At 57.7% G+C, this 96771-nt stretch carries 72 protein-coding genes and 1 pseudogene (1 of these 73 only partly in view); 57 read left to right on the top strand and 16 right to left on the bottom strand.

Features of this window, described 5'->3' with window-relative positions:
• Positions 1–285 precede the first annotated feature (285 nt).
• The 3 genes from VIN30_RS04760 to pheT all read left to right on the top strand — a co-directional run bounded on the left by VIN30_RS04760 (position 286) and on the right by pheT (position 5618).
• Positions 286–1479 (top strand): coiled-coil domain-containing protein, encoded by a 1194-nt coding sequence (locus VIN30_RS04760; RefSeq protein WP_338209709.1) that lies wholly within the window; start codon positions 286–288, stop codon positions 1477–1479.
• A gap of 425 nt (positions 1480–1904) precedes the next feature.
• Entirely contained in the window at positions 1905–2966 is a 1062-nt protein-coding gene (gene pheS, locus VIN30_RS04755; protein WP_338209707.1) for a phenylalanine--tRNA ligase subunit alpha, read from the top strand.
• 201 nt (positions 2967–3167) lie between these two features.
• Positions 3168–5618 (top strand): phenylalanine--tRNA ligase subunit beta, encoded by a 2451-nt coding sequence (pheT, locus tag VIN30_RS04750; RefSeq protein WP_338209705.1) that lies wholly within the window; start codon positions 3168–3170, stop codon positions 5616–5618.
• 69 nt (positions 5619–5687) lie between these two features.
• Here the strand turns inward: pheT and acpS are convergent, their stop codons facing one another.
• Complete coding sequence (gene acpS / locus VIN30_RS04745) at positions 5688–6254, bottom strand: holo-ACP synthase (protein ID WP_338209703.1); 567 nt, start codon at positions 6252–6254, stop codon at positions 5688–5690.
• A gap of 197 nt (positions 6255–6451) precedes the next feature.
• Here acpS and glmS point away from each other — a divergent pair, with 197 nt between their 5' ends.
• Together glmS and VIN30_RS04735 are read left to right on the top strand one after the other, a co-directional pair.
• Entirely contained in the window at positions 6452–8299 is a 1848-nt protein-coding gene (gene glmS, locus VIN30_RS04740) for a glutamine--fructose-6-phosphate transaminase (isomerizing) (protein ID WP_326424276.1), read from the top strand.
• 18 nt (positions 8300–8317) lie between these two features.
• A complete protein-coding gene (locus tag VIN30_RS04735; protein ID WP_338209700.1) occupies positions 8318–10156 on the top strand; it encodes an ATP-binding protein in 1839 nt (612 codons plus the stop codon).
• Here the strand turns inward: VIN30_RS04735 and VIN30_RS04730 are convergent.
• Entirely contained in the window at positions 10153–11043 is an 891-nt protein-coding gene (locus VIN30_RS04730) for an NAD(P)H-hydrate dehydratase (protein ID WP_338209698.1), read from the bottom strand. The two genes, VIN30_RS04735 and VIN30_RS04730, sit on opposite strands and share 4 nt — an antisense overlap.
• A 196-nt stretch (positions 11044–11239) precedes the next feature.
• Here VIN30_RS04730 and VIN30_RS04725 point away from each other — a divergent pair, with 196 nt between their 5' ends.
• The 3 genes from VIN30_RS04725 (at position 11240) to VIN30_RS04715 (ending at position 14782) form a co-directional block, all read left to right on the top strand.
• Complete coding sequence (locus tag VIN30_RS04725; RefSeq protein ID WP_326424273.1) at positions 11240–11779, top strand: HdeD family acid-resistance protein; 540 nt, start codon at positions 11240–11242, stop codon at positions 11777–11779.
• A gap of 103 nt (positions 11780–11882) precedes the next feature.
• A complete protein-coding gene (gene ligA / locus VIN30_RS04720) occupies positions 11883–13997 on the top strand; it encodes an NAD-dependent DNA ligase LigA (protein WP_338209695.1) in 2115 nt (704 codons plus the stop codon).
• A gap of 152 nt (positions 13998–14149) precedes the next feature.
• On the top strand, positions 14150–14782 hold the full coding sequence (locus VIN30_RS04715; protein WP_338209693.1) for a C40 family peptidase: 633 nt from the start codon (positions 14150–14152) through the stop codon (positions 14780–14782).
• Positions 14783–14837: 55 nt separating this feature from the next.
• Here VIN30_RS04715 and VIN30_RS04710 read toward each other — a convergent pair whose 3' ends face one another.
• Positions 14838–14984: a hypothetical protein gene (locus tag VIN30_RS04710; RefSeq protein WP_338209690.1), complete on the bottom strand. Its 147-nt coding sequence runs from the start codon at positions 14982–14984 to the stop codon at positions 14838–14840.
• Positions 14985–15125: 141 nt separating this feature from the next.
• Between VIN30_RS04710 and VIN30_RS04705 the strand changes: the two genes are divergently transcribed.
• The 5 genes from VIN30_RS04705 (at position 15126) to VIN30_RS04685 (ending at position 22002) form a co-directional block, all read left to right on the top strand.
• Positions 15126–17564 (top strand): glucosaminidase domain-containing protein, encoded by a 2439-nt coding sequence (locus tag VIN30_RS04705; RefSeq protein ID WP_338209688.1) that lies wholly within the window; start codon positions 15126–15128, stop codon positions 17562–17564.
• 132 nt (positions 17565–17696) lie between these two features.
• A complete protein-coding gene (locus VIN30_RS04700) occupies positions 17697–18746 on the top strand; it encodes an MraY family glycosyltransferase (RefSeq protein ID WP_338209686.1) in 1050 nt (349 codons plus the stop codon).
• A 93-nt stretch (positions 18747–18839) separates the two neighbouring features.
• Positions 18840–19901: a glycosyltransferase family 2 protein gene (locus tag VIN30_RS04695; protein WP_326424267.1), complete on the top strand. Its 1062-nt coding sequence runs from the start codon at positions 18840–18842 to the stop codon at positions 19899–19901.
• 115 nt (positions 19902–20016) lie between these two features.
• Complete coding sequence (locus VIN30_RS04690; protein ID WP_338209684.1) at positions 20017–21330, top strand: AAA family ATPase; 1314 nt, start codon at positions 20017–20019, stop codon at positions 21328–21330.
• A 3-nt stretch (positions 21331–21333) separates the two neighbouring features.
• The gene (locus VIN30_RS04685) at positions 21334–22002 is read left to right on the top strand and encodes a hypothetical protein (protein ID WP_326424265.1); all 669 of its coding nucleotides are present in this window, start codon (positions 21334–21336) and stop codon (positions 22000–22002) included.
• A 181-nt stretch (positions 22003–22183) separates the two neighbouring features.
• Here VIN30_RS04685 and VIN30_RS04680 read toward each other — a convergent pair whose 3' ends face one another.
• Entirely contained in the window at positions 22184–23347 is a 1164-nt protein-coding gene (locus VIN30_RS04680; RefSeq protein ID WP_338209681.1) for a glycosyltransferase, read from the bottom strand.
• Between the two features lie 90 nt (positions 23348–23437).
• On the opposite strand from VIN30_RS04680, the gene VIN30_RS04675 reads away from it, so the two are divergent.
• A complete protein-coding gene (locus VIN30_RS04675; RefSeq protein ID WP_338209679.1) occupies positions 23438–24658 on the top strand; it encodes a nucleotide sugar dehydrogenase in 1221 nt (406 codons plus the stop codon).
• A gap of 2 nt (positions 24659–24660) precedes the next feature.
• Here VIN30_RS04675 and VIN30_RS04670 read toward each other — a convergent pair whose 3' ends face one another.
• Positions 24661–26484, bottom strand: coding sequence for an ABC transporter ATP-binding protein (locus VIN30_RS04670; protein WP_338209677.1), 1824 nt, complete (start codon positions 26482–26484; stop codon positions 24661–24663).
• Positions 26485–26495: 11 nt separating this feature from the next.
• On the bottom strand, positions 26496–27275 hold the full coding sequence (locus tag VIN30_RS04665) for an ABC transporter permease (protein ID WP_326424259.1): 780 nt from the start codon (positions 27273–27275) through the stop codon (positions 26496–26498).
• Positions 27276–27409: 134 nt separating this feature from the next.
• Here VIN30_RS04665 and VIN30_RS04660 point away from each other — a divergent pair, with 134 nt between their 5' ends.
• From VIN30_RS04660 to VIN30_RS04535, 26 genes and pseudogenes are all read left to right on the top strand, one after another.
• Positions 27410–29494, top strand: coding sequence for a glycosyltransferase (locus VIN30_RS04660; protein ID WP_326424258.1), 2085 nt, complete (start codon positions 27410–27412; stop codon positions 29492–29494).
• 5 nt (positions 29495–29499) lie between these two features.
• Complete coding sequence (locus tag VIN30_RS04655; protein ID WP_338209674.1) at positions 29500–30735, top strand: O-antigen ligase family protein; 1236 nt, start codon at positions 29500–29502, stop codon at positions 30733–30735.
• Between the two features lie 106 nt (positions 30736–30841).
• Positions 30842–31933, top strand: coding sequence for a YveK family protein (locus tag VIN30_RS04650; RefSeq protein WP_338209671.1), 1092 nt, complete (start codon positions 30842–30844; stop codon positions 31931–31933).
• A 48-nt stretch (positions 31934–31981) separates the two neighbouring features.
• On the top strand, positions 31982–33850 hold the full coding sequence (locus VIN30_RS04645; protein ID WP_326424255.1) for a polysaccharide biosynthesis protein: 1869 nt from the start codon (positions 31982–31984) through the stop codon (positions 33848–33850).
• A 15-nt stretch (positions 33851–33865) separates the two neighbouring features.
• The gene (locus VIN30_RS04640; protein ID WP_338209668.1) at positions 33866–35080 is read left to right on the top strand and encodes a DegT/DnrJ/EryC1/StrS family aminotransferase; all 1215 of its coding nucleotides are present in this window, start codon (positions 33866–33868) and stop codon (positions 35078–35080) included.
• A gap of 92 nt (positions 35081–35172) precedes the next feature.
• The gene (locus tag VIN30_RS04635; RefSeq protein WP_338209716.1) at positions 35173–35772 is read left to right on the top strand and encodes a sugar transferase; all 600 of its coding nucleotides are present in this window, start codon (positions 35173–35175) and stop codon (positions 35770–35772) included.
• A gap of 1 nt (position 35773) precedes the next feature.
• Positions 35774–37051 carry a glycosyltransferase family 4 protein gene (locus VIN30_RS04630; protein WP_338209666.1) on the top strand — a complete coding sequence of 426 codons (1278 nt, stop codon included), beginning with the start codon at positions 35774–35776 and terminating at the stop codon, positions 37049–37051.
• Positions 37048–38364, top strand: a complete 1317-nt coding sequence (locus VIN30_RS04625) for a nucleotide sugar dehydrogenase (RefSeq protein ID WP_338209664.1) — start codon at positions 37048–37050, stop codon at positions 38362–38364. Before VIN30_RS04630 ends, VIN30_RS04625 begins: the two co-directional genes overlap by 4 nt.
• A complete protein-coding gene (gene wecB / locus VIN30_RS04620; RefSeq protein WP_338209662.1) occupies positions 38365–39465 on the top strand; it encodes a non-hydrolyzing UDP-N-acetylglucosamine 2-epimerase in 1101 nt (366 codons plus the stop codon).
• A complete protein-coding gene (locus VIN30_RS04615) occupies positions 39462–40538 on the top strand; it encodes a Gfo/Idh/MocA family protein (RefSeq protein ID WP_338209660.1) in 1077 nt (358 codons plus the stop codon). The genes wecB and VIN30_RS04615 overlap by 4 nt, the downstream gene beginning before the upstream one ends.
• The gene (locus VIN30_RS04610; RefSeq protein WP_338209658.1) at positions 40538–41107 is read left to right on the top strand and encodes an acyltransferase; all 570 of its coding nucleotides are present in this window, start codon (positions 40538–40540) and stop codon (positions 41105–41107) included. Before VIN30_RS04615 ends, VIN30_RS04610 begins: the two co-directional genes overlap by 1 nt.
• Positions 41107–42237 (top strand): DegT/DnrJ/EryC1/StrS family aminotransferase, encoded by a 1131-nt coding sequence (locus tag VIN30_RS04605; RefSeq protein ID WP_338209656.1) that lies wholly within the window; start codon positions 41107–41109, stop codon positions 42235–42237. The genes VIN30_RS04610 and VIN30_RS04605 overlap by 1 nt, the downstream gene beginning before the upstream one ends.
• Positions 42238–42297: 60 nt before the next feature.
• Complete coding sequence (locus tag VIN30_RS04600; RefSeq protein ID WP_338209654.1) at positions 42298–43488, top strand: glycosyltransferase; 1191 nt, start codon at positions 42298–42300, stop codon at positions 43486–43488.
• Between the two features lie 56 nt (positions 43489–43544).
• A complete protein-coding gene (locus VIN30_RS04595; protein WP_338209652.1) occupies positions 43545–44681 on the top strand; it encodes a glycosyltransferase family protein in 1137 nt (378 codons plus the stop codon).
• A gap of 12 nt (positions 44682–44693) precedes the next feature.
• Positions 44694–46109 carry a hypothetical protein gene (locus tag VIN30_RS04590; RefSeq protein ID WP_338209650.1) on the top strand — a complete coding sequence of 472 codons (1416 nt, stop codon included), beginning with the start codon at positions 44694–44696 and terminating at the stop codon, positions 46107–46109.
• Positions 46106–47449, top strand: coding sequence for a lipopolysaccharide biosynthesis protein (locus VIN30_RS04585; RefSeq protein ID WP_338209649.1), 1344 nt, complete (start codon positions 46106–46108; stop codon positions 47447–47449). The genes VIN30_RS04590 and VIN30_RS04585 overlap by 4 nt, the downstream gene beginning before the upstream one ends.
• 174 nt (positions 47450–47623) lie before the next feature.
• A complete protein-coding gene (locus VIN30_RS04580; protein ID WP_338209647.1) occupies positions 47624–49375 on the top strand; it encodes an asparagine synthase-related protein in 1752 nt (583 codons plus the stop codon).
• Positions 49376–49415: 40 nt separating this feature from the next.
• Complete coding sequence (locus VIN30_RS04575) at positions 49416–50147, top strand: GNAT family N-acetyltransferase (RefSeq protein WP_338209645.1); 732 nt, start codon at positions 49416–49418, stop codon at positions 50145–50147.
• A 34-nt stretch (positions 50148–50181) separates the two neighbouring features.
• Positions 50182–51297 carry a glycosyltransferase family protein gene (locus VIN30_RS04570; protein WP_338209643.1) on the top strand — a complete coding sequence of 372 codons (1116 nt, stop codon included), beginning with the start codon at positions 50182–50184 and terminating at the stop codon, positions 51295–51297.
• Positions 51298–51752: 455 nt separating this feature from the next.
• Positions 51753–52043, top strand: a pseudogene (locus VIN30_RS11540) (transposase); the annotation flags it as partial.
• Between the two features lie 141 nt (positions 52044–52184).
• Complete coding sequence (locus VIN30_RS04560) at positions 52185–52934, top strand: SEL1-like repeat protein (protein ID WP_338209638.1); 750 nt, start codon at positions 52185–52187, stop codon at positions 52932–52934.
• Positions 52935–53135: 201 nt separating this feature from the next.
• The gene (gene dltA, locus VIN30_RS04555; protein ID WP_338209636.1) at positions 53136–54674 is read left to right on the top strand and encodes a D-alanine--poly(phosphoribitol) ligase subunit DltA; all 1539 of its coding nucleotides are present in this window, start codon (positions 53136–53138) and stop codon (positions 54672–54674) included.
• Between the two features lie 18 nt (positions 54675–54692).
• Positions 54693–55877 (top strand): D-alanyl-lipoteichoic acid biosynthesis protein DltB, encoded by a 1185-nt coding sequence (gene dltB, locus VIN30_RS04550; protein WP_338209634.1) that lies wholly within the window; start codon positions 54693–54695, stop codon positions 55875–55877.
• Positions 55870–56121, top strand: coding sequence for a D-alanine--poly(phosphoribitol) ligase subunit DltC (dltC, locus tag VIN30_RS04545; protein WP_028026464.1), 252 nt, complete (start codon positions 55870–55872; stop codon positions 56119–56121). The genes dltB and dltC overlap by 8 nt, the downstream gene beginning before the upstream one ends.
• A gap of 2 nt (positions 56122–56123) precedes the next feature.
• The gene (dltD, locus tag VIN30_RS04540; RefSeq protein ID WP_326426646.1) at positions 56124–57461 is read left to right on the top strand and encodes a D-alanyl-lipoteichoic acid biosynthesis protein DltD; all 1338 of its coding nucleotides are present in this window, start codon (positions 56124–56126) and stop codon (positions 57459–57461) included.
• A gap of 323 nt (positions 57462–57784) precedes the next feature.
• Positions 57785–59488, top strand: a complete 1704-nt coding sequence (locus VIN30_RS04535; protein ID WP_338209630.1) for a transglutaminase domain-containing protein — start codon at positions 57785–57787, stop codon at positions 59486–59488.
• A gap of 155 nt (positions 59489–59643) precedes the next feature.
• Here VIN30_RS04535 and VIN30_RS04530 read toward each other — a convergent pair whose 3' ends face one another.
• Positions 59644–61182 carry a CAP domain-containing protein gene (locus VIN30_RS04530; RefSeq protein ID WP_326426651.1) on the bottom strand — a complete coding sequence of 513 codons (1539 nt, stop codon included), beginning with the start codon at positions 61180–61182 and terminating at the stop codon, positions 59644–59646.
• 174 nt (positions 61183–61356) lie between these two features.
• Positions 61357–62409, bottom strand: a complete 1053-nt coding sequence (locus VIN30_RS04525; protein WP_326426653.1) for a glycosyltransferase family 2 protein — start codon at positions 62407–62409, stop codon at positions 61357–61359.
• A gap of 172 nt (positions 62410–62581) precedes the next feature.
• On the opposite strand from VIN30_RS04525, the gene glf reads away from it, so the two are divergent.
• Positions 62582–63709 (top strand): UDP-galactopyranose mutase, encoded by a 1128-nt coding sequence (glf, locus tag VIN30_RS04520; protein WP_338209627.1) that lies wholly within the window; start codon positions 62582–62584, stop codon positions 63707–63709.
• A 49-nt stretch (positions 63710–63758) separates the two neighbouring features.
• Here the strand turns inward: glf and VIN30_RS04515 are convergent, their stop codons facing one another.
• On the bottom strand, positions 63759–64892 hold the full coding sequence (locus tag VIN30_RS04515; protein WP_338209625.1) for a glycosyltransferase family 2 protein: 1134 nt from the start codon (positions 64890–64892) through the stop codon (positions 63759–63761).
• A gap of 22 nt (positions 64893–64914) precedes the next feature.
• On the bottom strand, positions 64915–66078 hold the full coding sequence (locus tag VIN30_RS04510; protein WP_338209623.1) for a glycosyltransferase: 1164 nt from the start codon (positions 66076–66078) through the stop codon (positions 64915–64917).
• A 152-nt stretch (positions 66079–66230) separates the two neighbouring features.
• On the opposite strand from VIN30_RS04510, the gene VIN30_RS04505 reads away from it, so the two are divergent.
• From VIN30_RS04505 to VIN30_RS04460, 10 genes are all read left to right on the top strand, one after another.
• Positions 66231–68273, top strand: a complete 2043-nt coding sequence (locus VIN30_RS04505) for a DUF6541 family protein (protein WP_338209714.1) — start codon at positions 66231–66233, stop codon at positions 68271–68273.
• Between the two features lie 133 nt (positions 68274–68406).
• Positions 68407–71154, top strand: a complete 2748-nt coding sequence (locus VIN30_RS04500; RefSeq protein WP_338209621.1) for a S8 family serine peptidase — start codon at positions 68407–68409, stop codon at positions 71152–71154.
• A gap of 228 nt (positions 71155–71382) precedes the next feature.
• The gene (locus VIN30_RS04495) at positions 71383–72783 is read left to right on the top strand and encodes a PspC-like choline-binding domain-containing protein (protein ID WP_326426667.1); all 1401 of its coding nucleotides are present in this window, start codon (positions 71383–71385) and stop codon (positions 72781–72783) included.
• 242 nt (positions 72784–73025) lie between these two features.
• Positions 73026–75302 carry an MBL fold metallo-hydrolase gene (locus VIN30_RS04490; RefSeq protein WP_338209711.1) on the top strand — a complete coding sequence of 759 codons (2277 nt, stop codon included), beginning with the start codon at positions 73026–73028 and terminating at the stop codon, positions 75300–75302.
• Positions 75303–75342: 40 nt separating this feature from the next.
• On the top strand, positions 75343–76185 hold the full coding sequence (locus tag VIN30_RS04485) for a LicD family protein (RefSeq protein ID WP_338209619.1): 843 nt from the start codon (positions 75343–75345) through the stop codon (positions 76183–76185).
• Positions 76182–76895, top strand: coding sequence for a glycosyltransferase family 2 protein (locus tag VIN30_RS04480; RefSeq protein ID WP_338209617.1), 714 nt, complete (start codon positions 76182–76184; stop codon positions 76893–76895). The genes VIN30_RS04485 and VIN30_RS04480 overlap by 4 nt, the downstream gene beginning before the upstream one ends.
• Positions 76895–77278, top strand: coding sequence for a DUF2304 domain-containing protein (locus VIN30_RS04475; protein WP_338209615.1), 384 nt, complete (start codon positions 76895–76897; stop codon positions 77276–77278). The genes VIN30_RS04480 and VIN30_RS04475 overlap by 1 nt, the downstream gene beginning before the upstream one ends.
• A gap of 9 nt (positions 77279–77287) precedes the next feature.
• On the top strand, positions 77288–78688 hold the full coding sequence (locus tag VIN30_RS04470) for a lipopolysaccharide biosynthesis protein (RefSeq protein ID WP_338209613.1): 1401 nt from the start codon (positions 77288–77290) through the stop codon (positions 78686–78688).
• A gap of 103 nt (positions 78689–78791) precedes the next feature.
• A complete protein-coding gene (gene tagD, locus VIN30_RS04465) occupies positions 78792–79217 on the top strand; it encodes a glycerol-3-phosphate cytidylyltransferase (protein WP_326426677.1) in 426 nt (141 codons plus the stop codon).
• A gap of 41 nt (positions 79218–79258) precedes the next feature.
• Entirely contained in the window at positions 79259–80035 is a 777-nt protein-coding gene (locus tag VIN30_RS04460; protein WP_338209610.1) for a LicD family protein, read from the top strand.
• Positions 80036–80089: 54 nt separating this feature from the next.
• Here the strand turns inward: VIN30_RS04460 and VIN30_RS04455 are convergent, their stop codons facing one another.
• Positions 80090–81796: a L,D-transpeptidase family protein gene (locus VIN30_RS04455; RefSeq protein WP_338209608.1), complete on the bottom strand. Its 1707-nt coding sequence runs from the start codon at positions 81794–81796 to the stop codon at positions 80090–80092.
• A gap of 199 nt (positions 81797–81995) precedes the next feature.
• Between VIN30_RS04455 and VIN30_RS04450 the strand changes: the two genes are divergently transcribed.
• The gene (locus tag VIN30_RS04450; protein WP_338209606.1) at positions 81996–83894 is read left to right on the top strand and encodes a GH25 family lysozyme; all 1899 of its coding nucleotides are present in this window, start codon (positions 81996–81998) and stop codon (positions 83892–83894) included.
• Positions 83895–84254: 360 nt separating this feature from the next.
• Entirely contained in the window at positions 84255–85082 is an 828-nt protein-coding gene (locus VIN30_RS04445; protein WP_338209604.1) for an N-acetylmuramoyl-L-alanine amidase family protein, read from the top strand.
• An 86-nt stretch (positions 85083–85168) separates the two neighbouring features.
• Here the strand turns inward: VIN30_RS04445 and VIN30_RS04440 are convergent, their stop codons facing one another.
• The 3 genes from VIN30_RS04440 to VIN30_RS04430 form a co-directional block, all read right to left on the bottom strand.
• Entirely contained in the window at positions 85169–86113 is a 945-nt protein-coding gene (locus tag VIN30_RS04440) for a DMT family transporter (RefSeq protein ID WP_338209602.1), read from the bottom strand.
• A 3-nt stretch (positions 86114–86116) separates the two neighbouring features.
• Positions 86117–87898, bottom strand: a complete 1782-nt coding sequence (locus tag VIN30_RS04435) for a phosphotransferase (protein WP_338209600.1) — start codon at positions 87896–87898, stop codon at positions 86117–86119.
• 135 nt (positions 87899–88033) lie between these two features.
• Positions 88034–89131 carry an acyltransferase family protein gene (locus tag VIN30_RS04430; RefSeq protein WP_338209598.1) on the bottom strand — a complete coding sequence of 366 codons (1098 nt, stop codon included), beginning with the start codon at positions 89129–89131 and terminating at the stop codon, positions 88034–88036.
• Between the two features lie 205 nt (positions 89132–89336).
• Here VIN30_RS04430 and VIN30_RS04425 point away from each other — a divergent pair, with 205 nt between their 5' ends.
• A complete protein-coding gene (locus VIN30_RS04425; RefSeq protein ID WP_338209596.1) occupies positions 89337–90029 on the top strand; it encodes a flavin reductase in 693 nt (230 codons plus the stop codon).
• Between the two features lie 171 nt (positions 90030–90200).
• Here the strand turns inward: VIN30_RS04425 and VIN30_RS04420 are convergent, their stop codons facing one another.
• Both VIN30_RS04420 and tgt read right to left on the bottom strand, forming a co-directional pair.
• Positions 90201–90569, bottom strand: coding sequence for an Hpt domain-containing protein (locus VIN30_RS04420; protein WP_338209594.1), 369 nt, complete (start codon positions 90567–90569; stop codon positions 90201–90203).
• A 254-nt stretch (positions 90570–90823) separates the two neighbouring features.
• Positions 90824–91969, bottom strand: coding sequence for a tRNA guanosine(34) transglycosylase Tgt (gene tgt / locus VIN30_RS04415; RefSeq protein WP_338209592.1), 1146 nt, complete (start codon positions 91967–91969; stop codon positions 90824–90826).
• 282 nt (positions 91970–92251) lie between these two features.
• On the opposite strand from tgt, the gene queA reads away from it, so the two are divergent.
• The 3 genes from queA to secD form a co-directional block, all read left to right on the top strand.
• Positions 92252–93349 carry a tRNA preQ1(34) S-adenosylmethionine ribosyltransferase-isomerase QueA gene (gene queA / locus VIN30_RS04410; RefSeq protein WP_338209590.1) on the top strand — a complete coding sequence of 366 codons (1098 nt, stop codon included), beginning with the start codon at positions 92252–92254 and terminating at the stop codon, positions 93347–93349.
• Positions 93350–93489: 140 nt separating this feature from the next.
• Positions 93490–94131: a hypothetical protein gene (locus VIN30_RS04405; RefSeq protein WP_338209588.1), complete on the top strand. Its 642-nt coding sequence runs from the start codon at positions 93490–93492 to the stop codon at positions 94129–94131.
• 309 nt (positions 94132–94440) lie between these two features.
• On the top strand, positions 94441–96771 hold the 5' portion of the coding sequence (gene secD, locus VIN30_RS04400) for a protein translocase subunit SecD (RefSeq protein WP_338209586.1). 357 nt of this gene lie beyond the right edge of the window; the window shows 2331 of its 2688 coding nt (coding positions 1–2331); the start codon lies at positions 94441–94443; its stop codon lies beyond the right edge, outside the window.

Here is a 96771-nt window from a genome sequence, read left to right as displayed (position 1 = left end):
CATCGCGTGCATGGGCCCTCCTTGTCTGACCGGGCGCGGGGCCCGGATCGGCTGTTTGCGCCAGTATAGGGGATTGGCGTGAGAAATACAACAATAACACGAACGAATATTTGTATTATTTTCCCTTTTCTGGTATGATCCTGCCATCATCGCTGGTGGGGGTCGTGTCTTTTTAGCCAAGGGGGTTGCCACTGCGCGGCGATTTCGGGATGATGAACCGATGCGCTTCCCGTCCGGCGCCATGCCGGGGGCGAGCGCCAATGACGGTGGAACGAAAGGGACACCTTGGAACAACTGCAACGACAGGCACGGCGACTGCTCGCGGCTTTTCTGGCCGTGCTCCTCGCCGGCTCGCTTGCGGGCGTGCTGCCCGCATCGGCGTGGGCCGAGCCTGCCGATGACGGGCAGGCGGCGGTGGATTCCGCCCAGCAGGCGTTGGATGCCGCCGAGGCCCGCATGGGCGAGATCAACGCCGAATACGATGCGCTTACGGCGCAGGTGGACGATCTGCAAACGCAGATCGACGAATCCACGGCCCTGGCCATGGAGGCCCAGCAGGCGATGCTGGAGGGCCGGGCGGCCCTAGGCGATGTGGCGGTGAGCGAGTACCGCGACGGCGCCTCGGCGAATTTGCTGATGCTGCTGATCGACTCGAAGAGCTTCGACGACTTGCTGCGCAATATGGAGTACGTCACCCAGATCATGGACTTTCAGGCCGAGGAGGTCGCGCGCCAGCGGGAGCGCAAGGAGGCCTTCGATGCGGCTTCCGAGCAGCTGAACACCCAGAAGAACGAGCAGGAGGCCGCCTTGGCCGCCCAGGAGCAGAAGCGCTCCGAGGCCCAGGCCGTGGTGGAGGAGGCCTCGGCGCATCTGGACGAGGCCAAGGCCGACCATGCCGAGCGCTTGGCCGAGCTGGCTGCCCAGGCCGAGGCGATGCGCCAGGCCGAACAGGCCGATGACGGCGGCGGCTCGAATGCCGAGGGGGCCAATACGGTCGATCGCCAAGAGGTGGTGGGCGACGACGCGCCGGTGAAGCCGAACCCGAAGCCTGTGGAGGACGATGACGACGAAGACGAGGACGACAATGCCGGCAACGTGAGCGACAAGCCGTCGAGCGACGCGGGGTCCGATTCGGGTTCCAGCTCGGCCAGCGGCTGGAAAACCGGCGTGGCCTCGGCTTACGGTGGCTCCACCGATCCTTACACCCCCAACCCCGGTACCACTGCCACGGGGGCTGTCTGCGACGACAACTCCATGGGCGTGGCGGTGCCCATGTCGCTGACGGGCTATCGCAAGCTGTTCGGCCGCACCGTGGAGATATCCTGGAACGGCAAGACCGTGTACGCCACCGTGAACGACTGCGGCGGCATGGGCGGCGGCAGCCGCGCGCTGGATTTGCAGCCGGGCGTGTGGAAGGCCTTCGGCTTCTCCAGCTGCCGGGCCTGGGGTCTGCGCACGGTGAACTACCGTTTCCTGTAGCGACGCGGGTGCTGGTCGCCGGTGCTTGCGGGGAATTTCACGGACGGATACCCTCAAAGTGCGCTATACTGCACTGTTACATGCGATGACGAAGATAAGGTTCGCAGACCGAGGTCTCCAGAGAAGGGCTTTGCCGCTGAGAGGGCCCGACTGCAGGCGCGAACCCGTTCCCTTCCGAGCAGCGTCCTTGAACCCGGTGGCTCTCGCCCCGGTGCGTAGGGGGCGACGGCTCGCCCCCGTGATCGGGCGTCAACGAGCGGGCGACGGCCCGCCGCGCCTCCCTTCCAGATGGTGCGGCCCGTTGCCAACCGAGGTGGTACCGCGAGAGCCCTCTCTCGTCCTTGGATTGCGAAGGCCCAGCCTTCGGCCAAGAACGAGAGAGGGCTTTTTTGTTGGACGAACGACGAGAAAGGCAGAAGCAGGTTATGGCAATTGCAGAGGAACTTGCCGCACTGCGCGAGCGCACCCTGGCCGACATCGCTGCGGCCACGGACCTGGAGGCCCTGGACGCCGTGCGCGTGGCGGTGTTGGGAAAGGCCGGCACCCTGACGGGCTATTTGCGCTCCATGGGCTCGGTGCCCGCCGAGGAGCGCGCCAGCGTGGGCAAGGCCGTGAACGCGGCTCGCGTTGAGGTGGAGGAGGCCCTGGCTGGAGCCCGAGCGGCCCTGGAGGCCGATGCTCTGGCGGCCGCCATCGACGCCGGCGCGGTGGATGTGACCCTTCCCGGCCGCGCCCAGCAGATGGGCACGCGCCACCTTATCAACGGCATTATCGACGAGGTGTCCGACATCTTCTTAGGCCTCGGCTACAAGGTGGTGGAAGGCACCGAGATCGAGACCGACTACTACAACTTCACGGCCCTGAACGCGCCGGCCGACCATCCGAGCCGTTCCATGCAGGACACCTTCTACGTGCGCGACCTGTCCGGCGACGCCTCGCGGGTGCGCGGCGAGTCCGACGTGCTTCTGCGCACCCAGACCTCCGGCGTGCAGGTGCACGTGATGGAGGACTGGGATTTGCCCATCTACATGATCGCGCCGGGCAAGGTGTACCGCCGCGACGTGGCCGATCCCTCGCATCTGCCCCAGTTCCATCAGATCGAAGGCCTGGTGGTGGACCGCGGCATCACCTTCGGCGATCTGAAGGGCACCCTCGATTATATGTGCAAGGCGCTGTTCGGGCCCGAGCGCAAGACGCGCTTCCGCGCCCACTACTTCCCCTTCACCGAGCCCTCGGCCGAGGTGGACGTGAGTTGCGCGGTATGCCACGGCGAGGGCTGCCGCATGTGCAAGGGCACCGGCTGGCTGGAGATCTTGGGCTGCGGCATGGTGGACCCCAACGTGCTTTCTATGAGCGGCATCGACCCGGAGGAGTACTCGGGTTTCGCTTTCGGCATGGGGGTGGAGCGCATCGCCTGCCTGAAGTACGACGTGCCCGACCTTAGAATGCTCCTCGAGGGAGATATGCGATTCTTGCGACAATTCTAGTTGCGACTCTGCCGGGGTCGGGCTTCCGGGTAGTGCTCAGTCGCTCAAACAGTCCTCGCTCGGCGGAAATGCCCACTGGGCATTTCCGTTCGCTGCGGAACTCGCTTGGTGAGCACCACCCGAAATCCCTCTACGCATAGCCACGGTAGGGAAGAAATCTTGTTGTCAAATGAGACAGGCGATTAAGAGGAAGAAATTAGTATGAAAGTATCTTTGAAGTGGCTTTCGGAGTATACGCAGGTGCCGAGTGATGTGAAGGCGTTCTGCGATCGGCTCGATTTAACGGGTACGGGCGTGGAAGGTGTCGAGCAGACCGGCGAGGCCTTTGAAGGGGTGGTCGTGGGGCATGTGCTCACCTGCGAGCCGCATCCCGATTCCGACCATATGCATGTGGTGACCGTGGATGTGGGCGCGGACGAGCCAGTGCAGATCGTGTGCGGCGCGCCGAACATTGCTGCCGACATCCTGGTGCCCGTGGCAACGGTGGGCGCGGTGCTGCCCGGCGATTTCAAGATTAAGAAGTCGAAGCTGCGCGGTGTGACGAGCTGCGGCATGTGCTGCTCCCAGCGCGAGCTGGGGATGGGCTCCGACCATTCGGGCATCTGGATTCTGCCCGAGGGCACGCCGGTGGGCACGCCCATCGCCGAGGTGATCGGCTCGGGCGACACCGTGCTCGATCTGGAGATCACCCCCAACCGCCCCGATTGCTTGTCGGTGGTGGGCATGGCCCGCGAGGTGGGTGCCATGTACCAGCAGCCGGTGACCTATCCGCTGGCCGCCGATGTGGCGAAGCTGGCGGCGGTGACGGCCGGTGCCGAGGTGGACGCGAGCGTGACGGTGGAGGTAGCCGATGCCGACCGTTGCCCGCGCTATACCGCCCGCGTGATCGACAACGTGAAGGTGGGCCCCTCGCCCGACTGGCTGGCCGAGCGCGTGAGCGCTGCCGGCGGCCGCCCCATCAACAACGTGGTGGACGTGACCAACTATATTCTGTACCTGTACGGCCAGCCCCTGCACGCCTTCGACTACGACACGCTGGCCGCCGCGGACGGCTCGGTGCATATCGTGGTGCGCGGCGCGCAGGACGGGGAGGTGCTGACCACCCTGGACGGCGAGAAGCGCGAACTGACCGAGGACATGACCGTGATCGCCACGCCCGAGCGCGCCGTGGCGCTGGCCGGTGTGATGGGCGGCCTGGACACCGAGGTGACCGAGGCCACCACCACCGTGCTGTTGGAATCGGCCGACTTCTGCAACGGCCGCACCTCGCGCACGAGCCGCAACCTGAAGCTGATCTCCGAGGCCTCTATGCGCTACGAGCGCGGAGTGGACGAGAACCTGTGCGAGGTGGTGTCCCAGGCGGCCGCGGCCCTGCTGGCCGAGGTGTCGGGCGGCACGGTGCGCCCCGGCGTGGTGGATGTGTACGAGCGTCCCGCCGAGGCCGTGCAGCTGCGCTTCCGCATCTCGCGGTTCAACCGCATGATGGGCGCCGACATTCCCGCCGACTTCATCGAGGACATCCTCGTGCGCCTCGGCTGCGCTGTCGCAGCTACCGACGACGCAGACGTGCTGGCGGTGACCGCGCCCACCTTCCGTCCCGACCTGGAGCGCGAGATAGACCTGTACGAGGAAGTGCTGCGCCTGTGGGGCATGGACCGCATTGCCCCCACGCTGCCCGGTGGCCGTGAGCGCGTGGGCAGCCGCACTCCCGAGCAGCAGACCCTGCGCCTTCTGAACGACACCCTGCGCGCCTCGGGCATGAACGAGACCATGACCTACTCCTTCGCCGAGCCCGGCGACATCGAGCGCTTGCAGCTGCCCACCGAGGGGCTGGGGCTGCCCGTTGAGCTGCTGAACCCGCTGAATGCCGACATGCCCGTGATGCGCCAGTCGGTGGTGCCCGGGCTTTTGCGCTCGGTGGCCTACAACCAGAGCCGCAGCGTGCGTAACATCCAGCTGTACGAGATCGGCACGGTGTTCGCGGCCGCCGAGGGCCGCAAGCAGGCCCGCGAACGCAAGAAGGTGGCCGGCGTTCTGGCCGGCGCCATGGCAGACGACGCGTGGAATGCCCCGCGGGTGGCCTTCGACTTCTTCGATGGCAAGGGCGTGCTGGAGAACATCGCCCGCGAGCTGGCGTTGCCCAAGGTGCGCTTCCGGGCTCTTTCCGCCGACGAGGCGCCCCAGCTGCAGCCCGGGCGCGCGGCCGAGATGATGGCCGACGGCTCCGTGATCGGCTGGGTGGGCGAGATTCATCCGCTGGTGGCCGAGGCTTTCGGCGCCACGGCTCCGGTGGTGGCCTTCGAGTTGGACGTGAACGCGCTGGTGCGCGCCGCCCGCCCGGCCCGGCCCTACGTGGACGTGCCCACCTACCCGGCTGTGGCCGTGGACCAGGCCTTCGTGGTGGACGAGGCCGTGACCCACGAGAAGATGATGCAGGTGATGACCTCGGCCGGCGGCAAGCTGCTGGAATCGGTGGCCCTGTTCGACGTATACCGCGACGCCGAGCGCGTGGGCGCGAACAAGAAGTCGGTGGCCTACAGCTTCGTGTACCGCGCCCCCGACCGCACCCTCACGAGCGAGGAAGTGGAGAAGGTGCACGCCAAGCTGGTGGGGAAGGTGCAGAAGGCCACGGGCGCCGAAATTCGCGCCTAGAACCTTATCGCGAGAGACAAAAAAACGGCCGGGAGCGATCTCGGCCGTTTTTTTTCGATAAGGGGGCGCCTAGGCCGCGCCGCTGCTGCCCGAGCCCTCGCTTGCGGGCAGCTCGTCCAGGAAGGTGCGGGCCTCCTTGAACTGGCGGGTGAGCTCTTCCATGGGGTCGCGGCGGCGCTCCTGGGCGGCTACCGACTCGTCGGTGATGGCCATGGCGCAGGCCACGGCGTCGGTGTGGGTGAACGACAGCGAGATGGGAATCTCGCGCACGTTCTGGTGGCGCGCCACCTCGCGGGCCTGGCCGGTAAGCACCACGTAGGGGCGGCCCTTGGCCGTGCGCCGCACCTCCACATCCAGCGGACGGATACCCTCGGAAAAGCCCGTGCCCAGGGCTTTCAGCACGGCCTCCTTCGCGGCGAAGCGGGTAGCGTAGTGCACCTCGGGATGGGCGTGGTCGTCGCAGTAGGCCCGCTCGGCGGCCGAGTACACTTTCTCCACGAAGGCGGGGGAGCGCTTGATGATCTTGCGTATGCGCTCGATTTCCACGATGTCAACCCCCAGGCCCACGGTGTCGTCGGGAACCGCCATGGCCAGGGTGCCGTCGACGATGGCCTGGGTTTTCTTGGAGCGCGCCACGTTGCCGCCTTTCAGGAGGGGAAATTCGTATAGCTCGGCATCTTACCAGATTGGCCGCGCCGGCGCTCTCGCCGCTGCGGCGGAACTGGGCGTTTCGTGAAAGGGGCGAATCTGCGGGCCCTTCGACGGTACAATGGCACGAATAACTTGAGGCGAGATGGCGGCCCGGGCCGCCTGTTTGCGATAGGAGCAAATATATGTGCGGAATTGTCGGATACACCGGTAGCGCTGCGGCCGAGCCCATCTTGGTGGAGGGCCTGACGCGCATGGAGTACCGCGGCTACGACTCGGCTGGCGTTGCCATTCAGGAGGGCGACGCCATCCAGGTGGTGTGCCGCAAGGGGAAGGTGAGCGAGCTGGCCCACACCCTGGAGCACTTCGACTTCGCCGGCACCTGCGGCATCGGGCATACCCGTTGGGCCACCCACGGCAAGCCGAGCGAGGCCAACGCGCATCCGCACACCTCCTGCGCCGGCGACATCGCCGTGGTGCACAACGGCATCATCGAGAACTTCGCCGAGCTGCGCGAGGAGCTGGTGGCCCGCGGGCACGTGTTCTCGTCCGATACCGATACCGAGGTGGTGGCCCATTTGGTGGAGGAGTCCTACCGCCGCATGCGCGAGGCCGGCGAGGGCGATCTGCGCGCCGCCGTGGCCGAGGCCGTCTCGCGCCTGGTGGGCGCCTACGGCCTGGCCGTGATGGCCGACGGCGAGCCCGGCACCATCGTCGCCTGCCGCAAGGACTCGCCCATCGTGGTGGGCCGCGGGGAGCACGGCAGCTACGTGGCCAGCGACATCATTGCCATGATCGACGCCACGCGCGACGTGGTGGTGCTGGCCGATAGCCAGATGGCGCTTCTCACTGCCGATGCGGTGGAGTACTTCGACATGGACGGCAATCCCCTAGAGCCCGAGGTGACCCACGTGGATTGGGACATCGATGTGGCCGAGAAGGGCGGATACCCCGACTTCATGCTGAAGGAGATCCACGAGCAGCCCCGCGTCATTCGCGACACGCTGGCAGGCCGCCTTTCCGGCGGCTCCCTCGTCATCGACGAGCTGGACCTGACGGCCGAGGAGCTGAACCTCATCGACCGCGTGTACGTCATCGCCTGCGGCACCTCCTACCATGCCGGGCTCATTGCCAAGAATCTCATCGAGGGTTGGGCGCGCATCCCCTGCGAGGTGGAGGTGGCCAGCGAGTTCCGCTACCGCAACCCCATTATCACCCCCACCACGCTGGTGGTGGCCGTGTCCCAGTCCGGCGAAACGGCCGATACCCTGGCCGCCATTCGCGACGCCCGCGTGCGCGGTGCGAAGGTGTTCGGCATCACCAACGTGGTGGGCAGCCCCGTGGCCCGCGAGTCCGACGGCGTCATCTACACCAAGGCCAACAAGGAAATCGCTGTGGCCTCCACGAAGAGCTTCCTGGGCCAGGTGGTGTCGCTGACGCTTCTGGCCATGCTGCTGGGCCAATCGGCCGGCGAGCTGACCCAGGGCCAGATCAAGCTGCTGTTCACCGAGCTGGCCGACACCGCCGAGCAGGTGGAGCGCATTCTGGACACGTGCGGCCCGGCGGTGGAGGAGGCCGCCCGCGCCATGGTGGACGCTCAAAGCGCGCTGTTCATCGGCCGCGGCATGGGTGCGGCCACTTCCTACGAGGGCGCGCTGAAGCTGAAGGAGATCAGCTACCTGCACGCCGAGGCCTACGCCGCCGGCGAGATGAAGCACGGTCCCATCGCCCTTATCGACGAAGACTTCCCGGTCATCGCTATCGCCACGAACAGCCCGGTGTACGACAAGGTGGTGTCGAACCTGCAGGAGTCGCGCGCTCGCGGCGCCCGCATCATCGCGGTGGCCACTGAGGGCGACGAGGACATCCGCGCCCATGCCGACCATGTGATCTACATTCCGAAGGTGCGCGACGTGTTCAGCCCCATCACTGCCAGCGTTCCCTTGCAGCTTCTGGCCCGTGAGGTGGCCGTGTTGCGCGGCTGCGACGTGGACCAGCCCCGCAATCTGGCGAAATCCGTCACAGTGGAATAGCCGCGACGGCCGGCGACCATGAGGCAGCGATTCGACTCCCGCGCTATCTTCGCGGCCGTGGCGGCTGTGGTCGTCGTGCTGGCCGTAGTGGTCATCGCCACGGGGCTGTACTACTTCAACACCATTACCGGCCTGGTGGTGCAGGCCGATTCCATCATGCCCAACGACCAGGCCGAAGGCGCGGCCATCGTGGGTGTGACGGCCCGCATGGTCATCATCGTGGTGGGCGCCACGCTGCTGGCGGTGGGCGCCATCGCGGCGCTTCTGGTGTACCGCAGCCGCCGCGAGCTGCAGGGCGAGCGTTATGTGCAGAGCATCTACCAGGCCATCGGCGAAAACATCGACACGGCCATCTTCATCGTGGACGGCGCCGACCGCGTGGTGGAGGCCGTGTTCGAGAACGTGCAGGATATCCTGGGCGTGCCCGCCACGAAGTTCTTCGTGATGGACGGGCTGTCGTCCAACGAGGCCTACGCCAAGGTGGCCGCCATCGTGCATTCGGGGGCTTCCGACGAGCGCCGCGAATGGGAGTTCCAGTGCTTCAACGCCGCCTTCGGCCGCGACATGTGGCTGCGGGTGACCAGCTGCCCGGTGATGCTCGGCGGCGACGAGAAGATCATTTACTCGCTGACCGATGTGACCGGCGAGCACGACATTCGCCAGCGACTGCTGGACTCGGTGGCGGCGGCCGAGGAGGCCAACCACGCCAAGAGCAACTTCCTCGCCTCCATGAGCCACGACATCCGCACGCCCATGAACGCCATCTTGGGCTTTTCCGCGCTGATCGACCGCGACGCCGACAATCCCCAGGCAGTGCGCGAGTACAACCGCAAGATCGCCACGTCGGGCCAGCATCTGCTGGGGCTCATCAACGACGTGCTGGATATGTCGAAGATCGAGTCGGGCAAGACTACCCTGGCCTCGGCCCAGTTCAACCTGGGCGAGACCGTGGCATCGGTGGATGCCATGATGCGCCCCCAGACCAACGCCAAGCACCAGACGTTCACCGTGGAGATGGCCGGCGTAACCCACGAGGCGCTGATGGGCGACGAGGGGCGGCTGCGCCAGATTCTGATGAACGTGCTTTCCAACGCCATGAAGTACACGCCCGATGGCGGCTCCATCCTGTTCCGCATCGACGGCTCGCTGAAGCGCCGCGGCAGCCTGCAGCATCTGCGCATCATCGTGCGCGATACGGGCATCGGCATGTCGCAGGAGTACCTGGACACCATCTTCGACTCGTTCTCGCGGGAGGAATCCAGCCTGACCAACAAGATTCAGGGAACGGGGCTGGGCATGGCCATCACCAAGAACCTCGTCGATCTGATGGGCGGCACCATTACCGTGGAAAGCGAGCTGGGCGCAGGTTCCACCTTCATCATCGACCTGGATTTCCCGCCTGCCGAGGAGGAGGCTGCCGCGCGTGCGGTGGATGCCGCGGCCTCCCGGGCCGTGGATGCCGATGCGGCTCTGGGCGGCAAGCACTTCCTGGTGGCCGAGGACAACGATTTGAATGCCGAGATCATCGCGGCTATTCTGGATATTCACGGGGCCAGCTGCGAGGTGGCCGAGAACGGGCGCGCAGCGGTGGAGAAGTTCGCGGCGAGTGAGCCGGGCGCCTTCGACGTGATCTTCATGGACGTGCAGATGCCCGTGATGAACGGGCACGAGGCCGCCCGTGCCATCCGAGCATTGGACCGGCCCGACGCGCAGACCATTCCCATTATCGCCATGACGGCGAACGCCTTCGCGGAAGACGAGCGCGAGGCGCTGGCCGCGGGCATGAACGCCCATGTGGCGAAGCCCATCGATCTGGCGGTGCTGGCGCGCACCGTGGCCAGCCTGACGTCGCGCTAGGCGCCGGCGATGGCCCGCACGGCGGCGGGCAAAAAGGCGATCACGTCCTCGGTGGTCGTGCAGATATCGGTGAGCGCATCGGCGGCGGCCCGGCCGGCCTCGGCGTGCAGGGCACAGCCGAGCGCGGCGGCATCGCGAGGCGCGAGGCCCTGGGCGAGCAGCGCGCCGATGATGCCGGCCAGCACATCGCCCGTGCCGGCCTTCGCCAGCGCCGGCGTGCCCCGATCCATCAACTCCACCGCGCCCGATGCGTCGGCGATGAAGGTGCGCGGCCCCTTCAGCACGCAGAGGGCGTGGTAGGCCCGTGCCAGCGCCCCGGCCAGATCGGGTGCGTCCAGGGTGTCGCTCACGCCGGCTGCCCGGGCCAGGCGCGCGGCCTCGCCGCCGTGGGGCGTGAGCACGAGCGGGGCCGCTTCGGAACTGGCCGCCCGCTCGGCTGCCAGGCGCAGACCCGTCTCGCCGGCCAAAAGACCCAGAGCGCCTCCGTCGACCAGCAAAGGTGCGGGAAAAGCGCGCACGGTTTCCGCCAGAAGCTCCATCAGCGCCGGACTCGCGTCGAAACCGCAGCCGATGACGCAGGCCCAGGGGTGTCCCTCCCGAGGCGGCTCCAGCCGGGCCGGATGCCAGGTGCGCCAGTCGCGGGTTACGAGCGACGGTGAGCTGCACCGTACCGCCAGCAGCGACTTTCCCGCGCAGAAAAGCTCCACGTAGCCCGCTCCGGTCCGCTCGGCCGCGGTTCCGGCGAGCCGCGCGGCGCCGGGGTAGGGGGCGGCGCCGGCCACCAGGTACAGCTTTCCGCGGGTGTACTTGTTGGCGTCGGCGGCCGGGTGCGGCAGCAGGGCCGCCAGCTGGGCGTCGGTGCGTGCCGGGGTTGCGGATGCGGTCATGGGGTTCCTTCCTCGAAGCGTTCCGCATGCTTGCCATGGGGTGCGGCACACGGGGGCATCGCCATTGCAAACGCCCTGCTAACGGGGCGCAATCTGGTTAGCAACGAGTGGCGCTGCCCGTCCGCGCGTCCCATGCGGCGCTTCTACAATGACGGTGTTGCATAGTATACAACCAGGGTTAAGGAGCGTGGTAACTATGGATATCAAGACGGGACGCGATTGGGGGCTGTTCGTTGCCGGCCTCGCGCTGATTCTCATCGGGTTCGTGCTGCTGATGGTGCCGGGCCTGACGCTGGTGGCCGTGGCGGTCATCGCCGGCTGCATGTTCTTGGCCGCCGGCGTGGTGGACGCCTACGCCTACTTCAAGTACCGCCGGGCCGATGGCGCGAGCGGCTGGGCTTTGGCCTACGCCGTGTGCGACATCATCCTGGGCGTGCTGTTCATCGTGCACCCTCTGGCATCGGCGGCGGTGATTCCCTGGGTGCTGGGCATCTTCGTGATGGCCTACGGCATCTTCGAGATCGTGGCGGCCGTGCGCATGGCCCACGACCTGCCCGGCTGGGGCTGGGTGCTGTTCACCGGTGTGGCCTCGGTGCTGTGCGGTTTTGCCTTCATCTTGGCGCCGAGCACCTTCGCGCTGTTCCTGGGGTTCTTCCTCATGGTACGCGGCGTGCAGATGGCGGTGTGGGGCATCACCATTCCCCGCACCACGGTGCGCATCGCCCACACTCACTAAGGGTCGATGGGATCGCGCCGGCGCGGGCGCGTGGTATCATAGCCGTTGCGAATTGACTCGGGGCCCGGATTCGTCCGGGCCCTTTTGGCGGAAGGAATGTCACATGGCCGAAGCTCAGGAAGCCCTGTTCGATGCCGCGGATCCGGCGGCGCGGGCCGAGGCGCTGCGCCGCGAGATCGAGCACCACAGCTACCAGTACTATGCGCTGGATGCCCCCACTATCTCGGATGCGGCCTTCGACTCGCTCATGCGCGAGCTGCGCGAGATAGAAGCCGCCCATCCCGAGCTGGTAACGCCGTCTTCCCCCACCCAGCGCGTGGGGGGCTATGTGGGCGACCAGTTCGCGCCAGTGGTGCACGAGCAGCGCATGTACTCGCTAGACAACGCCATGGACCTGGACGAGCTGGACGCGTGGATGGAGCGGGTGCGCGAGGCCTGCGGCGGCACGCTTCCGCCTCTGTGCTGCGAGCTGAAGATCGACGGCAGCTCCATTGCGCTCACCTACGAGGACGGCGTGCTGGTGCGGGCGGCCACCCGCGGCGACGGCACCACGGGCGAGGATGTGACGGTGAACATGCGCACGGTGCGCGACGTGCCGCTGCGCCTGCGCCCCGATGCGATGGATGCCGTGACGCCCGGCACGCATACGCTGGAATTGCGCGGCGAGGTGTACATGCCCAAGAAGAGCTTCGAGGTGCTGAACGCCGCCGCCGTGACCGAGGGCCGCGCGCCCTTCGCGAACCCCCGCAACGCCGCCGCCGGCTCGCTGCGCCAGAAGGACGCGCGCGTTACCCAGGGCCGCGACTTGTCCACCTTCATGTACGCCATCGCCGACGAGCGGGCGCTGCAGCTGGACGGCCAGTGGGAGCTGCTGCAATGGCTGCGCGCCGCGGGCTTCCACGTGAACCCCGATGTGCAGCGGTGCGATACCGCCGCGGAGGTGCGCGCCTTCTGCGAGCGCGCCATTAAGCGGCGCGACGAGCTGCCCTACGAGATAGACGGCGTGGTGGTGAAGGTGAACTCGTTTTCCCGGCAGCGGGCCATGGGCTTTACGGCCCGGGCGCCGCGTTGGGCCATCGCCTTCAAGTTCCCGCCGGAGGAGAAGACCACGCTTCTGCGCGACATTACCGTGCAGGTGGGGCGCACCGGCGCGCTGACGCCGGTGGCCGAGCTGGAACCGGTGGTGGTGGCCGGCTCCACCGTGGCGCGGGCCACGCTGCACAACCTGGACGAGGTGCACCGCAAGGACGTGCGCGTGGGCGATACCGTCATCGTGCGCAAGGCGGGCGACGTCATTCCCGAGGTGTTGGGGCCGGTGCTCAGCCTGCGTAGCCCCGAAGCCCAGGTGTGGGACATGCCTGCGGTATGCCCCAGCTGCGGCAGTCCCGTGGTGCGCGACCCGGGCGAGGTGGCCTTCCGCTGCATCTCCATCGACTGCCCGGCCCAGGCCCTGGAGCGGCTGGTGCACTGGGCGAGCCGGGGGGCGCTGGACATCGACGGCATGGGCGATGAAATCGTGTCGCGGCTGGTGGAGAGCGGGCGCATGTCGGATGTAGCCGATTACTACTCGCTTTCCGAGGAGGAATTGGCCTGCCTGGACATGGGCCGCGTGAAGGCCGACGGCGATGCGGTGCGCCTGGGGCGCACGGTGGCGAAGAAGCTGGTGGCGGCCATCGAGGCCTCGAAGCGCCGGCCGTTCGCGCGGGTGCTGTTCGGTTTGGGCATTCGCCACGTGGGCAAGACCACGGCCGAGACCATCGCGGCGGCGGTGGGCAGCATGGAGGCTTTGGCCGCGGCCGGCGAGGACGAGCTGGCGGCCATCGACGGCGTGGGGCCGAAAATCGCCCACGGGCTGTGGCTGTTCATGCGCACGCCCGACAACGTGTCGGTTATCGACCGCTTGCGCGCCGCGGGCGTGACCATGGCTGCCGAGACGATGGTGCCAGGCGAGGAGGTGCCCCAGGTGCTGGCGGGGCTCACCTTTGTGCTGACGGGCACCTTGGCCTCATCGGGCATGACCCGCGACGAGGCCGGTGCGCGTCTGAAGGCCATGGGCGCGAAGGTATCGGGCTCGGTGTCGAAGAAGACGAGTTTCGTGGTGGCGGGGGAGTCCGCCGGCTCGAAGTACGACAAAGCCGTGGCCCTCGGCGTGCCGGTGCTGGACGAGGCCGCGCTGTTGCGCCTGCTGGAGACGGGGGAAGTGCCCCGCGAGGTGTAGCGGGCCGCCGCTGACCTTCCCCATAAGGGATGAAGGTTGTGCGAAGCGGTTGCGGAGGGCTCGCGAAGTGAACGTGGGCGCCCTGTCGGCATCTCGCGCGGGACTTGTGGAGGGGCTTGGCAGGGCGCGGCGCGGCTTATAGACTCCGCGTCATGCTTAGTTACCAAAATGTTTTCAAGCGGGCCCGCGCCCTGACGCTCGCCTGCGCCTTGTCCCTGACCGTTACCGCTGCAGGCCCGGTTGCCGCCTATGCCGATGGCGCCGATGCTGCCGACGCCGCGCCTGCGGCTGGCGCCACCCCGGCGGCCGATGCCGTTGCGGAAAGCCCCTTCGCCCACATCGGCGCTTTTGCCGACGAGATTAAGGAGTACGTGGGTTCGGTGGCCGACGCTGCAACCGAGCGCGCTGCCGAGGAGGAGCGCGCCGAGCGCCGCCAGGCCGTGGTGGATACCGGCATGGATCTGCGCGGCGTTCCCTATGTGTACGGCGGTACTACGCCCTCGGGCTTCGACTGCTCCGGATTCACCCGCTGGGTGTACGACCAGGCGCTCGGTATCGATCTGCCGCGCACGGCCGCCGAGCAGAGCGCCCTCGGCGAGAGCGTGTCCATGGACGCCCTGCTGCCCGGCGACCTGCTGTTCTGGGGATCGGGCTCGGGCGTGTACCATGTGGCCATCTATGCCGGCGACGGCGAATATCTGCATGCGTCCTCGGGCAAGGGGCGCGTGGTGCGCCAGACCATGGAGTACTTCGTGCCCGATTTCGCCCGCCGCTTGGTGAGCTAAGGGGTGGGAAAGGGCCTTCTTCCCTGACAATTCCCTGAATAAATGACCCCGCTTATCAGCGAAAACGGCGCGTTGCTCGGAGTTTTTCACTTTTTACAAATTCGCCATGTTCGGCGTTTTGACCGGCTGCCAAAGGAAAAAATACCAGTTCAGTTATTGATTTCTGTTCTTCTTGACAAGAGCGTTGCGTTTCTTTTCCCACGTGAAGGGCCGTTTTCCGTCCTTTCTTTCCCTGGATTTCCCGAACGGTGGGGGTATAATGCAGGCTTCGAGGCAAAAATGTCTTGGATACGCGTACCCGCAGGTGCGCTTTTGGGAGATTTGAGAGGCTGAAGGAGGCGCGATGACCTCATCGAAGAATGCAGTATCGCTCCTGACCGCTGCAGCTTTGGTTGTTGCTCCGGTAGGCGGCGTTGCCGCGACATACCAGACGGGCTTCGCCGACGATGGCGATGGTAATAACGTTCGTACCGAGGGCGGCAACCCGCTGCCGAAGAGCTACGAGGAATTGGTGAACCGCATCAACGGCGGCGAGCGCTTCACGCTGGCCGACCTTGAGCTGATGAAGGCCAATGGCGTGTTCACCGACGAGGCGCAGTATGCCGAGCTGAAGGCCATCATCGAGGGCATGCCGGCCGCTCAGGACGATGCCGAGCCCGAGGCTCAGCCAGAGCCGGAGACGCAGCCCGAGGTGGAGGCCCCGGCGGAGGAGACTCCGGTCGAGGATGCGGAAACGCCCGATGCCGACGCGGTTCCGCCGACCGAGGGTGCGGACGAGGGCCCGGCGGATGAGACGACGCCGCCTGATCCTGACACCGATGCGAACCCGCCCGCCGAGGGCGACAGCACGGAAGACGCGGATGACGATACGACGGTGCCTCCGGCGACCACCGACCCCGAGGCTCCGGGCGCGCCGGGCGAGGGCGAGGGCCAGAACCCGGTTGAGCCCCCGGCGGCCGAGAAGGTGACGACGATGCCCGAGTGGCCGAGCCTGGCCATGGACGGCGCGGCTCTGAAGGCCTTCCTGGTGGAGCAGGGCGTTCCCGAGGATGCTATCACCGTGGTGGAGGTGGAGGATTCCACGGGCACGAAGGCCCCGGGCGCCATCCTCAGCACCGATCCCTTACCCGGCACCGACATCGTGGCGGGGCAGGGCGTGACCATCACCGTGGCGAAGGCCGCCTCCGAGGAGCCCGCGCCGCCGGTGGATCCCGACCCGGTCGATCCGGTCGACCCGGCGCCGGAACCCGAGAATCCCGCGCCCGACAACCCGGTGGACGAGGGCATTCAGAAGCCCGATCCCGACGGTGCCGGCGGCGTGACCGATTCCAGTCACACGGCGGCCGTGAACAAGGGCCAGGCCCAGACGCCGCTGAAGCAGGTGGCCGTCACGGTGCCCTCCATCTCGTTCACGCATATGGACAACTCGTCCTATGTGGCGCGACACTACAGCGAGGACCTCACTACCGAGAAGTTCATCTCGCTGGTGGGCGAGCCGGCGCGCAACATCGCCGCGGAAAGCGACCTGTACGCCTCGGTGATGATCGCCCAGGCCATTCTGGAGTCCGCCTCGGGCAACTCCACGCTGGCCCAGGCGCCGAACAACAACCTGTTCGGCATCAAGGGCACCTACAAGGGCAATTCCGTGCAGCTGCCCACGCGCGAGGACGATGGTTCGGGTGCCACATACACCATTATGGCCGACTTCCGCCAGTACGAGACGGTGGAGGACTCGTTGTCGGACTATGCCGACCTGCTGAGCAACTCCATGGGCGACTTCTACGCCGGCGCGCGCAAGTCGAACACCGACTCGTTCGTGGATGCCTGCGACTTTCTGGTGGGGCGCTATGCCACCGACATCTTTTATTCCGAGAAGCTGCAGGACCTTATCGAGACCTACGACCTGACGCGCTTCGACGTGCCGCTCACCTACGAGCTGACCGAGACGTTCGTGATGCCGGTGAAGGACGAGGTAACGGGCCTGGATTTGTATCTGGATCCGGTGGCCGACAAGACCGAGTACGACGCGCTGGTGGCCGAGTACCGGGCGTACGTGGCCTCCACCCAGGAGTACCAGCAGGCGCTGGCTCGTTGGGAAGAGCAGATGGCCCGCGCCGAGGATTTGTACCACGTGCCCGTGTATCTGGAGAAGCCCGCTACGCCGGCGGCTGACACGGCTATGCAGCAGCACAAGAACGCCATCGATGCCGAGCGTTTCGCCGACTTCGACAAGCTGATTGCCGCCGGGGCGCCGCTGCCGGTGCGCGAGGGCCGTACGCTGAACGATCTGACGGCCCTGGCCAATTCGTTTTTGGGCGTGCCGTACCTGTGGGGCGGCACCACGCCGGCCGGCTTCGACTGCTCGGGTTTGGTGCAGTACTGCTATCGCGAGGTGTTCAACATCGAGCTGCCGCGTACCACCTACTACCAGTGCGAGGTGGGCGTGGAGGTTCCCTTCGAGGAGCTGCTGCCCGGCGACCTGCTGTTCTTCGACGATGGCGGCGACGTGCACCATGTGGCCATGTACCTGGGCGACGGCTACTACGTGGAGGCCCCGCACACGGGCGATGTGGTGAAGATCACCGCCATGAACGACAAGCTGCCCGACTTCGCCAAACGCATCGTGGAAAGCCGCGACATCGACCTATCGGAGTACAGCGACGAGCAGCTGTCCATGTTCGTGGAGCGCGAGAAATACCTGCAGGAGCGCGAGCAGCGCCTGGGCGTGAGCGACGAAGCCCTGGAAGAACTCACCGAATGGCTGCAGGGGCTGCAGTTCTAGGGTCGACGACTCGAGTTCTCGTTTATACTGGCTTGTGTGATTGTATCTTTGCGACATTTTGCAGTGCTGGGCCTGATTGCCTTTGTTGTAACGTACCTCTGCGTTCCTCTGGCAAGAAGGCTCGCACTGCGTTTGGATGCGGTTGACTATCCCGATCAGCGCCGTGTAAACAAGCGACCCGTGCCTCGCATGGGCGGACTCGCTATGGCTATGGGTATATTCGTTACCATCCTTGTAGAGGTGGTCGGCGAGTATTGCTTTAATTGGTGGGGCTTCTACATTCATGGCGACGATCGCGGTATTCACCATGCTGGGGTGCTCGCAGGACTCTTCGTCATTGTTATGGTGGGTGCGATAGATGACGTTCGGTCGCTAACACCACGAGCGAAGCTGCTGGGCCAGATTGTAGGCTCGCTGATCATTGCTGCTTCCGGGCTACTGCTCTCCAGTATTGCCAACCCATTTGGGGATGGGTTTATTGAATTCGGCTGGTTTGCCTATCCGCTTACGGTGTTGTACCTCGTATGCTTCATGAACGTGATGAACCTGATTGATGGCCTGGATGGGCTGGCTGCTGGCATTGCGGCCATCGCGGCATTCTTCCTGTTTTTGATTGCCTTTGGGCGCAATCTGGGGGAGACGGCCATGCTGTCGGTAATTCTCTTGGGGGCGACGCTAGCTTTTCTGCGATTCAACTTCACGCCGGCGAGCATCTTCATGGGGGACTCGGGTTCACTGATGCTCGGCGCCATGCTTGGTATTATCTCGCTCATGGGAGTTATGCGTTCGCCGACCGTGATCGTGCTGGCGGTGCCGTTGGTAATTGCCGCCATTCCCATCGCCGATACGGCGGCCGCTATCGTGCGTCGTGTGTATCATCATCAGCCGATCCAGCAGGCGGATCGCAAGCATCTGCACCATATTCTGCTCAGTAAGGGCTATGGAGTGAAGCGGTCGGTGATCATCGTCTATCTATGGACCGCAGTGCTGGGCTTGGGAGCTTGGGTGATGTCCAACAGCCACGGCGTGCTGGTGTTCGCGGTGGCCGGCATCCTCATGGTGGTTTCGTTTCTTATTCTCTGGAAGCTCGGTCTTTTCGATAAGGTGCTTCGCCATCATTATCATGGGCGTCACTTGCGGCAGGAGGATAAGCCCGAATGGTATGGAAAGCACGGTCGTTAGGTTTAGCGATTTCGATTGTGCTTAAGAACCAATAGCCTTTCGCGAAGTGGTTTATACTAGTGTGCATCTGAAATCCTGAGAACGGAAGAAACGATGGGGAAGCGTCCGGCAATCAGCATTATCATCCCCGCCTACAAGGTGGAGGCGTGGGTCGAGCGCAGTGTGCAGTCGCTGCTCGATCAGACGTTTGCCGACTTCGAGGTGATTCTCGTGGATGATGGCAGCCCCGATCGCACGGGCGAGTTGTGCGATCGCCTGGCCGCAGCTGACGGTCGAGTGCGGGTGATTCACCAGCAGAATGCCGGGGCAGCCGGGGCGCGCAACAACGCCATGCATATCGCGCAGGGCGACTACTTGTACTTCATGGACGCTGACGACTGGTGCGAGCCGACCATGCTGGCCGATATGCACGCTATGGCCGAAGAGCACGGACTGCAGCTGCTGGTAACGGGCTTCTATATCGATACTTACTACGCCGATGACAAGTATTTCCGCGAGGTGCGTACGGCGCCTCAACAGGTGTATGCGACCCAACAGGAGTTTCGGGAGCACGCCCACGATCTTTTTGATCGACAACTGCTGTATGCGCCGTGGAACAAGTTGTATCAGCGTGAGTATTTGCAAGAGAGGGACATTCAGTTCCCCGAGACGTTCTGGGACGATCTTCCGTTCAACGTCGATGTAGTGCGCGAGGTGGAACGCGTCGGATGTCTTGACGGCCATTACTATCATTTCCTGCGTGCCCGCGCCGAGAGCGAGAACACGCGCTATCGCCCCGACTTGCATGCGAAGCGCTGCGAGGAGGACCAATGGCTGTGCGACCTGTTCGCAGGGTGGGGTGTGGATTCGCCGGAGGTGCGGGAGTTTCTGGCGCGGCGCCATGCTGAGCGCCTGCTGGGCAGCGTAGAGAACATCACCTGTGCCGACTGCACCTTATCGGGCGCGCAAAAGCGCGCGGCCGTGCGCGATATCATTCGCGAGCCCCGCGCACAGGAGGCGCTAGGACAAGCCCAGCCGCGCACCACTATGATGAAAATGGCGCTGGCACCCATGAAGGCCGGCAACGTCACCCTCACCCTGTGGGAAAGCCGCCTCATCTCCTTCGTGAAACGCCACAGCACCAATCTGTTCGCCCGCCTGAAGGCAAACAGATAGTATCTTTCCGATGAAAATATTTTTTGCGTATCCGGTACTTTGAAATGATATATTTTGAAGTAAATGGATATTATGTTCTGGAATAGGAAAAATAATACGACATATGAGGTGCATTATGGGGTTGACGAGTGTCTCAGTTGGCGGAATGAGAAACCTAGGTTTTACGCGCCTTGAGCTCGAGGGAATCACGGCAATTATTTCTGCGAATAACTATGGTAAGACCAATCTTATGGAAGCGCTGCGATTTGCAGTGTCTTTCATTACGGCAAGTCCGAAAGACCGTTTGTCGATGATGTCTTATACGCGCTACATCCCCTTGGTGACCGCGCTACAAAATCAAGAATTTAGCTTTGAGGTTGAGTTGGATGAACCGAGTTTGGGGAGATATCGATACATTAGATACGGATTCTCATTCGCCTGGTTACGCGATGACGGAACGGGGCGGCGCATTACTCACGAAAGCATTGAGATTAAGGCGTCGAAAACAGGAAAATGGACCAATTATCTAAAGAGAAAAGAAGGAAAATATAAGAAAACATACGATACTCGTTCTTTTAGTACCGTTGTTTTGGATGATGCTCAGTTGGCCATCGATGTGCTCACTTCTTTCGAGAACATCGATATCAATCCGGCAATTCGCAAGATTCAAAATATGGCATTTGTAATGTTCGACGCAATCGATGCGCAGGACAAGTTCTCCTCTGTTCCCATCGAATTCGAGGGAGAGCCGGCAACGGAGGGGGGAATTGCCCTCAATGACGACGATTTGCCTCGCGCTCTTTATCGGTTGCGCCAGTGCAACGAGGATCGTTACGGTGATTTCCTTGCGGCAGTGTATACGCTCTTTCCTACATTCGACTCGTTTTCCGTGGACGCTTACAAGTTGCAAGAAGAAGTGCACGAGCAGCTGCTGAAGAGTCTTGGCTCACAGGAAGGGGAAGGGGGAATTCCCTTCAGGATCAGAGACGAGCTTTATCGAGTCACTGTAAAGGATACGCACCTCAATCAGCCTGTCGACATCAGGAGGATGTCGACAGGGACGAAGAGGATCGTATGGTTGGTGGCAAATACCATTCTAGCTAGCTTGAGTCATGCCGAGATGGTCGGAATTGAAGAGCTGGAAACGAGCATTCATCCGCAGCTCATGAAGGTACTTCTTGAGATACTTGACGAGAACAAGGGCGATACGCGACTTCTCGTTTCCAGTCATTCTCCTGCCTTAATTCAATATTTGAAGCCGACGCAGATATATGTGGGTGTTCCTAACGAGGAGGGTGTTGCCTCCTTTAAGCGCATTCGTTCCAAGTCGATTGCGAAGCTGACGGCGAGAGCCTATGACATGGGCCTCGGTATTGGCGAGTATCTTTTCGAGCTGATGTCCTCGGGTGAGCGCGGGTCACGCGAGCTGCTCTCGTATCTCGAGGCGTAGATTATGCTGGAATATGTGCAAGGAGTCGCCTTTATCGTGGAGGGGGCCACCGAGCGAGTCTTTTACGAGCAGTATATCCGGTCGGCGGCTGACGAGAGACTCGTGTCGACTCCGTTTGGGGAAGAGTCCGAATGGGGCTTTGACGATTTGATGATTGCTGGCGATCAGGGCGACATACTTGTCCGGTTCAATAATGTGGGAACGGTTACGCAGATGCCAAATTCAGCAGCATGGTTCAAGCGGTCATGCCGTGCTCGCTGGCCCTCGCTACCGTGGACGGTTTTCCTCTGCTATGACACCGATTCCTATGATGTGCCTATTTCCAAATTCCAAAGCGAGAGTTGGAATTTGCTTCGCAAAGATCTTGAAGAATCTGCTGATGAAGTGATTGAAATCGCAGCGGCCGCCGACATCGAGGATGTGATGCTCGCCGACTTCGAAGGTGTGCTTAGGTATTTGGGGCTTGACCCCGCAGCTCCACTGCCTTCTGGCGGAAAGGGAAAGTCGCGCATGAGAAAGCTGTTCAAGATGAGATCGGTGCGTCATCCATATCATGAAGGAGAAAAGGCGTTGCCGCTCATACAGACTCTGGATATGCGTAAGATTTGTGCTGCCTCTCTGGTGCCGCTTGGTCGGATAAATGAAGTATGCGGATTCGCCGAGAGATCATAGGTAAAAAAATATTGACTTGATTTTACACTTCATTTTAAGTGGATGACTGTGACCTGGTATTTTGATCCTGCTGATCTCTGATAGGTAATTATGACGCTTTGGGCAGCGATTGCTGATGGCTATATGTCATTCTGGGCGAAGCGCGTAGTCGAAGGATCTTGTTGCAGTCCTGAGGCTGCCCTTAATGCAGTCGGGCGATTGCCCGCGCGCTCTGGAGTCCGACCGTGCGCACGTTGTGCAGCTGCTGGCGCAAAGAGCGCACCTTGAAGGCGAGGGTTTCCGGGAGGGAGGGCCGGTAGTCGATACCCCTTGTTGTCGCGAAGAGTGCCTTCTGGACGGGGGAAAGAGCGGGGTCGCCCAGCACCAGTTCGGGTTGCATTCGTGCGAACATACGGGCGGTCTCTTCGATTGTGACAGGGCTCTCTTCCCCCAGAATAGCCGCAGCTTTGTCCCGGTTGTTGAAACCGCGATGGTAGTGGGCCTGCATCACGCGGGTATCGAGACCCGCGTGGCGCTCCAGTACATCGGCTCCGTCGTTCCAGCGATCGAATACCAAAGTGGGCTGATTGCGAATGGTGGAGTCGAAATGCGCCGGAGTTTCCTCGCGGTAGCAGTAGAAGGGCTCGTCCAGATAGGCGATGGAACGAGCGGCGGCCATGGTTTCCACCAGAAAGGGGTTGTCGGCCCATCCCGCGCCAGGAATGGGCAGGAATCGGATGCCATGCTCGCGCAGAAAGTCGGCGCGGTAAAGTGCCGACCAAATGGAGGGATGGTACTCCATCAGCGTTGTGCATGACGCAACGGCGGGTTCGCCCTGCGCGAGCCAACCGTTGCTCAGCTGTTTGGCGCCCGTGGGCGCGGGCGTGCCCCGATAATAGCAATGTACGAGCGCCTGCTCAGGCGTGTCGGCGAACAGCACGCGCCAATAGGGGGTTTTTACAATATCGGGGACTGCCGCTCGGTCTGCATCTGCATCGCTGCCGATCCGGGCTGCTTCTTGGGCGGTATCCATCATGGCTTCCACGGCATCAGGCAACAGCCAATCGTCTGGCTCCAGAATGCCGATCCATTCCCCGTGCGCCTCGTTGATGCCGCGGTTGCAGGTGGCGCCATAGCCCTCGTTGGGCTTGTCGACAACAAGAACGCGATCGTCCTCCGATGCATGCTGCTCTAATATAGCCAGGGATGTGTCGGTCGACCCGTCATTCAGGCAGAGGATCTCCAGGTTCGAGTACGTTTGCTCGCGCAAGCTGCGCAAAGCCTGGCTAAGATAAGGCGCTGCGTTGAACACGGGCACCACGAAGCTGATAAGGGGTTTGGCGCTGCTTGTTCGGGGATTGCTCATGGGGTCTGCATCCTAGCGACGGCGGATAGGGGAAGCTGTACTATAATGCCCATAGTTTATCTTATTTGGGCTCTATCCGAGGAGTTTCGCGTGAACATAGCGGTTGCGGGTACGGGGTATGTGGGGCTTTCACTGGCGGTGCTGCTGGCTCGGCACAACGACGTCACAGCAGTGGATGTGGTGCCCCAGAAGGTGGATCTCATCAACGAGGGAAAGTCGCCTATTGCCGACCCTGAGATTGAGTCCTTCCTGGCGGCGGGTGGCCTGCGTCTGACGGCGACCCTCGATGGGGCGACGGCCTATCGCGACGCCGATATGGTCATCATCGCCACGCCCACCAACTACGACCCTGAAAAGAACTTCTTCGACACCAGCTTGGTGGAGCAAGTGGTGGAGCTGGTTCTGACAGTGAATCCCGAGGCCGTGATGGTCGTTAAGTCCACCGTGCCCGTAGGCTATACGAAGGGTCTGACAGAGCGGTACCCCGCAGGCAAGTTCCTGTTCAGCCCGGAGTTTCTGCGCGAGGGCCGCGCGCTGTACGACAACTTGCATCCCAGCCGCATCATCGTGGGCGTGCCCACGGAATCGCCTTTCGAGGTCGAGCTGCAGCAGGCCGCTGAGCGTTTCGCGGCGCTTCTGGCAGAGGGGGCTCAGGATGCGGATGTGCCCACGCTGATCATGCGCGCCACCGAGGCCGAGGCCGTAAAGCTGTTCGCCAACACCTATTTGGCCTTGCGTGTGGCCTACTTCAACGAGCTTGACACCTACGCCAGCGTGCGCGGGTTGGATGCGGCTGCCATTATCGGGGGGGTGGGACTGGACCCGCGTATCGGCGACCACTACAACAACCCGTCGTTCGGCTACGGCGGCTACTGCCTGCCCAAGGACACCAAGCAGCTGCTGGCCAACTACGACGACGTGCCCCAGAATCTCATTGAGGCCATCGTTCAGGCCAACCGCACACGCAAGGACTATATTGCCGACGAGGTGGCGCGTCGTGTGGACGAACTGCGCGACGAAGGTATGGAAAACCCGGTGGTGGGGGTGTATCGCCTCACCATGAAGAGCGGTTCGGACAACTTCCGCGCCAGCAGCATCCAGGGCATCATGAAGCGCCTCGCCGCCAAGGGCGTGGAGTGCGTTGTGTACGAACCCACGCTGGGTGCTCCTGAGTTTGCCGGTTGCGCAGCCTTATCAAATCTAGACGAATTCAAGCGGCGCTCGAGCATCATCATAGCCAATCGTTGGAGCGACGATTTGTCAGATGTGGGTGACCGCCTTTACACACGAGATCTATTTAGAAGAGATTAGGGCTAGTTGAGCACTTTGCAGATGAGGTCTTTCATGACAGGACCGAAGGCCGAGTTTTCGCCAACCAAAAAAATACGTTCAAGGTTGGACTGATTGGCACGTACATAGTCAAGAAGCTTCACGGTGCTATCGAGATTGGTGGTGTCGACAGAAATGATCGCCCCCGACTCTCTCGCAACTATTTCGGCTATCGAGAAGCCGTCAACATAGCTGTCGTCTGCAATGACGAACACAGTCGTGTAGCCATTAGACCGCCCAAAACCCTCACTTGCTAACCAAGAAAGAGCTTCGCAATTTGCTATATCGCCAGGTTGCTCAGGTATTCTCGTCCATTGGAGGCGTCCATCTTGTAGAGTGTTGAGAAATTCATCGGTAAGGGGGGTGGGATTTCCCACCACTAATGCACGTTCGGTTTGCGACGCACGAAAAATATCCGAGAGCTCATCATTTGATTGACCAGCAAAAGAGCAGATGATATAAGGCGTGGGTTCCAGAAAGAAAACTGGAGCAACGGTGGCAGATGCCACACCGCTTCGATTTGCCGATAAGATGGCATGGTGGCCCCATTGAGCGCCAAGCTTGGTGGCAAGTCGATAAGCCAATCTTGAGAGGCGTTCAAGGTCGTCTGCATCCACGATGTGCATTTCTGTGCTGGGGCCAGCAATGTCCTTAATCGAAGAAAGCACGTTTTCTTGAATGTTGGCATGGCTGAGGACGATGACCCTTTCGGGTCGAGTGCGAGAAATATAAGAGCTGACCAAGGTGGACAATTCTGCTCGTTTTGTCATGAGGCAGATGCCATCCAGAGCGCCTGCGATGCTCAATCCCGACATTACTACGGGAGGATCGTCTCCAGGCACGACGACAACAGTTCGATAGTCTCGATTCTTTGAGAGAAGGGATTCGCAAATAGAGTTGACCTCAAAACGATCCTTTCCGAGAACGCACTCTATCTTCTCGGAGGTAGAGTGCGTATTGCTGTTGAGGAGATTAAAAATAAAGGTCTCCGACTCTTGACTTCCCGTGCGTCCTCCGAGTGCTTGATAAGTCCGGCTTACCGTCTTAGCTTCTCCGATCATTCGGATATGACCCTTTTCGATCCAAACGGCTTTGTTGCAGAGGCGTTCGATTTGATTGTTGCTGTGGGACACGAGCAGGACAGTTGTGCCATGCTCGCGAATAAGGCTTTGGATGCGTTTCTCGCATTTTTGCCTAAACATAAAGTCTCCCACAGAAAGAACTTCGTCCACAATTAGGATGTCGGGGACGATAACGGTGGCAATGGCAAAGGCAATGCGAGACACCATGCCTGACGAGTAATTCTTAAGAGGGGAATCGAGAAAGTCTCGTATTTCGGCAAAATCAACGATCTCGTCAAAGTGCTGTTGAATGAAACTTTTTGAATATCCCAGAAGGGCGCCGTTGAGAAAAATGTTCTCTCGCGCTGTAAGCTCAAAATCGAATCCAGCGCCCAGCTCGATGAGGGGGGCGATGTTTCCTCGTATTTCCACGGAACCCACAGTTGGCTCGAGGACGCCCGAGATGATTTTCATCAAGGTTGATTTACCTGATCCGTTTGTGCCCAATATTCCGAACACATCACCCTTTTGCACGTCGAAGGAGATGTCGTCTAACGCTCGGAAGCGTTTGAACATAAGCTCACGCTTGGCTATAGCGATGAAGTATTCCTTCAGAGAGTTGAGTTGTTGAGTGGCACTGTTGAAATCCATCGTGACGTTGCTGACGCGAATCATGGGGGGCTCGGACGTCTTGGCAAAGGAGTCCGACTGGTTTGCCAGAAACGTGGTAATTGTTTGGGCGGGCATGGAGGCGCTCCTTACACATAGAGGATGAATTTGCGCTGAAGGCGACGGAAGACTCCAAGGCCAACAAAGAATGTGACAGCCGCTATAGCTAGGCAGATGAGATTATCGGAAACGCCAGGTGTGATGCCCCACAGAGCAATGTCGCGGAAGTACTGCACGTAATGGAACATAGGATTGAACAGCTCAACGGTCATCATCCAGTCGGGCAGGATGTCTACGGGGTAGAAGAGGGGGGTGGCGTACATCCATGCAAGCCGTAGAACACTCCACATGTGGATAACGTCACGGAAAAAAACAGCAAGAGAGGCGAGAAGAAGCCCAAGACCTAAGCTAAAGATGGTGACGTAAAAAAGAAGAACCGGCAATAGAAGCAAATTGAAGGTGGGGGGGATTTGAAGGAAAATCATGACGATAGCAACGGCAATGAGCGAAATTGCGAAATTAACAAGCTGAAAAAGCACTTTTTCAATGGGAAAAATGAGTTTATCGATGCGTACCTTCTTGATCAAGGAAGATGAGTCAACGATTGAGGTCATAGCTGAGGTTGCGCTGTCCATCGCGAGAGAGAAAAGAGTGTTGCCGAGAATAAGGTAAAAGGGATAATACTCGATTTGAAAGCGAAAGAAAGCGCTGAACACGGCGGTTAATACGCACATCATTAGAAGAGGGTTGAGCACCGACCAAAGAACGCCGAGGACGCTACGGCGGTACTTCAGCTTAAAGTCCTTTGAGACAAGGGAGGAAATGGTGAACCAGTTTTTCTTTAAGCTCGAAGGCAGTACATCGCTCACAGAGCAGCCTTTCACTCGACCGTGAGGGGGAATTGATGCGCTCGCAGGCGCAAAGGTAGAGTATATTACAAAAATGGCGATATCTCTCGATTGTGGAGAATAAAGGCGAGTGATGGAGTTGCAAGGAGAGCCTAGTGACGACGTTGTCGGTTATTGTTCCGGTTCATAATGGAGAAAGGTACCTCGAAGATTGTCTGGAGAGCATTCTTGCGCAAACATGGGCCGATTTCGAGGTGCTGTGCGTAGACGATGGCTCAACAGACTCCACTCCTCTCATACTCGCAAAATATCAAGAGCGCGATCCTCGTGTAAAAGTGCTGACACGGTCTGCGCAAGGTGCGGCTCAAGCTCGCAATATGGGGATTGAGAGGGCTTCTGGTAACTATCTGCTCTTTTTGGATGCCGATGATTTCTTCTCGCTTGATATGTTTGAGGCCGTTTGCGCACGGGCTCAAAAGACCGATGCCGACATTGTGCTCTTTGGGGGAAGGCGCTACGACCAAGCTACGGGCCTCCTGAGTGATTGCTTCGAATTTCTCTTTCCGGAGCTGCTTCCGCGTAAAGAGGTGTTTAATCTTGATGATGTCCCGCAGACCTTCTTTCGAATCACCACTCCGGCTCCATGGTCGAAGTTGTTCAAGGCATCGTTTGTCCGGTCGAAGAATTTGCGATTTCAGAGTCTTCCCAACAGCAATGACCTTTTCTTTGTGTACATGGCCATGGCGCTTGCCGATCGAGTGACGGCGGTGGAGGGAGACTATGTCAGGTATCGGGTGAATACGAACACCGGCATTCAAGATACTAGGCAAAAAGAGCCGCTGTGTTTCCTGGAGGCCCTCGAGGCTTGGAGGTGTGCGCTTTGCGAGCACAAGGTTTTTCAGCGTGCGGAGCTGAGTTTTGTCAACACCTCCCTTTCCGTCATTAAATACAATATCGAAACAGTGCGTGATCGCGTGGCCTGCGCGAAGATACTCGATTACCTTGCAGACCACGAGCAAGCGCTTGGCGAAGTACTCTGTCATCCCGATGACTATTACCAGTATTTCGATAGCTGGCAGTTGCATGCTTTCATTGTGGCGGCCATGCGGCAGCGCGAGCGTATGAGGCTTGCGGGCGATCCCGTTCTTCCGCAGGTGGTGGTTGGGGCGACGCAGGACAAGCCTTTGGTGTCGATCATCGTGCCTGTATACAACGCAATGCCCTTTATTCGGGAAACGATAGAGTCATTAATTGCGCAATCCATGGGCAATTTCGAAATCATTTGCGTAAATGATGGCTCGACGGATGGCTCCCTGGAGGAAGTTGTGTCGCTGGCGAGTGGGGATGGCCGGATTAAGGTTCTCAGTCAGCCAAATCAGGGGCTTTCTTGTGCGCGCAATGCGGGGCTTGATGCCGCTTGTGGGACATACGTCTACTTCATGGATTCCGATGATTTGCTCGTACCGACAGCTCTGGAGGAGCTGACGGAGCGTATGGAGTCGCAGGATTTGGACGTTCTATATTTCGATGCTGAGTCTTTCTTTGAGAGCGTCCAGCTAAAAAAAGAACACGCATGGTTCATAACGAGCTACACCCGGAGTACTCAGTATGACGAGGTACGATCGGGGGCGGAGTTGCTGGCACTGTTCCAGGCGAATCGAGATTATATTGTGTCCGCCTGCATGTACATGACTCGCCGCGAGACGATCGAATCGAACAGTCTGCGTTTTATTCGAGGGATAATGCACGAGGACAATGCGTTTACGTTTTCGCTTGGTCTGCATGCCGAGCGTGCTGCGCACCTGAAGAGACCCCTGTTTAAGCGGCGCGTACGCAGCGGATCCATTATGACTACGAGTCCTTCGTTTGCGAAGTCTTACGGATACTTTGCATGCGGCAAAGACATGGCGCGCCAGCTTTTTACTTTACCTGAATCCATCGATTTGGAGACTTGCGCCCATCTTGGCGTTCTGGTGGCTCAGGCTTTTCAAAATGCGCGTAATGTGTACGCTGCGTTGTCAGAGGATCAGTGTGGATCTCAATATGGACTTCTCGAAGATTTTGGGGCTTTCGGGGTTGAGGTTCGGGAGCCCGCTGAACGTATGAGGCGGACATGTGATGATCTTGCGCAAGTGCGAGAAGAGGTAGGGGCGCTGCGTGGTTCGTTGTCTTTCCGTCTGGGACGCGTGGCCACAAAGCCTTTAAGGTGGTTGAGGGATATGGCCAAGAGGCAGAGCTAGGATAGATGAAGATGTTGGAGCATATGAGGGAGAAAGTTGCTTTGCTGAACAGCCGATGGTTCATCGGGATTTTCGCCATCCTAATTGTGCCGTTTTTTCCTCCTGAGATTATTAATCACGTTGGCACATCGTTGTTCATAGATGCCTATGCATGGGGCGGCGTGATATCCGCTGTTGCATGTGCGTTGCTCTACGTCCTCCTTGCCAGGAAAGACGTATTCTCGCTTCTCAGTGTGATTTTGCCCGCGATAGTGTTGCTGTCAACGTTGTTCTATGGTGGCGCGATCAATCTTTGGTTCTCCAAATGGCTTCCGTGTTTCGCGATAGTTATGCTCGTAGCTGCTTTTGGACGCTCTATGAAAAGAGAGCTTCTGTGGGGATTATTCGTAGTGACATTTACGTTGTCGGTGCTCAATCTTGCCTCGGCTCTTCTTTTTCCCGAGGGGGTATATGCCACGAATGGCACGGCGCAAAGCGGTAACTTTTTTTACGGCAATAAAGACAGCGCCTATCGCATTTTATTTCCTGCCCTCTGCTCGTCCTTTGTGCTCGATGCTTGCTGTGGACGATGGCTCAGCGTGCGGTCTCTTTTCGTGCTCGCTGTTTCAATTCTTACGGTTTACCTTGCCACCTCGTCGGCGACATTGTTGGCGTTGACGTTTCTTGTTGTACTTGTGCTCTGCGCTCGATGGGAGGCGCTTCGAAGATATTTGAATGGGCTCACGGTGACGATCATGGGAGTTGCTGGCTTTTTGGCAATTGTCGTGTTCAGGCTGCAGCATCTATTCGATTTCATCATTGTGGACGCATTGGGGAAGTCGCTCACCTTTACCGGAAGAACCTTCATATGGGATAAGGTGTTTGAGCTGCAAGGTATTCGGTGTTTCTTTATCGGGCGCGGGGTATCCGGTTATAGGGAGCTGTGGGTGAACGATCGGCAGTATTATCATGCGCATGATGGCTTTCTGGACATTTGGCTTAACAGCGGCATGCTGGGTGTGCTAGTGCTTTGCACAATGCTGGGGCTGGTGGCTTTCGTATTGTATAGATTTCGCACGCGGCAAGAGGCTGCCGTGTATGCAGCGGTGCTGGGTGCGTACTATTTGAACGGCATCACGGAGCCCGTTTTCAGCGTCTCGTTTATTGCGGTTCTGGCCCTCGCGTACTACTCTTTCGCGGGCGATGGGTATTGTGTGCCATTCGATGGCATTAAAATTGAAAAGGGCGAGGGCAACGGGTGACCCGGGCTGCGAAGTTAGGAAGTCGTTGTTTTTTCTCGCGAACTATTGCTCGAAACTCTTTTGGGATAGAATGAAAAAGATATTGACTTAGTGAATTGAGGTTATTGTGACATTGCGCGATCTTTGGCTTCTTGTTCGACATTATGCGAAATGGGTTGTTGTTGTTCCTCTCTTGTGTGGGCTACTTGCCGGTGGCTTCATGTTCGTCAAGGAAAGCTCACGGGGCGAAAGCTATACGGCAGCGGCTACGCTAACGGTAACCGATCCTTCGGGGATACTCAATACAGCAAATTTGATGAACTTGGCGAGTGCAGTGGCGCAAAACGTGGTTTCGGCTGGCGGAGATGCCGGCATGACATCCAAGGCTGACGCAACCACTCAATCCATTGAATTCACTGCGACGGGCGTAAGTGCCGATGAGGCGGTGCATACTGTTAATAGCGTCGCCCAAGAATCGGCCGACGCTATTCAAGCTGCCCTTATGCAGCAGAGTGAAGTATATTGGGACTCGGTAAGTGAGACGTCCTCCTCGGCATTGGATGCGGGCGAGCCTTTCGGAGCAGGAGCCTCGTCAGCTGATCGCGTTGCCGCATTGCGGTCGTGTGTGTTTACCGTATCGCAAGCTACTGGCGCGACAGGCAGTGGCTCGAGCAATGTGGTTAAGTATGCGGTGGTGGGGCTGCTGAGCGGCCTGTTTGCCATTGGGTGTGTTCTCGTGTTGATTGATGCGGTGCGCCGCCCGTTGAAAACCAAGGAGAATGTGGGCGAATGCACTGCTGTTCCGGTGTTGGCCGGGGGGGTCACTCTCCAGGATGGTGAACGTTTGTGGGCTAACGTGCAGTTTGCGTCGGAGGAGTTGGTCGGTTCGGTCGGTGTTGTGCCGGTATCGGCGATCGACACCCAGCAGCTTTGCGAGGCTTTGAAGATGGCGATGCAGGCTCAGTGGCCCCAGGTCCACGTTGTTGCTCTAGGGGGTAACGATCTCGCGGCAGCGATGCGTGCCGGCGAGTCTGCGGGCGCTGTTCTCAAGTGCGCTCCGCTTTCTGATGGGATGGCTGCGGCCTATGGGGCTCGAGCAGCTCAGGCGACCGTTGTAGTGGTGCGCACCTGGAAGGATTCCCAGATCACACTGTGCGATACGCTGCAGGAATTGCAGCTAGCGGGGGGTAATGTTGCCGGCATTGTGCTCGTTGATTAGCGACGTGCAATTTTTGCGCGGTTGAATCGAGAGGTTGGCCTGTTCCTTATGAATAGTACGCGAAACATCAAACGCTTTATCGTGCGGTCGCTGCCGCTGGTGATCATCGATGTTGCCGCCACGGTGGTGTCGTTTCTTATTGCAGCTTGGGGCACGAGGGCGGGGGAGATCGATCTCGCCTCGCCGTTCTTCATCGGGCAGATGGTGCTTCTTGCCGCGGTGAACGTGATCGTGTTCGGCGTGTTCCGCATGTACAACAGTTTGTGGGAGTACGCCAGCGTAGACGATGCGGCTCGCATCGTGGTGGCGACGGTAGTCGCCTCGGTGGTGGGCGATGTGCTTGGCGCCCTCTTGTTCGACGAGCGTATGCCCTTCCGCGTGTACATCTGTGCATGGGCCATTTTGCTCATCATCTGCGGTATGGCTCGCTTCTCGATTCGCGTGAACTCCAAGGGGCGTAGCTGGTCGTTTTTGGGTGTGAAGGCTCCTGGCGAGGCGCGTACTCTAATCGTGGGTGCTGGCGAGAGCGGATCGCTGGTGGTGAGCCGCATGCTGGCAGGCAGCGACGAGATCGTCGGTTGCCCCATTGGCTATGTGGATGATGACGGGCGCAAGATCGGCCGTCGTATCCATGGCGTGAAGGTGCTCGGCAGTTGCGCGGATATTCCCCGCTTGTGCAAGCAGTTCTCCGTTGATCAGATTGTGGTCGCCATTCCTTCGGGTACTCAGAAACAGAAGCGTCATGTGTACGACTTGTGCATGGAAACGGGCCGGAAGGTACTCACGTTGCCCGAGCGCGTGAAGGATATCCCCGAAGAGCAGCTGGGTCGTGTGCCCATTCGCGATGTGGAGGTGTCCGACCTGCTGGCACGCGAGGAAGTAGCTCTGGACGAAGGGTTGGTGGGCACCTATCTGAAGGGAGCCGTGGTGCTCGTCACTGGCGGCGGCGGCTCCATCGGTAGCGAGCTGGTGCGCCAGCTGCTGCCTGCCAAACCGGCCAAGATCGTGCTGTTCGATATCTACGAGAATACGGTATACGAGCTGTACCATGAAATTTCCGGGGCCGCGCAAGAGGCGGGCATCGAGATTGTGACCGAGATCGGCTCTATCACCCATCTTCCTGCCCTGGAAGAGGTGTTCGAGCGCCATCGGCCCCAGGTGGTGTTCCATGCGGCGGCCCATAAGCATGTGCCACTGATGGAGTCGAACCCCCGCGAGGCTATCGAGAACAATGTGTTTGGCACCTTAAATGTGGTACGTATGGCCGATGAGCGCGATTGCTCTCATTTCATCCTCATCTCCACCGACAAGGCGGTGAATCCCGCCAATGTGATGGGCGCCACGAAGCGCATGTGCGAAATGATTGTGCAATATTACGCTCAGCGGTCGCAGACTGCGTTCGCCTCGGTGCGCTTTGGCAATGTGCTCGGTTCCCACGGTTCGGTGATCCCCCTGTTTAAGCGCCAGCTGAAAGCGGGCGGTCCCATTACGCTGACTCACCAGGATATCACACGGTACTTCATGACTATTCCCGAGGCGGCTCGCTTAGTTATTACGGCGGGAGCGTTGGCCGAGGGCGGCGAGATTTTCGTACTGGATATGGGCGAACCGGTGCGCATTTACGACTTGGCCGAGAACCTGATTCGCTTGTCGGGTCTGACAGTGGGTGAGGATATTGAGATCAAGGTGACTGGTTTGCGTCCTGGCGAAAAGCTGTACGAGGAACTGAACATGGACGATGAGCCCACGGTGCCCACGGCCAACGGGGCCATCACGGTGATTAAGGGCGTGCGCCCTGAGGTAGCTAGCGTAGAAGAGCGACTGGCGAAGTTGGAGGAGGCGCTTCCTCGAGATCGTGACGATATTAAGCGGGCGTTGAAAGAAGCGGTTCCTACGTACACGCCTGAATTCCAATAGCGCAGGAGAAGTGGTATGACCGAGAAGATGAACATTCCGTTTTCGCCGCCCGACATTACCGAAGAGGAGATCGCCGAGGTGGCCGACGCATTGCGATCGGGGTGGATTACCACCGGACCGCGGGTGAAGGAGCTGGAGCGTCAATTGGCGGCTTACCTGGGGGTACCGCGCTGCGTGTGCCTGAATTCCCAGACGGCGTGTGCGGAAATGGCCCTGCGCGTGCTGGGAGTGGGCCCGGGTGATGAAGTTATCGTGCCGGCTTATACCTACACCGCCAGTGCGTCGGTTATCTGCCATGTGGGTGCCACACCCGTTATGGTGGATTGCGCAGCCGACTCCTTCGAGATGGACTACGATGCCATGGGGCGCGCCATTACCGTGCGAACCAAGGCCGTTATCCCCGTCGACTTGGGCGGTGTGCCCTGCGACTACGATCGCATCTTCGCGGTGTTGGAGGAAAAACGATCGCTGTTCAGCCCTGCCTCGGCCATTCAGGGGGCGTTGGGCCGTGTGGCCGTGTGCGAGGATGCCGCCCATGCCCTGGGCGCCACCTACCATGGTCGTATGATCGGATCGGTTGCCGACTTCACGTCGTTCTCCTTCCATGCGGTGAAGAATTTCACCACAGCGGAAGGAGGTTGCCTGGCCTGGAATCTTCCGAGCGAGGTGCTCGACGACGAGGTGTATAAGAAGGTGCAGCTGCTCTCGCTGCACGGGCAGTCGAAGGACGCGCTGGCAAAGACCAAACTCGGCGCTTGGGAGTACGACGTGCTGGGGCCATGGTACAAGTGCAATATGACCGATATCCAGGCTGCTCTGGGCCTGGTTCAGCTGAAGCGCTATGAGGGGATGCTTCAGCGTCGCCGCCAGTTGATCGCCCTGTACGATAGTTATCTGAAGTCGTTGGAGGTGGAGCCTCTTCCCCATGTGGGCGGCGATTATGCCTCGTCGGGCCATTTGTATATCTGCCGCGTGCCTGGGGTGTCGTTCGATGAGCGCAATGCCATCATCGAGGCCATGGCCGACCGCGGTGTGGCCACGAATGTGCACTACAAGCCACTCCCGCTGTTGACGGCCTACAAGGATCTTGGGTTTGATATTGCCGATTACCCTCGGGCTTATGCCCGTTTCGCCAACGAGGTGACCTTGCCGCTGCACACTTGCTTGACTGACGATCAGGCTCACTATGTGGCCTCTACGTTTGCAAGAATAGTCGGAGGGGCTCGGTGAGGCTTCTTCCTTGGAATGCGCTGCCTGACGAGCTGCAATGTGAGGCGGTCAGGCCCTACTACGAGGCCCTAGCGGCTAAGAGGGCACAATTGGTGGGCAAGCGCTGCTTCGATATTGTGGCGGCGGCGTTTTTGCTGGTGCTGCTCAGCCCGGCGTTCCTTGTGCTGGCTATTGCCATCAAAGCGGACTCGCCTGGCCCGGTGTTCTATCGCCAGGAACGCGTCACCCAATACGGCAGGCGGTTTCGTATCTTCAAGTTTCGCACGATGTGTGATCGGGCTGATCAAATGGGCAGTGCCGTGACGACGGGCACCGACGCGCGGGTAACGCGCGTCGGTGCCAAGATCCGCGATTATCGCCTTGACGAGATCAGCCAGCTGATCGACATCCTGCGGGGGACCATGACGTTTGTGGGTACGCGCCCGGAGGTGCCCCGCTACGTGGAAGGCTACGCGCCCGAGATGATGGCAACGCTGCTTCTACCTGCGGGCGTCACTTCCACGGCCAGCATTCAGTTCAAGGATGAAGCTGATTTGCTGAATGGGGCCGAGGACGCGGATAAAGTTTATGTGGAGGAGATTTTGCCTCTGAAAATGGAATACAATTTACAGGATGTAAAGAAATTCAGTCTGCCGCGGGATCTGCGCATTATGCTCGCAACGGTAGGCGCCGTAACGAATCGAGGAGAATAGCGTGTCCGGGAAAACGATCTGGACGATCATGATCGACAACTGCCTGCCTGAGCATGGGCCCCACAATCGTCACTTCTGGTTCGCGAAGCATCTGAAAGAGCGGGGCTATAACCCTGTGGTGTTTGTGGCAAGCCGTGAACGCGGAAACGCCATCCAGATGATTGAGGATGATGCTCCGTTTAAAGTGGATGATTCGTACGGCTTCCCCTTTGTCTATATTCGCATCAAAGATTACGGTGAGAGCATGAAGAAGCGCATTTTGTCGATCTTCGAGTTCCACAAGCGTCTCAACAAGTACGCCGACACCTTCGTGGAGATGTACGGAAAACCTGATGTGATTCTGGGCTCGAACGGCTACCCGCTGTCACCGTGGCTCGCCAACCGGTTTGCGAAAAAGTACCAGGCTGCGAGCATTTGCGAAATATGCGATTTGTGGCCGTTGTCCCTGGAGGAGTACGACATCATCAAGCCCGGCGGTGCCATCGCCAAGGCTATGTATGTGCTTGAGCGGAAGAACTACGAGAACGCCAATGCGATCATCTTCTCTATGGAAGGTGGCGGAGATTATATTCGCGACAAGGGGTGGGATATCGAGAGCGGTGGCAAGATCGACCTCGCTAAGGTGCATCATATCAACAATGGCATTGATTTGGATGCCTTCCACGAAAACGCTGGCGCCTTCGCATGCCCGGTGAGCGAACTTGCAGACAACGGCAAAGTTAAGATCATCTACGCCGGCTCAGTGCGAAAAGCGAACAACATTGGTTACTTGGTCGATGTTGCCGAGTGCATGCAGAATGACGATCAGGTTGAGTTTGTTGCTTTGGGCGCTGGTGATGAGCTGGAGGATTTGAGGGAAAAGGTGCGCGAGCGCGGGCTTTCCAATATTTCCTTTCCCGGCGCAATAGACAAACGCGAGATACCAGCCAGCTTAGAAAAGGCGCGCTTGCTGCTCCTGCTCTATTCGTCGATGCAGGTTAATCTGTCTCGGTATGGCATGAGCCAGAATAAACTGTTCGATTACTTGGCTAGCGGGAAGCCTGTTTTATCGAACTTGCCATCGAATTATTCCATTATCAACAAATATGATTGCGGTGTCGAGCGGTCGTTCTCCGGTCCTGAGGAATTTGCCGAGCAGATTCGTCGGATGATCTCCGATAAAGATTCGTTAAAACGGTGGGGAGAGAATTCTCGCAGCACCGCTGAGTTATACTCATTTGTTAGCCATACGAACCGCCTCATTGAGATCATTGAGGATATTACCAAGGAGGAACAGTGAACAAGCAAGAGTTGTTGGGCAAGATCGCCTCTCGCGATTTGGTGTGTGGCACCGTAGGTCTCGGTTATGTGGGTCTGCCGCTTGCCGTGGAGAAGGCCAAGGCCGGCTTCAAGACCGTGGGTATCGATGTGCAGGCCGAAAAGGTCGATATGGTTAATCGTGGCGAGAACTATATCGGTGACGTGGTGAACGAGGATTTGCAGCAGCTCGTGAACAACGGCATGATTGAAGCTACTACTGACTTTTCTCGCATCGGCGAGTGCGATTTCGTAGCCATTTGCGTGCCCACGCCACTTGATGTGCATCAGCAGCCCGACACCTCGTATATGGAGTCTTCTGCTAAGGCCATTGCACCCTATCTCAAAAAGGGATCGATGGTGGTGTTGGAGTCTACTACCTACCCGGGAACCACGGAGGAGCTTATCCGTCCCATCTTGGAAGAGGGCTCCGGTATGACCTGCGGCGAGGACTTTTATCTGGGTTTCAGTCCTGAGCGTGTTGATCCGGGTAATCTCATCTACAAGACCAAGAACACTCCCAAGGTAGTCGGCGCCATTGGCGACGATGCGCTGGATTGCATTGCGGCTCTGTACGAGTCAGTGCTCGAGGGCGGCGTGACCAAGGTATCCAGCCCGGCGGTGGCCGAGATGGAGAAGATCTTGGAGAACACCTACCGTAACGTGAACATCGGTCTGGTGAACGAGATGGCCATGCTGTGCGATCGCATGGGCATCAACGTGTGGGAGGTCATCGACGCGGCTAAGACGAAGCCCTACGGCTTCACGGCGTTCTACCCGGGTCCGGGTTTGGGCGGTCACTGCATTCCGCTTGATCCCTACTACCTTTCCTGGAAGGCGCGTGAGTACGGGTTCCACACCTCGATGATCGAGTCCTCCATGATGGTGAACGATCAGATGCCCGAGTATTGCGTTGATCGCGCCGCCCGCGTGCTGAATGAGAGCGAGAAGTCGCTGAAGGGTGCCGATGTGCTGGTGCTGGGCGTGGCCTATAAGCAGGATATTGACGACTATCGCGAGAGCCCGGCCCTCCGTGTGATCGAGTGCCTGGAGAAGCGCGGTGCGAACGTGAGCTTCTATGATCCGTGGGTGGCCGAGTATCGCTACAAGGGTAGCACCAAGCAGTCCATTCCCGCGTTGACTGAAGAGGCGCTGGCCAATGCCGATCTGGTGATGGTGACTTGTGCCCACACGAATGTGGATTACGATTTCGTGCAGCAGCACGCCAAGGCCATCTTCGATACGAAGAACGCCATGAAGGACGTTGAAGTACGTGACAATATCGAGGTGCTGTAGTTGGCTGTCAAGATCATGACCGTCGTGGGGGCGCGACCGCAGTTCATCAAGGCTGCGGTCGTCTCCCATGTTTTGGAGAGCATCGAGGGCGTTGGGGAGGAGATCGTTCATACGGGGCAGCACTACGATGCGAATATGTCTCAGACTTTCTTCGACGAGCTTGATATTCCCGAGCCTAAGGTTAATTTGGGCGTGTCGGGAGGCTCTCATGGCCAGATGACGGCGCGTATGCTGGAGGCGCTGGAGTCGGAGATGGTGGCGCGCAGACCCGATGCTGTGCTGCTCTATGGGGACACGAATTCAACGCTGGCCGCTGCCCTGGCTGCGGCGAAGCTCCATATTCCCATAGTACATGTTGAGGCAGGGGCGCGTACGCATTCGGCTACAAACCCTGAGGAGATCAACCGAATCTGTACCGATCATGTAGCAACCAAGCTGCTGGCATGTACGAAAGATAATCTTGAGAATCTGCAAAAGGAGAATCTTGGCGCTCGGGCAGAATTTTCGGGTGATCCCATGTACGATGCGTTCGTGCACTATTCTTCTGCGGCTCAGCAGCCGGCCTTGGTGAGCATTCTCGATGGTGAAGCGGTGGAGTTGCCTGCAGAATTCTATTACGTCACCTGTCATCGAGAGGAAAATGCGGGCACCGAGGAAGCGCTCGGCGGCCTGCTGGATGCCCTCTGCGCTCTTGATGCGCCGGCAGTGTATCCGGTCCATCCGCGCAATCGCGCCGCTGTGCGCCAGCGGGTCGAGGGCGGTGGCGACTTCTCGAACGTGCTTTTCGTTGAGCCAGTGGGCTACTTGGAAAGTGTTTATCTCGTTAATCACGCCAAGCAGGTTGTCACTGATTCTGGCGGATTGCAGCGCGAGGCATTCTACGCCGGTGTGAAATGCACGACGGTGCTCGATTTCGAGGTATGGCCCGAGACTATGGTTGATGGTCGTAATATTTTGGCGAAACCGTCGCGGGAGTCTATTCTCGCAGCGATGAGTGTGCCCCAGAGCGTCGACGAGGGCTACCAGCCTTTTGGAGACGGCAAGGCCGCGGAGCGGATTGCGAGTTGCGTTGTGGAATTGGCAGAAAGGCAACAACTATGAAGTGCGCCATTATCGGATGCGGTCGTATTGCGGTGAACCACGTGAAGGCGGTTGCGAACAACAGCCTCGATCTGGTCGCGCTGTGCGATGTGGACGACTCGAAGTTCGACATTATGCTGGAGAAGGCCGATTGCGGCGACTTCTCCAATGCTGGGCGCTATGCCGACTATCGGCAGATGCTCGCCGATCATCCTGAGATCGAGCTAGTGGCCATTGCCACCGAGAGTGGCAAGCATGCCCAGATTGCTCTTGATTGCATCGATGCGGGAAAAAACCTCATCATTGAGAAGCCCATGGCTATGTCCATTGCTGACGCCGACGAGATCGTTCGTCGTGCCGACGAGAAGGGCGTGAAGGTTTCTGCCTGTCATCAGAATCGCTTCAATGTGGCTATTCAGCAGTTGCGTAAGGCTATCGAGGCCGATCGCTTCGGAAAACTCTCCCATGGCAGCATTCATGTGCGTTGGAACCGCGGCAAGGGCTACTACGACCAGGCGCCTTGGCGCGGCACATGGGAGCAGGATGGCGGCACGCTGATGAATCAGTGCATTCACGGTATCGACCTTTTGCGTTGGATGATGGGCGATGACGTGGTCGAGGTGTACGGCGCAACGCGTCAGCGCTTCCACGATTATTTGGAGGCCGAGGATGTGGGCGTTGCCGTGGTCAAGTTTGCCAACGGCGCCGTGGGCACCATCGAGGGCACCAGCAACGTGTATCCGAAGAACCTGGAGGAGACCCTATACGTTTTCGGCGAGAACGGTACGGTGAAGATCGGCGGCACGTCCACCAACAACATTGATGTGTGGGACTTCGCTGATGAGACCGAGGCCGACGCAGCGAACAAGGGCCTGGAGGAGCAGACCTCCAACGTGTACGGCAACGGTCACACCCTGCTCTACGCTGATGTGGTGGATGCCATTCAGAATGATCGAGCGCCCTATGTGGATGCCGTGGCCGGCCGCAACGCGCTGGAGATGGTGCTCGCCATCTACAAGAGCCAGAAGACGGGCGAGCCGGTGGCATTGCCGCTGGACAATTTCGCTAGTACTGATATGGCGGGGGAGTTCTAATGGAAGGCGTGTTCGTTCACGAGAGTTCTTATATCGATGAGGGTGCCGTTATCGGTGAGGGCACCAAGATCTGGCATTTTTGCCATGTGCAGTCCGGTGCCGAGATTGGCCGCCATTGCAGCTTGGGCCAGAATGTCAACGTGGGTTCCAACGTGAAAATCGGCAACGGCGTGAAGATTCAGAACAACGTGTCCGTCTACGAGGGCGTGACGCTGGCCGATTACGTGTTCTGCGGTCCCTCCTGTGTGTTCACGAACGATCTGACGCCGCGCGCGAAGTATCCCAAGGGCAGAGTCGGCTACAAGGCTACGCCGGTAGGCGAGGGGGCTTCCATCGGAGCGAATGCCACCATTGTCTGTGGCCATGAGGTGGGCGAGTGGTCTCTCATCGGCGCGGGCGCCGTTGTTGTATCCGATGTGCCGGCCCATGCACTCATGCTGGGCGTGCCCGCCAAGCGCAAGGGATGGGTGTGTGAGTGCGGTACCCTGCTTGGTGCGGGGCTGGCTTGCGAAGATTGCGGTCGAGTTTACCGCGAGGCCGATAAGGGTCTGGAAGAGGTGGGGCGATAATGCAGTTCCGAGATCTGAAAGCTCAGTATCTGGCGCTAAAGCCTCAGATTGACCAGGCGATTTTCAATGCTGTCGAGGAAGGGCGCTATATTTCCGGGTCTCAGGTGCGGGAGCTGGAGGAGCGTCTTGCCACCTATGTGGGCGTCAAGCATTGCATTACTTGCGCCAACGGCACCGATGCGTTGCAACTTGCGCTGATGGCCTGGGGCGTGGGCCCGGGGGACGCGGTGTTCGTGCCCGACTTCACCTTCTTCTCCAGCGGCGAAGTGGTGTCGGCCGTGGGGGCGACTCCGGTGTTCGTTGATGTCGATGAGTCCACGTTCAATGTGGATGTAGCAAAGCTGGAAGAGGCTGTGGTGGCCGTGCGTGACGAGGGTAAGCTTGTGCCCTCTGTCGTGGTGTCGGTGGATCTGTTCGGTTTGCCCGCCGACTATCCGGCACTCAGGCCTTTGTGCGAGAAATACGGCCTGAAGCTGCTGGAAGATGGCGCTCAGGGTTTCGGTGGTGCCATCGGCGGGGTCATGGCCTGTTCGTTCGGTGACATTTCCACGACGAGCTTTTTCCCCGCCAAGCCGCTCGGTTGCTACGGCGATGGGGGAGCGGTATTCACTGACAACGACGAATGGGCTGCGCTCATCCGCAGCTACGCCGTCCACGGAAAAGGATCCTTTAAGTACGACAACGTGCGTATTGGAATGAACAGCCGTCTGGATACCATCCAGGCTGCTGTTTTGTTGGCAAAGTTGGACGCTTTCGTGAACGTGGAGATTGCTGCGGTGAACGGGGTGGCGCGTCTCTACGACGAAGTTCTGGCTGCTTCAGGTCTCGTGTTGCCTCGTGTGCCCGATGGCTATACAAGCTCGTGGGCACAGTACACCGTGCAGTTGCCTGGGGACGCCGATCGTGACAATCTCCAGGCTCGGCTTAAGGAGCGAGGTGTACCTACTATGGTGTATTATCCTAAGCCCATGCACCAGCAGACAGCTTTCGGAGATGCTTGCATCGTTTCTCCTGGCGGTTGCTCGGTTACTGAGCGGTTGTGTGCCACTGTGCTGAGTTTGCCCATGGGGCCTTACATGGGCGAGGGAGATGCGCGGAGCGCAGCCTGCAATCTTTGCGAAGTTCTTTAGGCGCGGTACTGGTCAGCAATATGGACGAGCATTGCAAGATTATATTGGGTTCGGTGTCTCATGCCCGCGGATAGAAGGACACGGCTTATTGCATTCCCTGGACAAATGGACGGGGTTTTTTTCCGAAACGAGCTCCCCTATCTGAAAGAGGAGTTTGACGAGGTGATTGTCTTCGCCTATCCGGGAAACGAGGATGAATGCAGGGAGCTGGCCCGGGTCTTCGAGCTCGAATACCATATTGTCCCCATGTTCGGGATATCGGCTTTTTTTCGTTCGCTACCAAGACTCTTGCTCGATAAAACCGTAAGGAACGAAGCGAAAGGAAAAAACCCGAAGCAACTGGGATATATGCTTCTCTATCTCGTCTGGGCTGACATGGTAGAGCGAGTTTACTGCGATGAGTTGATTTCTGACAAGCCCACGGTGTTGTACTCGTTTTGGCTTTCCCGGGGCGCCTATGCTGCTTGCAGGCTGAAATTCAAATTTGGACTGGGAAAAGCAGTGTCCAGGGCCCATCGATACGATTTATATGAAGAGCAAAATGCTGCAAACTATCTCCCCTTCAGACGTTTTTTGTCGAATTCTCTAGATGAAATTCATTTTATTTCAGATGATGGAATGAGGTATTTCGCAGAAAGATGGGGCGACGGCAGTGCGAGTTTGATGATTAGTCATTTGGGGACACGCCCCTTCGACTATGTGAAGAAGGTGCGCCCGAAAGATTTGATTTGCATAGCTAGCTGCTCCGCCGTTATTGACGTCAAAAGACTCGACCTTATCGTGGATGTTCTCGAAAAGATAGATCTTCCTGTTTTCTGGGTTCACATTGGAGACGGGGACAAGAAGAGTGAGATTGAGGAATATGCATCGTCGAAACTGAGGCCTGGGTCTTTCGAGTTTCTGGGACATGTCGACAACGGCGAGCTCGCATCTGTATTCGAGAAATATGATGTTGACTTCTTCGTAAACCTCAGTGATTCCGAGGGCATACCCGTGTCCATAATGGAGGCTATGTCGATGGGTGTTCCGGCCATTGCTCGTAATGTAGGCGGAAACGGCGAGATTGTTTGCGATGCAGCCGGGGGATTGCTGCTGGATGAAGTAGACGCATACGCTGTGCGTGTATACCTGAACCAGCGCTTTAGCCTTGATGCATACGAACAGTTGTCAAAACGCGCGCGGAAGGCATGGGGGGCTGCTTTTTTCGCGCAGGACTGCTACCCGAGTTTTTTTAAACAGCTTTCCCGCTGAAAGGGGCCATCGACGGAAAGCGGGATAGGGGGCATGATCGTGAGCAAGGAGTTTTGATGAGCCAAAAAAGATGTATATTCCACCTGCCATTTACGCCAGATCCTATCAATCGGCCCAGTGGCACGAACATTCGTCCCGGTAAGATGCTCCAGGGATTCAAAGACAACGGATACGATGTCTTTGAGATAATCGGGGAGTCGAATCACAGGGCTGAGCGCATCAGGGAGGCAAGAAGGCTTATCGACGACGGTGTGGCCTTCGATTTCGTCTACTCGGAATCGGAGACTATGCCGACGATGCTCACGGACAAAGATCACCTTCCCCGACATCCCTTCATGGACTTCTCTTTCATGAGGTTTTGCCGTTCTCGTGGTGTTCCTGTTGGGCTGTTCTATCGTGATGCTTACTGGCTCTCAGAGGAGTATGCCCATATCAAAAAGGGGATCAAGGGCCGTATCTCGGTTCCGCTCTTCCGGTATGACCTAATGCAGTACAGAAGCGCCGTCGACGTGCTGTTCGTCCCGTCTTACGAGTTCGCGTCGCTGTTCCAGAGCGGCCTAAAGGAGTTCAGCACGTGCCCCCTGCCCTCCGGAACCGCCGTCTCGAAGCCGTTAAAGAAAAGTGATCTTTGTGCGCTGCCGAACGGCGGCGAAATCCTCAAGTTGGCCTACGTCGGCTGCATCACAGTGGGGGATGCGTATGACATGACGATGCTTCTCGGGGTTGTCCGTGAGCTGGAGCGTGTGCAACTCACCCTTTGTGTGCGTGAAAATGAATGGTGTAAAGTAAGGGAGCACTACGAGCCTTATCTAAATGAGCGAATAAGTGTTGTGCATCTGAAGGGTGACGAAATGAAAGCCATGCTCGATAAGGCGGATGTGGGCCTCCTTTTTTTCGAGCCTTCGCAGTATCGGCGGCTGTGTATGCCAGTTAAGCTTTTCGAATATATTGAGCATGGGCTTCCAGTCGTGTCGCTTTGCGATACATCAGCTGGTCGATTCGTAGAGAGTAACAAATGCGGCTGGACGACAGACTATTCCAAGGAAAGCCTGTTAAGGCTAATCAAATGTCTTGCTTCAGATCCTGATGAAGTTGCGCAAATGAAAAGGTTTTGCAAAGAAGCTGCTGTTCGCAATACTTGGGAGGCTCGCGCAGCTTATGCGGCCGAAGTTTTGAACCAGGTAAGAAGTTAGAGGTGGCCTATAATGGGTAATGCTGGCAGAATGGCATATGGAAGCACTGCTCAAAAAGGAAACAGCTCGGCTGTTGTTGTCCTCTGGGTGCTCTTCTTCTTCTGTTCGGTATTGCCTCTTCCTGTACCGAATGGCTATGACTGGGTTTTTGCGCTAGTAATCTTTCTTGTAATTTTTTCAAAACAAATTTATTTAGTCTGTAAATTCATCATTGATACACCGTTGGTTAATTGCTGGTTAATTGCTGTTGAAGTCATAGGTTTTTCTTTCCTACTCACCTTTATTTTGTTTGTAAAAATTACCTTTTTATTTTATGCGGTAACGTTTTGTCTGGTGATACCACTTGCTTATGCCGTATTTCAAAGATTTGGCGCTGAGCGAGTTGTTTTTGAACTATCGAAAGGGTTTTATATCGCGTTCGTAATACTCCTTGCGGTGTCTTTTATTTTCGGTCCTCCTTATAAGGCTGATATTCAATATTCCGCCATTTTCTCTAATCCAAACGAATTTGGATACATTCTTACCTCCGTAATGCCTTGCATTGGGTATTTTCTTGTCAAGTCTGCAAAGGAGAACAAGGGTTATCAGTATTTACATATTGCCAGCATCGCATTGGTGGTGATAATGAGTATCATGACCGGTTCTAGAACCACGCAGCTTTCTCTGGTTCCTCAGATTATCGTTGTGCTGGTTCTTTTGTTGCGGCTTCCGCGTTTTCGCAAAAACGAGACAGGGGGATCTGCAACCATTTGGAATGGTCTACTCACTGGAGTGCTGGTATTCGTAATTGCAAGCTCAGCTACCGTGGGTGCGTTTACCGTTGGAAAGCACGCCTTAGAAACATGTGCTGGCGTTACATCTGAGCATGCATTGGTAGCTTCTGTAAGCCCCAATGTCGAAAATGGGTTAGAAGCGATGGTGGAGAGCGTTTCGACGCGCTATTCCAAGGGGATGTCTGACGGCAATATCAATGACTTTTCTTCGGGAAGACTGGGAATATTTGCTTCCTTTATGCAGGATATTGATATTTTGGGGCATGAATCCGAGACAAAGCAGGTTGTTTCCGGATGGCGCTTTTATGAGCATACATATGCTCATAATGTATTCATTCAAGTTGCCTATTCGGCGGGTCTTTTCGCCGGGGTCGCTATGTTTTTCATTGCGGTGTTCTCTCTTTTTAGATCAATCATTGTTCTTCAAGAAAAAGAGATCGTGAGAGGGTCTTGGTCGGCAGTGTCGTGTGTTGCCTTTTCCGCTTGTGCTGTAACGGGCTTTTTCATTTACGCTCTCTTTGGTGACGGGTATGCAATGTTTAAATATCTGCCTGCTTCGGTATTTTGGATTGCGTCAGCGGCCCTTTGCTCGCTTTCCATGAGGATGCGTTGCCGGCAAAAAGAGTTTGAGCCTCATCAGCAATGTTGTCTATGACTGACGCGCAGTGCGCTGGTTTTGAAATGCCTTGTGAGACGAGGTGGATTGATAGGTTGCAGGTCGTGAAAAAAATATTAGGCCGGTTGCTCCATACGGGGTTTTTTCATATTTTCGGAGCAGGTACAATTAATAAAATCATTTCAGCGCTGCTTAGCATTGTCGTTGTTCGTATTTTGTCAAAAGAAGATTTTGGCATATATTCCTACGTGTATAATCTCATTAGTTTCTTTGTTCTATTTAACGGTTTGGGTGCTACTTCAGCATTGCTGCAATTGGGGTGTGAGGCGCAGTCGAATGGAGCGATCGCAAGCGTCTTGCGCTACGCCACTAAAGTGGGGGTACTCTTTGATCTCCTCCTCGCTGTTTTTGTGCTGATTGCGTCATTCGCGCCCATGGGCTTTCCCGAAAGCTCTCTTCTTTTAAGGCTATATGCGTTATACCCATTTGTCATTTTTCTTTTCGATATTAGAATTATGATTTTCAGAATAAAATTATATAATAAACAATATGCTTTTATTACCAATATTCAAACTCTTCTATTGGCTCTGCTGTCGATTGCTGGCGCACTCTGTTGGCAAGTGGTTGGCTTGATAGTCGGGCAGTATCTGGCGTACATTTTGAGCGGTAGCATAGCTTGGTTTGTAGGCATGAGGCTGCGTGTTCAAGAGGGCGAGGAAGCCGATTTTGATTTTGACAAGAAAGCTTATTGGAAGATTTCTGTTGCAAGTTCTATAAACAATGGACTTGGAAGTGCCTTAACACTCGTCGGCGTTTTTTTTGTCGGTCTCTTCTGTGGTAACGAGACCGCTGTTGCGGAATATAAGGTTGCCACAACAATTCCATTCGCGCTGCTTTTTATCCCCAGTGCGGTTGTTACCTATCTCTATCCCTATTTCGTGAAACACAGGGATGATGTAGAGTGGTCTCTGTCTCGGTATCTGCAACTTTCCATGGTAGGCCTTGCTGCCTATGGATCAGTTGTCGTGTTATTTTGCGTTTTCGGTGGCTCAATTGTCTCTCTTGTGTTTGGCTCTCAATATGAAAGCGCCACGCAGGCTTTTCGAATCATAATGATAGGTTTTTTTGTAACGGCGGCATTGAGACAGCCAACAGGGAACTTACTTGTTACGCAACGAAGGCTTTGGTTTAATACTGCGACAGGTGTTATCTCGCTTCTTGTGTGTTGCGCAGCGTGTGCTGCCCTTATTCCAATTTGGGGAATTGAAGGGGCGGCATGGGCCTACACCTTTTCCATGATAGCTGGAGCCTTGTGCAGTGTCCCTTATTATATTTTCGTGCTGCTCAAGAAGAGAGAGGGGGGGATTGGCGAAAAGTGAGTGTGAATCATAAAGTGGAATATGGGCAAGAATGGCAAGATCTTTGTGTTCTTGGGGCTTGCTGTCATGGTGCCTGAATGGGCTATCTGCGTTTTACGTTGATGCCGGGAGGCAGCCATGGAACCGCTGTGGTACTTTGTATGTCCGTGATCAATGGTTGCAGTGAGGAACAACATGCCTGGCTTTTTTATAAGTAATTTCGGAAAGATAGAGTTAGATAACTTTCGAAACAACGAATGTGTTACGGATGAATGGCAGATTGACGGGGTATTTTGCGCGCGAAATACTTTAAATAAGTTTCTCCATGATAAGGTTTTTGCCGAGGGCAAAGAGTGCTTCATCATAATGGAAGGCGTACTTTTAAATAAAGCCGAGCTTCTTGTGGATTATGACGTTGAAACCGTCGAAGAGTTAGTTTCCTCGATGTATTTGCAGCACGGGAGAATTTTCTTTGATGGATTTCGAGGATCGTTCTCGGGTGCCCTATACGACAAGGCACGAGAAGAATGGGTGATTTTCACTAATCATTATGGAGACAACCCTGTTTTTTATTACACCGATAATACCGGATGTTTTGCTTTTGGCTCACAGGTCAATTATGTGCTCAGTGCGCTTGCAAAAGAGGGCGTGGACCTAACGCTGAACATGGATGCTGTGTACATGATGTTGAGCTATGGCTTCATGGTTGATGAAAGCACATATGCAGGCGAGATTAAGAGGCTGCTTCCCGGATCGTTTGCTGTCGTCAATAAATTTGGGGAAGTGAAGGTTGATAGCTATTATCGACCCAAAGAGTATCTTCAAGATCTAAGCGACTGGTCTGATGAGGAAATCATTCAAGAAATGGATCGACTTTTTCAGCGGGCAGTTTTAAGAGGCCTTTCCAAGGATGTGGAGTACGGGTATGGTCACCTTTGTGATCTGAGCGGGGGGCTGGATTCAAGGATGACAACGTGGGTTGCCCACGAATTGGGCTTCGCTCCGATCCTCAATGTCGCGTTCTCTCAATCGCAGTATCTTGATCAGTTGATTGCCCAAGAGATAGCGGCTTATCTCCATAATGAATTCATTTTTAAGTCCCTTGATGATGCAAATTTCATTTTTGATGCAAAACAAATTGTTGAGATGAATTTTGGTTTGAGTCTCGTTGCAGGAATTACAGGCGCCGAGTCATTTATGAGGAGATTGAATTTCAATAGCCTGGGCATGGGCCATACGGGACAAATGGGAGATGTGGTAGTTGGCTCCTTTTTGGGCTCTGCGGATGAGTTAGACGACTTTCGACCCGGTGGCAATTATTCGAATAAGAGGGTTGAAAGAATTGCGCCTCCGATGACTCGCGGATATGTAGATAGAGAGCAGTATCTGTTGGAGACGCGAGGTTTTCTCGGAGCTTTGTCGTCTCATTTCGTGCGTCGAAATTATACTGAGGTGGCCTCTCCTTTTTTGGACGTAGATTTTTTCAACTTCTGCCTAAGTATTCCCATCGAGAAACGCGCAAACCATAAGCTCTACAAACGCTGGATACTTGAAAAGCACCCTGAAGCTGCGCAATTTGTTTGGGAAAAGGAAGGGGCAAAGATTACGTCTACGAAGCTGTCTAGGCTTCTAAAAAAGTGCATGAGGGGTGCAAAACGGATGTTGACAAAGATGCGAGGCGGCACTCCGATTTCCTCGATGAATCCTTTTGATGTTTGGTACAAGTCGAATGCTGATATCAGAAAATGGATCGACGAGGAACTTGTCAGGGAGCGTCCGACCTGCCCCTCTTATGTGAGGGCAGAGATAGATTCGTATATAAGGGACTCCTCGACATTGGAGAAAATGCAGGCCCTGACGACTCTCCTGGCAATTGATTATTATTTCGGTGATGCGTCGTATGGGGGTTTGGGGGCTGGAATGGAGCAGCCATCGAAAGAAAACTGATTTTAAGTCACGTAACGGCCAATGAAAAAGGAGAGATTCTGTGAGGCGAGAGATGATGATTGATGAACTGGATTGGGACAGTAATTACTTTAACTTGCGATGTGGCAAGGTCGATCTTACAGAAGAAGATATTAACTCAGGCGCATTGGTCGACCTTGCGAGTCGCATTAATCAATTTGACTTTGTAAGCATTAGGTGTGCAGGAAATTTTGTTGAAACAAATTATCGAATAACTTCCGAGCTACACGCGCGTCTCGTGGATATCAATATTCAGCTGTCTAAGAGCATTGAACAGGCACCGGAGCCGTCGGATTTTAGGATCATCCCCTCTCGTGATTTGGATGAAGATTTATTTCTTCAGATGAAGGTTCTCGAGAAAGACTACATGTATTCGAAGTTTGTACGTGATCCCCACATGAGAAGTAGAAACGCTTTCAATGTCTACAATGAGTGGATAGCGAATTCGAAATGTTTCGATGATAAGTATTTCGCGGTAAAGCTAGTCGAGAGAAGGGTTGCCGGCTTTACTTTGTTCCGTTTGGTGGATAACGATGTTACGTTGGAGCTGGTGAAGGTGAACGAGGATTTTAGGGGATGCGGCATCGCTTCCGAATTGATGAGGGGGATTGATCACTTTGGTTCTTTGCGCGGATGCGAGACTGCGCGCGTGGGAACTCAGCTCGACAATCTTCCAGCGATTAACATGTACCATAAAATGGGTTTCCGAGAAGTATCGCGTACCTTTGTTTATCATTGTTGGAATGTTGACTAAACTTGGCAGGTGAAACGGAATGAAGGTGCTCCTAGTGGCGAATGCCTCATCGATATGGACGCAAGAAATCATTCGGAATATTCATCTGCCATTGGGGCATACCCTTGATTTGATTTCCTATGACGCAGTAACTGAAGCGATCGAGGGAATGTATCAGGAGGAATTTGGTGTTACCCTGAAACAGCTTGTCTCGAGTTCGGGAAATCGACTTCTGAAAAAAACAACAGCGTTTTTGGCGCCGTTTCGTTTCTTGGCAAAAAACAGGGTTAAATTTGATGTTGCCGTTGTTCACTATCCGCCAAATTCTGTACGAGCCATAAGTTTGATCGCCGCACTTAAAATGCTAAACTGCAAAATTGTGACGGTGTTTTGGGGATCGGATATCTTGGCATTAGGGGAGAGCAAGACCTTTTTCCTCGAGAGAATTATCGAAGCGTCTGACAGAATTAACCTTTCAACTGAGAAGATGTCAGATGAGTTCGCAAGACGTTTTGGGCAAAGCTACTCGCCCGAGATTCATCATGCAAATTTTGGTACATTGGCTTTGCCTTATCTTGATTCTGCGATCAGGCAATATGGAAAAGCCGGCAGCAAGCGGCAAATTGGTTTGAGCGAAGATAAGCTAACAATCGCCATCGGGCACAACGGGGCGACGCGTCAAAATCACATCAAAGTGATTGACGCTCTGTCCTCTTTAGACTATGGGGCAAAAGCAAGGGTCCAATTATTGCTTCACATACCGGGGGCCACGAAGAACTATGTAGAGGATATTGGGGTGTCGTTGGAGAGCTGCGGGATAGATCATGTGGTCCTGACTGAAGGTTATCCTCTTGCTGACATTGCCAAAGTTCGCGTTGCGACAGATATTTTTTTGCATGCACAGCAAAGTGATGGGCTTTCATCATCTGTTCGTGAGTGCCTGTATTCTGACTCTATTCTTGTGAATCCAAAGTGGATAAGCTATAAGGAACTTGATAGATTGGGCATCGAATATGTGACATATGACGCATACGATGAGCTGCCTGGATTAATACGTTCAATACTGGATGACGAAATAGTACTAGATACTAAAGGCAACAAAGAAATAATAGGATCACATTATTCTTGGCAGACGCTTTGCGGTGCGTGGAGGGACCTCCTCGAGTTTTGAAATTTCATGACGGGTGCCTAGTAGCGGGATGTTTTTTCGTGTTGCCCTCGATGAGGGGTATGTCGAAGGACGGGTATCGATCTTGTGCTAGACTTTTGCTAATGCTGTTGTGCTGGGTTTTTTCTAGCGCGGGCTCGAAATGTGGGGCTTCTCGATATTTCACGAGAGCTTAACTACAGCTATATCATCAATTATCTGCACGGATTTCGCGGGTAGTGTCCCGATTGTTGGTGTAGCGATTCGATCTGCGAGGGCGGCCGAAGGCCGTCCGAGAAGATCGAACTATCCCCATGGAGAAACTCCTCCCTTGTGAAAAACACATAAGGATCAAGAGCGATCTAGATTACAGGAGCCCCATGCAATACCGAAGGGATTGCATAGACTGCTGGACGAGTGACCATGCCGACGGCCGGCAGCCGCCTGCTGAAATTTGCGCAAGAGTCTGGACAGTACCTCATCACCGTCGACTGCGCACCAACAACGTGCAGGAGCGCGCCAACCGTGAACCGATACGCCGCAGCTGCGTGGTACAGGCGCTCCCGTCCAGGAAGTCGCTGATCCGCCTTCTCGGCGTTGTGTTCTCCGAGATGGATGAGGATTGGGCGAGCAGGAGATGGTGTACAGAAGAGTCCATCACCCTGGTGTCTTCGCCGGCGAGATCCGCGGCTCCGGCCGCCGCCTACGAAGACGCGCCTGGGGAGCATGCCGGGCGAATCATCGAAGTAGTGGTTGCTGACAATCCGATCGCAGGGGAGGGCCGTCTAGATGATGGGTTAGAATGCAAACAAGATTCTAGGTGTCTACGCCAACAATCGTGGGCACTACCTTAGTTGTAGAGGTCCCGAGAGTATGGTTTTCTGTTCGTAATATATATGGGGAGGTGTTCTGTGTTGAGTGAGGCTGGTATTGAGCAGATGATCGAGAAGTATCAGGACAGCGATATGGGCCGAGCGCTGTACTGGCAAGGGCGTTTAGCCGCTCTTCGGGGAGATGAGAAGACGGCCGCCCGTTTCTACCTGTGGTCTTCTGGACAGGGAGATGCTTGTGGAGCGTGCGCGCTTGGACGATGTTACAGAAGTGGCAAGGGCGTGTCGGTGGACACAGAAAAGGCATTTGAGTTTGCAATGAAGGCTGCAAGAGCGGGAGACTGCGGAGGCTGCCTCGACGTCGGACTGCTGCTTAAAGACGGTGTCGGCGCCGAACGGGACCGGGAAGAAGCCATTTTGTGGTTTAAACGAGCTGCAATGAATCGGGAATGCAGTGTAAACAACAAAGTGAAGGCGATTATGTGGGTCGGTGATTGTCATTACGAGAATGGTGATTTGGAGAGGGCCCTTGAAGCATACCAAGAAGCGATTGAGGCGGCAGGAAACAAGTTGGAGTGTAAGCGCGCTTTGGCATCGTGTCTTGATAAGGCTGGGTTTGCCGAGTGGGCGAGAATGAGATACATAAGTGCGAGGGAGTATTGGGAGCGCGAGCAGCGTGTTCTTTACGAGTATGGTCAAGTCGCTAGCGATTTTGACTATGATTCAGATTCTAATGTTGATCGTGTGACAAAGAATATAATTATTGCAGCAGATCGGGTCAATGGCCTTGTTGGCTTGGGCGGTGACGTTGTTAGTGAGGTATTTTCGTAAAAGCAAAAGATATAATGGGGTTTTAGGCAGGATGGGGCTTTGCTTGTGACGCATTTTGCGGGTCGTGCGGGATCGGCGGCGCGTGGAAGGGGACTGTGCTTCCCGCTGTTTGCGGATATGTTTCGTTTGCTTTTGGTGTGACTGGAGCGAAAGGAGGTGAGCGTTTATAATCAAGTTTCATTCTATGGGCAAGGAAGTGATATGGCAGCAAGCAGGTTTCTAAAGGAAGTTTCGCGGGAGTGTTGCGAGCATCCTGATCGAGCGGCGTACTTTACCTCTCGGGGGGGGGTATCTGATTCCTTAACTTATGGCGAACTTGACCGCTGGTCCGACGGTCTGGCGGCCTTTCTGAGGAGGGAGGCGCCCGAGGACAAACCGGTGGTGGTCTATGGCCATAAGTCGCCGCTTATGTTGGTGTCGTTCTTTGCGGCGGCGAAGGCGGGGTTGCCTTATGCGCCGATCGATATCGCCTATCCCTCCGATCGTGTTGCGGACATCCTCGAGCAAATCGGACAACCGCTGGTTATCTCGCTGGCCGACGAGCCGCTTGCTGCCGATGTCTCCCTGGCCGAGCGGGTGCTGGGGAAAGACGAGGTGCGCGCGGCCTGCCTATCGGGTGAGACGGTTTTTGAGGATAGCTGGGTGTCGGACGACGATGTCTTCTACCTTTTGTTCACTTCGGGCAGCACGGGTCGTCCCAAGGGCGTGCAGATGCCCTCGCGTTGTGTTGATGCGTTCATGGACTACTTTGGGAAGTTGTTTCCCGCTGGCCCGGATCGCATCAGCTTCAATCGCGTTCCCTATACGTTTGATGTAAGTCTGTTTGACATCGTGGCGGGGCTCTCGGCTGGCTACACGCTGTTCGCCTTGGAATCGGAATACGAGCAGAGCATGAGCGCGTCTTTCGAGGCGCTCGCAGCGAGCGGCTTGACCACCTGGGTGTCTACGCCATCCTATATCGAGATGTGCCTGGCCGACCCCTCGTTCAATGCTCAGCTGCTCCCGCAGCTGGATACCATTGTGCTGTGCGGCGAGGTGTTTCGCAATGCGACCGCAAGCAAGTTGCTCGATCGATTTCCGGGCGCGCGCATCTTTAACACCTATGGCCCGACGGAAACCCAAGCGGTGACCGATATCGAAGTGACACGCGATATCGCCGACCAGTTGAATCCGCTACCCGTGGGCTTCCTGAACCCTGAGGTGCGTGCGGTGATCCGCGATGTGGAAACGGGCGACGTGCTACCGTCGGGTCGGGTGGGAGAGGTGTATCTGGAGGGCGCTACGGTGTCGCTGGGCTACTTCGGTCGTTCCGATCTGACTGAAGCCGTTTTCTCTGAGCACGCCGATGCCGACGGGGAGACCGTGCGTTCGTATAAGACCGGCGACAAGGGCTATCTGGACGAGCAAGGGCGCCTGTACTGCCTGGGGCGCCTGGACTTTCAGGTGAAGCTCAACGGCTTCCGCGTCGAACTGGGCGATGTGGAGCAGGGGCTCGCATCGCTGCCTTCCGTTAAAGAGGCGGTGGTCCTGCCTGCCGAGAAAGATGGGAAGGTGTCTCACCTCGTGGCCCATGTCCAGCTGGCCGACCCTGCGGCTGAGCTGTCGTTCAAGCTGGGACAGCAGATTAAGGCGGAATTGCGCCAAGTGCTCCCCGATTACATGATTCCGAAGAAGATCGTATTTCATGAATCGTTTGCGCTGAACGTGAATGGCAAAATCGACCGCAAGGCCTTGGCCTAGGGCGCGGGGCTGGCGGTTATGAATTTCTACATCGATCCGGCGTTCTATGTGTTTCTCGCCTTGGCGGTGATCCCTGCGGCTATTCTAGGCTTTACAGGGCATCGGATAAAATACTACGGCCTGGTGGCGTCGCTCGGGTTCCTGCTACTGCTCTTTGGAGAAAACGTCCAGGGCATGGTGGCGTTTCTCGGGTTCTTGGCGATAGCGTGCGCGGCCACATTTTGGGTGCTGCGCAGCTGGCGCTCGGGGCAGAAGGCCTTGTGGAAATACCGCGTGGCCTTGGCGGCGGTGATCGCCCCTTTGGTGGTTTATAAGATTGGTGCCGTATTCGAGCACAATATCATGGGCTTTCTCGGACTGTCCTATATTACGTTCAAAGCCGTGCAGGTTATCATCGAGGTGCGCGACGGGGTCATCGAGAACATGGGCTTTCTCGACTACCTGTACTTCCTTGTGTTCTTCGCACCCTTTACTTCGGGCCCCATCGATCGCAGTCGGCGCTTTACCGAAGACGCGAACCGCACCTACACGCGTTCTGAATACGCTGATTTGCTGGCGCGGGGTATTATGCTGCTGTTGATCGGCGCGGTGTACCAGAAGGTGTTGGGTACGGTGTTTTACGGCTGGTTTACGCCGGCTCCGCTGGGCGACGGATCTATGTGGCACGAGCTGGCGGCTCAGGTGAAGGATGCGTACGCTTACGGGTTCTACCTGTTCTTCGACTTCGCCGGTTACTCGCTGATGGCCATGGGAGCCAGCTACTGCTTCGGTATCAAGACACCGCGGAACTTTCGTGCGCCGTTTCTGGCCTTGGACGTGCGCGAGTTCTGGGATCGCTGGCACATGACCCTGTCTACCTGGCTGCGTGATTTCGTGTTCATGCGCGTAGTGAAGTCGGCTACGCGTCGCAAGCTGTTCAAGGACCGTTTGCACACGGCCTGCTTCGGCTATCTGGCGAACTTCATGCTCATGGGCGCATGGCACGGGCTGACGGTGGACTATCTGGTGTACGGTGCGTACTATGGCGTGCTCATGGGGGCGACGGACGTGTACCAGAAGCGGGCGCCTTTCCATAAGAAGCATAAGAAGAAACGCTGGTACAAGGCGTTGCAGTGGCTTGTCACGATCAATATGGTCATGCTGGGCATGGCGATTTTCTCAGGTCAGTTACATACAGTAGTAGGAGGTTTGATTCATGGCTAACGGCACGGTTGAGACGCGGATGCTCGACTTGATCGAGGAAGTGTGCGATGACGAGGTGATTCGCGAGGAGCGCGACATCGACCTGTTCGAGGCGGGGCTGCTGGACTCCATGGCCGCCATCGAACTTCTGGTGGGTATCGAGTCCGAGTTCGGCGTGGTGATCGCCCCGACGGCGGTGGAGCGCGAGGAGATGAACTCGGTGAACAAGATCATTCACCAGGTTGAGATTCGGGTGCAGGGCTAGGCATGCGGAGGCTGATCGCGGTCTGCTGCGCCTTGGCGCTCGCTCTGGGAGTGGGCGCGGCGTACTATCTGCAGGCGCCCACTGATGCCGCTCTACGGGATATGGCGCGGGAGAACCCGGTGAATCCGCGGCCGTCCGTGGCGCTGTGGGGTAGTCCGTCGCTTTTGGGCGAAATGGTGCAGGCGCAGGGGCGCACGGTGGGATTTCTGCTGGGGTCTTCGGAGTTGGGCCAGTCGGCAGAGGACTCCGCTCATCCTGTGCGGTTCTTCACGGAAAACGATCTGGGATTTGATCTGATATCGGTGGGCGCTGGTGGGTATCAGTCGCTGTGGGGTGCTATCGAAGTTGGTGCTTTGGACGAGTGCGGTGCGCTTCCCGAAAAGAAAGTGGCGTTCCTGATCGGCGACCAATGGTTCATGAATGAGGCGGGATGCACGCCGGAGGCGTTCATGAACAGCTTCTCGGAAGAATCTTTCCGCGAGTGCATGGAAAACCCAGGGCTGACCGCCGAGACGAAGGCGCAGATTCGCGAGCGGGTGATAGCTCTGGGGGTGGATGCCCAAACTGTGAGCGATCTAACCGATAATTCAGTGGTAGCCTGGGCCAATCGGGCGGTTGCCGACTTTGTGTCGGGCGGCGAACGCCGCGGGCTGCTTGCCGAAGGGCTTGCGGCCAATGGGCCGCTTGAACGGTATGGCGACTCGGTTGTTGAGCCTGATTGGGATGCGCTCGATCGGCAGGCTGTCGCGGAAGGCGAGGGCGCCTGCACGAACAACGATTATGGCATCTACAATGAGTACTTCGATACCTATGTGAGCGATAAGCCGTGGGGGCAGTACTACGAGGGCGATCCATTTGCGGATTGGAGCGAGACGGAGTTTTCCGACCTGCGGCTGTTCCTTGCGGTATGCGAAGAGTTGAACATCACTCCGCTTATGGTAATCGAGCCAGTGAATGGGGAATACTACGATATTCAACGCTATACCAAAGAGAGCCGGCTCGAGTTCTATGACAAGTTACGTCAGGTGCTTGATGAGGCAGAAGTGGATTACGTTGACTTGTCGATGCACGACTATGACAAGTACTACCTGCGCGATGTGATGCATCTGGGTTGGAAGGGCTGGGTCCAGATTAACCGTGCGCTCTGCGAGTTCTATGGGGCTGGCGTAAGTGCAGCCGAACCCACCGCATCCTCTGGCCACGCTGATGGTGCGGCAGAAGACAACGATGTGCCCGGGCAGACGAGTGCTCAGCGTGATGCCGATGCGGCGGCCGATGAGATGCTTGAAGTGGAAGGAGCTGGGAAGGAAGTCATGGAAGGCGAAGGTGAGCGCTCATGAAGTGGCTTGAGAAAGCTCAATCGTGGTTGTCGCAACATCCGACCGCAGAGGCTCTTCTTTGGTTCGCGACTGCTGTCGCGTGCATAGCGATTCTTGCCTGGTTCCTCCTCTTTTCTGGCTATGGTAATCCCCCTGAGTTTGTATACGAGCAGTTCTAACGTTTGGCTTTATTTCCAGCTGCTCCCCTCGGGGGGGGGTATGCCCTCTTATTTGGGCAAACATCTTGATGCAGGCGTTGCGCTGAAGTTCCGAATTTCGTAGACTGATCTCTGCTGACAGGACGTCTAGCCAATCTTCACTGGATGACACGAAAGCGAGGGTTCATGACGCGAGTGGGCAATGTGGTGACTCACATGGCGATAGCTGCCGTTTTGGCTGCCTGTATTGCGCCTTCCGTTGCGTGGGCTGCCGATGATGCGGCGGTTGTATCTGAAGCGGCCGAGCGTGTCGTGGCGCAGTACGACAACACGGCATCGAAGCCAACGTCGCAAGTTGGCTTGTCGGTAAGCTGGGATGATCCCATATGCGGTCAGCCAACTGAGTTTTCGGTGGCAACAACAAACGGCTCGTCGCAGTGTGAGTATCGAATTGATTCGGTGAACCGCTACACCGATGATCGGAAGAACTACCTCGAGTGGGTGATGGATCCCTCGAAGTTCGTGTATCAGGCAAGTCCTTCGTTCCAGCTCACTTTTTGTGCTTCCGGTACTTACCGAGTGCGTATTTCGGTGCTCGATAAGGGCGCGTCGCCGCTTGTCTATGAGAACGTGGATGCCTGGGTCGTTGTGGACGACCCCGCTCACCCTTCGGTAGAGACCGTGGCTGATCGTGTTGCGTCTGATTGTCTGAAAGCCGGCAACGCAACCGATTTCGACAAGGCCTTATGGCTGCACGATTGGATAATCGCCAATTGCGAGTACGATCATTCGCTTACCTACTGCGGCGCCGAAGGAGTGTTTGCGCGTGGCACGGGAACATGCGAGTCGTACCATCGTGCTTATGAGATGCTGCTGGCCCGCGTGGGCATTTCCACGGGCCGCATTACCGGAAACGGTCACGTGTGGACCGCAGTTAAGCTGGACGGGAAATGGTACCAGGTCGACGCCACCTGGGATGACGCTCAACAGTTTTCCGGGTATCCCGATCTGCGGCATCTCTACTTCGGCATGGACGACAATATTGTGAGCCTTGTGCACCCCGATCACACGCAGCCCGTCGCGGGCTACGAGTCGTCGTCTCTCGAGCAGAATTACTTTGTGAAGACGGGGGAGATTCGCGCCTGGTCCGATCCGTACGTGCAGCGTATTTCCCAGAAGCTGGGCAGCGGTGAGGAGCACTTTTCCATTCCCATTGACCATGCTTCCTGGCCTGATGACTACAAAAACGCCTTCTACAACGTGGTGGCCTATGATCTTTCCCAGCGCACATGGGCAGTCGGGGCCGCCAAGGAGGTAAAGGTGACCTATGCGAGCAACAGCCTTTCGGTGGCGGTTTCCTCAAAGGATACGCAGGCTCCTTCTGATTCGACGGGTTCCGGCACGGTTAATCGCCCTCCGACTCAGGGGTCTTTGGCAAATGGCTCGACTGCTTCCTCGCCGATAAAGTCCACAGGTGTGTGGAAGAAATCGAAAGGAAAATGGTGGTATCGCCATGCCGACGGGTCGTATACGCGCAACGGCTGGGAATTGATTGACGGCGTTTGGTATCACTTCGATCGTTCTGGCTGGATGCAGACGGGTTGGTTGAAAACAGGTGGCAAATGGTATTACCTGGCGTCTTCGGGCGCCATGAAAACCGGATGGTTGAAGACCGGGGGTAAGTGGTACTATCTGCGCGCTTCGGGTGCTATGGCCACTGGTTGGTATCAGGTTCGGGACACGTGGTACTGGTCGGCTTTTTCGGGGGCCATGGGCGCAAATCGGTGGGTGGGGAACTACTACCTAACCAAATCTGGCGCTATGGCAACTAACACGTGGGTTGGCAAGTACCATGTGAATGGGAGCGGAAAGTGGGATCGAACCAGATAGCTCGCGTGCGCGGAATATATAGGGACTCCTGAGAAGCCGGGTGGGGTGGTGTTAGCCGATGCTGCTACATGCGGGGGACTGGGCCTAACTGAAACAGCGGACGGGCGCCTCGATGGGCGCCCGTCCGCTCAATTAGCTCTTCTATTCAGAAAGCTCTATCGGGTTTGGTCCCATACGCCGTTGGCATTTACGTGATATTTGCCGATCCACGTGTTAGTTGCCATGGCGCCGCTTGCGTTAACGTAATATTTTCCGCTCACCCAGCAGCTTGCATCCATGGCGCCCGAACTGCGCAGATGATACCAGCTCCCGCCGACTTTCTGCCAGCCGGTGGCCATGGCGCCCGATGCTTTCAGGTAGTACCAGCTCCCGCCGACTTTCTGCCATCCGGTTTGCATGGCCCCGGAACTCTTGAGATAGTACCAGCTCCCGCCGACTTTCTGCCATCCGGTCTGCATGGCTCCCGAAGCGCTGGTGTGGTACCACGTTCCCTTGTCGTTTATCCAGCCCGTGGCCATGGCACCCGACGGCTTCAGGTAGTACCAGCTCCCGCCGACTTTCTGCCAGCCGGTGGCCATGGCTCCGGAATTCTTGAAGTAGTACCACTTGCCGCCCATCTTCTGCCATCCGGTCAGCATCCAGCCGCTGTTGTCGAAAAGATACCAAGTTCCGTCGATTTGGCACCAACCGCGAGCGTAACTGCCGTTGGAGAAGGAGAACCACCAACGATTGCCCGACCGCTTCCAGGTGCCGGTTTCCCCGTCTACTTCGATGGTCGTCGAAATGGCGACGCTGCTTCCAATGCGGGCGGTCACGGAGGCCGAGCCCGGAGCATTGCCCGTGATCAGGCCATCTTGGTTGACGGAAGCCACGGCGACATTGCTGGAAGCCCAGGTGAAGGTCCGCGGACTGAGGATGACGAAGAGCCCGTCGGTACCTTGGTTGCGAAAAGCAATGCGGGGCTGAACGGTGTCGTTGGGGTCAAGCTCGTATCCCGAATACTCGAAGAGGAAGTTGCTGTTTTTAAGCCAGCTTGTGGGGATGGAGAGTCGTTCTGTGGCACTGCGATTCTGGGGCTGCGAGACGGAGTCGGCTGCTTGCGGTCCGAAGCACTGGGACCAAAAAGGTCCGAACCCTCCCACGGTTACGCAGCCGATGCCGATGCTAAGGGAATCGTTGCTGAGAATGTTTGCACGATGCCCCGGGGAATCCATCCAGGCGCTGACGACGGCTTGAGGATTCTGCTGGCCGTAGGCGATGTTCTCCCGATGCATCTTGTTGGAAATGGTGAAGCATTCGCTGCCGTCGGGACGCAAATGCCCGGCGTTGAATGTCAGGCTTGCTTCCACGGCGCGTTTCATGGCGGCATCGAGCAGATCCTTGTCCATGGTCAATGCAGACAGGCCGTTTTCGGCGCGGATGTCATTGATGAGTTCGAGCACGCTGTAGGCGTATGAGTAGTCGTAATACACATCGGCTACCAGGGCGTTGGTCATGGGAGTCGCTGCGAAGGGTGAGATGTGTGCTTCGACATTCTCGGCGGCAATGCTGGATGCTTGGGGTGCAGGTTGCTTCAGCTCGTCAGCCCAAGCAGGGGCCGTTGAGCTGAAGACGGCGGCTCCAGATAGTGCGATGGCTATTGCGAAGGTTGCAATAGCCATCAGCAAGTCTCTCCGTTGCAAATGACCGATCATGGTACTTCTCCTCTCGTCAGAAACGATCGATAGGAGGAGATTAGCACCACGGCCGAGTGATGGCAATGCGACAAAAGTTGCTCGTTTTCCTGCATTGCCGCCAGGTCAAGGTGTCTTGTCCGCTTTGGTCGACGGCAGATCAGCCCGTCGCGCATCGCGCAGACAGGGTGCCTCCTACCACTTAATGTCTTTGCCCATTTTCTCGATCATGAAGCGGTAGGCGCCTAGGGCGGCGCGCATCAGGTGGGCGCGGTACACGAGGCGCCCGAGCCAAACTTTCAAGTTGGCGCCCCGGTATTTCACGGCGTGGCCGAACGATATGATGGCACTGCTCTTCCAAGAGGGGAAGTGCTCGTCCAGGTATGCTTTGTTGTCCCGCAGGATGACTTTCAGGTTGACGTCTTTGTCGCAGGAGACGTGGAACATCAGCGAGATGCCCATATGGAGAAAGGCCTCTGCGGCAACAAGCTGCATCATTTTTTGGGGAGCATCTTCGGCTTCGATGATGTCTTTAGTTTCGACAAGCGATTGATACGTCGAGTCTATTTGCTGAGCGGTGATGGATGTCATGAGAGAGCCCTCGTGCACGCAGTAGCGTACGAGGGATCCTCCTGCAAAGGCCACATTTTCTGTGCGGGGGAACACGAGCAAGTGCATCATGACGTCTTCGAATATGGCCGGCGGTTGGCGAAGGTTGCCCATCTCCTTGAGGAGGTCGGCGCGAAAGAGCTTGTTCCAGGGGGCGGTGTTTAACTCCAAGAGACGTGCTGGCTCTTTTTGGGCGTTGAAGGGCGCGCGCGGGTGGGTGAGCTCTTCTGAAAGAACACGTCCGGATGAGGCGTCTTCGCGGCAGAAGCCGCAAACGGTAATGTCGGCATCATGCTGCACGGCGCATGCATAAAGCGTTTCGCAGAACTCTGGCGCAACGTAGTCATCGGCATCGACGAAGCCGATGTGGCGGCCCCGTGCTGCTGCAATTCCATCGCGCCGCGCCGCCCAGGCCCCCTCGTTTTCCTTGTCGATAATCACTAGCTGGTCTTCGTGCTCTTTTTGGTAGGCGCGTAAGATGTCGATGCATTTGTCGGGAGAGCCGTCGTTGACTGCGATTATTTCGATGTCCGGAAGTGTTTGCCCGAGAAGGGCGTCCAGACAGCGAGGAAGGGTATCCGCGGCTTTGTAACAGGGAACGATAATGCTGATCTTGATGGAAGACGGCGCTGCGGGCACGACGAACCTCCTGTGGCAATTGCTGGCGGACCAAAGCTATGGCGCCCATGCTAGCACAGGGGAAGTTGCAGCGGGCCTGAAGCTGCGGTATCCGCGCACCTTCAGGCGAAATGCGGGCGCGTCGGGCCCATCTCGTGCTATCCTTGGCTTCTACATGAATGAAAGGAAAGGTGTGTACGTGGATCGATACGATTACCTTATTGTGGGAGCTGGCCTGACTGGCGCCGTGCTGGCGCGCGAGCTGACCGACGCGGGGAAGAGCTGCCTTGTCATCGATCGGCGCGACCACATTGGCGGCAACTGCTACACCGAGAAGGTGAACGGCATCAACGTGCACAAGTACGGTGCGCACATCTTCCACACCTCCGACCGGCACGTGTGGGATTACGTGAACCGTTTCGCCGAGTTCAACAACTACGTGAACAGCCCCGTGGCCGATTTCCACGGCGAGATATACAACCTGCCCTTTAACATGAACACCTTCAGCAAGATGTGGGGCATCAAGACCCCCGGCGAGGCGAAGGCCATCATCGAGGAGCAGAAGGCGGCCTGTGCCATTCAGGGCGAGCCGAGCAACCTGGAAGAGCAGGCGTTGTCGCTGGTGGGCCGCGACATCTACGAGAAGCTGGTGAAGGAGTACACGGAAAAGCAGTGGGGGCGCCCCTGCACCGAGCTGCCGGCGTCCATTATCAAGCGGCTGCCGGTGCGCTTCATCTACGACAACAACTACTTCAACGACCGCTGGCAGGGCATTCCCATGGGCGGCTACACCAAGATGATCGAACGCATGCTGGAAGGCGTGGAGGTGCGCACGGGCACGGCCTTCGCCGACATGGACCGCGTGCAGTTCGACCGCGTGGTGTACACGGGCCCCATCGACGAGTACTTCGACTTCAAGCTGGGGAACCTGGAATGGCGCACGGTGCGCTTCGAGACCGAGCTGCTTGAGGGTGTGGAAAACTGGCAGGGCAACGCCGTGGTGAATTACACGAGCCACGACGAGCCGTTTACGCGCATCATCGAGCACAAGCATTTCGAGTTCGGCAAGGACGATGCCGGTGCGCCGCTGCCCGACACGGTGATCAGCCGCGAGTACTCGTTCGCATGGCAGCCGGGCGACGAGCCCTACTATCCGGTGAACGACGAGCGCAACAACGCCCTGTACGAGCAGTACGCCGCCTTGGGCGAGGCCGAGGAAGGCGTGGTGTTCGCCGGCCGCCTGGGTGCCTACCGCTACTACGACATGGCCCCTTGCATCGCGGCGGCCCTGAAGCTGGCCGACAGCGAATTGGGGCGCTAAGGGTTTGCGAAACCGCCGGCATGTGCAAGTGCCTTGCGCATGCCGGTTTTTAGCTGCTTCTTGTGATGCGGCGGAGGACTCTCTTCATAAGCTGCAATGTTGTTCGGCGGTATTTTGCCCGCACGACGGCAAGATCTCGATGCGTGACGGAGAGATCGTTATCGAGGCGGACGATGTCATTGTGACGATGGCGCCCTAGATTGAAGAGCCACTCGCTCTGCGAGAGGGTTCTAAGCGCCTTGTAGTCGAGCCACTGCTCCTGATCGTAGTAGAAATCGTCCGGGTGATCCAAAAAATGAAATTCGGATTCTATGGAGGGGAGCTCGTCGTACACCCCCGAGAACGCCTTGTAGCTTTTCAGGGTGTGCAGATTGTACATGACGGCATCGAGGGCGTGATTGGTGAAGCTGCGCTCAACTTGGTCAAGCAGATCGCGCTGCTGCAGAAAGGCCTTGAGCGCGGTGAACGCTGCGAGGAAGTCGAGGCTGGACGTATCGTTGGTTGCCTGACAGTTGGTCGATCCTCCCACGCGATAGGTGACCAGCCCTTCATCCACGCTCACAATGCTCTGTGCCAGCATGAGGGCAGAGCATACGAACAGGCAATCGTTGGTTCGCCGAAGCTCTTGGAAACGCAGGCCGTGGGCTTCGATAAAAGATCGGCGAAACGCCTTATTCCACGGCACATTGGCGAAGGTATTGAAAATGTAGTTGGGCATGTCTCGCCAATTGAACGGCTGCTGCAGGGGAATGCGGCCTCGCTGGAACACCCAGTTGGCGGGGTTCTCTATGCCGGTAACATCGTTCAGCGTGCGGGCGCGGCAAACCGCCATATCGGCTTTGCTTGCGTCGAGTAGCGCCGTCATTCGCTCAACCATGTTCGCATCGAAAAGGTCGTCGGCATCCAGAAAGAAGAGGTATTCTCCGCGTGCGATCCCCAGGGCGTTATTGCGAGCCTTTCCCCCTCCACCGTTCGCTTGGCGCAGGACTTTCACTCGGGTGTCTGTGTCGGCCACCTGGTCCAGAAGAGCTGCTGTGTTGTCAGATGAGCCGTCATCGACGCAGATGACCTCAATATTGGACTCTGTTTGGCGCAGTGCGCTCTCCACGCTTTCGAGAACATGGGCTGAAGCATTGAAGGCGGGAATGATGATGGATGCGCGAATTGCGGGACTTGTTTCCATGGGGCGTCTTTCGGGTTGGGCGCTACGAAGCGCTTTTACGCCGAGCTTTCTCGGCTTTTTTCTCAAGCTTCTCCCTTGACGTGCGTTCGGCGGGGGGCAGAACGAGGTTACGAAGGCGGTTGAGGGTGTCCAGGGGGCCGAAGGCGCGCAGGGAGTAAATCGCCTCGTCCAGCAGATAGCCTGCGCGTCCTTTCATGGGAATATCGGGTGCGGGTTTTCCTTGGGCTTCGTAGTACAGGGTCTTGAACCGCTTGCTCAACTTGGGATCGCTCATTACCAGATTCTCATCCATCATGGAGAGGACCTCGCGCGTCTTCTGCTGTACGATGGGATTTTCCCACCCGTCATCGTAGATGGCTCCGTTGATGTAATTAAAGCCTCGAAAGTTGTGGGATTGCAGAATGCGCGCGTCGGTGACGTTGCGCTTTTGCAGGATGCGCGTCATGTCGATCCAGCGGTCGAAGGGCCGCGCCACGGCATCGGCGGTAGCGTGGTTGATGGTGGAGAACGGAAGGTCGACGCGGTAGTTGTAGAAGGCCTTATGCAAGAACAGGATGGCTTTGGCGCACACCATGGTCTCGATGAGGAAGGGGTTGTCGGCCCAGCCTGCACCTGGATAGGTGGGGAAGCGAATGTCGTTTTCGTCCAAGAAGTCTTTCCGATAAATGGCCGACCAGATGGAAGGATGCTTCTCGATGAGCACGGGGTGCTCGGCGATAGTGAAGGGTTTCCGGGAGGTTGGCAGTCGTTTGTGCAGAAGCGAGTTGGTCACCTTCTGCCGTGCTGGATCGTTCCAGTTGTTGATGTTGCGGTAGGGGGTCTTTACGATGTCGATCTGCTCGGAAAAGCCGCTGGCGAAGTCGAGCATCTCCTCGTACATGGTGGTGTCTATCCAGTCGTCGGGCTCGATGATAGAGACCCATTGACCCCGGGCTCGTTCGAGGCCCAGGTTGCAGCCGGTACCGTAGCCTTCGTTCTGCTTGTCTACGACAATGAAGCGGTTGTCCCGGGAGGCGTAATCTTGCAGAATGGCGAGGGATCCGTCGGTACTGCCATCGTTGATGCAGATAATTTCCAGGTTACGGTAGGTCTGCCCCGCGATGCTGTCGAGGCATTGAGCGAGGAAAGTTTCCGCATTGTATATAGGGACGATGACTGAAACCAGCGAACGGTTGTCGGAAATCATTGTGCACCTTTCCAGAGTCGATCATTTATGGGCTATTATAGCGGGAACGACAGATTTGCCTCTGATGAGCCTGGAGAAGGTCTTGGTCGGCTTCGGGCGGCAAGAGGGAAGCGCGTGCTTTAGAGTGTAAGCGATGATGACGTGGGGTGGCAATGGAAGGTACATGGATCGGTTCTTTCGCAGGAGCGGTTGCTCTTGTCGTTCTTCTTTATCTTCCGGGTTTTTTGGCCCTGGCAGGTAGCCGTCTGCCAAAACCGAATGTTGCCGCCTGCGCCCCCTTGGTGTCGGTTGCAATCTATGAGCTTCTTGCCATCATCTTGGGAAAACTCGGGATTTTGTGTTCGTGGTGGCTGCTGTTTGGCGGGGCTCTGCTGGTGGCGGCGGCAGTGCTCGTCTGTACTCGTGTGTTCGCCAGACGATCTGGGTCGCGAGGGCAGTCGAGCGCTGTGCGGGGCGTATCTACCGACTGGCTTTCCCTGGGCGCCTACCTTGCTTGCGGGGTGTTGTTCGCGGGCGTGTTCTTTGTCAAGAACCTCGATGGGCCTTCTGCGTTCCTGCAGCTTTACGACAATGTGTTCCATTTGGCGGTTCTGCAATCTTTTGCGGAGACGGGGTTTTGGTCCACCCTGTCGGTTGATAACTACGGGGCACTTGATGCTGTGGGGCCGTTTAACTCAACTTCCCAGTTCTACCCTGCGGGATGGCATCTTCTGGGAGCGATGATTGTCGATTGCCTGGGTCTGACAACAACTCAGGCGGCAAACGTGGTTAACGGCACTCTTATCGCCATCGTCTTCCCAGCATCTATGTTCATGCTGATGACGACGCTCTTCCCCGAATCGAAGGTTGTCGTTCGCTTTGGCGCGCTGGTGGTGATGGGCTTTGCTCCCTTTCCGTGGAAGTTTCTTATTTGGGGTCCCCTGTTTCCCAATTTGGCCTCGATGGCAATTGCCCCCGCTGTCGCCTCGCTTTTCATCTTGGCGACTCGCTTGGGGGTGAGCTGGCGCGATCGTGTTGCGCCGGCGACTGCGTTCCTCGTGGGCTGTTTCTCCATTGCGATTATGCAGCCCAATGCCGTATTTACCATGGGCGTGTTTCTTGCGCCGTACTGCGTTGGCATGGCATATCATGGCGCAAAGAAGCATGGGTGGGGCGGCAAGCGCGCTTTGCTGGCGGCCTGCGGATGTGCTTTGGGGGTGCTTCTGGTATGGGTGCTCGCTTTCGTGCTACCTCCGCTCCAAGATGTGATTTGGTATGAACGCTCCGCCGCCTGCTCAAAGGTCCAGGCTGTTGCGAACGTGGCCTTCCTCTCGCTCTCGAACTTCAGTGCGCAACTGGTGTTTGCTGTGGCCGTGGGGGGAGGCGCTCTGTTATTGTTGTTCAAGAGGAAGAAGCTGTGGCTTTTGGCATCGTATGCTCTCATGGCAGTTATTTATTGTTTCGGTATCTCGTCTGAGGGTTTTCTCCAGCACTTCCTGGCGGGGTTCTGGTATTCGGATGCACCGCGGGTCGCTGCGAACATGGTGTTTTGCGTTGTTCCCCTGGCGGCGGTTTTCCTAGCGTGGCTTGTTTCGAAGCTGCAGTCAGTGGCAAGGCGCGCTTACTCGAAGATGAGTTCTCGCGCAATTGCGGTGAGCCTCGTGTGCCTTGTTTTTGTGATGGGGGTGTTTTCCCCGGGCTTCCGCCTTATCGGCTTTGGAGACGTTGGCTCGGCGTTCACCGAGGTAACCGATATCGCGCGAGCGCAGTACACGCTCAGAAACGGCGTGCTTGATCAAGAGGAATGTGACTTTGTCAAGAAGGCTATGACTCTGATCGGAGAAGACGAAGTAGTCATCAACAGTCCTCACGATGGTTCAGTGTTCGCTGCGAGCACGCAAGGGCTCGACGCTTTGTACCGGTCTATCAACGGATACAGGGCGGGTTCTGAGAAGAGCGAGAGCTCGCTCATTCGAGGCAAGCTCAACGAGATTGCGACGAACGATGACGTTCGTAAGGCCGTTCGCGAATTTGACGTGAAGTACGTGCTGCAGCTCGACCACGGTGAGGCCGATGCCGCCTCGCCGCACATCTTTACCTATGATGCCAATCACTGGCGCGGAATCAATGCGATCACCGATGAAACCCCCGGTTTTGAGGTAGTTTTATCCGAGGGGGATATGCGTCTCTATAGAATAGTTGACGACGCCGAATAGGGCGCGGTTTGCTACAATTGCCCTGCAAGTAGGAGAGGGCCGCCTGGATGAGGCGGCCTGTTGGCTGGGGAGCCATGGTCCTATGTTCGGTTGTGTCTTGCGGGGGTTTGGTGACGCAATGTGAGGAGAGAGCATGGTCGCTGAAGGCATTCGGAAGAAAGCACTTTGCATTTGCCTGTCGTTGGCTCTTCTGACGGGATGGGGTGGTGTTGGCGTTGCGTATGCCGATGGGAACGCAGGCGAAGGCGCGCATTCCCCCGCATCTGCTGCGACGCGAGAGCGATCGGCCGATCCGGTGGATCTGGGCTATGTTCCCGGCGAGGTCGTCGTTGTTTACGAGGATGGCGCCACCGAAGCCGACAAAAAGGCGGCCGCAGACCTCATTGGCGGTAACAGCGCGTCGGACGAGGCGGAATTTGATATGGGCACCGTTACCACGGTGGATTTCGATGACGAGCTTACGGTGGAGCAGGCGGCTGATATTATTGCGGCTGACGAATCGGTGAAGTACGCCGTTCCCAATTATTTGGCGACTCTGTATGATGAGCCCGAGGTCAATCTAACGCCACAATCCTTGGCAGCCAAAACCGATGAGCACCGTTCCCAGCAGTGGCATCTCGACTATGTAAAAGCTCCGGCGGCTTGGAGTCTGCTGGCCAACCGAGAGAACGTGTCGCGCACCAAGGTCGCCGTGATCGATACGGGGGCCTCGCTGGATCATCCCGATTTGCTCAATGTGATCAACCGGCCTGAGAGTATCGAAGTTGTTTGGAGCGACCGGTTGAATTACGCGTCTTGGCATGCGGCGCCTCTTCGCGGGGATGGCTACACCAATGGGGGTTCTGCAATAGACGAGCACTCGGGCCACGGAACCCATGTGTCGGGCATTATTGCGGCCGAGGCGGACAACGGCGGCGTAACGGGCGTCACGAGCGCCCCGGGCACGGTGCGCGCGAATGCTCTCGTAGATTTGGTAGTTATTGACGCTTTCTCGCTTTTGCGACCTCGGGAAGACGGGAGTTTGGTAGCGAGCGCCGAGCTTAACGACATCGTGTTTGCGCTCTGCTATGCCCGGGACGCAGGTTGCTCTGTGGTGAACATGAGTTTGGGCTTCACGGGCTCGAATGCGGAATTGGTTCGCATGTTCAACGAGTTGACCGCTGAATTGACCGAAGAAAACGATATGTTGATTGTCGCCGCAGCGGGCAACGAGGGGTTGAACAGCCCCAGTGTTCCCGCAGTGTGCGATGAGGTGATGGGGGTAATCAGCGTTTCCGATCTCTCGCTGCCTCAAACGAGCGACAAGACCATTAATGGCCACACTTGGGCCGTGGGGAATACGACCCGATCTTGGTTTTCCAACTACGGAACATGGTGTGACATTTCGGCGCCGGGGGAGGCTATTCTGAGTACCGTTTTCTATAACGGCATCCAGAATACCTACGGGTTTATGAGCGGCACCTCGATGGCGTGCCCCGTGGTGGCAGGGGTTGCGGCGATGGTCCGCAGCGCCAACCCCGGCATTCCCGCGAAGCAGGTTCGCTCGGTGCTCTGCGACACGGCGACCGACCTGGGACAGCCCGTGGAGGCCGCGAGCGGTGTTGTGAATGCAGAGGCGGCTGTTGCCCGGGCTCTGGAGTGGTCCGCGCCGCCGCTTACGGAAAATGGGGCCGGCAACAGGAATGACCCGCCTACCAGTTCCGGAGCTCAGGCGGGGGTCAGTCAGCCGACTCAAACAGTGAAGGGTTCTTGGAGGCACGATGGCTCCGGTTGGTGGTATCAGGACGCCAGAGGCGGCTACCCCGCATCGTGCTGGCGCCAGATTGGCGGCAAGTGGTACCACTTCAACCGATCCGGCTACATGGAGACGGGCTGGCTGAAGACGGGCGGCTCGTGGTACTACCTCAACCCGAGTGGCGCCATGGCCACGGGCTGGAAGAAGGTCGGCGGCTCGTGGTACTACCTGCGTTCGAATGGTGCCATGGCCGTGGGTTGGCAGCGGGTAGACGGCGCCTGGTATTATCTGGGCGGTTCGGGCGCGATGGAGACGGGCTGGCTGAAGACGGGCGGCTCGTGGTACTACCTCAACCCGAGTGGCGCCATGGCCACGGGCTGGAAGAAGGTCGGCGGCTCGTGGTACTACCTGCGTTCGAATGGTGCCATGGCCGTGGGTTGGCAGCGGGTAGACGGCGCCTGGTATTATCTGGGCGGTTCGGGCGCGATGGAGACGGGCTGGCTGAAGACGGGCGGCTCGTGGTACTACCTCAACCCGAGTGGCGCCATGGCCACGGGCTGGAAGAAGGTCGGCGGCTCGTGGTACTACCTGCGTTCGAATGGTGCCATGGCCGTGGGTTGGCAGCGGGTAGACGGCGCCTGGTATTATCTGGGCGGTTCGGGCGCGATGAAGACGGGCTGGCTGAAGACGGGCGGCTCGTGGTACTACCTCAACCCGAGTGGCGCCATGGCCACGGGCTGGAAGAAGGTCGGCGGCTCGTGGTACTACCTGCGTTCGAATGGTGCCATGGCCGTGGGTTGGCAGCGGGTAGACGGCGCCTGGTATTATCTGGGCGGTTCGGGCGCGATGAAGACGGGCTGGCTGAAGACGGGCGGCTCGTGGTACTACCTCAACCCGAGTGGCGCCATGGCCACGGGCTGGAAGAAGGTCGGCGGCTCGTGGTACTACTTGCGTTCCAGCGGCGCTATGGCCACCGGATGGCAGAAAATTGACGGCGCCTGGTATTACCTGAATAGTTCGGGTGCGATGGCCTCGAATCGCTGGGTGGGGAATTGCTATGTGACAGGTTCGGGCGCTATGGCGACCGACACCTGGATCGGCCGCTATTATGTGGATACCGAAGGAAAGTGGGCTCGCACCCGGTAGGGGCGCAATAAAAGCTTTTACCTTCTGTCAAAAAGTGATAGAAACGCCCTTTTGTGCAGCGGCACAAAAGGGCGTTTTATCTGGTGCAACCAAATTTGGAAAACTTCCCGTAATAGTCTTGACACCTCGCGGGGGGGGGGTGTCATTATTCTGTAAGCTCTTCTTCAGGTTCGTTTTGCCGGTAACGAGGAAGAAGGAGGGAAGATTCCATGGAAGAAAGGTTAGCTTATGATTAAGACTGGGGAAAAGCATCTCCTCTCCAAGCTGTTCACTGCTGCCGCCGCTTCTGCTTTGGCCTTCTCGCTCTCGGCTGTGTGCAGCCAGAGCGCTTACGCTGACGAAGCCGGTAGCATCTACGGCGCGGGTGGAGACATCACTTACACGGGCGAGAGCAGCTATCGCGATCTTCACGCCTATGTTAATGACAACGCTGAGTGGGACGCCGCTGAGACCGCCGACTGGGAGTCTGTAAATGCTCCGTCCTGCTATACGGTGAAGTCGAGCGACACCAAAGTGCTGCAGGCCGCTATCGACACCACGGGCCGCAAGGGCGACAAGGATCACGCTGTCCTGCGTCTGACCCCCGTTGCCAAGGGTACCGCCACGGTGGAGGTTACCTACAAGTGGAAGAACGTCACCATTACCGATAAGTTCGAGATCAACGTGACGACGGGTGCCTGGAAGAAGGACGGCAACGCCTGGACCTACGTGTTCAGCGACGGCACCAAGGCCGCTGACGGCTCGCTGGACGTGAACGGCGAGACGTACTTCTTCGATGCCAACGGCAAGATGCGCACCGGCTGGTATAAGTACCAGGAGGATGAGAGCTGGGAGCCCGTGTGGTTCTACCTGGGCAGCGATGGTGCTGCTCGTGCCGACAAATGGCAGAAGATCGGTGGCACCTGGTACTACTTCTACGAGAGTGGCCGGATGGCGGCTGCCGAGGGTATGACTGACGATGACGGTTACACCTATTACTTCAAGACTTCCGGTGCTATGGCTAAGGGTTGGGTGAACAACAACCTGAGCTGGAATGACGTGGAGAAGAAGTACACCAATTACTACACCTACGCGAATGGCAAGAAGAGCTATCGTTGGCCTAGCTGGTCCTACTGCGCCAACAACGGTGCTGCTAAGGTGGGCTGGAACAAGATCGGCGGTAAGTGGTACTACCTGGGCACCTACGCGAACGAGGGTCTGCGCACGGGCGCGTTCTGGGATGCTGCTGGCAAGCACTACGTGGCTGACTACAACGGTGTTATGCGCACCGGTTGGTATAACTACAACTGGCATTTCGACTCTGAGACTGGCAAGTACACCACGAAGAACAGCGACGGTGAGGCCAATGAGGCTCAGTGGTACCATGCAAAGCGCAATGGCGAGCTGAACTACGGCTGGCAGAAGATCGGTGGCAAGTGGTATCACCTGGGCACCTACGGTACTCCGCTGATGGATACCGATTGGTACATGGTTGACGGCAAGTGGTACTACAGCGTTGAGTCTGGCGCGATGGTGGCCAACAAGTGGGTTGGCGACTACTACCTGACCAGCTCGGGCGCCATGGCCACCAACACCTGGATTGGCAAGTATCACGTGAACGCCTCTGGCGTTTGGGATCGCACGAAATAACGTGCGGCATTAACCGGCAGGGAAGGGCCGAAGTTCTTGTCTTGTCTTCGGATCGGCCCCTTTCCAGGGAGACGTCCCCGGCTTATGCCGGGGGCGTCTTTTTATGGGATCTTCTCGTAACTCGCATGGAGCGCTTGTCGTGGTGGGGTATTAAGCGTTTTCCTTTTGTAAACTGGGGTAATGCAAAAATGTTCTTTGCGGTAAACGGATAGGTGAAAGGAATGACATTGGAGCGTTTGGCAATGTTTCGTGGAAGTTGGATTGCGAGTGTGGCGGCGGCGATTCTGCTGGCGTTGCTGCTTCTGCCCGCCCGCGCGGTCGCCGAGGAGTTGCCTCCGTTGCAGGATGGGGAGGTGCGCATCCATGTTCTGCCCTTCGACGATACTGATGCCATCGTCGTGGAGTGCGATGGTCGGTTCGGCGTTGTTGACTCTGCGGAAGACGCGCTTTCTCCCGATGGGTCGGATGCGCGTTATCCGATGCGTCCGGGCATTATCCAGGGAGGCGGCAAAGAGACCGAGGTAATCGCCTATATGAAGTCGATAGGCGTTACTTCCGATAACCTGGATTTCTATATTGGAACGCATCCGCATAGCGACCACATCGGGTCGGCTCTGCAGATTATCCACGAGTTTCATCCTGTGAGCATCTATACCCCGGTATACGACGACAGCTTCATCACCGATTCGGCGCGTCTGTGGGATAACCAGTTCGTTTACGATCGGCTGGTTGAGGCGGCCCAGTGGGCTGGGGGCGATGAAGGTTACGGCGCCCGCTTTATCCAGCATCTTGACGAAGCTTGCGCCGATTCCGATGATGCTGCCGCGGAGGGAGTGGGATCGCCCCGATTTACGCTTGGGAGCGCTGAAATCGAGATTGTTAACTACGACGAGGGTTATCAGCTGACCAAAGTTCCGGATGCAAATTACTTCTCTTATGGCGTGAAGGTAACCGCCGCCAATGGGCGTGTCGCCTTTCTGGCTGGCGACATTAACAATTATACCGATGGCGATGCAGCGGGAGTGGGGGACGAGGATCGCCTCAAGCTCACCCTGGGTCAGGTTGATTTTCTGAAAATGGCGCATCATGGGCGCACGGGCTCGAACACTCCCGATTACTTGCGCACGATCCTGAAGAACGCCCAAGGTGACGATCGAAGCGTGGTGGTGCAGACGGGTCGTTACGCGCTCATGCCCTGGGAGACGGTGCAGGTGCTGAACGAGAAGGGCGCGAAGCACTTCAATGCTGCCAGTATGCGCTCATGGGGCCATAGCGCGTTTGTGGCTGATCTTGCAGCAAATGGCGTGCGTACGAACAACGATGGCGACCAGATGATGATCACCCAGGTGCGCAATGCTTCCCCCTACGCCTGCCTCTATTACAACGGTCTTCCTTACGAGGATACCGGATGGCATGAGGGCACCGACGGTCGCCAGTACTTCTTCGGCGAGCCGGGTGTGGATGCTGGATCGACCACGGCGCTGACGAGTCGCTGGGCGACCCTCAATGGCATGCGCACATATGTGAATGCAAAGGGATGTGTGGCCACGGGTTGGGAGAAAATCGGCTCGAAATGGTACCTGTTCAATGCCGACGGTGCCTTGCTGTACGGATGGCAGAAGGTGAACGGGAAATGGTATTACCTCGAGTCCGACGGCGCCATGGCCACCGGCTGGAAAAAAGTCGGGTCGAAGTGGTACTACCTCGACCCAGCAAACGGCGACATGAAGACCGGCTGGCAGAAAGTGGGCGGAAGCCTGTATTACCTGGATGCAAGTGGCGCCATGGTCTCTGGTAACGGCTGGCTGAAGATGAACGGCACGTGGTATTACGCTACCCCCTCCGGGGCATTTAAAACGGGCTGGCTGAAGGACAAGGGCACGTGGTACTACCTGCGCGACTCCGGCGCCATGGCCACGGGCTGGGAGAAGGTGAAGGGCACCTGGTACCACATGAAGAGCTCCGGCGCCATGCAGACGGGCTGGCAGAAGATCGGGGGCACCTGGTACCACCTGAAGGGGTCCGGCGCCATGACGGTCGGCTGGCTGAAGGACAAGGGCACGTGGTACTACCTGCGCGACTCCGGTGCCATGGCCACGGGCTGGGAGAAGGTGAAGGGCACCTGGTACCACATGAAGAGCTCCGGCGCCATGCAGACGGGCTGGCAGAAGATCGGGGGCACCTGGTACCACCTGAAGGGGTCCGGCGCCATGACGGTCGGCTGGCTGAAGGACAAGGGCACGTGGTACTACCTGCGCGACTCCGGTGCCATGGCCACGGGCTGGGAGAAGGTGAAGGGCACCTGGTACCACATGAAGAGCTCCGGCGCCATGCAGACGGGCTGGCAGAAGATCGGGGGCACCTGGTACCACCTGAAGGGGTCCGGCGCCATGACGGTCGGCTGGCTGAAGGACAAGGGCACGTGGTACTACCTGCGCGACTCCGGCGCCATGGCCACCGGTACGCATGTTATCGATGGAGTTACCTATCACTTCAGTTCTTCGGGGGCAATGCGGTAGACTGTTCCTATACTAGTGGTGGGAGCAGAAAAGGACGGGCATGGACCAACACGACCTTGCCAAAGTTAAGGCAATCGAATTGGAGATACTCGACGAGTTTCTTCGTTTGGCGGACAAGCACGATCTCGTTTACTTCCTTACGGCGGGAACGTGCTTGGGGGCCGTTCGCCATCGGGGGTTCATTCCCTGGGACGACGACATCGATATCGGCATGCCCCGATCGGAGTACGAGCGTTTTGAGCGCATCGCGCAGGACGAGCTTGACGAGCGTTACGTGTACCAAACAATGGATACCGAGCCTCAGTGTGGTTTTGTCTTTGGCAAGATACGGGCCAAGAATACCGTGCTATCGGAAAACTACTCGTATCACTTGCCTATGTCCCAAGGAGTGTGGGTGGATATCTTTCCCTTTGACGAGATGCCAGATGATCCCGGCCAAAGGAAGGCTCTCTATCGGAAGGTAGCTTTCTTGCGCAATCTGTATATTGTGAAATGCGGATATCGCATGCCTGAGGGCAGGGGGGCGCTTTTCCCCCTTGCCTATTATGGGGCCAAGGCGGTGAGTGCGTTTGTTCCCCGAAAGCGCCTGATCGGCGCGCTGAAGAAAGCTATGACTCAATATCGCGATCAGTCGGTGGGCAACTTTTATAATTACGGTACCGCCTACGCTTCGGGCAAGGAGCTCATCCCCCGGGAGGTGCTGTTCGAATGCGTTGAGGCGGATTTCGAGGGCCGTTCGTGCAAGGTGCCCCGCGACACGGATGTGTTCCTCACTCATTTGTACGGAGACTATATGACCCTTCCCCCTGAAGAGAAACGTGTTGGCGGTATGCACCACATTCACGAGTTTTCCGATAATCGAGTTGCGCAGGAGGAGCGATGAAGATGCCCGAGGAGTCAAAGGCTCGCGTTCTCGCGATTATTCCTGCCTACAACGAGGAAGAGAACATCGTAGCCACCGTTGAGGATCTGAGGCGCAATGCTCCCGGAGTTGATTATCTCGTGATCGACGATGGATCAACCGATGCGACGGCACGTATATGTGCCGAGCGTGGGTTCAGTCATGTGTCACTGCCGGTGAATCTCGGTCTTGCCGGGGGTTTTCAGACGGGAATGAAATACGCCTTTGCGCGCGGCTATGACTACGCCATACAATTCGATGCCGATGGCCAGCATTCTGCTGCTTACGTTTGGCCCATGGTGGAGGAGGCTCAGCGCACGGGAGCCGACATTATCATAGGCTCACGATTCTGCGCTCAGAAGAAGCCCGTTTCCGCACGTATGGTGGGATCGGCTTTGATCACTTGCATGATACGCTTGACTACGGGCCGAAAGATTCAAGATCCTACCTCTGGGATGCGTCTGTTCGACCGAGAAATGATTCGGCAGTTTGCCCATAAATTCGACTACACGCCCGAGCCCGATACTATTGCGCTTGCCATTCGCAATGGGGCGGACGTGCGGGAGATGCAGGTGGAGATGCGAGACCGTGTTGCGGGAGAGAGCTATTTGAGTTTTACCAAATCGATCTCCTATATGTTGCGTGCATGCATATCCATTTTGTTCGTGCAATGGTTCAGGAGGGAGGGCTAATGTACTGGGTGGCACTTGTTCTGGGCGCTATTTTCACGCTCGTGTATGTTGTTCTCAAAATTCGATCAAACCAGATGAGCACAGCTGATGCTGTTTTCTGGTTCGTGCTGTCTTTCTGCATGGTCGTAATGGCCCTTGTGCCGGGGGTTGCCTTTTTCTTCTCGGATACCCTCGGCTTCCTCTCCACGGCCAACTTCATCTTCCTCTGCATCTTGGCGGTGCTGATGTACCATCAGTTGTCGATGTCGGTGAAGGTGGCTCGACTGCAGAACAAACTCAGCCAGCTGACCCAGGCGATTGCTCTGTCGCAAGTGCAGGCGGAGAGAGGCGATGCCGATTCGGCGCTCGACTCAACCGCTGCGAATGATGGGTGCCGAGAGTAGCTTTTCCTAATGAACTATCGTTCCATACTCTCGAATTTCTCTGTGGCTTTGGGGGCACAGGGGCTCAGTACGCTCGTCGGCCTTCTCACATCGCTGATTGTGCCAAAGCTGCTCGGCATCGACGAATTTGGGTATTGGCAGCTCTTTATCTTCTATACTACGTATCTCGCCCTCTTCACACTGGGGCTTAACGACGGCGTGTATCTGACGGAGGGCGGCAAGCGGAGGTCCGAAACCTGCAAGAAGCAGCTTGCCTCTCAGTTTTGGGTTGAGTGCAGCTACCAGTGCGTATTCGCGGCCCTTATTGTTGCCGTGGCCTTATCGGGGGCTTTCGGGGAAGATCGCTCCTTCGTTCTGCTGATGACGGCGCTGTACCTCCTGTTGAACAACGCATCGAATTTCTTTGGCTATCTTTTCCAAGCCATGAACGAGTCGAAACTCTATTCTGTCTCGACCATGATCAACTGCACGGCATTCCTTGCGCCTCTGCTTGTTATGCTTGCCGTGGGGGACAGCGACTTCAGGCATTATATTTTCTTCTATACGATTGCGCGTTTTGCCTCGTTGGGGTTCTCCGTCTGGAAAGGACGCGATTTTCTGCAAGCCGGTGTTGTTGATGTGCAAACGGCTTTGTCGCTCTGCTGGTCCAGCATGAAGGCGGGGAGCAAGCTCCTGCTGTCGACGACAGCGGGAACGCTCATTCTGGGTGTTGCGCGATTTATGGTAGATGCCAATTGGGGCATTGAGGAGTTCAGCATTGTATCTCTAGCTGTTTCCATTACTTCGTTTGTCATGACCTTGGTTTCGCAGGCGAGTATGGTTCTGTTTCCGGCGTTGCGCCAGGCTGACAGGGATGAGGCCGTCGGTTTTTACGTGGCTGCCCGTAACGGCCTCGACGTCCTGCTCCCCCTTACGTACATCCTCTATGCGCCTCTGGTAACGGTGCTTACTTGGTGGCTGCCCCAATATGAGGCGAGTTTCGCGCTTTTCGCGTTGCTCATGCCTCTTTGTGTGTTCAACAGTAAGATGGGAGTGGTGGGAAACACTTTTTTGTGGGTGCTTCGCAAGGAAGGTAAATTGCTTGCCATTAATGTTGTCACGCTTTGCGTGAGTGCTTTGTTCTCGGTTGTCGGAACATTCTGCTTCCATTCCATCGAGATCATCTTCGGCGGAGCTGTCGCGGCGGTGATCGGGCGTTGTGTTTACACCGAACGATTCATTGAGAATGAGTTTGGCGTGTGCGAGCGAGGTTCCATAGGCGGTGCAATCGCGGTGACCATCTGTTTTGTCATTGCCTCGATCGTGTTGCCCCTTTGGATGGCCTGGGCGCTCATGGTGGCTGTCTGCAGTGTGTATGGCTTGCTCAACTTAAGGCGGTTGAAGCATGTGCTTGGTTTTCTAAGGTCATAGGGTTTCGGTCTGTTTAAGGGCGTCGGTGCGATACAAGCTATAATGTGGCACGGAGCGAATCGTTGTTGAGAGTGCGGTAGAGGCTCGTTGAAAGTTAGGCATTATGAAGAGAATTCTCACCTATGGCACATACGACCTGTTGCATTACGGGCATATCCGGTTATTGAAGCGCGCAAAGGAGTTGGGGGACTATCTCATTGTCGCGGTGTCTTCCGACGAGTTTAACGCGGAAAAGGGCAAGCGTGCTTACCACAATTTCGAGACACGCAAGGAAATGCTCGAGGCTATTCGCTATGTAGACTTGGTCATTCCTGAGTCCACGTGGGATCAAAAGCGGGATGATGTGTCTCGTTACGAGGTTGACGTGGTCGTGATGGGGGGCGATTGGGAGGGTGATCCGCGGTTCGAGTGCCTGCGAGATTGTTGTGACGTGGTGTACCTTGACCGTACGCCCGGCGTCTCCACTTCCCAAATAAAGGAAGAATTGAACTTGACGACGGGCGATACCGGAAACTTGTTTAGGCACTAGGAGCTTTTATGAGGGAACTGAGTCGCCGCGAGGCACAAGAGGTGGAAATCAAGCTCCTTGAGGAATTTGCAGATATTTGCGATCAACGGGGACTGCGGTACTATCTGGCCTACGGCACCCTGATAGGGGCAGCGCGCCATGAGGGGTTTGTCCCTTGGGATGATGACGTGGATGTCATGATGCCGCGGGAAGATTTTGAACGGCTGCGTGCCGAGTTCGACGCATGGCGGCTGCGTCCTACGTCTCAATTCGTGCATTGTCGTGACGGGCGGTCGCGGTTTCCCTTTGGTAGGATTATCGATACCCGTACGCTTGTCGATGAGAATTACTGTGAAGGCGGGGAGGAGCTGGGGGCCTGGATCGACGTGTTTCCCCTTGATGATATGCCCCGGCATGCGAGCGGTCTGTTCAGGCGCGTTGCCTATTGGAACGCCGCGCGTATGCTTGCAGTTTCCGATGCGCAAAAGGGAGCTTCGGCGGTGAGTCGCATAGCGAAGAGGGTCCTCGTCCCCCTATATCGTCGCAAAGGCTCCGTGCACTATGCCCAGAAAATGGATGAGGCGGTTTTGAGGTGGCGGGATGCCGACTCGTCATGCTATGCGGAGATATTGGGGGTTACGGAGCGGAAGAAGGCCCTGCCTAAAGAGTGGTTCGAGCCAGCTATGTTGCCTTTCGAGCTGCGGGACTATTGCGTTCCCTCGAATTACGATGCTGTTTTAACTTCATGCTATGGGGATTGGCGGGAGCTCCCTCCAGAGGATAAACGCATTCCGCATCCTATGAAGATTTATCTCAAAGACGATGCATCTCTCGACTAAAAAGACCCGCGCGAATGATTTGCGCGGGTCTTTTTCAGTTGGCTTGGGCGGCTCTTACCACACATATACTTTCGTGTTAGATGGGATGTTGTCGTAGATCCACTTGGCGTTGCCAAGTTCCAGGCGAACACATCCGTGGGAGAGGGGCATGCCCACGCGGCCGTCGGCGATTGAGGAGGGGGTGGGCAGCTGGCGGTAAAGAACCGAGTGGAACAGGTAGTTCCCCTTGAACTGAGTGTAGTAGAAGCAGCGAATGCCGTTGTTATCGAAGTAGTATCCACGTGAGCCCACGGTGAAGCGGCCTTTTACCGTGGGAGTGGAAGCCTTGCCCGGAGCACAATCCCAGAGGTGCTGCAGCTTCCAGTTCCATTGCGAGCCGTAGAACACGCCCACTTTGCATCGCTTGGTGTCCACGAGAATGAGCCAGTTGGTGGCGCTGGTCTCCGGCTGCGCCCATTTGGTGAAAAGCTCGTCGGTGTTATCGGAGCCCGTCCATACGCCGCTGCCGTTGAAGTAGTGGGTTTTGTTGCCGATGGAGTAGGTGCCGGTTACCATGGCACCCGACCCCTTCAGGTAGTACCACTTGTCGCCCAGCTGCAGCCAGCCGGTGGCCATGGCGCCCGATTCGCGCAGGTAGTACCAGCTGCCGCCGACCTTCTTCCAGCCCTTGGCCATGGAGCCGTTGCCGTTCAGGTAGTACCACTTGCCGCCCGACTTCTGCCAGCCGGTGGCCATGGCACCCGACCCCTTCAGGTAGTACCACTTGTCGCCCAGCTGCAGCCAGCCGGTGGCCATGGCGCCCGATTCGCGCAGGTAGTACCAGCTGCCGCCGACCTTCTTCCAGCCCTTGGCCATGGAGCCGTTGCCGTTCAGGTAGTACCACTTGCCGCCCGACTTCTGCCAGCCGGTGGCCATGGCACCCGACCCCTTCAGGTAGTACCACTTGTCGCCCAGCTGCAGCCAGCCGGTGGCCATGGCGCCCGATTCGCGCAGGTAGTACCAGCTGCCGCCGACCTTCTTCCAGCCCTTGGCCATGGAGCCGTTGCCGTTCAGGTAGTACCACTTGCCGCCCGACTTCTGCCAGCCGGTGGCCATGGCACCCGACCCCTTCAGGTAGTACCAGGTTCCGTCCAGTTCCACCCAGCCGGTGGCCATCTTCCCGTTGTCGGAAGGCTCAAGCCAGTACCAGGTTCCTTTTTCCTTGAACCAGCCGGTGCGCACGATGCCGCTTGCGGTGAAATTGCGCCATGCTCCACCTATTTTCTTCCATCCGTTCGCCTGCATGGCTCCGGAGCTGGTGGCGTAGTAGAGAGCACCCGAGTCATCGCGGAAAAAGCCGGTGGCCATTGTGCCATCGTTTTGCGGGTCGAGCCAGTACCAGGTTCCCTTTAGCTTGAGCCACCCGGTGCGGGCGCTTCCGTCGGTGTTTCCATAGCGCCAGGTGCCGTCATCCAGTTTGTTCCATCCCGCTTTAAGGGTGATAACGGGCTTTGCCGGCTCGGCGGGCTCGGGCTTAGGTGTAGGCTCGGGTTTGGGATCGGGGGTCGGCGTTGGCTCGGGTGTCGGAGCGGGATCGGGGGCGTCCGGCGTGGTGGTGTCGCCCGCATCTGCGTCGCCAGTGGCCGTGTCGGTAGTCTGGACGCCCTCTTCCGCCCACGCGAATTGAGGGGAGGCGAGAGCCGCTGCCGGGATGCCGCCGAATGCGAGGAGCAGTGAGAGACCGCATGCTCCCAGCAGGCTCGTTCGTTTTGCGCTGTACATAATTCTCCTTCTTTCTGACACCCTGCCGATAAGATTGATTCCCTTGTGGACTTGGGCAAATTATCGGTTTGTAACCCTTTTGTAAGATGTTATCATAGGCGCGCAAACTAAGGCTGAAATGATCGACAAATGTAGCACGGCCTCGCTCGACTGCCCTCATTGCCAATGGGGTACGTGCTCATGGTCGAGGAGGTGATTGATGTCTATGCGGAAAACTAGCAGCCGGGCCGCAACCGTCCTTCTCTCTGCAATACTTGCCGGATCGTTGGTTCCCTCGGCGGCTTTTGCCGTCGGCGATGAATTGAATGGCGATGAAGGTACGCTTCCTCCTGTCTCCGATATGGGAGTGGGTGATGCTGCCGAAAGTTGGCGCTACTTCGACGGCGTTCCGGACAATGTTCTTCTGGAGGCCTATGAGGATCAGGGCGTTGCGCTCATGGGGGCTTTCGACGATGTCGATAGCTCGTATCGTTCCACGTGGTCGAAAAGCGACGGTGTGGGAAAATACACCTATCGGAAGACGCCCATGGAGGCTGGCACCACCATTACGGTGCCTGGTGTGAAAGAAGTGGGCATTGATGTTTCCTACTACAACAACGAGAAGAACGGGAAGTACAGTGCCATCGATTGGGCGAAAGTGAAGTCGGATGGCATCACCTTCGCGGTCATACGCTGCGGCGACGGTCCGAGCTTCGATGACCCTTGGTTCGTGAAGAACATTCAAGCAGCGAAGCAGCAGGGCATCAAGGTGGGCGTCTATCTCTACGCGCGTGCTCAGAAACTGACCGGTGAAGGTAAATCGGTTGAGAATGAGGTAAATCATACGCTTCGCCAGCTGAATGCTGCTGGCATCAAGCCGTCCGATCTGGAGCTTCCGATTTACTACGATATGGAAGACAAATCCCAGCGTTCGTTGGGCAGCGAGCTTCTCGGCAAGATCGCCAAGGCCTATTGCGATGGATTGCAGGCACAGGGCTATCGCGTGGGCATTTACGCAAATCAAGATTGGTTCAACAACGTTCTGACTGACCCCGTTTTCTCGGCCGAGAACATGCAACGAGCCGGCTGGTCGCGGTGGGTGGCACGCTATTCCTGGGGTTCGTCGAGCTGCGGAGTGAGCAACACCGACATGTGGCAGTTTACGAGCATCGGCTTGGTCAACGGCACGCCGCGCAAGTACTGCGACGTGAACTTCTCTTACGTTGACTTCCAGGCGACAACACCTGGAGAGGTGACGTGGGAGCAGGTCGGAAATACGTGGTACCTCAAGGATTCCGCAGATCGCAATTTGGTCGGCTGGCAACGTGTGAAAGACAAGCAGTATTACCTCAATGCTGACGGTTCGATGCAGACTGGATGGCTGAAGCTTGGGGAGGCCTGGTACTATTTCGGCGGCCCTAACGACGGGGCTATGAAGACGGGCTGGCAAAAGGTCGGCGGCGTGTGGTATTACATGAACACGGTCGGCGTGATGCAGACTGGCTGGCAAACCATTGACGGCAAGCGTTATTACTTGAATCCCTCGTCTGGGGCTATGGTAACGGGTACGCAGACGATCAACGGCAAGGTGTACGTTTTTGCGAGTTCCGGAGAACTGCTGGGCGATGGCTCGAGCGCCTCGGGCGCCACTTGGGTTAAAAGTGGCGGTAAGTGGTATCTGCGAGATGGCGCCGGCAACAATAAGACCGGCTGGCAGAAGGTCAAGGGCACGTGGTACTACATGGCATCGAACGGTGTGATGCAGACCGGCTGGCAAAAGGTGGGCGGCACCTGGTATTACCTGAAGAGTTCAGGAGCCATGGCGACCGGCTGGCAGAAGATTAAGGGTACCTGGTACTACCTCAAGTCGTCGGGTGCCATGGCCACCGGTTGGCAGAAGGTGGGCGGCAAATGGTACTACTTGAAGAGCTCGGGTGCCATGGCCACCGGCTGGCAGAAGGTGGGCGGTGTGTGGTATCACCTGAAGAGCTCGGGTGCCATGTCGGCCAACTGCTGGGTAGGTAACTACTATCTTACGAGCTCGGGTGCGATGGCCACTAATACCTGGATTGGTAAATATCACGTAAACAGTTCTGGTCTGTGGGATAAAACACGGTAAGCCGTGCGTGCATGCATGCAATGTGAGAAGGGGCGACCTCGCTTGGTCGCCCCTTCTTGTTGTTGGACAAAGGAGGTTGTCTGTCCCGTTCTGAAAGATGATCGAAAAGGTAAATATGTGCTAATCTGATGGAGTCCGATCAGCCAATGTTCCGAAGACAAGAACATGTGAACGAGGAGAGTGATGATTATGGCTGATATGTCATCAGGGAAGACGATGCTTTTACAGGGAAAGGAGGTGAAGCTGGGCGTTTGGTGTGCTGTTCTGACGGCCGCTCTCGCACTTGTGCTTGCGGCGCCGTTCTCGGCATTTGCTGACGAGGTTTACGCGGCTCCAAGTGCCGTTGACGGAGGCGGAGTCGTGGCGTTAGACAACGAAGACGACTTTGACTACGATTTCCAGCTGGGCTATTGGATGCGCTCCTCTAATGGCAAGTGGTGGTTCGAGTATGAGGATGGCACCTATGCCGTGGGACCTGCCGTCATTGAGACTGACGGCACCTATGCAGTGTACTATTTCGACAAGTCTGGTTGGATGGTCACCGGCTGGTATAAGGAAAACGGCGACTGGTTCTACTTCAAGCCTTCGGGCGCTCTGGCCACTGGCTGGCAGAAAGTCGGCGGAAAGTGGTATTACCTCAGCCCCGAGAACGGGGTTATGCTGAAGGGGTGGCAGCAGATTGGCGGCAAGTGGTATCGTCTCAACGGCTCCGGCGCCATGCTGACCGGCTGGCAGAAGGTCGGCGGCTCGTGGTATTACCTGAATGGGGCCGGCGATATGGCTACTGGCTGGAAGAAGGTCGGCGGAAAGTGGTATTACCTGAATGAATCTGGCGCTATGCTTACGGGCTGGCGGGAGATTAACGGTACGTGGTATCACCTGAACAACTCGGGGGCTATGTCTTCCAGTCGTTGGGTGGGCAACTACTACGTGAACGGCTCGGGCGCGATGGTTACCAATGCCTGGGTTGGCAAATACTATGTGGGGTCTGATGGCAAGTGGATTCCCAATTACTCTGCCGGCAATTCCTCCAACAACGCTACCGTATTCTGGGTTGCCGGGGGAGATGTTTATCACTCAACGAGCGATTGCCCCTCTCTGGCGCGTTCCAAGAATATTAAATCGGGCACGGTGTCTGACGCAAATGGCGCGGGCAAGAAGCGTGCTTGCTCTAATTGCTTCCACTAGTACCAGTCTGGTCTGAAAGCTCAGAAGGGGGCGCAGGCTATAGCCTGCGCCCCCTTCTTTCCGGGGTCGGTTGGTTGTGCGGCAGCCTATACCTCCAGCTTCTTCCGGCTGAACAGTTCCTTCCAGTCGCAGGCGGCCAGGATGGTGCCGGCGAGGATGGCAACGCAGCAGATGATTTCCACAGGGCCGGGAATGGTGCCCAGCAAGATGAGGCCGAACAGCACGGCCCAGGCCGAGTAGGAAATGTTCAGCGCCATGCCCTTGGCGGCACCGATAGTGGCGATGCCCTTGTAGTAGAACAGGTACGAGCACGTGCCAGCGAGGGCTGCCAGAGCCACAACGCCCACACCGATATTGGGAAGCGCGTTCCAGGTAAAGGCCCAGGCGCCGAAGATGGGCAACACGATGAAGAGGTAGACGAGCGCCGAGGTGGTCTCGCGAATCTGCAGCGCCGTCTCGTTATCCACGGCATCGTCGCGCATGCCCCAGGCGCACAGTACCGCCTCCGACCCCCAGCCCACGACGGTGACAATGGCGGCCGTCAGACCGATGAGGGGGTCGCCCGGCACGCTGGTGTCGGCAGAGAGGTATCCCATGGCGATAATGCCTCCCAGGGCGACGAATAGGGCTACCAGGCGTCCCGGGGTGATCTTTTCCTTCAGCAGCAGCACGGCCATCAACGTGCCGAAGGCGGGGTAGAATGACGAGATGATGGCTGTGTAGCCCGCGCCAATGTTGTTGATGGCGATCACATAGCCCGTCATGCCCAAGGGGCCGCCCAACAGGGCTCCCAGCATGACCACCTTGCCGCTCCGTGTTTTCAGGGCCGCTAGCGTATCGCCCAGGCGTCCCCGCACGCCCATGTATAGGAGCAACCACAGCGCACAGAACACATCGTGCAGGGCAGAGCTGACGATCGCGCCCAGGGTGATGGCCTCAATAGTTCCGATGAAGGGAACCATGGTCAGAGCAATACCCAGGATCACCGTGTCAAGGCCCCACAGGCAGCCGCTCAAAAGTCCGTACTTCATAACCTATCCTTCCGTGTAGAACGATTCGTCGTACCAGTGCAACACTTTCTTCAAGTACCTCTTCGCATAGTTGTAATAGAGGTAGAGCCACTCGCCGACGAAGTCGCCCTCGGCTTCTTTTACGAGGCTCCAGACATACCAGCACCACCCTGCCAAGGCCACATAGGCGAAGTTATGGCGCACCTCTTCAAAAGTGGGCTTGCGGTCGAAATAGTGCTCCAGGGCACGTAGCGCCTCCTGCTCGTTGCATTCGCAGCACACCACGTAGGTGCCGAAGTCGCTGGCGTAATCGGCCATGCCCGAATACTCCCAATCAATGAGGTAGAGGTGGTCGCTGCCGTCAATGAGAAAGTTCAGGTAGAAAAAGTCATTGTGGGTGAGGCATATGGGTGCTCCGTCGGCGTCGGCATATTCTTTGACGCGTCGGGCCATGTCGGCCATTTCGTGATATCCGGGGACGTCGATGGGGCCATGCTCTTGCAGCAGCCGCTCGTAGCGTTTGCTTTCGGTGTAGAAATCGAAGGTGTTGTCCACGGTGGCGTCCGATTCGTGAATTCTACGGGCGATGCGCATGGCGCGAGCCACTTCGGCGTCGTTGCGCGGATCGAGGTTGCGCGCCTCGGGAATAAACCGGGAGATTTTCCATCCTCGTTCGTCTTCATAGATGAAGGTATCGTCTATGCCAAGGTCGTGGGCGATTTTCTGAGCGGCAGTCTCGCTTGTTCGATCGATCATCGACTCGGTGCCGATGCCCGGATGGCGGTACACGTATTCGCCATTTTGGGTGGCGAAGTGGCAGGAGAGGTTGGTGAGGCCTTGCTTCAGGGGGTACACATCGTGGATCTCGTTTTTGCTGCAGCCGAGCACTTCCACGATGTTGTCGAATACCTCCGAATCGAGGTTTTCCAAGAAAAGGGGATCGAACTCACGCACCTCGTCCAGGCTGTCGAACTCGAAGATGGTACCGGCAGGGTAGCGTCGCGCCGTCATGTCCAGTTCCTTGATGTGGTCGAGATAGATGTGCTCCCACAGTTTGTCGACGGTGGCGGGGTTGTCGTAGACGGCGTCCAACAGCGGGACGTAGGCATTCGAGAAGGCGCGATCGAAATAGACGTGGCCGATCATGTACCAGGCGTCTGACCCTCCGATGGTTACGGAGGTGATGCGGTCGTGGGCGCCTGTGCTGACGCACCATTCGGCTGTGGGTCCCTCGGCGTATTCCACGGCGTAGTAGGCCTTCCACACGTAGGGCTCGAAGGGATTCTCGGTGAAGTAGTCATCCGACGAGCAGATATAAGTGTTACCCAGGCGGTCTTCCACCCGCTTGATGGATGAGCTGTTGTTTCGTGAAGCGTAGTCGGGGTTCACCACGATGGACACCCCGAATTTGTCTTCCAGGTAAAAGAAGTACTCCTTCTTGTACCCCACGACTACGATAATATCGGTGATGCCCGCAGCTAGCAGCTGCTCGATCTGACGCTCGATGAGCACCTCGCCGCGCACCTTCAGGAGTCCCTTGGGCTTTTCATAGGAAATGGGGGCGAAACGAGATGAGAGCCCTGCGGCCAGGATGATGGCGTTGTCTACTTTGTAGGGAGCAAGCGCGCTCGCGGCTTCGGCGGTCGGCTCGCCATTGCGAATGAGCCCCGCTGCAACAAGAGACTTTTTAGCAGCGTTCACGCTTCCCAGTGAAAGCCCTGTTGCGTTAACGATTTTTCGCTGAGCACAGCCCGGATGCAGGGTGATCTCCCGCAAAACCAAGAACTCGCTTCTTGTAAGATCCATAATGTCGTGATTCCTTTGATGGTTCAGAGCCTCTTCTTCTGGAATCATTCTGAAGTAAAATGTTCAATATTTCAATATGTATTAGAGAAATGAACAAATTAGCATACGAGTGGTGCTATACGGCGGACCGTTTTGCTATTTGCCGATGGTTGACAGCCAGGTGTCGGCTTTGGCGAAGGCGGGGGAGAAGCGGCGGCCCATCCATGCGAACAGCGGGGTTTCCAGCCAGGTGCGGCGTGCGGTGTCGACGAGGGCGCCGACGATGTACGCGGCTACGGCGATGCCGATGCCCGCCGCTAGGATGGCAAGGGGGCCCGCGGCGTATACGGCGGCGAAGTGCGGCCACAGCCACGCGCGCATGATGGGGTTGTCGTGAATGAGGTACACGCCCAGTGCCGAAGCCGCCGCTGTGTTGATCCAGGGCACGCATCCGATGTCCAGCTTCTGGAAGGCTCGGAACGTGCCGACCGAAGCCACGAAGGTGGGCACCATGTACTGCCAGATGAAGTAGTCGGGCAGGATGCGGTCGAAGCCGCTCGTCTGCTGGGCCCAGCCGATAACGGCCATGCTGGCCCACACAAAGGCGACGCCGCCCGCAATGGCCCAGCCGCCCATCTTCTTCGTGAACCGCGTGGGGTCGAGGACGCAAAACCCCGCTTTCGCGTGGCCGTCGGCCTGCTCGCGCAGCCAGCCGCCCAACAGGTACAGGTAGAAGAACCACACCAGGTCGGATCCAATGGGGTTGAAGGTGCACACGGTGGGAATAAGCGACAGCGCCACGAATCCTGCGGCCATAAGGCGACTCTTGCCGGTGCCGCTCAGGTGCTGGTACAGCAAGTTCAAAAACGGGCTTATCACCATCATCGCCAGATAGCAGGTGATGAACCAGTATTCGCCCGACATCACGGGCAGCAGCGCTTTCTCCAGCTTGGCCTGAGTTACCAATTCGGGCTGCGCCAGCAGGAAGATGCCCAGGATGACAAACGAGTAGAACCACGTTTCGAACACAATGCGCAGAAGCGACGTTACCTTCAGCGGCCGGCGCACCATGAAGTACCCCGTGATCATCACGAAGCAGTTCACGCCCAGCTTCCCCCCGAAGCTGAGCATGTCGACGGCTATTTGGGAGGCCAAGGGCCCGTCTTCGGGCCAGGGGCCGTGCACGCTGAAGTGGAACAGGGCGATCATGATCATGCTGGCGATGCGCAGAAGCTCGATGTTGGACTGTCTCACAGGGATTCCTCTTTCGCCGCGTCTCTCGTGTCGGGATGCGGATTGGCTACGGATTAGCTACGGACAAAGTATAACGGCCACGGTCATGATAGGCTCGGTTGTTGAGAAGTTGTCGCCCGGTTTCGCGTGCGCGAGCTTCAAGGGCGCGCTGCTTTGCGGCCGTGCTTTCCGGCACGCGCTGCCCCTATCCGAAAGGAGACGCATTATGATCGATCGTAAGGCCTTCCGCTCGCTCAGCTCGGGGCTGTACCTCATCACCGCGCGCGACGGTGATGCCAAATTCGGCTGCGTGGTGAACACGCTGGTGCAGGTGGCCAGCGAGCCGCCCACGCTGTCGGTGTCGCTGAATAAGGAAAATGCCACGGCCCGGGCCATTCTGGATGCCGGCCGTTTCGCCGCCACCGTGCTGGCCCAGGATGCTCCCATGGAGCTGATCGGCACCTTCGGGTTCCACACCTCCATCGAGCTGGACAAGTTCGCGGATTGCAACCATGCTCTGGACGGCTCGGAGGTGCCCTATGTGACCGAGCACGGCTTGGCGCGGTTCTCGGTGTTCGTGACCGAGACTATCGATGTGGGCAGCCACTATCTGTTCGTGGGCACGGTGGAAGAGGCCGAGGTTCTGGAAACGGGCGATCCGCTCACCTACGCGTACTACCATGCGGTGAAGGGCGGCAAGACGCCTCCGAAGGCCGCCACCTACAACGGCGGCGACGAGGCGGCCCCTGCCGGGGTGTCGGCGACGCCCTCGGGGGCTCCCGAGGCGGGCAAGCGCATCGCCTGGCGCTGCATGGTGTGCGGCTACATCGAGGAGGGCTACCCGGAGGGACTACCCGAGGGCTACACCTGTCCCATTTGCGGGGCCACCCGCGACATGTTCGAGCGCATCGAGCTGTAGCGGTCCGATGCCTGGCGATGCGGTGCCGGCGGCGGGGCCGCATCGCCAGGTTGATGCCGGTAAGGGAGCGCCGCTCTTGCTGCCCCGGCCTCGCTATCGATTCTCTTCCGCACAAAAAAGCGACCGCCGCGGCGGTCGCTTTCAGTTCGGGGTAACGGTGCTGCCGAGCGGCTACAGTTCGCCGTTTTGCCAGGCCTCGAGGCCCTGGATAACCAGCTTGTGGGCCTCTTCCACCTGGGGCAGGTAATCGATGGCGGCATCGGACTCGCCGGCGTACAGGGCGTCGGACACCAGCGCGGCCGTCCGGAACAGGTCTTTGAACGACAGGTTGCCGGCCACGCCCTTCAGCGCGTGGGCCTCGCTGTAGCCGTCGGAGAAATCGTGGGCCTCGATGGCGGCCTGCAGTCCCACCAAATGGCTGTCGTCCAGGTATTTCAGAGCCAAGCGCTCGTACAGCTCGGCGTTGTCGCCGAAACGGTCCATGGCATCTACGTAATCGATGCCGTAGGGCGCCAGCTTGTCTGCGAGGGAAGTGGTCATGGCAATCATTCCTTTCAACTGTGACGAGGGTTCGCGCCGGGGCGCGCCGCCGTCCCAGTTCCTCTGCGAAAATGGTTTGGCTGCTCGTCTGACACTGGAGTTCAGTTTAACGTCTCGTAACGGAGATGTCAGCGTTTGGCAGGAGCTGTTTACGTTCCGTAGACGGCTGTCAACAAGCTGTAATCTGCCGTTAGGAAAACGGTTATGTTCTTTGAGGGATCCTTTGCGACGAGGGCTTTCCCCGTCGGAGCGCCCTAGTAGTCGGCCGCTGCGTCCGAATCCATCCACGCCTGATAGAACTCCTCGTAGGCGTCGGCCAGCACGGCCTCGCGTGCGCGACGCATGAGGTCCAGCAGGAAGTGCAGGTTGTGCACCGACAGCAGCATGGCCCCCAGCATCTCGTTCTGCTTCACCAGATGGCGCAGGTAGGCGCGCGTGTAGTTTGTGCAGGTGGGGCAGTCGCAGGTGGGGTCGAGCGGCGTGAAGTCGCGAGCGTACTTGGCGTTGCGCATGTTCATGCGGCCTGTGCTGGAAAACGCCGTGCCCATGCGCGCGGTGCGGGTGGGCAGCACGCAGTCGAACATGTCCACGCCCTCGCGCACGGCACGCACGAGGGTAGTCGGGTTGCCTACGCCCATGAGGTAGCGGGGCCGGTCGGCGGGGCAGGCCCGGGCCACGTCCCCCAAGGTCTCGAACATCACTTCGTGATCCTCGCCCACGGAGTATCCGCCGATGCCGAAGCCGCCGAAGCGCCGCCCGCCCGCGGCCAGCGACTCGTCTTCAATCTCGCGCAGGCGTCGCACGCTTTCCAAGCGCAGATCCAGATGCATGCCGCCCTGTACGATGCCGAAGAGCGTCTGGTCGGGACGCGTGTGCGCCGCCAGGCAGCGGCGCGCCCAAGCGCTGGAGTAGTCCACGGCCTTCGCCACGAACTCGCGGGTGGCGGGATAGGGCGCGCACTGATCCAGCTGCATGGCGATGTCGGCGCCGATGAGCTCCTGGATGCGCATGTTCTCCTCGGGGCTCCAGTGAATGTTGCTGCCGTCGTAGATGGACTTGAAGGTGACCCCGTCGTCCGACAGCTTCACGGTGTCGGCCAGGCTGAACACCTGGAACCCGCCCGAGTCGGTGAGCATGGGGCCGTCGTAGTTCATGAAGCGGTGGATGCCGCCGGCCTCGGCCACGAGTTCCGCGCCGGGGCGCATGGCGAGGTGGTAGGTGTTCGCGAGCACTACCTGGCTGCCCAGATCGTGCAGCTGGTCTACGGTAACGCCCTTCACCGTGGCCGACGTGCCCACGGGCATGAACATGGGGGTATGGAAGTCGCCATGGGCGGTGGTGTAGGTGAGCGCGCGGGCGTGCCCGCTGGTCGCGTCGCAGGTGCAATCGAAGAGGGCCATCTTGCAGTCCTAACAGTAGTGGCGCTCATGCGTCGAGGGGGTGCTCGCAGCCCGCTGAACGCTTTTCCCGCGGCGAACGCGACGAAGGAATCAGCGAAGATGACGCACGCGAGTCGGTACTATCCCGGAATCGCTGCTGCTGGAGTGGAAGCTGATTCTTGAGCGTCGCGTTCTCTGCGGGGCGTTCAGAGGCCTGCGAGCACCCCCTCGACGCATGGACGACGCATGGTCTTAAGAGGTCATGGTAGTATAGCGCTCACTTAATTGTGAAGGAGCTTTTTCATGAGAACCGATGATTTCGACTACAACTTGCCCGAGGAGCTCATCGCTCAGGAGCCCGCGGCTGTGCGCGACGAGTGTCGGATGCTGGTGATGGATCGCGAGAGCGGGGAAGTGGAGGATCGGATCTTCCGGGATATTGCGGAATATCTGCGACCGGGTGATTTGCTCGTGGCCAACGAGACCCGCGTCATGCCGGCGCGCCTTCTGGGCGCCAAGCGGGGCACGGGCGGCGCGGCCGAGGTGTTTTTGCTGCGCGAGTGCGGCGGTCCCGAACCGCGGACGAACCGGTTGGCCTTCTGGGAGGTGCTCGTGCGTCCGGGCAAGCGACTGAAGCCGGGTGCTGGTGCCGTGGTGGACTTCACGGATGCTGCGGGAGAAGTGGTGCTGTCGGCCGAGATTATCGACTGGGCGCGTTGCGGCCAGCGCGGCGAGCGCGTGGCGCGGCTTTCCACCCCGCTGCCCTCGCTGGACGAGGCGCTGCACGCCGTGGGCCACACGCCGCTGCCTCCCTACATCCGCGATTACGCCGGCGACGAGGAGTTGTACCAGACGGTGTACTCCCGCCGCGAGAGCTCGGCGGCGGCTCCTACGGCGGGCCTGCATTTCACGCCCGAGCTCATCGAGCGCTTGCGCGAGCAGGGCGTGGGCTGGGCTACGGTGGAACTTGAGGTGGGCCTGGACACCTTCCGCGTGGTGGACGAGGACGACCCGGAGAAGCACGTCATTCACACGGAGTTCTACACGGTACCGCAGGCTACGGTGGACGCGGTGAACGCGACCCGCGCTGCGGGCGGACGCGTGGTAGCGGTGGGCACTACCAGCGTGCGCAGCCTGGAAAGCGCCTGGGATCCTGCGACCGACGGTGGCCGTGGGGCGCTCGTGGCTCGCGATCGCGAGGCCACGAGCCTCTATATCCTGCCGGGATACCAGTTTCACGTGGTGGACGCGCTCGTCACCAACTTCCACGTGCCGCGCAGCACCCTCATGATGCTCGTGTCGGCCTTCAGCAGCCGCGAGCACCTGCTGGCCGCCTACGACCACGCCATCGCCGAGCGCTACCGCCTCCTCTCCTTCGGCGACGCCATGTTCCTGCACTGACGAAAATTGCTCGAACTCCGAGGGCTCCCGTCTTTGCAGTCCCTGAGGGATGGAATCGGTCTTCTTGGTTGAATTATAGACTTGATTACAATATCGAAATATGATATAAAATATAATTATTTCTAATAAAGGGGGAGGGCATGAAGCGGTTTGCCGTGTTGGCTGTGACCGTCGTTGCGGTGTTCGCTCTTATACTATGCGTACCCTTTCAATTGGATGGGAAATACCGAACTAGTCTTATCGAGATGCTTGTTGTGCGTAATGATGCGGCGATTGCAATCGTCGATTTTGGTCCTTCTCGGCTTCGCGCTGCGTGTGATCGTGGGGCCGATTCTTCGTTTGAGTTGGGGGCGGCCATACCGGTTTACCGGATAACTGGTGCGGGTGTCGAGCAAGAGGATTCCCATCAATATCCGATTTATTGCGGAGGGAGCCCCATTGCTTTGATTAGTTCGAACCCATTTGCGGTCTGGCGGGAGGATGGGCGACTCCAGTATTGTGGTTATATGTTCTCTGAGCTAAGTGAAAGCGAGAAAAGTGTTTTATCGGCAACGGGGTCATGCGCCTTCGTTTTGATCGGTCCGTCAAGCGGGGAAACTGATTCAGCGGGGGAGGTACTGGAAATCGAAGAATGGATTGTGTCATCAGATTTGCAATGCGCTCCAGTTACAGGGGCCCAAATCGAGGGTCAAATGAACCAAGCTGCGTTCATGAGCTTCCAAAGTGATGCTGCTGACCATTTAAAGTTTTCTGACGGAAACATTCGAATGCCAATTTTCTAAGAAAGGGGGATTGCGGGATTTCAGCCTACTGGTGTTTGCCCTAATCCCTAAGAAAAGAGCCCATGCTCGTCCCCTCGATGATATGGTGTATTACTGAGGGGACGAGTTTGGACTTGACGAAAGATGCTCCGGTTATTTCTGACAGCCGGCTTGGTGCTTCGATTTATTGCGAATACGGAATAAGGCGTTGACCATCTGTTGATTTGTGGCATACTGGGCAAGTTAACGTGAATGCACGCTGGCGTCGTGCGCCTTGGGGCATTCATGCAGGAGAAACGCACTTGAGCAACTGAGCAAGGACATCAACTTATGGGACTGGAACGCAACGTCAAGAAGAAGCCGACCCGCGCGCATGATCGCCGCAACGTCTGGCTTCTGATCCTCACCACGCTTCTCATCGTCGTATCGGTGGTGCTGTTCGTGCCGCCGCAGGACAAGATCAACCAGGGTCTGGACATCCAGGGCGGTCTGTCGGTGGTGCTTACGGCAAAATCCACCGACGGCGAGGCGGTCACCCCCGAGGACATGGAGAAGTCCCGCGCCATCATCGAGAGCCGCGTGAACGCGCTCGGCGCCTCCGAGGCCACGGTGCAGGAGCAGGGCACCGATCAGATTCTCGTGCAGATTCCGGGCTTGTCGGACACCGAGGAGGCCCTGGCCACCATCGGGCGCACCGGCTCGTTGGAGTTCGCCCGCCTGGACTCGTTCACCGATGAGGACGTGAAGGAGGCCATCGAGAACAACCAGTACGCCGGCGAGGGCACTGTGACCGACGAGTTCGGCAATGTGTTTCCCTCGGGTAAGTCGGAGCACCTTGAGGTGCAGCCCGGCACCTATACGCCCATCGTCACCGGCGCCGACATCACGAACGTGACCATCGGCAAGGCAAGCGAGACCTCCAGCGACTACGCCGTGAACATCGACTTGAACAGCCAAGGCGCCGAGGCCTTCGCCCAGGCCAGTCGCGATCTGGTGGCCGATCACGGCCTCATCGTGATCATCCTGGACGGCGAGGTGCAGTCGGCCCCGGCCATCCAGTCCGAGATTCCCAACGGCCATGTGCAGATCACCGGCCACTACACGCTGGACGAGGCCAAGAACCTGCAGACCATCCTGGAGTCCGGCTCGCTGCCGGTGTCCTTCGAGTACGCCCAGTCCCAGGTGGTCGGTCCTACCCTCGGCCAGGATGCGCTGTTCTCGGGCGTTATCGTGGCACTGATCGGCCTGGCTGTGGTCATGCTGTACTTGCTGCTGTTCTACAAGGGCCTGGGCCTCATCACGGCGGCGGCCATGGCTGTGTTCGCCGTGCTGTACCTGGGCATCCTGGCGGCGCTTTCCGCCTTCCATCTGTTCAGCCTGTCGCTGGCGGGCATTGCCGGCATCGTGCTGACCATCGGTATGGCGGCCGACTCGTCCATCCTCACCGTGGAGCGCTTCCGCGAGGAGATTCGCATGGGCCGCTCGGTGAAGGCGGCGTCCATCACCGGTGTGAAGCACGCCATCTTCACCTCCATCGACGCCGACCTGGTGACCATGGTGTCGGCGCTGTGCTTGTTCTTCCTGGCCGCCTCGTCGGTTAAGGGCTTCGGCATGACGCTGGCGCTGGGCATCATCTGCGACATCGTGATGATGCTCATCTTCAAGGCGCCGCTCATTCGCCTGCTGGCGCCGAAGGTGATCGCGAAGCATCCCGGCTTCTGGGGCATTAAGGACTCCATCGATGCCTCGAAGGGCTATGCCGAGCTGGCTGCCGCCGAGGGCGTGTCCGAGCGCGAGGCCGAGACCGGCAGCCAGATGAACGCCGCCGAGACGCGTGCCATCGTGGATGCCGACGACCCGGCCGATGCCTCGCAGACCGTGCGCGCCGTGCGCAAGATCAAGGGCCGCTTCATCAAGCACGACATCAACTTCCTCGGCTATCGCCGGGTGTTCCTCACGGCGGCGGCTGTGGCCATGGCGCTCTGCTTTGTCGTGGTAGGCGTGCGCGGCCTGAACTTCGGCATCGAGTTCGTGGGCGGCACTTCGGTGGCCTTCCACGGCACGGGCGATGTGACCATCGAGCAGATGCGCGACGCCATGACCGACGCCGGCGAGCCCGACGCGGTCATCCAGACCACCGAGACCAACGGCGAGCCCGGCTTCCTGGTGCGCACCACCACCACGAGCCCTGAGGAAGCCACAGCCCACGCCACCCAGGCTGCCGAGGCCGTGGGGCTTACCACGAGCGACTTCGAGGTGACCACTATCGGGCCCGACTGGGGTGCGAGCGTTATCCAAAGCTCGCTGATCGCCTTCCTCGTGTCCATCCTGCTCATCATCGTGTACATCGCCATCCGCTTCGAGTATAAGATGGGCGTCATGGCCATCGTGGCGCTGCTGCACGACCTCATCTTGGTGGTGGGCATCTACGCGCTGGTGGGCCGCGAGGTGAACCCGAACACCATCGCCGCCCTGCTCACCATCCTGGGCTACTCGCTCTACGACACGGTGGTCGTGTTCCACCGCATCAACGACAACATGAAGGGCGAGGATATCCGCTGCACCTTCATGACCATGGCCAACCACTCCATGAACCAGGTGTTCATCCGCACCATCAACACCACGCTCACCTCGTTCATCCCGGTGTTCGCCATGCTGCTG

It is taken from the genome of Adlercreutzia wanghongyangiae (assembly GCF_035989245.1).
Classification (GTDB): Bacteria; Actinomycetota; Coriobacteriia; order Coriobacteriales; family Eggerthellaceae; genus Adlercreutzia; species Adlercreutzia wanghongyangiae.
Note: the sequence above shows the minus strand (reverse complement) of the source record. Positions and strands in the feature narration are given on the sequence as shown.

What these genes read in the sequence shown, in the direction of transcription:
- pheS (WP_338209707.1), top strand. Translation starts at nt 1,905, where the DNA reads ATGGCAATTGCAGAGGAACTTGCCGCACTGCGCGAGCGCACCCTGGCC.
- pheT (WP_338209705.1), top strand. Translation starts at nt 3,168, where the DNA reads ATGAAAGTATCTTTGAAGTGGCTTTCGGAGTATACGCAGGTGCCGAGT.
- glmS (WP_326424276.1), top strand. Translation starts at nt 6,452, where the DNA reads ATGTGCGGAATTGTCGGATACACCGGTAGCGCTGCGGCCGAGCCCATC.
- VIN30_RS04735 (WP_338209700.1), top strand. Translation starts at nt 8,318, where the DNA reads ATGAGGCAGCGATTCGACTCCCGCGCTATCTTCGCGGCCGTGGCGGCT.
- VIN30_RS04730 (WP_338209698.1), bottom strand. Translation starts at nt 11,043, where the DNA reads ATGACCGCATCCGCAACCCCGGCACGCACCGACGCCCAGCTGGCGGCC.
- VIN30_RS04725 (WP_326424273.1), top strand. Translation starts at nt 11,240, where the DNA reads ATGGATATCAAGACGGGACGCGATTGGGGGCTGTTCGTTGCCGGCCTC.
- ligA (WP_338209695.1), top strand. Translation starts at nt 11,883, where the DNA reads ATGGCCGAAGCTCAGGAAGCCCTGTTCGATGCCGCGGATCCGGCGGCG.
- VIN30_RS04715 (WP_338209693.1), top strand. Translation starts at nt 14,150, where the DNA reads ATGCTTAGTTACCAAAATGTTTTCAAGCGGGCCCGCGCCCTGACGCTC.
- VIN30_RS04705 (WP_338209688.1), top strand. Translation starts at nt 15,126, where the DNA reads ATGACCTCATCGAAGAATGCAGTATCGCTCCTGACCGCTGCAGCTTTG.
- VIN30_RS04695 (WP_326424267.1), top strand. Translation starts at nt 18,840, where the DNA reads ATGGGGAAGCGTCCGGCAATCAGCATTATCATCCCCGCCTACAAGGTG.
- VIN30_RS04690 (WP_338209684.1), top strand. Translation starts at nt 20,017, where the DNA reads ATGGGGTTGACGAGTGTCTCAGTTGGCGGAATGAGAAACCTAGGTTTT.
- VIN30_RS04685 (WP_326424265.1), top strand. Translation starts at nt 21,334, where the DNA reads ATGCTGGAATATGTGCAAGGAGTCGCCTTTATCGTGGAGGGGGCCACC.
- VIN30_RS04680 (WP_338209681.1), bottom strand. Translation starts at nt 23,347, where the DNA reads ATGAGCAATCCCCGAACAAGCAGCGCCAAACCCCTTATCAGCTTCGTG.
- VIN30_RS04670 (WP_338209677.1), bottom strand. Translation starts at nt 26,484, where the DNA reads ATGCCCGCCCAAACAATTACCACGTTTCTGGCAAACCAGTCGGACTCC.
- VIN30_RS04655 (WP_338209674.1), top strand. Translation starts at nt 29,500, where the DNA reads ATGAAGATGTTGGAGCATATGAGGGAGAAAGTTGCTTTGCTGAACAGC.
- VIN30_RS04645 (WP_326424255.1), top strand. Translation starts at nt 31,982, where the DNA reads ATGAATAGTACGCGAAACATCAAACGCTTTATCGTGCGGTCGCTGCCG.
- VIN30_RS04640 (WP_338209668.1), top strand. Translation starts at nt 33,866, where the DNA reads ATGACCGAGAAGATGAACATTCCGTTTTCGCCGCCCGACATTACCGAA.
- VIN30_RS04615 (WP_338209660.1), top strand. Translation starts at nt 39,462, where the DNA reads ATGAAGTGCGCCATTATCGGATGCGGTCGTATTGCGGTGAACCACGTG.
- VIN30_RS04610 (WP_338209658.1), top strand. Translation starts at nt 40,538, where the DNA reads ATGGAAGGCGTGTTCGTTCACGAGAGTTCTTATATCGATGAGGGTGCC.
- VIN30_RS04605 (WP_338209656.1), top strand. Translation starts at nt 41,107, where the DNA reads ATGCAGTTCCGAGATCTGAAAGCTCAGTATCTGGCGCTAAAGCCTCAG.
- VIN30_RS04600 (WP_338209654.1), top strand. Translation starts at nt 42,298, where the DNA reads ATGCCCGCGGATAGAAGGACACGGCTTATTGCATTCCCTGGACAAATG.
- VIN30_RS04595 (WP_338209652.1), top strand. Translation starts at nt 43,545, where the DNA reads ATGAGCCAAAAAAGATGTATATTCCACCTGCCATTTACGCCAGATCCT.
- VIN30_RS04590 (WP_338209650.1), top strand. Translation starts at nt 44,694, where the DNA reads ATGGGTAATGCTGGCAGAATGGCATATGGAAGCACTGCTCAAAAAGGA.
- VIN30_RS04585 (WP_338209649.1), top strand. Translation starts at nt 46,106, where the DNA reads ATGACTGACGCGCAGTGCGCTGGTTTTGAAATGCCTTGTGAGACGAGG.
- VIN30_RS04580 (WP_338209647.1), top strand. Translation starts at nt 47,624, where the DNA reads ATGCCTGGCTTTTTTATAAGTAATTTCGGAAAGATAGAGTTAGATAAC.
- dltA (WP_338209636.1), top strand. Translation starts at nt 53,136, where the DNA reads ATGGCAGCAAGCAGGTTTCTAAAGGAAGTTTCGCGGGAGTGTTGCGAG.
- dltB (WP_338209634.1), top strand. Translation starts at nt 54,693, where the DNA reads ATGAATTTCTACATCGATCCGGCGTTCTATGTGTTTCTCGCCTTGGCG.
- dltC (WP_028026464.1), top strand. Translation starts at nt 55,870, where the DNA reads ATGGCTAACGGCACGGTTGAGACGCGGATGCTCGACTTGATCGAGGAA.
- dltD (WP_326426646.1), top strand. Translation starts at nt 56,124, where the DNA reads ATGCGGAGGCTGATCGCGGTCTGCTGCGCCTTGGCGCTCGCTCTGGGA.
- VIN30_RS04535 (WP_338209630.1), top strand. Translation starts at nt 57,785, where the DNA reads ATGACGCGAGTGGGCAATGTGGTGACTCACATGGCGATAGCTGCCGTT.
- VIN30_RS04530 (WP_326426651.1), bottom strand. Translation starts at nt 61,182, where the DNA reads ATGATCGGTCATTTGCAACGGAGAGACTTGCTGATGGCTATTGCAACC.
- VIN30_RS04515 (WP_338209625.1), bottom strand. Translation starts at nt 64,892, where the DNA reads ATGGAAACAAGTCCCGCAATTCGCGCATCCATCATCATTCCCGCCTTC.
- VIN30_RS04510 (WP_338209623.1), bottom strand. Translation starts at nt 66,078, where the DNA reads ATGATTTCCGACAACCGTTCGCTGGTTTCAGTCATCGTCCCTATATAC.
- VIN30_RS04505 (WP_338209714.1), top strand. Translation starts at nt 66,231, where the DNA reads ATGGAAGGTACATGGATCGGTTCTTTCGCAGGAGCGGTTGCTCTTGTC.
- VIN30_RS04500 (WP_338209621.1), top strand. Translation starts at nt 68,407, where the DNA reads ATGGTCGCTGAAGGCATTCGGAAGAAAGCACTTTGCATTTGCCTGTCG.
- VIN30_RS04495 (WP_326426667.1), top strand. Translation starts at nt 71,383, where the DNA reads ATGATTAAGACTGGGGAAAAGCATCTCCTCTCCAAGCTGTTCACTGCT.
- VIN30_RS04490 (WP_338209711.1), top strand. Translation starts at nt 73,026, where the DNA reads ATGTTTCGTGGAAGTTGGATTGCGAGTGTGGCGGCGGCGATTCTGCTG.
- VIN30_RS04485 (WP_338209619.1), top strand. Translation starts at nt 75,343, where the DNA reads ATGGACCAACACGACCTTGCCAAAGTTAAGGCAATCGAATTGGAGATA.
- VIN30_RS04480 (WP_338209617.1), top strand. Translation starts at nt 76,182, where the DNA reads ATGAAGATGCCCGAGGAGTCAAAGGCTCGCGTTCTCGCGATTATTCCT.
- VIN30_RS04475 (WP_338209615.1), top strand. Translation starts at nt 76,895, where the DNA reads ATGTACTGGGTGGCACTTGTTCTGGGCGCTATTTTCACGCTCGTGTAT.
- VIN30_RS04470 (WP_338209613.1), top strand. Translation starts at nt 77,288, where the DNA reads ATGAACTATCGTTCCATACTCTCGAATTTCTCTGTGGCTTTGGGGGCA.
- tagD (WP_326426677.1), top strand. Translation starts at nt 78,792, where the DNA reads ATGAAGAGAATTCTCACCTATGGCACATACGACCTGTTGCATTACGGG.
- VIN30_RS04455 (WP_338209608.1), bottom strand. Translation starts at nt 81,796, where the DNA reads ATGTACAGCGCAAAACGAACGAGCCTGCTGGGAGCATGCGGTCTCTCA.
- VIN30_RS04450 (WP_338209606.1), top strand. Translation starts at nt 81,996, where the DNA reads ATGTCTATGCGGAAAACTAGCAGCCGGGCCGCAACCGTCCTTCTCTCT.
- VIN30_RS04440 (WP_338209602.1), bottom strand. Translation starts at nt 86,113, where the DNA reads ATGAAGTACGGACTTTTGAGCGGCTGCCTGTGGGGCCTTGACACGGTG.
- VIN30_RS04435 (WP_338209600.1), bottom strand. Translation starts at nt 87,898, where the DNA reads ATGGATCTTACAAGAAGCGAGTTCTTGGTTTTGCGGGAGATCACCCTG.
- VIN30_RS04425 (WP_338209596.1), top strand. Translation starts at nt 89,337, where the DNA reads ATGATCGATCGTAAGGCCTTCCGCTCGCTCAGCTCGGGGCTGTACCTC.
- VIN30_RS04420 (WP_338209594.1), bottom strand. Translation starts at nt 90,569, where the DNA reads ATGACCACTTCCCTCGCAGACAAGCTGGCGCCCTACGGCATCGATTAC.
- tgt (WP_338209592.1), bottom strand. Translation starts at nt 91,969, where the DNA reads ATGGCCCTCTTCGATTGCACCTGCGACGCGACCAGCGGGCACGCCCGC.
- queA (WP_338209590.1), top strand. Translation starts at nt 92,252, where the DNA reads ATGAGAACCGATGATTTCGACTACAACTTGCCCGAGGAGCTCATCGCT.
- VIN30_RS04405 (WP_338209588.1), top strand. Translation starts at nt 93,490, where the DNA reads ATGAAGCGGTTTGCCGTGTTGGCTGTGACCGTCGTTGCGGTGTTCGCT.